Below are 111,621 nucleotides of genomic sequence, written 5' to 3' on the forward strand. Positions count from 1 at the left end.
CCCGTCTGCATGGCGATGGCCGGGGCCGAAGCCTATTACGAAAGCCTCGGGCGCACCTGGGAGCGCGCGGCCTATATCAAGGCGCGGCCCTGTGCCGGCGATATCGCCGCCGGAGAGCGCTTTCTGAAAGGGCTGACGCCCTTTGTCTGGCGCAAGCATCTGGATTTTGCCGCGATCGAGGATGCCCATAACATGCGCCTGCGTATCCGCGAGCATAAGGGGCTGGGCGGGGCGCTCAACCTGTCGGGCCACAATATGAAGCTGGGCCGGGGCGGTATCCGCGAGATCGAGTTTTTCACCCAGACACGGCAGATCATCGCCGGGGGGCGCGACCCGTCGCTCAGGGTGCGCGGCACGCTGAAGGGGCTGGTGCGCCTAACCGAGACAGGATGGGTGCCCAAGGACGCTGCCGAGGCGCTGGCCGCGCATTACCGCTTTCACCGCGAGGTCGAGCACCGCTTGCAGATGCTGCGCGACGCGCAGACCCATGTCCTGCCCAATTCGAACGAGGAGTGGGACCGGCTGGCCGCCTTCATGGGCCGTGAGCGAAGCGACCTGGAGGCGGAGCTCAAGGACCGCCTGAACGCGGTGCATGAGATCATTGAACGCTTCTTTGTCCACGAAGAAGGCGAGAAGAGCGACATGCCCGAGCAGGAGGCCGATACAACCGCGCTGGATCGTGACGTGATCGCCCGCTGGCCCAGCTATCCGGCGCTGCGCTCGGCCCGGGCGGTGGAAATCTTCCGCCGGTTGCGGCCTGATATCCTGGCCAGGCTGGCGCACACGGCGCACCCGAACGAGGCGTTGCTGGCCTTTGATGGCTTCCTTGCGGGTCTGCCCGCCGGGGTGCAGGTCTTTTCCATGTTCGAGGCCAATCCGCAGTTGATTGACCTTCTGGTGGATATCGCCGGCACCGCGCCGGAACTGGCCAGCTATCTGTCGCGCCATGCCAATGTGTTTGACGGGGTGATCGCGGGGGCGTTCTTTGCCGATTGGCCGGGGGTGGAGGTGCTTGAAGAGGAACTGCGCGCCAAGCTGGCGGCCGAGGCGGATTACGAAGCCAAGCTGGTCGCCGCCCGGCGCTGGCGCAAGGAATGGCATTTCCGTATCGGGGTGCATCACCTGCGCGGCCTGATAGGGGCCGAGGAAGCAGGCGTGCAATATGCCGATCTGGCGGGGGCGGTGCTGGGCGCGCTCTGGCCCGAGGTGGTGGCGGAGTTCGCGGTCAAGCATGGGCCGCCGCCGGGGCGCGGCGCGGTGGTGCTCGGGATGGGCTCGCTCGGGGCGCGGCGGCTCAATGCGCGCTCCGATCTGGACCTGATCGTGATCTATGACGCCGAAGGCGTCGATGGCTCCGAGGGCCGCCGCCCTCTGGCGACGCGGCCCTATTATGCCCGGCTGACCCAGGCCATGATCACCGCGCTCACCGCTCCGATGGCCGATGGGCGGCTCTATGAGGTCGATATGCGGCTGCGCCCCTCGGGCAATCAGGGGCCGGTGGCGACAAGCTGGCAGTCCTTTCAGGAGTACCAGAACAATGAGGCGTGGGTCTGGGAGCATCTTGCCCTGACCCGTGCCCGTGCGATCGCCGGTCAGGCTGACCTGGCGCGCGATATCGAAGACTTCCGTTGTGCGCTGTTGGCGCGTCCGCGCGATGCCGCTGACACGCTGAAGGATGTCGAGGAGATGCGCGCACGGCTGGAGGCGGCCAAGCCGATGCAGGGCCCTCTCGATGCGCGGCGCGGACCGGGGCGCATGCAGGAGATCGAACTTGTGGCCCAGGCGGGCTGTCTGCTGGCGGGCGAGGCGCGGCGCGACGTGGTGGAAGCACTGGCGGCGGCGGCCGGGGTCGGTTGGCTCACCGCGGCAGAGCGTGACGCCCTGACCCGTGCCTATCACCTGTGCTGGCAGGTGGTGCAGGCCTCGCGGCTTCTGGGGGAGGCACCGCTGGAGGTGTCGCAATTGGGCGCGGGCGCGGCCGCTTTTGTCTTGCGCGAAACCGGATTTGACAGCATCACCGCCTTGGAAGAGGGGCTTAGCCGCGCCTGCGCTGAAGCCGCTGAGGTGGTTCGGACGGTGCTGCTACGCCCACCCGAGGGAGACATGTGATGAAACGCGACCCGTTTGATCCCAAGGATCTGATCCTGGAAAGCTACCGGATCGAGGGCATCACCGAAGGCGAATGCCGGTCGATCTTTCTCGACTGGGCGCTGAGCCTGCCCGACAGCGAGGATACGCAAGGCGCAGTGGCCAAGCTTCTGGGGCTTTATGCGGCGGAGAACCCTGACCATCCTATGACCAAGGTTTTGTCGGAGGCACAGCAGGCCGCGGCCCGGCCAAAGCGGCGCGGCGGCTGGCGTTCGCGCCCGAGGGATCTGCAATAGTCTTGTAAACAAAGAAAAAACTCCATTTCTGTTGCTGTTTCCAAACCGGAAACGCCTTTTTCTGAACCTGAAACAATCACGGTATTGATCTGAATTTGCCTAAATAGCGCCTAAATTCAGGATCAATTTGTCTTCAAACCAGCTGGGCATAAGCCCAAGGAGGAAGACATGAAATATGTACGTCTCATTGCCGCCGTCGCCGCCGCCGCATCCTTGTCGGCCTGTGCCACGGTCGAAACCGCAACGCGGAACGCGCCGCTTGTTCCCGAGGCGGTGCAGCCGGTGAGTGCCGCGCTGAGCATCGCCGCCGTCAACGTGACGGTGCCTTACAGCCTGCGCGCATCCGAGGCGAACTCCTATTACCCGATGGGCGATATCGTCTGGCGCGGAGAGCCGCTGGCCGATCGTCATCAGCAGGTCAAAGCCATCTTCGAGGACGGGCTGAGCAAGGCCGCTGCCAAAACCCAGGGCTCGGTCCCGGTGCAGGTGAATATCGAAGTCTCGCGCTTCCATGCGCTGACCGAAAAGGCCCGCTACACCGTGGGTGGCCGTCATGAGCTGCAGTTCACGATGTTCCTGAGCAACCCCGAGACCGGTCAGGCTTATACCAAGCCGCGCCAGATCGTGACCAACATCAAAGCCTTTGGCGGGGCACGCGCCATTGCCGCAGAGCGTAACGGGATCACCCAGCGCCTGCGCATCACCGACCATATCGGTGAGGTCGTGGCCACCGAACTGGCCGAGGCCGGTGCCGAGATCGCCGCCAACAGCTATGTGTTCGCATCTGTCGAATAACTCTGATCTTTCCTGAGATCGCAAATCGCTTTAAGGGGGCAGCATGACGCTGCCCCCTTTGCCTGTGATCCGCCTGAAACCAAAGGCCAATGCCCGTGCCATCCGGCATGGTGCGCCCTGGGTTTATGACAACGAGATTGTCACCGACCGTCGTACCAAGGCATTGGAGCCGGGGACGATTGCGCTGCTCGAAGACGCGGACCGCAATACTTTGGCAAAGGTGGCCGTCAATCCCAACTCGCGGATCTTCGCCAGGGTGCTGGAGCGCGATCTGAACCTGCCGGTGGATCAGTCCTGGCTTGTCTCCAAGCTGTCTTACGCGCTGGCCATGCGCGAAACCCTCTATGACGCGCCCTATTATCGGCTTGTTCATGCCGAGGCAGACGGCCTGCCGGGGGTGATCATCGACCGGTTCGGCGATGTGGCGGTGATTCAGCCCAACGCGGCCTGGGCGGAACGGTTAGTGTCGGAGCTCTGCGTAGCCCTTCAGCAGGTCACGGGCGTGGCGCATGTGCTCAAGAATGCATCGGGCCGCGCCCGGGGTCTTGAAGGGCTCGATGATGCGAGCGCTGTTCTGGCCGGTACCGCGCCGGACGGTCCCGTGCCCGTGCCGATGAACGGGGCCATTTACATGGCCGATCTGACAGGCGGTCAGAAGACCGGCCTCTTTTTTGACCAGCGCCCCAACCATGCCTTCGCCGCCCGCTTGGCGCGCGGGGGCCGGATGCTTGACGTTTTCTCGCATGTGGGCGGGTTCTCTCTTGCCGCGCTGGCGGGCGGAGCGTCCCGGGCCCTGGCAGTGGACGGCTCCGGCCCGGCGTTGACCCTCGCGCGGGAAGGGGCAGCACAGATGGGACAAACAGATGCGTTCGAGACGCGTCAGGGCGACGCGTTCGAGGTGATGACGGCCTTGCTGGAGGAAGCAGAGCAGTTTGACCTCGTCGTCTGTGATCCGCCGGCCTTTGCGCCCTCGAAAAAGGCTTTGGATGCAGGGCTCAGAGCCTATGAACGGGTGGCGCGGCTGGCAGCTCCACTGGTGAAGCCCGGCGGGTATCTGGGCTTGTGTTCGTGTTCTCACGCCGCCGATCTGGCGAAGTTCCGCACGGCATCGGTGCGCGGCATCGGCCGGGCCGGACGGGCCGCACAGCTTATCCATACGGGCTTTGCCGGGCCGGACCATCCCTTGCATCCGAACCTTGCGGAATCGGGGTATCTCAAATCCCTGTTCTTCCGCCTATGAAGGTGCTGCTGGACACCTGCGTGATCTATCCCACGGTAATGCGCCAGGTGCTGCTCAAAGTGGCCGCACAGGGCCTGTTCACGCCGCTCTGGTCGGCGCGCATCATTGACGAATGGCTTCATGCGGCCCGGAAACTGGGCCCGGAGGGGATCGTGCAGGCCGAAGCGGAGGCCGCGCTTCTGTCGGTGCAGTGGCCCGAGGCCGAGGTGAGCTGGCCTGCCTCGCTGGAGGCGCGGCTCTGGTTGCCGGATCCGGCGGATGTTCACGTGCTTGCTGCGGCGGTTGCGGGCTCTGCTGATGTGATCCTGACGCTGAACGTCAAGGATTTTCCGCGCCACATTCTGGCCGAGGAAGGGCTGAGCCGGGCGGACCCGGACGCGTTTCTGCATGGTATCTGGGACGCACAGCCCGAGCTCGTGGCCGCCGCGGCGGCGGAGGTTCTGGCCGAGGCCAACCGGCTTTCGGGGGCAAGCTGGGACATGCGCGGCCTCATGAAAAAGGCGCGGCTGCCCCGGCTCGGCAAGGCGCTGGCACAGCGGGGATGACATCCCGCCTAAGCCTGTTTCCAGCGGGTCTCCAGCTTTTCGATGGCGGCGATACGCTCGGTCGTTTTGGGGTGGCTCATCAGCCAGGCGGGCATGGCGCCTGCGCGCGACCGCGTCAGCGCTTCGAGCTTTTCAAACAGTGATTTCTGCGGCCCGGTGCCGATGCCCGCGCGGGTGAGCAGGGCGGCGGCATAGGCGTCGGCCTCATATTCGTCGCTGCGCGACAGGCGCGCGGCCAGAAGCGTGGTCAGGGCGTTGGCGATCCAGACGCCGACGCCGGGGATGAAGCGGCTGAGTACCATGGCCAGTGCCGTGCGCAGGGCGTTCTGCCCGGAAAAGTCGATCATGCGCCGCCGGGTATGTCCGAGCGCGACATGACCAAGCTCATGGGCGATGACCGAGGCCATTTCATCTGCGCTGACCTCACCGTTCTGGAATTTGCGGTAAAACCCGCGGGTGATGAAGATACGCCCATCCGGCGCGGCCAGACCGTTGACCGGATCAATCTCGTAGATATGCACGCGGATGCGCGGCAGATCGAGCGCGCGGGCGAGCTTGTCGGTCATCACCTTGAGCATCGGGTCGGCAAGCTCGGTCGATTGCGCATCCAGCTCGCGCCGGGTGCGCCAGGCGGAGAAGTGATACATGGCCAACGCGTAGAGGATGGCCAGCAGGATGGGCATAACCTTGAGCATACCCGGTATATGGGGCCGATCGGGGCAGGGGGCAAGCTCATCGGACCTTCGGCCCGCCTCGCGAAGCCACCCATCAGGGTGGATGAGCGGCTCAGCGCACCAGCAGATCCAGCGGCTGTCGTGACAGCCGTTCCACGCCCGTGTCGGTCACCAGCACCGAATGACCGTAACACATGGCCAGCCCCGCCTCGCTGTCCATCAGGATCATGTGCAGGAAGAAGACCTGCCCCGCCTGCATCAGCAGCGGATTGCCATGATAGAACATCGGGAAATCAACCCAGATCGGGTTGTAAATAGCGCCCATCGCGTAGCCGCACGCCTGGGAACGCGCGTGTTTCAGACCGCCTGCGTCCATCACCCGTGCGTGGGCATCGAACACCTGGCCCATAGGCTCGCCCGGGCGGATCGCCTCTTCGCAGGCGTCCAGCGCGGCGATGGCGGTGGCGTGCATATGGCGTTGGTGATCGTTGGGCTCTCCTATCACCACGGTGCGCATCATCGCGGCGTGATAGCGGGCATAGGCCCCCGACCATTCCCAGGTGATCTGGTCTTGGCGGTCCAGGTGGCGGCGGCCCGAATAGTAGCGGCAGAGAAGCGCGCCCGGGCCTGAGCCGAGGATAAACTCATTGCCCGCATAATCCCCGCCGCCGCGAAACACGGCCCCTTGCATTTCGGCCAGGATATCGCCCTCGAATGCCCCCGGCCCGGTGACCGCGAGCCCGGCATCCATGGCATCGTCGGACAGGGCCGCGGCGCGCCGGTGCATCTCGATCTCGGCCGGGGATTTGATCCGGCGCAGGCTGCGGATCACCTCGGATGCCTCGATCAGGTCGGGCAGGGCCGCGCGCAGCATCTGCCCGTTGAAATCGGTGAGGCCCTGGGTTTTCGATTCAAACCCGATCCGCCCCCCGGCGACGCCCAGCCTGGCGAGAAGCGCCTTGAGGTCATCTGTCGGGTTCGCGCCTTCGACTTCGGTCCAGATATGAATCTCGTCATCTTTCAGCGTGGAGGTCAGCTGTGCCTGGCGCCAGTCGGGCAGGCGGGTCAGCAGATGCAGATCACCCGAGGCGGTAAGCACCAGCGCCTGAAACATGGCAAAGCCGAACGTGTCATAGCCGCAAATCCAGAAATGGCTTTCGGGGGCGAACATGATCAGCGCGTCAAGCTCGGCGTCGATCACCGCTTGGGTGGCGCGGGCCTTGCGGGCGGCATATTCGGCATCGTCAAAGTGAAGCGGCATGCGGGAGCTCCTGAAGAGTGATGGGCCTCCGGCGGGAGTATTTCGGGAACAATGAAAGCCGGAGGCGTTTTCAGGAGAATGGCAGCTGGGGCGGGGCGGAACCGTCTGTTTGCGACACGCCTAGGCGGAACAGGACGCCCCGCCCAGCACACAGAATTTGGCGCAATGGGGGTGGTTGAGGGCCACGTCGCGCTCGGCCTCGGCGAGGGTGGTGCCCAGCTCGAATTGCGGATCGTAGGGCAGCAGGGTGCAGGCCAGCACGGTGGGCGAAGCCGCGCCCTTGCGCTTGACCACCATCCGCGAGGATGAACACATCACCGCATCGGGGGATTTGCCCAGAATGTCCCAGCAGGCGGTGGTGATTTCTGGCACCTCGACCTCTTCGTCCATCTCCGGGAAAAGCACAGTCATTCCAGGGTTTTGCGAATCGATCTTGAAGTTGTGGAGATCATAAAGCGCCTGATAACCCACGCGCGCGTCGCTCTCGCTCTCGCCCCAGACGGTGCGGCCCGCCACGGCCATGCGGATGCCGACGTCACGCAACCATTCCATCCCTTCGAGCGTGCGGGCAAAAGCCCCTTTGCCGCGCTCGGCGTCATGCAGCGCTTCGGACCAGTGATCGACCGAGATGCGCAGGGTCAGCTTGCCCGGATAGGCGGCGTTCAACTCGATCAGCCCGGCCTGCACGCGTTTGCGCATCATCGGGCGCATGGCGTTGGTAAGGATGAGCACGTCATACCCCCGCTCAAGGGCGGCGCCCGCAAGGCCGATCATCTCGGGGTTCATGAAAGGCTCGCCCCCGGTAAAGCCGATCTCGCGAATGGGCCAGCCGCGCGTCTCGATCTGATCGAGGTAGTCGCGCAGCTCGGGCTCCGAAATATAGACCAGCCGGTCATTTTCGGGAGAGCTTTCGATATAGCAATTGGCGCAGGTGATATTGCACAGCGTGCCGGTGTTGAACCACAGCGTCTCGGGGTGGCTGAGCGCCACGGTGGCGCGCGGCTCGCCCTTGGCGGTCACGGCGGGGTCTTTGAATTTGCCCAGATTGGCCTGGCCCGGCAGGGTGTCTTTCATTGCGTCTTCCTTCGCCTCACAGGACCGGCGTAACGACTTGTTGATCATAAGAAAACCCAAGGTTAGCCCGCTGACACCATTGTGAACGCAACTCAGCGTGGTAGAGTCCGCGCAAAGGCAGCCTTTTCAGTGGAGTTAACCATGGTCTCGCGCGTCATCCCGGTGGAGCCGTTTGACCTTGTCATCATCGGTGGCACGGGTGATCTGGCGCGTCGCAAGATCCTGCCTGCGCTGTTCCGGCGGTATCTGGCCGGGCAGATGGGCAAGGGCAGTCAGGTGATCGGCGCGGCCCGCACCGAGATGGATACGGAGGCCTATCGCCAGATGGTCAGCGAGGCGATTGCCGAATTTGGCGGGGCCGAGGCAAAGAACAAGACCGGTCTGAAGAAATTTCTGGCGCTGATCAGCTACATCACCCTTGATGCCAAGGGCGACACGGGCTGGGAGGCGCTGCACGATGCGGTGCAGACTGACCACGTTCGGGCGTTCTATTTCTCGGTCGGGCCGAGCCTGTTCGGTGATCTTGCCAAGCGGCTGCAAAAGCATGGCATGGCCGATGATCAGTGCCGCATCGTGGTGGAAAAGCCCTTTGGCCGGGACCTGGCCAGTGCGCGCGAGCTGAACAAGGTGCTGGCGCGCTATTTCGATGAAAGCCAGATCTACCGGATCGACCATTACCTGGGCAAGGAAACGGTGCAGAACCTGATGGCGGTGCGCTTTGGCAATATGCTGTTCGAGCCTCTGTGGAACAGCCAGTACGTGGACCATATCCAGATCACGGTGGCCGAATCCGTCGGCGTCGGCGGGCGTGGCGAATACTATGACCGCTCGGGCGCCATGCGCGACATGATGCAGAATCACCTGATGCAGCTCTTTTGCCTGATCGCGATGGAGCCGCCCGCCAAGTTCGACCCCGACTCGGTGCGCGACGAGAAGCTCAAGGTCATTCGCGCGCTCGACCCGCTCAGGCCCGAGAATATCGTGCGTGGACAATACGAGGCGACGGAGACGCGCCCGAGTTACCGCAAGCAGGTGGAGAACCGCGACAGCACGACCGAAAGTTTCGTGGCGCTCAAGGCCAATATCTCCAACTGGCGGTGGGCCGGCACGCCATTCTATCTGCGCACGGGCAAACGGCTGAGAGAGCGGGCGAGCGAGATCGCCGTGGTGTTCAAGGACGCGCCGCATTCGATCTTTGGCGAAGACGCCGGGCGGCACCGCAATATCCTGACGATCAAGCTGCAACCCAATGAGGGGATCGAGCTGGGCGTGACCATCAAGGAACCGGGGCCGGGGGGCATGCGGCTGATCGATGTGCCGCTGGATATGACCTTCGCCGAGGCGCTGGGGCCGGATCAGGCGGATTTTCCGGATGCCTATGAACGGCTGATCATGGATGTGATCCGGGGCAATCAGACGCTGTTCATGCGCGGGGACGAGGTGGAGGCCGCCTGGGCCTGGACCGATCCGATCATCGCGGAATTCAAGGAGGGCGAGCCGCCCTTGCCCTATGCCACGGGCAGTTCCGGCCCGGATGAGGCGCTGGCACTTATTCACCGCGACGGGCGCGCCTGGAGGGAGATCAAGGCATGACGATATTCCGAGAATACCCTGATGCCGAAATGATGGCGATCGACGTGGCCAACCAGTTGGCGGGAGAGCTGACCTCGGCGCTGGATCATGAGGAGCGGGTGCTCTTCGTGGTGCCGGGGGGCAGCACGCCGGGGCCGATCTTTGACGATCTGTGCGACGCCGATCTCGACTGGTCCCGTGTCGATGTCCTGTTGAGTGACGAGCGCTGGTTGCCGCAGGTGCATGTGCGCTCCAACACACGGCTGATCACCGAACGGCTGCTGACGGGCCGGGCGGCGGCCGCGCGCCATCTGCCGCTCTATGCCCCTGCGCACCAGCCCGAGGAGGTGCTGGCAGACCTTGAGGCCAATATCGTACCCAACCTTCCGATTGGTGTCTGCCTTTTGGGCATGGGCGCGGATATGCACACGGCATCCCTGTTTCCCGGCGGGGATAACCTGGCCGCCGCTCTTGACCGGCATGCGCCGGTCCTGATGCCGATCCGGGCCAAGGACGCGCCCGAGCCGCGTCTGACGCTGACGGCGCGGGTGCTGAACGAAGCGTTGGCCAAACATGTGGTGATCACGGGACAGGCCAAGCGCGCGGCGTTCGATCGCGCCAGAGGGCTCTCGCCCGAAAAGGCCCCCATTCGTGCGGTTCTTGACGGGGCCACGGTGCATTGGGCTCCGGAATGAAGGAGTGAGTGAGGCTTGGCGGATGTTTGACAGGCTGAAAGCGCAGGCCGGGGAGCTGACGGATACGGATATCCTCAGCCTGTTCGAGGACGAAAGCCGCGCCGAGACCTTCTCGGTGCGCTTTGACGGGATGCTGTTCGACTATTCCAAAACCCGGATGACGGGCGCGGTGCGGGACAGCCTTTTGGCCTTGGCCGTATCGCGGGGCGTGGCCGCCCGGCGTGATGCGATGTTCGCAGGTGCACCGATCAATGAAACCGAAGGCCGCGCGGTGCTGCATACGGCGCTGCGCAACCTGAACGGTGGGCCGGTCGAGGTTGACGGGCAGGACGTGATGCCGGAGGTGCGCAACACGCTGTCCCGTATGGAGCGGTTTTCGGAGCAGATCCGCTCCGGCGGGTACAGAGGGCAGGGCGGCGCGATCACCGACGTGGTCAATATCGGCATCGGCGGGTCGCATCTTGGCCCCGAGATGGCGACGCTGGCGCTGTCGCCTTACCATGACGGGCCGCGCTGTCATTTCGTTGCGAATGTGGACGGCGCGGATATCACCGACACGCTGAAGGGGCTCGACCCAGCAACGACCCTGGTCATTGTCGCCTCGAAAAGCTTCACCACCATCGAGACGATGACCAATGCCGAAACCGCGCGCGCCTGGATGGCGCAGGCGGTTGATGATCCGGCCGCTCAATTCGTGGCGCTCTCTACGGCCGAAGAGAAAACCGCGCAGTTCGGCATTCCGCCGGAGCGGGTTTTTGGCTTTGAGGACTGGGTTGGCGGGCGCTACTCGATTTGGGGGCCTATTGGCCTGAGCCTGATGATCGCCATCGGGCCGACGCGCTTCCGCGAGATGCTTGCGGGCGGCGAGGCGATGGACCGGCATTTCCGCGATGCCCCGGCGGTTGAGAATATGCCGATGATGCTGGCCCTGACCGGGCTCTGGCATTCCCATGCCTGCGGCTATGCCACCCGCGCGGTGCTGCCTTATGATCAGCGCCTTGCACGGCTGCCGGCCTATTTCCAGCAGTTGGAAATGGAATCGAACGGCAAGGGCGTGACCATGGCGGGCGCGGCGGCCCCGCGCACCGGGCCGGTGGTCTGGGGCGAGCCGGGCACCAACGGGCAACACGCCTTCTATCAGCTCATCCACCAGGGCACGCAGGTCATCCCGTGCGAATTCATAGTGGCGGCACAAGGCCACGAGCCGGCGCTTGCGCATCATCACCGGCTGCTTGTGGCCAACTGTCTTGCGCAATCCGAGGCGCTGATGCGGGGGCGGTCGCTTGACGTGGCGCGGGCGCTCATGACGGAGAAGGGATTTCAGGGCGAAGAACTGGAGCGTCAGGCGGCGCATCGCGTGTTCCCGGGCAACCGGCCTTCGACGACGCTGCTCTATGACCGGCTGACGCCCTACCGGCTGGGTCAGATCATCGCGCTTTATGAACACCGCGTGTTCGTCGAAGGGGTGATCTTGGGGATCAACTCTTTCGATCAATGGGGCGTGGAACTGGGCAAGGTGTTGGCGGTAGAGCTCGAGCCGGTGTTGCGCGGAGACGCCCCGGCGGACGGCAAGGACGGCTCGACCCGCGCGCTCGTGAATTTTGTCCGTGGGTCAGAAGACTGAACCTGGCGGTTATGCCTTCTGTGGGATGTCAAACCCCGGCGGGGCGAGCGTGAACCCGTCAAACTCGAACCCCGGCGAGACGGTGCAGCTGACCAGCGTCCAGTCCCCCGTTGTGCGCGCCTTTTGCCAGTGGCCGGGCGGGACGATGACTTGAGGACGTTCCCCTGCGGGCAGGTCCTGGCCAAGCCGCTCATTCCATGCAGGCCCGGTATCGGACGCAGATAGCGACAGGACCAGCGGCGCCCCGGCATGAAAATGCCAGATCTCGGTCGCGTCGACCTTATGCCAGTGGTTGTTTTCATGGCCCTGAAGCAAGAAATAAATCGCCGTGCCGCTGGGGCGGCTGTCGCCTTCGGCCCGCCAGGTTTCCACGAAATGCCCGCCCTCGGGATGCGGCTCAAGGCCAAGTGTTTCGATGATGTCTTGCGCGCTCATGGTCATGGCGCGGTCATGCCACGGTTCGGCGCATGAGGCAATCGCCCGCACTCCGAAACGCCTTGCCCATCGCATTTGATCAGAGCGAATTCCTGCTGTGGTCTGGCGGCGGAATGTCGCTTATCCTGGTCGTGCCCCGTGCAAAGACGCAGTCAGCGCGCGGATTGGGCGATATGGTTCCCATAGGCACAACACCACTCGAAAAGGAGAGGCAAATGAGCAAGTTGAACGTGATGGTAGCAGGGGTTTGCCTGATGGCGCTGACCGCCTGTGGCGGCGGCCCGGCAGCGCGGACCGCGGTCGGTGCGGCTGGCGGGGCGGCGGCAGGCTATGCCGCGGCGGACCTGTTGGGCGCCGATAGCGACTGGAAGATCATCGGTGCCCTGAGCGGGGCTGCCGCCGGCACCCTGATCGCCCGGAATTCCCGTAACGGGCGCTGCGCGTATTCCGACGGCAAAGGCGGGTATTACAAGCGCCGCTGCTGAAGCTAATACAGCCCGGACATTGAAAAAGGGCGCGGGGGTCTTTCCCGCGCCCTTCGTGTTGGCCTCTTTCCGATCAGCGCAGGATCGAGCGCCCGGCATAGAGGGCGGTTTCGCCCAGGGCTTCCTCGATGCGGATAAGCTGGTTGTACTTCGCCAGCCGGTCCGAGCGCGCAAGCGAGCCGGTCTTGATCTGTCCGCAATTCGTGGCCACGGCCAGATCGGCGATGGTGCTGTCCTCGGTCTCGCCCGAACGGTGTGACATGACGTTGGTCATGCGTGCCCGATGGGCCATGTCCACCGCCTTCAGCGTTTCCGTCAGGCTGCCGATCTGGTTGACCTTGACCAGCATGGAGTTGGCCGCCTTGCGCTCGATCCCCTGAGCCAGACGCTCCGGGTTGGTGACAAACAAATCATCCCCGACAAGCTGCACCTTGCCGCCCAGGGCCTCGGTCAGCGCGATCCAGCCGTCCCAGTCATCCTCGGACATGCCGTCTTCGATCGAGATGATCGGATAGTCCTTCACTAGTGCTTCGAGATAGGCGACGTTCTCGTCCGAACTCAGTGTTTTTCCTTCGCCAGCAAGGACATATTTGCCGTCCTTGAAGTATTCCGTGGCGGCGCAATCGAGGGCCAGATAGATGTCCTCGCCCGGCTTGTAGCCTGCCTTCTCGATGGATTTGAGGATGAAATCGAGCGCTTCGCGGGTTGAGGCGATATTGGGGGCAAAGCCGCCCTCGTCACCGATCCCGGTGCTCAGCCCGGCGGCGCTGAGCTCTTTCTTGAGCGTATGAAACACCTCTGCGCCCATGCGCACCGCGTCGCGGATGCTGTCGGCCGCCACGGGCATGATCATGAATTCCTGAATGTCGATCGGGTTGTCGGCATGCTCGCCGCCATTGATGATGTTCATCATCGGCACGGGCAGTACGCGGGCCTGCGTGCCGCCGACATAGCGAAACAGGGGCTGCGTGGTGAAATCCGCTGCCGCCTTGGCATTGGCAAGGCTCACACCCAGAATGGCATTGGCCCCAAGACGGCCCTTGTTGGCGGTGCCGTCCAGTTCGATCATCGCCTCGTCGATGGCCACCTGCTCGGTCGCGTCGAACCCGACCAGCGCATCGGCGATCTCGCCATTCACCGCCGCCACGGCCTCCAGCACGCCCTTGCCCATATAGCGGCTCTTGTCGCCATCCCGGCGCTCGACCGCCTCATAGGCCCCGGTCGAGGCCCCCGAGGGGACGGCGGCGCGGCCCATCGTGCCGTCTTCGAGGATCACATCCACCTCCACCGTCGGGTTGCCCCGGCTATCGAGGATTTCGCGGGCGTGAATGTCGATGATGGTGCTCATGGGGGGCATCCTTGGCTGGTGAAAATCGGTCTGGCTGTCCCATATCAAGCCCAGCGGAAGATGCAACTGCGGCAGATGGCGCGGCTCAGGCCTGCAAGGCGGCCCGCCGGGCCAGGCGACGCTCGCGCAGAACCGTGTAAAGCCCGGTGGCAATGATCAGGACCGCCCCCGTCAGGGTCAGCGTATCGGGGCGCTCGCTGAACACCAGAATGCCCGCGATGATCGAAAACAAAAGGCGCGTGTAGCGGAACGGGGTGACCACTGACGCCTCGCCGATCCGCATACCCGACACGATCCCGTAATAGCCGATGGCACTGAAGATCAGCGCACCGAGGATCATCAACTGCTCATGGCCGGTCATGGGGCGATACTCACCGCCGGTGGCCATCAGAAGCAGGGGCCCCGCCACGATCAGCGCCGAGAAGGCCTGAAAAGAGACAACGGTGCTGTCTACGGCCACATCCATGCGCCGCGTGATCAGGTCGCGCGTGGCCACGCAGAGCACGGCGATGACCACCAGAAGCGCCTCGGGCTGAAACCCGTCCAGACCGGGCCGGATGATCAGCAGGACGCCGCAGAAGCCCACGAGGATAGCGCTCCACCGCCGCCAGCCCACATCTTCGCCCAGAAACAGCGCGGCCCCCAGGGTGATGACAAGCGGGGTCGCCTGAAAGACGGCGGCAACAACCGACAGATCAACCAGCGACAGCGAGGTGGAAAAGGCCATGGCGGCACAGGCCTCTGCCAGCATCCGCCACAAAAACGGCCCGCGCCAGGCCGCACGCGCAAAAAGCCGCTTGCGGCGCAGCAGGGCTGCCACCGCAAAGATCGCGCCACTTCCAACCCCGATCAGCAGCAGGATCTGACCCACCGCGATGGTGCTGGAAAGCTGCTTGATGAACACATCCTCGATCGTGAAGGCGAGCATCGCCAGGAGGATGAAAAGGATCCCGCGCAGATTGTCCAATCAGTCGCCCTTCTTGGGCACGCCGTAAAGCTCCAGCCGATGCCCGATCAGCCGGTAGCCCAGCTTCTCGGCGATCTTTTCCTGCAGGGCTTCGATCTCGGGGTCGACAAACTCGATCACATCGCCGGAATTCATGTCGATCAGGTGGTCATGGTGATCGCGCTCGGCATCTTCATAACGCGCGCGCCCGTCTCCGAATTCCAGCTTGTCGAGAATGCCCGCCTCTTCAAAGAGCTTGACGGTGCGATAGACCGTTGCAATGGAAATGCCCGCATCGCGCGCCACGGCCCTTGTATAGAGCTCTTCCACATCGGGGTGATCGTCTGAATCCTCCAGGACGCTCGCGATGGTGCGGCGCTGGTCGGTCATGCGCAGGCCCTTGGCCTCGCAGCGGTCGATGATCGTGTCTGGCATGCTCTGCCCCCGGGAACTGTCGCCGTTAGGGGATAAACATCTCTGCCACGGGTTTCCACCCATTTTGACCTAAACGGTTGACTTATGCGCGCCGGGGGGCCATGTGACGCGCAACCGACGCTTCCTGCCGCGTGAGCAGATCAGCCCCATGGATAGGGGCCAATGAGAAAAACGAAGCGTTGCGGATATGTTCCCAAAATCACGCGTGGGGCCAGACGCCGGATCAGCCGGGTGCAGGATGCGCCGGGTCAGGATGCGCGCGAAACCACGACTAGGCGGGCCGGAACGGTATCGCCACATAACCGGCTTGGGGCAGGGGCCTCGGGCCGGAGTAAGGATATGAAATTGACTTTGTTCGACAAAATGGGCCTGCCCGGCCCGCTGGTAAAGAAACTGACCGCCCAGGGCATTAGCGAGCCGACCCCGATCCAGAGCCATGCCATCCCGCATGCGCTGGACGGGCATGACATCATGGGTCTCGCACAGACCGGCACCGGCAAGACCTTGGCCTTTGGCCTGCCGCTTGTCGCCGGGCTGATGGAGCAGCGCGGCAAACCCGCGCCCAAAACCGTGCGCAGCCTGATCCTTGCCCCCACGCGCGAGCTGGTGGGGCAGATCAAGGACGCGTTGATCCCGCTCGTGGCGGGCACACCGATCAAGGTCGGCATGGTGGTCGGCGGTGTGGGCATCAACCCGCAGATCAACCGTCTGGCCCGGGGGCTCGATGTGCTCGTGGCCACGCCGGGCCGGTTGCTCGATCTGCTGGACCGGGGCGCGCTGACGCTGGATCAGACGCGTTTTCTGGTGCTGGACGAGGCCGACCAGATGCTCGACCTCGGGTTCATCCATGCGCTGCGCAAGATCGCGGGCCTGCTGCCCGCCGAACGCCAGACGATGCTGTTTTCGGCCACCATGCCCAAACAGATGGAAGAGATCGCGGCAAGCTATCTGACCCATCCCAAGCGCGTGCAGGTGTCGCCGCCGGGCAAGGCTGCGGACAAGATCACTCAATGCGTCCACTTTATCGCCAAGGCTGAAAAGCCGAATTTGCTGATCGAGCTTCTGGACGCGCATCGCGACGAGCTGGCGCTGGTTTTCGGCCGCACGAAACACGGTTCGGACAAACTGGCGCGCAGGCTGGAGCAGGCGGGCTATGCGGTCGCCGCGATCCATGGCAACAAGAGCCAGGGTCAGAGGGAGCGCGCGCTGAAGGCATTCCGCGACGGCGAGGTGACAGTGCTGGTGGCCACGGATGTGGCCGCGCGGGGGCTGGATATCCCGGATGTGAAGCATGTCTACAATTACGAGCTGCCGAATGTGCCTGAAAACTATGTGCACCGGATCGGCCGCACGGCGCGGGCCGGCCGCGACGGTATGGCGGTGGCTTTCTGCGCGCCCGACGAAATGGGTGAACTGAAAGACATTCAGAAAGTGATGAAACTCACGATCCCTGTGGCCTCCGGCCGTGCCTGGGAAGAGTTGCCTGACCCCACGGCCAAACCGCAGGGCCGCAAAGGGCCCGCACGCGGCGCCAAGCCGGGTGGGGGGCCGCGCAGGCGGCGGCGTCGCGGCGGTGGCGGCGGCGGTTCCCGCGCCAAGGCAGCCTAGAGACCGTGCAGGACACGCCGCGCCGGGGGCACCCCCGGCAGGCGTGCCACAATCGCACCATTACTCGTGACAGGTGGCAATGCGTCTGCATCTGCCGCCTGTTGTGCTGCGGTCGTCGGCGGACGTGCTAGCGTCGCGCCAGATCGGCCCAGACGGGCAGGTGATCGGAGGCCACGCGCGCGGGCCGGTCATCATAAGCCTCCAGGCGCAACAGCCGCAATTCCGGACCAAGCGCAAAACGGTCAAGGCGCGCCACGGGCCGGGCTGCCGGAAAACTTGGCGCGCCGGGCAGCAGATCGACCCCCTTGAGCTGTGCATCCATCGCATGACCCTTGCCCCAATCGTTGAAATCCCCCGCGAGCACGGTCGGAAGCGGCGCCAGCCGGCCCAGCATCCGCGAAATCGCCGCAAGCTGTAGCAACCGGTAACGCCGGACCAGCCCCAGATGAAGCCCGATCACCCGCAGCGGGCCGATGGGCGTGTCCAGATCGGCGCGGATGGCCCCGCGCGGCTCCAGCCCGGGCAGGTCGATATGCGAGGTTTCGATCACGCGCAGACCGGGCCGCGCCAGCATCGCATTGCCATGCCACCCAAGCGAGCCGCCAGGCGCGCCGAAAGGCAACACCTGCCAGCCATCGGCCTCGGCCATTTCATGCGGCAATGCTGCGGGGCGCGGCGGCAGACGCTTGTCCGCCTCCTGCAAAACCACCAACTCGGCCCCGAGCGCATTGATCACATTCAGCGAGCGATCCGGCCTGCGCCGCAGGTCCAGCCCGACGCATTTTTGCAGGTTGTAACTTGCAATTCTGAAGTGAGAAGACGACATATCATACAGATTTCACCACGTTACCAAAGGGATGTCACGCGCATGTTCGCAGATCAGACATGGCTGGCCCGCCTTATCTGGCTGGCGCTCGTGCTGGTCACGCTGGAGGCGCTGATCTTTGGGCCGTGGTCGCTGGCTTTCGTCTCCACGGCGACGCTTCTTTTGTCTCTTGCGCCAGTCTTTGTCGCCCGCTGGGCCGAGATCGTGGTCCCTCCGAGTTTCATCGCCGCGATTGTCCTCTTTGTCGGGGGCACGGTCTTTCTTGGTGAAGTCTATGATTTCTATGAGCGTTTCTGGTGGTGGGATATCATGATGCATGGCGGCTCGGCGGTGGGCTTCGGTCTGATCGGGTTCATCCTTGTCTTCATGATGTTCCAGGGCGACCGCTTTGCCGCGCCGCCCTTCGCCGTGGCCTTTTTCGCCTTCTGTTTCGCGCTCAGCATCGGCGCGCTGTGGGAAGTGTTCGAGTTCGGCATGGATCAGCTCTTTGGCCTCAACATGCAGAAATCGGGCCTCGTGGACACGATGGGGGACCTTATCGTCGATACTCTGGGCGCATTGATCGGGGCGGGCTCGGGGTATTTCTATCTCAAGGGCCGCGCGAAAGGGGGGCTAGGCGCGATCCTCGATGAGTTCGTTCAGAAGAACCCGAGGTTTTTCAGCCGGTTGCGCAAGTAACAGACTGGCGACCCCTCTGGTTCAGGTGCCACAGAAGGTGGCACGTACCACTTCCGACGGCTCGGGCGGGCGTGCGAGGTCGGCGGCCTCGTCGCGTGCCTCGAAGGGGCGGGACAGCACGTCGAGCAGCCGCTCCATCGGTGCATAATCCCCGGCCACCGCAGCTTGGATCATCTGTTCGATGCGGTGATTGCGCGCAATAAAGGCCGGATTGGCCGCCTGCATCCGGGCCTCCGGGGTGTCCTCCCCGGCGATCCGCGCCTGCCAGTCGGCTTCCCACGCGTCATAGGCCTTGGGATCGAGAAACTGATCGCGCGCCTTATCCGTGCCCAAGGCCCGGAAGGTATTGGTGAAATCCGCCCGGTTTTCAGCCATTGCACGCAGCAACCCTTCGATCAGCGCGTCATCCTCCGCCGTGGCTTCGGCTATCCCGATCTTGCGGCCAAAGACAGCGCGCCATTCGGCCTGAATCAGGTCCGGCATGGCATGGACGATCCGGGTGAACTCCTCAACGGCCTTGTCCGCATCCGGCATCAGCAGCACCAGGCAGGTGGCCAATTGCGCCATGTTCCACACAATCACATGCGGCTGGTTGGAATAGGCATAGCGGCCATGGGCGTCGATTGACGAAAACACCTGATCCGGATGAAACACATCCATGAAGGCACAGGGGCCATAGTCGATCGTCTCGCCCGAAATCGTGGTGTTATCGGTGTTCATCACCCCGTGAATGAAGCCGACCCCCATCCATTGCGCCACCAGTCGGGCCTGCCTTGCAATCACAGCCTCAAGAAAGGCCGTGGGCCCGTCGGCCTGAGGGTAATGGCGCGCCACGGCATAGTCGAAAAGCGCCTGCAGGCTTGTCACATCGCGGCGCGCGGCAAAGAACTGAAACGTGCCCACGCGGATATGACTTGACGCGACACGGGTCAGCACCGCGCCTGGCAGCGCGCCGTTCTCGCGATAGACGCTTTCGCCCGTGGCTACGGCGGCCAGCGCGCGTGAGGTGGGTATGCCAAGCGCATGCATCGCTTCGCTGACCACGTATTCGCGCAGCACCGGGCCAAGCCAGGCGCGCCCGTCGCCCATGCGGCTATAGGGCGTGGGGCCGGAGCCCTTGAGCTGAATGTCAAAACGCTGGCCCGCGCTGTTCAGCACCTCGCCCAGCAGGTTCGCCCGGCCATCGCCCAGCTGTGGGGAAAAGCCGCCAAACTGATGCCCCGCATAGGCTTGTGCCAGCGGGTCGGCCCCGTCCGGAATGGCATTGCCGGAAAAGGCCAGCGCCATATCCTCGTCCTCGCCGAGTATGATACCAAGATCCGCGGCCAGCGCGTCATTGAAGCGCAAGAGCACAGGTGCCTTGACCGGCATCGGCTTGAGCCGTGTGTAGGCGTTGCTCGGCAGGCGGGCATAGGTGTTGTCGAAGGGGATATGCAGGGTCATGATGCTGAGATAAGCCGTGTTTGAGAAATCGCCAGAGGCTACATTTTGCGGCTCATCAGCATATAGCGCTCGCGCGGCTCGAAATGCAGCTTTTCATAGAGCTTACGGGCCTTTTCATTCTCCCTGTCCACCTCCAGATGCAGCGCCCGCAGGCCCGCACCCGAGAGCGCCTTGGGCAGGCTGATCAACACCTCCGAGCCAATCCCGCGCCCGCGCACGGCGGGGCGGATATAGATCTCGTCAAGAAACCCGTCGAGCCCGCCAAATTCCACCGACCAGCCAAAGCTGACGATCGCATAGCCAATGGGCGCGCGTGCGGGCCCGATCAGATAAACCGCGCCGTGGGGTGAACCTTCGAGCAGGGGCAGGATCGCCGCCTCGCGGACAGCCTCGTCCTGGCTGATGCCTTCCTCGGCGTGAAAATCCGCGACGAGCTTTGTCACACGCGGCAAATCGTCGGGTTTGGCAAGGGTAAGCGCGGTCATAGGCGGGCCAGCCTTTCTGTCAGCAAATCAAAAAAACCATCGGCGTGAAGATCACCCATGAAAAGCGCGTTGGGCGCGCGGTCGCTCACACCCCACCAGTCGGCGACACTCATGCCCAGGGTCAGCGGGGAGGCGGTCTCGATCTCGACATTCACATGGCGCCCGCTGAACAATTCGGGCCGGATCAGATAGGCGGTCACACATGGGTCATGCAGCGGTGCGCCGGGCGAGCCGTATTTGTCCTTGTCGTAGCGTTCGAAGAACTCGGTCATCTGCGCCACGGCGATGCCGACCGGCGTGCCGAGCGCGCGAAAGGCATCGTTGCGCTCTTGGGTGACCAGCGCCTTATGGGTGACATCGAGCGGCATGACGGTGAGTTTCACGCCTGAGCGAAAGACGGCATCGGCGGCCTGCGGGTCGACATAGATGTTGAACTCCGCCGCCGGAGTGACATTGCCAACCTCGAAATAGGCGCCGCCCATAAGGATGATTTCATCAACCTTTTCAATAATATCCGGTGCGGTCTTGAACGCGGTCGCAATATTGGTGAGCGGGCCGAGGGGGCAGAGGCTCACCGCGCCTTGCTGCGCGTTTCGCAGCGTCTCGATGATGAAATCAACCGCGTGTTGCTGCTGTAGCGGCATGGTCGGCTCGGGCAAGTCAGGGCCATCCAGCCCGGTCTTGCCATGGACATATTCCGCCGTGACCAGGTCGCGCGCCAAGGGCCTGTCGCAGCCGGCAAACACCTTCATATCGGGCCGACCCGCCAGTTCGCACACGATTCGGGCGTTTCGCGCCGTCAGCGCCAGCGGCACGTTCCCGGCCACGCAGGTGATGCCCAGAAGCTCGATCTCCTCGGGGCTGGCCAGAGCCAGAAGGATCGCCACGGCGTCGTCCTGGCCCGGATCGGTGTCGATGATGATCTTGCGGGGGCTCATCGCCGCTCCTCCATCTTGGCCTGGTCCCAGAGCGCGTCCATCTCTTCGAGGTCCGAATCCTCCGGGCGTTTGCCGCGCTCGGCCAGCAGGGCCTCGATCCGCTCGAATCTGCGGGTGAATTTCCCGTTTGCCCGGCGCAGGGCGGCCTCTGGTTCTACCCCCATATGCCGTGCGAGGTTGGCCATCACAAAGAGCAGATCGCCGAACTCTTCCTCTACCTTGTCATGGGGCAGCGTTTCGGCGGCTTCGCGCAGCTCAGCTGCCTCCTCGGTGATCTTGTCGAGCACATGGCTCGCGTCAGGCCAGTCGAACCCGACACGCGCCGCGCGTTTTTGCAGCTTCACGGCCCGCAGAAGCGCGGGCAACCCCACCGCGACACCGTCCAGTACGCCGGTTTGCGCCTTTGCCGCGCGCTCGGCGGCCTTGACGGTTTCCCAGTCGCGGGTCTGCTGTTCGGCGGATTTGTCCCGGCTTTCATCGCCAAAGACATGCGGATGGCGCGCCACCATTTTGTCACTGATTCCATCGGCTACCGCGTTGAAATCAAAAAGACCTTTCTCATCCGCCATCTGCGCGTGAAACACGGTCTGCAACAGCAGATCACCCAACTCGTCCTTGAGCTCGCCCCAGGCTTCGCGCTCGATTGCGTCGGCCACCTCATAGGCTTCCTCGATCGTGTAGGGTGCGATCGTGCCAAAATCCTGTTCGATATCCCAGGGGCAGCCGCTTTCGGGGTCACGCAGGCGGCGCATGATGGTCAGCAGCCGGGGCAGCCCGCCCTTGGGGTCGTGAATCAGGGTGTCGTCAGCCATTGCGCCTGTCATCCGATTGGGGTTGAGTGGACCCTGACGGGCAATCAGCCGGGAGTCCAGACCATGACCGTGATCAACAGCATTGCCGGCTTTGCCGAGCAGATGACCGCCTGGCGTCAGCATCTTCATGCCCATCCCGAACTGGGGTTCGACTGTCATGAAACGGCGGGTTTCGTGGTCGAGCAGCTGCGGAGTTTCGGTATCACCGAGATCGAGACCGGGATTGCCACGAGCGGCGTCGTCGCGATCCTCCACGGCAAGGGCGAGGGGCCGACGATTGGCCTGCGCGCCGATATGGATGCGCTGCCCATCGATGAGGCGACAGGGTTGAGCTATGCCTCTGAGAATGCAGGGAAAATGCACGCATGCGGCCATGACGGACACACCACGATGTTGCTCGGAGCCGCGCGCTATCTGGCCGAGACGCGGAACTTCGCGGGCCGGGTGGCGCTGATCTTTCAGCCTGCCGAGGAAGGGCCGGGCGGGGCGCAGGTGATGGTCGAAGAGGGTATTCTTGAGCGCCATGACATCGCGCAGGTCTATGCGCTGCACACCTTGCCCGGGGTGCCGGAGGGGCATTTCCTGACCACAGCGGGGCCGATCATGGCGGCTGCGGATACGTTCCATATCGACATCACCGGGCGCGGGGGGCATGGCGCGTTTCCGCAGGAATGCCTTGATCCGGTTGTGGCGGCGTGTGGGATTGTGCAGGCAATTCAGACAATTATAAGTCGAAATTCAAGTGTAAGGGACGATGTGGTGATCTCGGTCACGCAGATCCATACCGGCACGATCGACAATGTGATCCCAGAAACCGCCTATCTCAACGGCACGATCCGGACGTTTGAAAAATCCACTCAGGAGATGGTGTTTCGCCGCCTGCGGGAGATTGTCGAGGGACAGGCCGCTGCCTATGGCGTGCGCGCGGAGCTGCGGATCGAACTGGGCTACCCGCCCACGAAGAACGACGCGCAAAGCACCGAATTTGCAGGGAAAGTAGCCTCTGGAATTGTCGGTGAGGGCGCTGTATCGCTGAGCTATCCACCTGAAATGGGCGCTGAGGATTTCGCCTATATGCTGGAGAAACGGCCCGGCGCGTATCTCTTTCTCGGGCAGGGCGAGGGGCCGGGCTTGCACCACCCGGAGTTCAATTTCAATGACGCGGTGGCCCCCATCGGAGCGTCATTCTTTGCGCGGCTTGTGGAACAGGCGCTGCCGCTCGGGGCGCATGAATAAGGGAGAGGGATATGTCACTGGAAGAGGCAAAAGAGACGGTAGATCATGCATTTATGCGGGAAAGTTTAACCGGCCCGAGCTACGAGAATGCCTTTGGCGGCGCCACCTCCTTTCTGCGGCGTCGCTATACCAAGGACCTGACCGGCGTCGATATCGCCATCACCGGCGTGCCGTTCGATCAGGCGGTAACACACCGGCCAGGAACGCGGTTTGGGCCCCGCGCGATCCGCGAGGCGAGTGCCTTGCAACCCTTTGATGCCCCTTACGGGTGGGACGGGTATGACCCGATGCAGGCGCTGAATATCGTCGATTATGGCGATCTTGCCTTTGACTATGCCAATATCCCGGCCTTTCCCAAGGCTTTGCAGGATCATATCGCAGGTATCCTCAAGCAGGATGTGGCGACCATCACGCTGGGGGGGGATCACTATATTTCTTTCCCGATTCTAAGAGCTTACGCCGAGAAGTTCGGGCCGTTGTCGCTGTTGCAGTTCGACGCCCATTCCGACACCTGGCCGGATGACAACATGGACCGGGTGGATCACGGCACGATGTTCTACAAGGCCGTCAAGGAAGGGCTGATCGACGTGACACGTTCGGTGCAGGTGGGAATACGGACGACGAACGAGGATACGCTGGGCGTGCACACCATTGACGCGCGCGAGGTGCATCTGCGCGGGCCGGTTGAAACTGCAAAGAAAATCAAAGAGATACTGGGCGACCATCAGACCTATTTGACCTTCGATATCGATGGGCTGGACCCGGCTTTTGCCCCCGGTACGGGCACGCCGGTCTGGGGCGGGCTGACCAGCGGGCAGGCGTCGGTCATCCTGCGCGATCTGGCGGGGATCAACCTGGTGGGGGGCGATGTGGTCGAGGTTTCACCGCAATATGATACCACGGGGGCCACAGCGGTGGCAGGCGCGCATATCGCAATGGAGCTTTTGTGCCTTTGGGGCTGGACCCGTCGGGGATAGAATTTTGTACGTTTTGTACAAAATCACCCTAGATTTTGTACAAAGTTAACCATCCGTTAGGACATGCAATGAAATGGCTCATCCCGATGCTTGCCGCGGCTGCCCTGCTGCTTGCTGGGCTTGCCATATGGGTGCGGATCGCGCCGACCGATCCGGCGGCCTGGCATGGGATCCCCGAGGAGGTGCCGCGGCGGCATTCGGCCAATTCCGACCTGCGCGAGATTGACGGCTCGCTTGCCGCGCTCGATGCGATCATCCGCGCGACCCCGCGCACCGAGCGGCTGGCCGGGTCGGTCGAGGACGGCATGGTGACTTATGTCACGCGCACCGCGCTTTTCGGTTTTCCCGACTACACCACGGTGCGCCAGGACGGCGCGCGGCTGACGATTTTCGCCCGGTCGCGTTTCGGCAAGTCGGATCTAGGAGTCAACGCTGCCCGCGTCGAGGGCTGGCTGGCTCTGCTGGGGCAGGGATGACGACAGGCAGCCATCCTGCGTCTTGCGCCACATCGGCACGTTGAGCGACATCTGACACTGCGCGGTGAACATCTGTCCGTCCACCTGCAGACAGATATATTCGCCCAGCTCCACGCGCGAGCCGGTCTTGTCGGTGCAATAGCAGTCGATCACCTTGCCGCCGGGGCCCTTCACATCCGCGAAGGCCGGGGCCGCAAGCCCTGCAAGGGCCAGACAGGTCAGAAGCTGTTTCATGGGGCGATCATAGCACGTTCTGACCCCTTGACCAATCCTCGACGATGCGGGACATGAAGCCGCATGATACCGCAAGACCGCCTTTATCAGATCACCCAACGCTTCGAGTATATCGAGGCGCAAATGGCCGAGGGCCAGGGCGATATAGCCCAGCTGGGCCGCGAGTATGCCGAGCTGCGCCCGGTGGTGGAGGAAATCCGCGCCTATGAGGAGGTCAAGGACGGGATCGAGGCGGCGCGCGTCCTGCTGGACGATGCGGAAATGCGAGAGCTGGCGCAGGAGGAGCTGACCGAGCTGGAGGCGCGTCTGCCGGAGATGGAAGCCAAGCTGCAACTGGCGCTGTTGCCCAAGGACAAGGCTGATGCACGGCCTGCGATCCTTGAGATCCGGCCCGGAACCGGGGGCGAGGAGGCAGCACTGTTCGCGGGTGATCTGCTGCGCATGTATCAGCGCTATGCCGAAGCGCATGGCTGGAGTTTCGAGATCATCGAGGAAAGCCAGACCGAGCTGGGCGGCATCAAGGAGGTGATTGCCCATGTGAAGGGGCAGAACGTCTTTGCGCGGCTCAAGTTCGAAAGCGGGGTCCATCGGGTGCAACGCGTGCCCGAGACCGAGAGCGGCGGGCGTATTCACACCTCGGCGGCGACCGTGGCCGTTCTGCCCGAGGCGGAAGATGTGGATGTGGTCATCGACCCGAACGATATCCGGATCGACACCATGCGTGCCAGCGGTGCGGGCGGGCAGCATGTGAACACGACCGATTCAGCGGTGCGGATCACCCATTTGCCCAGCGGGATCGTCGTCACCTCCTCGGAGAAGTCGCAGCACCGCAACCGCGAAATCGCGATGCAGGTTCTGAAAACGCGGCTTTTTGATCTGGAGCGGCAGAAGGCGCATGACGCACGTTCGGCCGACCGCGCCGCACAGGTGGGCTCGGGCGACCGCTCCGAACGCATCCGGACCTATAATTTCCCGCAAGGGCGGATGACAGACCACCGGATCAACCTCACGCTCTACAAGCTGGATCAGGTGATGCAGGGTGATCTGGATGAGGTGATCGACGCGCTGACGGCGGATGCGCAGGCGGCGCTGCTGGCGGAGATGGACGGGTGAGAGTTCAGGAGGCGCTGGCCACCGGTACGCGACTTCTGACAGAGGCCGGAATCGAAGGGGCGGCACGGGATGCGCGGCGCCTGATGGCCGCCTTTCTGGAGGTCGAACCGGGCCGCGTGACCCTGCATTTGCAGGACGAGTTCGACCCGCTCAGAGAAGAGAATTTCATCGCGGCGATCCTTGAACGCAAGGCGCGGCGGCCGATGTCGCATCTGCTGGGCTACCGCGATTTCTATGGGCGGCGGTTCGAGGTGAGCTCGGATGTGCTGGACCCGCGCGGTGACACCGAAACGCTGATCGAAGCGGCGCTGGCCGCACCGTTCTGCCGGGTTCTGGACCTTGGGACCGGCTCGGGCTGTATCCTGCTGACGCTGCTGGCGGAACGGGCCGGGGCCACGGGGCTGGGCACGGATATCGCGCCCGCCGCGCTGCGCGTGGCCGAGCGCAATGCCGAGGCGCTGATGCTGCGCGACCGGGCGCGGCTGATCGAGGCCAACTGGTTTGACGGGGTCACCGGGGATTTCGACCTGATCGTGTCCAACCCGCCCTATATTGCCGCCGGGGAGATGGCCGGCCTCGCACCCGAGCTGAGCTATGAGCCGCGCGGGGCGCTGACCGATGAGGGCGACGGGCTGAGCGCCTACCGGGCGATCACGGCTGAGGCCCGCGATTATCTCAGGCCGGGCGGGCGGCTGATCCTTGAGATCGGGGCCAGCCAGGGGGAGGTGGTGCGTGCGATGGTCCGCGCGGCGGGGTTCGCAGAGGTGGCGATACGGCAAGATATTGACGGCCATGACCGGGTCGTTGAAGGCCGCAACCCGGGCTGAATGGGCAAAAAACACACTGTTTTGCGCCAAAACGCGCGGAAAAGTCGCAAAATATAAGCTTTGCCCTTGTGCCGAAGGCGACTGCGTGTTTATTGAATATCAGTCATGTTCACGGATGCTCCGCTTCGGCGCTCCGACTTGACCTAGCCAAGACATGTCGGGATCCGAATTCACAGCGGCGCAAGGGGTGCCAATCGGATCAGCCACACGACGCTTTGAGCATAAGGCAGTTCAGCAAAGCCCATGAGATCACAGAAGTCACGTTCGCGTAACAAGAACCGGAATAACAGCCGGCCCTCCGGTAACATCATCAACCGGGTGTTTGACAGCTCGGGCCCCGAGGGCAAGGTGCGCGGCACGCCGAGCCAGATCATCGAGAAATACAACCAGCTGGCGCGCGATGCGCAGCTGGCGGGCGACCGGGTGGCGACGGAGAACTTCCAGCAGCATGCGGAGCATTACCTGCGCTTGCTGGGCGAGGCGCAGCGCGAACAGGAGGCCAAGCGCGAGGAGCAGGAACGCCAGAACCGCGAGCGCCAGGCCGAGCGTGACCGCGAGCGCGCGCAGCGTCAGGAACGCGAGTCGAATGGCGGGGGCGATCTGGCCGATGCGCCGCAGCCCGATGTCGTGGGCGGAGATGACGACGATAGCGGGCTGGTGGAAACCCCCGAAAGCCAGCAACCGCCCAAGCCGAAGCGCCCGCGCAAGCCGCGCAAACCCAAGGGCGAGGCTGAGGGCGAAGGCCCTGAGACCGGGGGCGACGATCAGGGACCGGCCGCCGCCGCCGAATAACCGGGTTTTACCGTAGAAATCAAAGGCCGAAGCCCCGTGTCACACGCGGGGCGCGTTTGACCCCGTGGCGTCTCCTGCGCCGTCTAGGTCATCAGCCGCGCCAGGGCGCAGAATTGTTCGAGCGTCACTGTTTCCGCCCGCTGGGTGGGTTTGATCCCTGCGGCGATCAGCCGGTCCTCGATATCCGGGGCCAGCCCCTTGAGGGCGGCGCGCAGCATCTTCCGACGCTGGTTGAAGGCCTTGGCCACCACCGCTTCCAGCGTCTTGGCATCGGCCTCGAACCGCGGCTGCGCCAGCGCGGTCAGATGCACCACCGCCGATGAGACCTTGGGCGGCGGGGTGAAGGCCTCGGGCGGCAGGGACATGACGATGCGGGCCTCTGTGCGCCATTGCGCGAGAAGGGCCAGCCGGCCATAGGCCTTGGTGCCGGGCTGAGCTACGATCCGGTCGGCCACTTCGCGCTGAAACATCAGCGTGAGACTGTCCCAGACCGGAGGCCATTGCGGCGGGGTGAGCCAGCGGATCAGCAATTCGGTGCCGACATTGTAGGGCAGGTTTGCGGCGATGCGGATCGGCGGCGTGAGATGCCGAAGCGGGTCGACGTCAAGCGCATCGGCGTTGAGGATGGTCAGGCGCCCCGGATAAGCGGCGGCAATCTCTTCAAGGGCGGGCAGGCAGCGGGTGTCTTTCTCGATGGCCAGCACATGCCGCGCCCCTTCGGCCAGAAGCCCGCGCGTCAGGCCGCCGGGGCCGGGGCCGATCTCGAGTATGTCATGCGTGTCGAGCGTACCCGCCTGTCGGGCGATCTTGGCGGTCAGGTTCAGGTCAAGAAGGAAATTCTGCCCCAGTGATTTGCGCGCGGTCAGGCCGTGATCGGCGATCACCTGGCGCAGCGGGGGAAGGGGGTCGATCTGGCTCATGCTCCGGGTTGTCGGCAAAAGCCGCCCGTTTGAAAAGGGATTTTTGCCGCCGGGGGGCGTGTTTCGGCCAAGAAGACGCAGGCGAGTGGGCGCCGACCGTGCAAGGAGCCGCGATCTCTCACGCGCGGGCCCGGGCCATGCGGGCGGCCAGTTTCAGCGCCTCGATCAGCGAGGACGGGTTGGCGCGCCCCTGACCCGCGATGTCGAGCGCCGTGCCATGATCGGGCGAGGTGCGGAGGAAGGGCAGGCCGAGCGTGACATTCACGCCCCGGTCGAAATCGAGCGTCTTGATCGGGATCAGCGCCTGATCGTGATACATGGCGATGGCCACGTCATAGCGCGCACGGGCGGCAGCGTGGAACATCGTATCGGCCGAAAGCGGCCCGGCGATGGTGAAGCCTTCGGCGCGCAGCCGGTCGAGCACCGGGGCGATCAGGGTGATCTCCTCATGGCCCATCTTGCCGCCTTCGCCCGCATGGGGGTTGAGCCCGGCCACGGCAAGGCGTGGTGCGGGCAGGTCGAAATCGCGGATCAGTGCCGCATGGGTGATACGGATCGTCTCTTCGAGCAGCTCTGGTGTGAGGGCGGCGGGCACCTCTGCCAGGGGCAGGTGGATGGTGGTGGGAACGACGCGGAGCTGGTCGGAGGCCAGCATCATCACCACGCGGTCCACGCCTGCCAGGGCGGCAAGATATTCGGTATGGCCGGGATAGGCGAAGCCCGCGCCGTCCTGCAGCGCCTGTTTGTGGATCGGCGCGGTGCACAGGGCAGAGGCCGCGCCCGATTGCACCAGATCCACGCCGCGCGCGATCACGTCGATCACGCCTTGCGCATGGGCCGGGTTAGGCTGGCCCGGGATGCGCGGGCCGGGAAAATCATGGCGCAGAACGGGCAGGGCGGAGGCGCTCACCGTTATGGCCTCGGCGGGGGTCGCGATTTCGGCGATGGGGGTCACCTGCGGCAAGTGCGCCGGGTCCCCGATATAGAAAAACGGCAGATCGGCGCGCAGGGCGTCCCAGGCGGCGGCGGCAATGTCAGGGCCGATGCCGGCAGGCTCGCCGCAGCTGAGCGCGATGGGAAGGGTCATTCGAGGATGACGATCCGGGCCTCGGCCTTGAGCTCTTCGAGATAGCCGTTGGCGAAGCTGTCGAGACGGCGGTTGGTGATGAAGAGCGTCAGATCCTGATCGGTGGGGCCTTCGCCTTCGAGCAGGGGCGAGCGGCCGCAGAGCATGAGCAGCATCAGGGTCTGGCCGTTATTTCGGGTGAGCGTGGCCGACACTTCGCCCGGATCGAGCTTGGCCAGCTCGATGGCGATATCCTGCGGGATCTCGGCGGGGGCGAGGCTGGTGCGTTCCAGCACCTCTTCGGGCTGTCCGAGGGCGGTGCCGTAGAGGTCATCGCAGGTGTCGGTGTTGTCTTCGATCTGGCGGGCGGTGGCGAGTGCGGCGTCCGAACGGCCGCCGGGGATGTAATAGGCGGCGTATTCGATGGCGGCATATTCGGGCTCGGGCGCGTCCACCTCTTCGATGTCGCGCAGCTGGAACAGGGCGACGGCCCCTTCAAGCGGCAGCGGGTCGGTCACTTCGCCCGGGGCCAGGCCAAGGATGATGGGCCGCAGGGCGGGGGGCAGCTGAGTAAGCGGCACCCAGTCCATCCGGCCGCCACGGGCGCGGGTGCGCGAGGCCGAGTAGCGCCGCGCCTGGGCGGAAAACTCTGCTTCGGTCGTGACCTGAGAGATGCGCGAGGCGCGTTCCTGCACCGCCATGGCCTGGCTGGGCGGGGCGGGCATGATGATCTCGCTCAGGAGCACACGCACGCTGGAGCTGCTCCCGGAAATGGCTGCTTTGGCGCGATCAAGGTCATCCTCGGTGACCGACACGCGGGAGGAAAAGCGGGCGCGGTTGAGTTCGCGCCAGGTGATGCCCACACGCACGAAATCACGCAGGGTGCTGGCCCCGACACCGGCGCCTTCGAGCGCGCGGATCAGCTGTTCGCCGGTCATGTTGGCGCGTCCGGCAAATTCCTCGACCCCGGCCTCGACGTCTTCCTCGGAGAGCACGACACCGCTGGCGCGGGCGGCGCTGAGCTTGAGCCGGTCCTCGATCAGTTGTTCGCGGGCGAGTTCAGGCAGGTTGCCGGGGGAGCGGAAGAGCTGCAGCATGCGGGCGCGTTGCTCGATCTCGTAGCGGGTGATCGCCTGATCGTTGACCTTGATCACCGCCTCGAACGCGTTTTGAGCGGAGAGGGGCAGGGGCGCGAGGGCCGCCAGCATCAGAGCCGCCAGAAGGGCCATCAGGGATTTGCAAGGGCGCATGGTCATTCGTCTTAGTTCCTGCATGTGCGGATATAGCTCTTATCCGTCGTTTTGGCCGAGAAGCCGCGCAAGGCCACAGTCAGCGAAAGGTCTGTCGATGGCTCAAGGATAGTGGAAGAGGTGAAGCGGCGCGAGGCCGAAAGTTTCGCCTCGACGCATTCATTTGTGTAGGTCAGCCCGATCCCCGCTGTCACATTTCGGTCACTGGCCACGTCATAGCGCCAATTGGCACTGCCCGTCCAGTGGCGCGACAGCCGGTAACTGCCATCGACCGACCATTCCGAGATGGTGCCGGGGCGATTTTCGGCCAGATCGCGGCGCAGCCAGACATAGGTGGCACCGATATCGGCAAGCTCGTTCTGCCAGGAGGCCCGGGCCGAGGCCTTGGTGGTCTGATACCCGGCATCAAACAGCCCGCGCGCGGTGAGCGCGAGGCCGTTGGGCGCCTTGAGCTGACCTGCAAGCAGGAAATCGGAGCTGCGGCCCTGCAGGCCGGAGACGTTGGAAAAGCTGGACAGCCCGCTCAGTTCAAGCTGGCGTTCGTCGCGGATCACCTGGCCGGTGACGAGGGAGGTTTCCCAGCCGCGGGGATCAAGCCGGGTCCAGTTCAGCCCGTAGGCGGCCGAAAACCCGTATTCACGCCGGTCGGGTTCAGGAAAGCGCGACAGCGAGAGCAGATTGCCTTCGTCGAATTCCACCAGCGTGCTTTCGTCATTGGGGATGTTCAGCGCGTCGCCGCCCACCCAGGCCAGTTGCACCATCGGTTCGATCACATGTGTGGCATTGGTGGCCGTGCGTTTCAGCAAAGGCCAGCGCAGTTGCAGCGAGGCGGAGGGCGTCAGGTTGGTGTCGCGCGAGTCAGAGGTAAGCCCGGCCTGATCCACAAAGAAGCTGTCCACGGCCACGCCTGTCTGCAGCCGCGTATGCACACCGCCCGGCAGGATCCAGCTGCGGAACCAGTTGGCCTCGGTGGTGAAGCGGGTGAGGTCGAGCCCGTCGGAGTAAGGGTCGAAATCCGCACCATCCAGAAGCGTGTCGGAGCTTCGGAAATGGGTGTGGGTTTCGGCCGAGAGGCGCAGCTCGCCGCCAAGGCGGGCGGGAAAAATACGCCGCTCATACTCGGCATCCGCCGAGAGTGTGGGCACAAAACTGTCCTGCTCATTCGTGCGCAGGGTGCGGAAATGGGTGATCGCCGCGCGGATATATTCATCGCGCCGGGCGCGTTCGACCGCAAGCTGGCTGTCGAGCCTGTCCTTGCCGGAATAGCTGTAATCCAGCAGGTAGGTGTCGTCATTCACCGCTTCGATATCAAAGGTCAGGATGAAATCGCGCTTCAGCTCGAACCGGCCTTCGCCGAAGATGTAGGATCGGGTGGAGCGCACCCCCTGGTCATCGTCGGAAAAGGCGCCGTTAAACTCGATCTCGCCATTCCGGAAGGCCTGCCGATAGCGGTATTCCAGCGTTGTCGTCTTGGTGGCGATGAAGGGCGTCAGCGTCAGATCCGCATGATCCCCGAGCTTGATGAAATAGGGCACCTTCACCCCGGTGCCGAGCGTCGAGCTGTTATAGACCGACGGGATCAGAAAACCGCTGGCGCGCTCCAGCGTGGGGTCGGGCAGGCGCAGGCGCGGCAGGTAGAGGATGGGCGTGTCGAGCACCCGGAACTGGGCGTTGTCGAAATAGAGCTGCTGTTCCTGCTGGTCGTGGATCACCCGTTCGGCGCGGATCTGCCAGAGCGGCGGGCGGCCGTTCTCGCACACCCGGCAGGAGGTGACGGCGGCCTTATAGAGCTGCGAGTAGCGCCCGTTGACGCGGCTCATCTCATGCGCGGCAAGCTGGAGCTGGTCGTCCATCACCACCCGCGCGCCGCTGAGCAGGCCGTTCTCCATGGCGCGGTCAAGCTCGGCCGCGTCGGCCAGCACCAGCAGGTCGCCTTCTGCGTCCACCAGGGTGATCGGGCCGTCGATGCGCAGGGTTTCTGTGCTGCGGTCATAGGTGACACGCGTGGCCTTGAGGCGGCGGCCTTCATAGAAGGCTTCGACATTGCCCTCGGCCACCAGCGTGTTGTCGCCTTCAAGGAACACATCATCGGCAATCAGCATGGCCGGGCCGGGCGGTGTGGACTGGGCCAGGGCGGGGCTGCTCAGGCAGACAAGGAGCATCAGAAGGGCAGAAAGATACCTCATCCGTCCTCCATGATCAGCAATATGCCGATGCCCAAAAGGACCGAGGCCACAGGGGGGGCCCATCCGGCCAAGAGGATCGGGATTTGCCCATTCTCGCCCAGGATCTGCGCGAAGTTACGGATGTAATAGAGGCCAAAGCCCAGCATCACAGCGATCAGCACCGATATGCCGGTATTGCTGAGCCGGGTGTGGCGCATGGTGAAGGCCGCCGAGATCAGCACCAAGGCCACCAGAAAGAGCGGGCGTGACAGCTCCATCTGGTACCAGACCGCATAGCGCCGCGCGGAAAAGCCCGCCTCTTCGAGCTGGCCGATAAAGGCGGGCAGATCCCAGAGCGAAATGAACTCGGGCTTGCCGAAACTGTCGATGATCTGATCCTGGGTCAGGGCGGAGGGCACGGTCAGCTCTGCCAGCTCCTGCGCGGCGGCCTCGGGGTTGTCGGTGGCCGACAGCTCCCAGAGCTTGACCTTCTTGAGCATCCATTGTCCTTGGGTCAGTTCGGCGGTTTCGGCGATGATGCGTTGCAGGGGCATGCCGTTGCGGTCGAAGGACAGGAAGGTCGTGTTGAACAGGATGCTCACATCCGAGCTGGCGCGGATCGCGTGGATCACCGTCTGGCCGGTTTCATTGCCCTGGCGCAGCCAAAGCCCCTCGGAGGCGATGGCCAGCACGTTCGAGCCGCCGCCGCGATAGCCCGCCACAAGATCGGCATACCGCTTGGAGGTGGCCGCGACGATCGGGTTGAACACGGTGATGGTGATCACCCCGATCAGGGCGGCGACGGTCACCGGCGCCACCAGCGCGCGCAGCGCAGAGCGGCCCGTGGCGCGCACCACCACCAGCTCGGACGAGCGCGCGAGCCGCAGGAAAAGCGCCACGGTGGCGAGGATCATCACCAGCGGCAGGATCTCGTAATTGGCCGACGGGATCTTGAGCGCCACGATGCCCAGGATCGAAGAAAACGGCAGTTCGGGCCAGTCCTGCACCTCGTCAGCGACATCGACAAAGGCCAGGATCACCACAAAGACAAAGGCTATGAGAGCGAAGGTCCAGAAGAATTTGCGCGCGAAGTAGAGATGCAGGATCATGCCGCCCCTCCCGCGTCGGTCTGCGGCCTGCGGCGGCGGAAAAGGCCCGGATTAACGGCGATATGCAGCAGCGCCACAGTGAGCAGCGCCCCGGCAACGGGCGGTATGTAGAGAAGCGGCCACAGGGCGGCATTGGCCAGCACCGGCGCGGCCACGAAGCCTTCGATCAGCTTGATCCCGACCAGCAGCACGAAGGCCGTCACGATCTGCCACCAGACGCCAAAGCGGCTATGGGTCCCAAGGAGCAGGGTGGCGAACCCCACCAGGGCCGCGACGATACACAAAAGCGCCTGGGTGAAGCGGTTATGCCCTTCAAAGGCGACCTGGCCCAGGGTGGTCCCGGTGCGTTCGGCGGTGGCCTCGGGCCGCAGGAGCAGTTCGGGCGTGGGGGTGAAGGCGATATGGTTCAGCTGCACCTCGTCGCGCGAGATCAGGCTGGAGATGTCATAGGAAAAATCGTCGAAATGCGTGGTGAAAAGCCGGTTGCCGTCGCGGCGCAGGATCTGGCTGAGCCCGTCGAGCATGACCAGCTTGGTGCCGTCCCCTTCGCGCACGAGGAACGCCTTGGAGGAGGTATAGGTGACCGTGGTCGAGGGATCACGCCGGTCCGAGAGGAACACGTCGCGCAGCTCGCCCTCGGGCGTGATGTCCCGGATATAGAAGGTGATGCCCTGGGCCGGGTGCAGAAACTCGCCCTCGGTCAGCAGCTTCGCGGTGATATTCTGCGTGACCTCGGCCTGGCGCAGTCGGAGCTGGCTCAGGCTGACCGGGATCAGCAGATGCGTCAGCACCGACATCATCACCGCGATGATCACCCCATAGACAAACACCGGCCGAATGAGCCGCCAGGGCGAATAGCCGGTGGCCTGCATCACGGTCAGTTCGCTCTCGGTGGTCAGCCGGTTGGTGACATAGACCGCCCCCGCAAAGGCCGCGATGGGCAGAACGACACCGATCACGCCGGGCAGTGTCAGGGCGGTGAATTCGAGGAACACCCAGGCCGGTTGCCCGTCGCCGATGAGCCGGTCGAACATGCGCACGGCCTTGTTGAGCCAGAAGATGGACACCAGCACCAGCGCGAAAAAGCCGAAGAGCACCATGAATTGCGACAGCATATATCTGTCGAATCTGGTCACCTGTTTCCCCCCGAACACCTCAATCTCAGCGTCAGACTATCGGAGAACGACCCCGGATAAAACGGCTAAAGCGCCGCAAATCACGGATCGGCGGGATGTTGTCCGTGCAGGGCTGGCCAAGCCCGCGCGGGCGCGCTACCGTTCCGGCAAATCCTTGCAAGCGGAGCGCAAATATGACCTCGCCAGTAGCCGTGAATTTCGTTGAAATCGACCTTGAAGAGATCGCCAGTACCCCGGGCCGCGTGGCGGTGTTCGTCACGCCGGACGGCAAGCTGAACATCGGCGCGCGGCGGGTGAACAAGCTGACCAAGGGGGCGATTGCGCGCATGGTCGAGAGCGGCGCCCTTGAGAAGATGAAATCGGGGGAGCTGATCACGCTCAACTGGCCCGCCGGCATGGCCGCCAAGGCGGTGGATGTGGTCTGTCTGGACCGCAATGCCGGTCCGGCAGAAACACGCAAGGCCGGCGTGTCGCTTGGCAAGGCCAAGGGGGCGGACGCGCTTCTGGTGCTTGGGGCGCAGGTCCGGCGTGTGGCCGATCTGGCCCAGGGGATTGCGCTGCGCGCCTATGAGTTCTCGGCCCGCAAGTCGAAAGAGCCCGATCCCGTGGAGCCGGTGACGATCATGGCACTGCGCCCCGAGGATGCCGAGGCCGAGGCCGCAGCCAAGCTCGCCGTGGTCGAGGGTGTGTTTTTCACCCGCGATCTGGTCAGCGAGCCTGCCAACCACCTGACCACGACCGAATTTGCCAAACGGATCGAGGCGATGAAAGCGCTCGGGCTGAAGGTGACGGTGCTCGAAGAGCCTGAGCTGGAAAAACTCGGTATGGGGTGCCTTCTGTCGGTCGGGCATGGTTCGGCCAGCCCGTCGAAAGTGGCGATCATGGAGTGGAATGGCGGCAAGAAAGGCGAGGCGCCGCTGGCGCTCATCGGCAAGGGCGTGGTGTTCGATACCGGCGGGATCAGCCTCAAGCCCGCGGCGGGCATGGAAGAGATGACGATGGATATGGGCGGCGCGGGCGTTGTGGCCGGTGTCATGCGCGCGCTGGCCCTGCGCAAGGCCAAGGCCAATGTGGTGGGGCTTGTCGGGCTGGTCGAAAACATGCCGTCGGACCGCGCCACACGCCCCGGCGACGTGGTGACCTCGATGAAGGGCGACACGGTGGAGGTGATCAATACCGATGCCGAGGGTCGCCTCGTGCTGTGCGACGTGCTGTGGTACGCGCAGGAAACCTACAAACCCGCGGCGATGGTCAACCTGGCCACGCTGACCGGGGCCATCATCATCGCACTTGGCCACGAAAAGGCGGGTGTTTTCGCCAATGACGATACCTTCTGCAAAAGCTTTCTCAAGGCGGCGGAGGCCGAGGGGGAAGGTGCCTGGCACATGCCGCTCGATCCGGCCTATGACGAGCAGCTCAAAAGCGCGATTGCCGATATGAAGAATGTGGGCGGCCGGCCCGCAGGCGCGATCACCGCCGCGCAATTCCTCAAACGCTTCGTCAAGGACGAAGTGCCGTGGATCCATCTCGACATCGCCGGGGTGGCCTCGGTCAAGGCCGATACCAGCCACGGGCCCAAGGGGGCGACAGGCTGGGGCGTGATGGCTCTCGACCGGCTGGTGCGGGACGGCTACGAGCAGGGCTGATGGGCGCGGCCTATTTCTATCACCTGACCAGGGCGCCGGTGGAACGGACGCTGCCGTTGCTTCTGGGCAAGGCGCTCGGTGCGGGCTGGCGCGTGGCGGTGCGCGGCACCTCGGAGGAGCGGCTCGACTGGCTGGACGACAAGCTCTGGCTCGGGCCGGACGAGGCGTTTTTGCCCCATGGCCGCGCGGGCGGGCCGCATGATGCGGATCAGCCGGTGCTGTTGACCGCCGCGCCGGAGCTGCCCAACGGTGCGCGCTGTGTCATGTGCGTCGATGGCGCCGAGATACGCGCCGAGGAGGTGACCGCGCTGGAGCGGGTCTGCATCCTCTTTGACGGCCATGATCCTGCGGCGGTGCAACAGGCGCGCGGGCAGTGGAAGACCCTGACCGATGCCGGATGTTCGGCGCAATACTGGTCCGAAGACAGCGGCCGATGGGAGAAAAAGGCCGAGAGCTGAGCCAACACCAGCCAAGGACACCGCGCATCGCTGCGTGGCGTCGCGGTTCCCTCCCGCTCCGAGGAGGACGCAAGGACGACGAGATACTCAGGCAAGTGCGACAGCACTTTCCTCTGGATCAATCAGCGCGACAGGATCAGGGTGCCGCCGGATATCTCGACGCTGGAGAAGCGTTGCAGGTAATCCATGCCGAGCAGCGAGCGGTCGAGCGCCCCCTCGTTGACAAAGGCGCGCAGGCCGCGGTCAGAGATCGGGCCCACGGCCACCTCGTCAAGCCGAACGGGGGCCGTGCGCACCTCGCCATTGGCGGTGGTGGCGCGGCCGATGAACTGGAGCGCGCCGGGGTCGAACCCGATGGCCGCCGCGTCGTCCCGGCTGAGCACGATATTGGTGGCGCCGGTGTCGATCACGAAGGTGACGGGCGTGCCGTTTACCTGCGCGGTCAGGTAGTAATGCCCGTCCGGCGCGCGCGGCAGTTCGATCCGCCCGGCTTCGGCAAAGACGGCCTGGCCGGGGGTGACGGTGTTGCGGATGTCCTCCCACAGCCCCACAGCGGCAATGGCGCCGATAAAGATGAACACCCAGATCAGGGCCTGCTGGGTCAGCTTGCCCAGGGACTGCCGGTTCTGCACGAAGAACCAGAAGGCGATCACCCCGCCAAGAATACCGAGGTAGAGAAGCTGCGCGGTGTCAGATGTGCTCATGGCAAAGATATAGGAGGAGGCGAGCCCGAGCGCCAGATCACCCGGCCAGACCAAATCCGCGCAGCCCGTCCAGCACGAACTGCACCGCGAGCGCGGCCAGCAGCATGCCAAGGAGGCGGGTGATCACATTGATGCCGGTCTTGCCCAGGGCGCGTTCCAGCAGCCCGGAGGACAAGAACAGCACGAGCACGATCAAAAGCACGGCGAGCATCACCCCGATCACCCAGAGCAGCCCCTCCATACCGGGCTGTTGCCCGGCCAGCAGGATCACCGACGCGATGGAGCCCGGTCCGGCGATCAGCGGGATGGCGAGCGGAAAGATCGACGGATCTTCGCCCTCGTCCTCGTCTTCGGCCTCGTCCGCCTGGGATTTGCGGCGCTTGGAGCGACGCTCGAACAGCATGTCGAGCGCGGTGAGGAAAAGCAGAATGCCCCCCGCAATCCGGAATGCGGGCATGGAGATGCCCACGAAGCCAAGCACGGCCTCGCCCAGGGCGGCAAAGAGGATCAGGATGAGCGCGGCCGTGATGCAGGCGCGCAGGGCGATGATCCGGCGCCGGGGCGCGTCGATGCCCTGGGTCAGCGCCACGAACAGCGGCGTCAGCCCGATCGGGTCGATGATCACGAAGAGCGTGACAAAGGCGGTGATGAGAAAAGCGGTGTCCATTTCAGGTCAAGGGCGTAGGATGGGACGCAGGCAAGCGCAACAGGGAAACGTGTCGGGATGGCTGAATACAGGGATTTTGCGGCCCTTGAACTGGCGCAATGGTCGGATGCCGAGATCGCCGGGGCCTATGCGCGCGACTTTGCCCGCGCCGCGGAGCAGTGCGTGCCGCATTTCGTCAGGGCGGTGGCGGCCGGGCCGGGCAAGGCCGTGCTTGACTGCTGTTGCGGCCACGGGATCGTGGCGCGCGGTCTGGCGGATGCGGGGGCCGAGGTGACCGCGCTCGATTTCTCGCCTGCCATGCTCGAGATGGCGCGGGCGCGGGTGCCCGAGGCGCGGTTTGTCGAAGGCGACGCGATGGCGCTGCCTTTCGAGGATGCCCGGTTCGACGCGGTGACCATCGGGTTTGGCATCCCGCATGTGCCCGATCCCGCAGCGGCCCTGGCCGAGGCGCGCCGGGTGCTGAAACCGGGCGGGCGGCTGGCCTATACGGTCTGGCATGCGGACCCGGAGATGTCGTCGGTGGGGATCGTGTTCCAGGCGATTGCGGCGCATGGCGACAAGAGCATCACCCTGCCGCCGGGCCCCGATGCCTTCGAACGCTCCGCCCCCGAGATCGCGCTGCCGGAAATGGCCGAGGTCGGGTTTCGCGAGGCACGGCTGGAGACGATCCCGTCGCATTGGGTGGCTGACGATCCCGGCGCGCCGTTCGATTTTTTCCTCGAAGGCACGGCCCGGGGCGGCGCGCTGCTCAGGCCACAACCCGAGGCGCATAAGGCCGCGATCCGCGCCGCCGTCGTCGAGGGTGTGAAGGCCCGTTGGGGCGATACCGCCCCCTGGACGATCCCGGCGCCTGCGGCAATGGTGATCGGGCGGGTTTGAGGATAGTGCTTGTGGGTGATCTGCCTGCGAAGGCGACTATTGGCCTGGTACCTCCATTCACTTGCCGCGAATTGTCAATGGCGGCAGTATCCGATGTGCGATGAGATGATGGGCTGAGCTATGGCAGGCAAGAAACCGAAAGTCTGGGTGACCCGCGGGTTTCATTCGACCGAGACCAGGGGTTGGTGGCTGGATCTGGAAACCTGGGCCGAGGAGCCGCGGGAATATGTCGAGATTCAGAACCATTACAACCAAAAAGAACTCATGCCAGACAAGTATTGGCCGACCGGCTTGTTCGTTAAATACAAGAAGGGTCAGGGCACTGTCATCAAGGCCATCAAGGATGTTTGCGTCACCCGACTTGGCATCATCGTGATATCAAAACGTTTCTACGACCTCCTGCAGCAGTTCAATCTTGGTCAGACAGCCTTCCGGGCGATGCCGGTCTATGGCTACGACCGGACCACCAGGTTTCCGGAAGACTATTACATGATGCAGATGCTGGAATTCCGTTCCTTCGCGCAGCCCGAGGAGATGGAGAATGTGAGGCCGTCAGGCGGGGAATACTATTATTGGTTGCCAGATAAACCCGCGCATAAGCCGGTTTTACACATTCCGGGTGATCACGATCTGGACCTTTGGATGGATACAGAAATCTGGAATTGGGTCTTTGTCTCCGACCGCCTGAAAGAAGCGATCAAATCAGAGGGCATTAAGGGTGGCGGATTGGGTTTCCGTCCGTGCAAACTGGTTGATCGCTGAAGGTTGACGCGGTGCCCTGTGATTGTCCGGGCGTTCGCCCCGGGATATTAGCCGCCGGTTCGCCTGCCGGGGTTTTTGGCAGCCCGGTTGGTCATTGAACTTATCCCTCTGCCTCGGCCAGTCGCTCCTCGGCGGCGAGCCAGAGGGTTTCAGCGCGGTCGAGCCCGTCCATCACTTCGGCATATTTCTTTTGCCATTCAGTGGCTTTCGCGACGTTCTTGTCATCATACATGGCCGGATCGGCCAGTTTCGCGGCGATCTTGTCGCGCATGTCGTTCAGCTTTTCGATGCGCGCCTCGCAGGTTCGGACCTCCTGGCGCAGCGCCAGGATCTGATCGCGGGTGGCGCGTTTCTTCGCAGGTTTCGCCTTGGGCTCCTTGGCGGGTTTGTCGCCGGAGAGCAGCTCGGCACGGTAGCTGTCGAGATCGCCCTCATAGGGGGCCACGCGCCCGTCCTTGACCAGCCAGAGCCGGTCAGCGACGAGGCTCAGCAGGTGCATGTCGTGGCTGACCAGGATCACGGCACCCGAATAGGCGGTCAGCGCCTCCACCAGCGCCTCGCGGCTTTCGATATCGAGGTGGTTCGTGGGCTCGTCGAGGATCAGCATATGCGGCGCGTCGATGGTGGCCAGCAGAAGTGAGAGCCGCGCCTTCTGCCCGCCCGAGAGCTTGCCCACAAGCGTGTCGGCCTGTTCGGCCCCGACGCCGAACCCGCCAAGCCGCGCGCGCAGGCGCGAGGGGGTCTCGGTCGGGCGCAGGCGGCGGATATGGTCGAGCGGGGTTTCATCCAGATGCAACTCGTCCACCTGATGCTGCGCGAAATAGCCGACGCGCAGCTTGGAGGTGGCGTGCATCCGCCCCGACATTGGATCAAGTTTGCCTGCCAAGAGTTTGGAAAGGGTCGATTTTCCCTCACCGTTGCGGCCCAGAAGGGCAATGCGGTCATCCTGGTCGATGCGCAGGTCCAGCTTGCTTAGCACAGCGGTGCCGTCATAGCCCACCGACGTGTCTTCGAGGCGCAGGATGGGCGGAGAAAGCTCTTCGGGTTCGGGAAAGGAGAAGGCGCGCAGGGCGGCCTCTTGCGGGCGCATGATGGGGGTCATTTTCGACAGCATCTTGAGCCGCGATTGCGCCTGTTTGGCCTTGGTGGCCTTGGCGCGGAACCGGTCCACGAAAGATTGCAGATGGGCGCGGCGGGCCTCTTGCTTTTTCGCCTCGGATTCGGCGGCGGCCAGGCGCGAGGCACGGGTTGTGGCGAAGGTGTCATAGCCGCCCTGATAGAGGGTCAGCTTGCGGTCTTCGAGATGCAGGATATGGCCCACGGCGCGGTTGAGCAGCCCGCGGTCATGGGAGATGATCAGCACCGTATGCGGGTAGCGCGCCAGATAGGTCTCCAGCCAGAGCGCGCCTTCCAGATCGAGATAGTTGGTGGGCTCGTCAAGCAGCAGCAGGTCGGGCTGGGCAAAGAGCACGGCGGCCAGCGCCACGCGCATCCGCCAGCCACCCGAGAAATCCGAGCAGGGCTGGCGCTGCTCGGCATCGGTGAAGCCAAGGCCCTTGAGGATGGTGGCCGCGCGCGCTTCGGCCGACCAGGCGTCGATATCCGCGAGCCGCATCTGGATTTCCGCGATACGGTCGCCGTCAGTGGCGGTATCGGCCTCGGCCAGAAGGGCGCTGCGTTCGGTATCGGCGGCCAGCACCGTGTCGATCAGTGAGACATCGTTGGAGGGCACTTCCTGCGCCACGCCGCCAATGCGGGCGCGGGCGGGCAGGGTGATGGCGCCGCTCTCCAGCGCCAGCTCGCCCCGGATCAGGCGAAAGAGCGTGGTCTTGCCGGTGCCGTTGCGCCCCACGATGCCCACCTTGTGGCCTTCCGGAATGGTGGCCGAGGCGTTCTCGAGCAGCGGGCGGCCCGCCACGGAATAGCTGATATCGTCGATGCGCAACATGGGGGCGAGCCATGCCGCAGTTGGCCGGTGGCGTCAATCGCCCGTTGCAATGAAAGGTGCGGGGAAGGAGAGAGCGAAAGCAAGGGCGCGGGGCGGTGGGGCTGATCGGGTGTGTGACCTTCGAACAGCGGCCTGCCTGCCTGTGCCAGAAGAGCCGGTTACTTCAGCAGGGTGCCGAGCGTGTCAGCCGAGTAGGAGGCAAAGCCGGTCATCGGGCTTTCGCCGTCTTCGGAAAAGGCAAAGACGTGGATTTCATCGTGATTGAGCGTGGCGCGGCAGAAGGTGGCGGGGTGGGCCAGCTCGGACGGGCAGCTTTCCAGATCGACATGCGGCACGGCAGCTTCGAACTGGTCATAGGTCAGCAGCACGGCCTCGGGGCCGGCAATGGCCGCGGCAGGCAGTGCCAGAGCGAGGGGCAGAAAATGTGTCAGTTTCATCGGATCATGTCCTTTACTAGAGATTATGAAGGGTAGTCATTTATTTCTGACAAAATTAGTAAGGAAATAAAAGAGCTGATTTCGGGCCGCACAGGGATCGGCGCAATCAAGCCTTTATCCCCTGGCGGGCGCGTGTTAAGGGCTGCGCCAGATTCAACCCAATTGGAAAGAGGCTGACATGGCTGTGGAACGCACCCTGAGCATCATCAAACCCGATGCCACCAAACGCAACCTGACCGGCAAGATCAACGCCAAGTTCGAAGAGGCGGGTCTGCGGATCGTCGCGCAAAAGCGCATTCACCTGACCAAGGCGCAAGCGGGCGTGTTCTATGCCGTGCATGCAGAGCGCCCGTTCTATGACGAACTGTGCGAGTTCATGGCGTCCGAGCCGGTGGTCGTGCAGGTGCTGGAAGGCGAAGGCGCCATTGCCAAGAACCGCGAAGTGATGGGGGCCACGAACCCCGCCGAGGCCGCGCCCGGCACGATCCGTGCGGAATTTGCCGAAAGCGTCGGCGAAAACTCGGTGCATGGCTCGGACGCGCCGGAGACGGCGGCGGTGGAGATCGCCTATTTCTTCTCGGGTCTGGAGCTGGTGGGCTAAGCCTGACCCGATCTGGAACAGTTCAGGAGCGGCGCGCCGACGGGCGGGCCGCTTTTTCTTTGGGGGCGATCACGCCGATCTGATCGAGTATGGTCTCGAGCTCGGATCTGGGGTTTGGGCTGCTGGCGGCTTTGATGGCATCGAACCGTTTGCGCAGGGCGGTTTTCTCCTCCCCGCGGCAATCGTTCCAGGGACGGCCCTGAAGCCCCATGACGAGGGCGTAATATCCGATGAAATGCGGGGCGGTTCCGGAGGCGATCAGGCGGGCATAGGCCGCATCGGGGCCAAGGGCGCGGAGGTCTTCGGCGGACTGGATCCCGGCACGGGCACAGGCGGCATCCATGGCGGGGCCGAGATTGCGGATACTGGAAACAGGTGAGCGGGACATGCCCGCAGGCTAAACCGGTTAGCGGTTTGGACCAATGCCTAAATCGAGGCGAAGTCGCTGAAAACCTGTTTGGAAATGATCCGCGCCTCATTGGGTTTGGAGGCCGGGGCGGGCTTCGGTTTGCCGGTCTGATTGGCCGGGTTCTGCGGCGGTTTGATCGTCATGGCTCTGCTCCTTTCGGGATCAGGCCAGACGGCGCGCGCCGCCTGACGCTGGGAGATCGTGTCGGGGCTGTGTCCGGCGACCTCCTCAGGCTTGGCGCGAATTGTGACCGAAATAAGGCAGGAATTTACCGTTTGTAAACAACGGCGTTTTGCGTGACTCATTGGCCACGATTTCAGCAACAATCGGCCCGGCGCGGTCAGGCGGAAGCGGTGTTCTCGGCGATCATCGAGATCATCTCGAACATCACCGCAGCGGCGGTCAGGGCGGTGATATTGTTGGGGCTGTCCTTGGTGGGCATCATACAGACCACATCGCCGCCGATGATGTTGAGCCCGCGCGCGGCACGCAGGATGCCCACGGCCTCGTCGATGTCGAAGCCTTTTTCGCCCGGCTCCAGGTTGGAGACGGCGGGGGCAACGCTGGGATCGAGGCAGTCGAGATCGAAGGTGATATAGACAGGGCGATCCCCCAGAACCTCACGGCTTTGCGCCACCACATCGGCCAGCCCGCGCTGGCGGAACTCCTTCATGGTCACGACTTTATAGCCGTAGTCATAGGAGGGCTGCAGCCAGTCGAGCGAGCGGGGATGGCCGCGCAGGCCGATCTGCATGGAGCGGGTCGGGTCCACTTGACCTTGGTCGGCGAGATAGGCCCCCCAATGGGCGGCGGATTTTTTCGCACCCAGAAAGTGATCAACCTTGGTGAAGACATCCGTATGGGCGTCGAGATGCAGGAAACTGACCGGCTCGCCCCCCGCAAGCGCACCACAGCCCAGGGCCTGCACGATGCCGCCGGTGATCGAGTGGTCGCCGCCGATGGAGACGGGGCGGGCGCCTGCGGCGTCGATGTCCTTGTAGAAATCGGTGATGCGCTGAATGCAGGCTTCGTTGTCATTGGCCTCGGGGAAGGGCACGTCGCCCACATCCGCGATCCTGGCCGAATTCCACGGATCAAGCTGGAAATCCATATGCACCCGGCGCTGCACGGCAGAGACATGGCGCAGGGCGCGCGGGCCGAGGTGCTGATCGCGCTCGGTCGTGCCGTTGCCGGTGGAATGGGGCACACCGACCAGGGCAATGTCCTGACCCTCAGGGCTGGCATGGGGCGCGCGGAACATGGTCGGAATGCCCCACCAGTAGAGGTTGTCCATCATGGATTTCTGATAGGGATCGGTCATGGGCGGGCCTGTGTGATGCGGGATGATGGTCACATAATGAGTATTTTTGGAACAATGAAAAGGAGGGGCGCGCCCGGAATGAGCCCGGGCGCGCCGATGGTCAGTCTTCCTGATCCTTGCGGCGGAAGGCGCCCTGCACGATGCGGTCCATCACCATCGCGAGGAAGAGGATGGCAAACCCGCCCAGAAGGCCCGGACCCTTGGCGGCGTATTGCAGCGCTTCGAGGATTTCCTTGCCCAGGCCGCCGCCGCCGATGAGCGAGATGATCACCACCATGCTGAGGCACATCAGGATGGTCTGGTTCACGCCGGTCATGATCGAGGGCAGGGCGAGCGGCACCTCGACATCCTTCAGGAGCTGCCATTTTGAGGCCCCGAAGGCCACGGCGGCCTCCTTGATGCTGTCGGGCACTCCGCGCATGCCAAGCGCGGTCAGGCGGATCACCGGCGGCATGCCGAAGATGATCGTGGCCAGGATACCGGGCGTGTTGCCGGTGCCGAAAAAGGCGATGATCGGGATGAGATAGACGAAGGCCGGGAGCGTCTGCATCAGGTCGAGCACAGGCTCGGCCATGCGGTAGGCGCGTTTGGATTTGCCGAACCAGATGCCAAGCGGAATACCGATAACCACGCAGAGCAGCACGGCGGCCCCCACAAGCGCCACGGTTTCCATCGCCAGGGACCAGTAGCCCAAGAGAGCCGTGTAAGCCATGGCGGCGACGGTGAAGATGGCCACCCGCGGGCCCGCGGCGCGCCAGGCGGTGACGGCGATGACCAGCATGACGACAGGCCAGGGCGAGCCGTTGAGCGCGAGGGTCAGCGCATCGAGCACGGTACGCACGCCCGAGACGATTCCGTCAAACACATCGCCGCCCGCTAGCGCCGCGGCGTCGATCCGTGCCTCCAGCCAGGAGGCCACGACCGAGAACAGCGTCGAGCCGCCTTCGCCGGTGAATATCTCGGACACCGGGCGTTCGGGGAATTCGTCCAGCACCGGCATGGAGTTCGCCACGGTGAACTTGTAGACGATCAGCGGGCCGATGGCGGCGGTCAGGATCGCGCCCAGCACCGCGTTGGGCGTCTTGCGGCCGCTTTCGGTGCTGTCCGGGTCGATCCGCCAGCGCGAATACTGCTTTTCATAGGCGATATCGGCATAGACGCCCTGAATGAGCTTGAGCGCCACCAGCAGGATCACGCCCCCCACGAGGATCCCGAACCCTTCGGCCTGCGCGGCTTCGGCGCGGCCCAGATTGAGGTCGATCGACTTTTGCAGGTTTTCGGCGAGCTTGGTGAAGCGGTCGATATCGGCCTGTTCGGTGGCGGCCGCCGCCTGATCGAGCCGTTCCTGCATCTTTGCGGTCTGCTGGGCGACGCGGTCCATGAATTCCGCACCCAGATTGCCCCACCAGCCGCGCCCGATCTGCACCCAGGCGATGATTTCGAGAATGAGAAAGATCCAGAACATGCCCCAGACCGCGCGCGAGGCGGCCCATAAAGGGCCGAAGAGCGCCGCCGCCCAGTTGAACGTCTTGGGAATGAGGCCGGTATTGTCGTGGATCTTGTGGAACGTGCCCACGTAGTAATCGCCATTCGGGCCGGCGAAATTCTTGATCGAGGCGTCCAGCGCCTCGCGGTCCACCTCGATATCCGAGGCGGCGGTGACTTTCAGTTCGGTCGGATCACTCATTTTTGCCCCCCTGGATGCCGCGCAGCAGGCGCGGTTTGGTCACGATGCCCACGTCTGCGCCGTGATCGGTGATGACGACGGGCTGTTCGGTGTTCACGGCGAGATCGATCAGCTGGTCCAGATCGGCCCCTTCGTCGGCACGCGGGGCGCCGTCCAGGCTGCCCTTGTAGCTGTCCAGGGGCTCCATGATGGAATGGGCCTTCACGAGCTTCAGCTTGGAAATGCCCTGCACGAACTCGCGCACATAGTCGTCGGCGGGCTGCATCACGATTTCCTCGGGCGTGCCGATCTGCACGATCACACCGTCCTTCATGATGGCAATGCGGTGGCCGATGCGGATCGCCTCGTCGAGGTCATGGGTGATGAAAAGCGTGGTTTTCTGAAGCTGCGCCACCAGCGCCTTGAACTGATCCTGGAGTTGCAGGCGAATGAGCGGGTCGAGCGCCGAGAACGGCTCGTCCATGAGCAGAATTTCAGGGTCGGAGGCCAGGGCGCGGGCGATGCCGACACGTTGCTGCATCCCGCCCGACAGCTCCTTGGGCAGGCGGTCTTCGTACCCTGTGAGATCCACGAGGCTGAGCGCGTGGTCGGAAATGGCCCAGCGTTTCGACTTCGACACCTTCCGGATTTCCAGCGGGTAGGCCACGTTATCGCGCACCGAGCGGTGCGGCAGCAGCGCCATATGCTGGAACACCATGCCGATCTGTTGCGCGCGGATGCGGCGCAGCTCGTTTTCGGAGATGGCCGAGACATCGTGACCGAGGATTTCGATCTTGCCTGCCGTGGGCTCGATCAGGCGGTTCACATGGCGCACCAGCGTGGATTTGCCCGAGCCCGAGAGGCCCATGATGCAGAAGATTTCCCCGCGTGGCACTTCGAAGCTGGCGCCTTGTACCCCCACCACGCAGCCGAAGCGTTCGAGCACTTCGGGCTTGCCGATGCCTTCGGATTTGACGGCGGCCATGGCCTCTTCGGCGCGCGCGCCGAAGATTTTCCACACATCCGTCAGCCGGACGACTGTTTCGCTCATGATGTTCCCTTTTGCCGGGCACGCATGGCCCGTCTCCACCCCGTTCAATAAACAGGCCGCCGAGAGGTCCCGGCGGCCTGAACGCTTGTCAATTTACGTCAAGACAGCCGCTTAGTTGCTCAGCCAGCCCAGCACGGTGTCTTCGTTTTCGGCAACCCACTGCTTGGCGAAGTCAGCGGCTTCCATGTTGTCCACAGCCAGCGCTTTGCCCATGGCCGAGAGCGAGGCGCCATCCATCTGGTAGTTCTGGAAGAGGGCGGCCACTTCGGGGTGCGTTTCTTCCAGCTCTTTGGCGTAGTGCAGGTGCAGGGTAGCCCCGTTCCACGCGGTCGAGGCTTCGGATTTCTCCAGCCAGTCCGGATCGTCCGTGGGCTGCACGATGGTCCAGGTTGCCGGATCATGCGGCGGCTCTTCCAGCACGGTCAGCTCTTGCGTCACGAAGATGTAGTGGGGGCTGTAGCAGAAGCCGATCCACGGATCGCCCGCCTTGGTGGCGTTGGCGAGGTTGGCATAGGCGATGGTCTCTTCGTATTCGGTCAGCTCGAACACCTGATCATAGCCATAGGATTTGGCGCGGATCTTCTCGACCACGGTCGAGGCCCAGCCGGGGGCGCCGATCCAGACCTCGGGGGTGCCGTTGCCGTCGGTGTCGAAGATGGCCATTTTCTCGGGGTCGCTCAGATCGTCGATCGACTTGATGCCATGCTCTTCGGCGATGTAGGTCGGCACGCACATGCCTTGCTCGGCCTGCACGGGGTTCTGGTTCATCACCACGGTGCCGTTTTCCTTGACATAGGTGTCATGCAGGTTCTGCTGGTTGGGCATCCACACTTCGGGGTGGGCATGCATCGAGCCTTTGTCCATCGCCTCGAAAACGATCGGGTTGGTGCCGTTCTGCAGTTCGACTTCAAGGCCGAGGTTCTCTTCGATCACCACTTCCAGAACATGGGCGGTGGCGTTCACCGAAGCCCAGTTCGGCACGCCGATCACGATGTCGGCCGCCAAAGCGGGGCTCGCGATGATCATGGTGGTGCCCATAAGGGCGGTCAGTTTTTTCATGTTGTCTCTCCTTGTTGGTCCGCCTCCTTGATCGGGGCGGCATTTGTGGTCTGCAGGTGCAGACAGACAGGCGGTGTGCCGTGTCATTCGTTTGAGTGATTCATCTCTCCCTGGCCGCGACGGCTTGGTTTCCGTTCTTCAGCTTTTTGGTCGGCGGGTTCGCCCGCTCGGAGAGGAGTGGATCATAGTGAGCGGCGTTCTGGCAAGGGCTTTGACGGGAATGAGGAGCAAAAACCGAATTTTTCCGATTGTTTACGGCGCTCTTTTCAGGAGATCGGAAACCCCTTTCAGGAAAGCCGAAACTCAGCCCTGCAATTCGGCCACCAGAGGGGCGAACCACTGCCAGTTGCGCGCGGCAGAATCATTTACGACGAGGTTGCGCTTGCGTTGGAAGCGGGGGGCCTGGGTCAGAATGTGCAGTTCTCCGGCGGCCAGATGCGGCTCGGCCAGGGCTGAGGGCAGGTAGGCCGAGCCGCCCTGTTCGAGCAGAAATTCCAGCCCCCAGCGGGCGCTGTCGAAATTGACGCGCGCGATGCCCGCATCATGATAGGCCTCGTCATGCTGGCGGCGATAATCCGGCCCGTAGTCGATGAAGATGTAGCTGCGGCTGTTGCGAATGGGCGTGTCGGGCCGGTCGGAATAGAGCACCAGCTCTTCCGCAGGCAGGGAATGGGCCGTTTGCTGACCACGCAGGGCCGTATCATAGGTGAGGATCACATCCACCAGCCCCTGATCGAGCCAGTCTTCCAGGTCGCGGATATGGCCGCGATGCACCGAGACAGCCATTTCGGGGCTGCCTGAGATCACCCGGTCAAAGAAGGCCTTGCCTGGGCCTGCCCAAAGCTCGGCATGGCAACCGAAGGTACAGACCGAACTGAGACCGGCGGGCAGGCCGGTCTCGAACCGGGCCTGTTGCCAAAGGCCGGTCATGGTGCGGGCATAGCGCAGAAGTTTGGTGCCGGCGGGTGTCAGCGAGGTGCCGGATTTCGACCGGTTGAGCAGCGGCTGACCCAGCTCCTCCTCCAGTGTCTTGAGCCGGGCGGTCACGGTCGATTGCGTCACGTTCATCTTGTGCGAGGCCCGCACCAGACTGCCGGTTTCGACGATGGCGAGGAAGGTCTCAAGCGAGGTGATGTTCATGTGGGCGTCTTCAATTCGGAATTTCCGCATTAAAAGAGCAAAATAATTCGATTTCAAGAAGTGAGATTCTGTGCAAGCTATGCACGGTCACGGGTAGGGACGCCTGAGACCAAGGGAGATGCGCGATGATCCAGGACTACAGCATGTTGATTGATGGCGCGTGGGTGGCGGCCTCGGACGGGGGCGTGTTTGATACGTTCAACCCCGCGACCGGCACCGTCTGGGCACGCGCGCCGGAGGCCACGGCAGAGGATATCGACCGGGCGGTGAAGGCCGCGTACCGCGCTTGCTATGACGGCCCCTGGGCCAGCTTCACCCCGACCGAGCGGGGGGCCTGCCTGCGGCGGCTGGCCGATCTGATGGCGGAAAAGTCCGAAGAGCTGGGCGCGATCGAGACGCGCGATAGCGGCAAGATGTTTGCCGAAACGCGCTGGCAGGCCAAGTATATCAGCCAGTTCCTGATGTTCTATGCCGGGGCGGCAGACAAGATTAACGGTGACACGTTACCCATTGATAAACCAGACATGTTTGTCTTTACGGATCGCGAGCCTCTGGGCGTGATCGCCGCCGTGGTGCCGTGGAACAGCCAGCTTTTTCTGACGGCGGTCAAAATCGGCCCGGCACTGGCGGCGGGCAACACGGTGGTGCTGAAGACCTCCGAGCATGCGCCGGCGGTGATTCTTGAATTCGGGCGCTTGATCGCCGAGGCGGGCATACCCGATGGCGTGGTGAACATCGTGACCGGTCATGGCGACCCCTGCGGCAAGGTGCTGACCTCGCACCCGCTGGTGGCGCGGATCAGTTTCACCGGCGGGCCGATGGCGGCAAAGCATGTGCTGATGAACTCCACTAACAATTTTGCCGAGGTGAGCCTGGAACTGGGCGGCAAATCCCCGTTTATCGTGTTTGACGACGCCGATATCGACAGCGCCGTGAATGGCTCGGTCGCCGGGATATTCGCCGCCTCGGGGCAGTCCTGTGTCGCGGGCAGCCGCCTGATTGTGCATGAGGATATTGCCGACGCCTTCCTCGCCCGCATGGTCGAGATCGCAAAGGGCATCCGCATCGGTGACCCGATGGCGGAGGACACGCAGATGGGACCGCTCTGCACGCGCGGGCAGATCGAGAATATCGAGGCCAAGGTCGCGCGCGCGGTGGAGCAGGGTGGCAAGCTGCTGACCGGTGGCAAACGGGCGTCGGCCGGAGAGATGTTTTTTGAGCCGACGATCATCGATTGCCCGGGGCCTGAGTTGGACATCGTCGACACAGAACTGTTTGGCCCGGTGCTGAGCGTGCTGCGCTTTCGCACCGAGGATGAGGCGCTGGCGCTGGCCAATGACACCGAACATGGCCTTGCGGCGGGCATTTTCACCCGCAACGCCGCGCGCGCGATGCGTATGTCAAAGCGCGTGCGCGCTGGTATCGTATGGATCAACACCTATCGGGTGATCAGCCCGGTGGCGGAATTCGGCGGCATGAAAAACTCGGGCTACGGCCGCGAGAGCGGATTTCAGGCCGTCTATGACTACACCAGACCCAAGACCGTCTGGATGAACATATCGGAAGACCCGGTGGGCAACCCTTTCGGTCCCCGCTGATCAAGGAGAAAAGACATGAAGTTTCATCTGGCAATCAACCTGGAGCGCATGACCCCCGATGTGGATATGCATGAGGTGCGCGACCACACGCTGGAAATGGTTAAAATGGCCGATGCGGCGGGGTTCGAGATCGCCTGGGCGGCCGAACACCACGCGATGGAGATGACCATCGCGCCCAACCCGTTCCAGATCCTGACCTGGTGGGGGGAGCACGCGAAAAACATCCGGCTGGGCGTGGGCGTGGTGAACGCGGCCTACTGGCACCCGATCAACCTGGCGGGCGAGGCCGCGTTTCTGGACCTGATCAGCGACGGGCGGCTGGAGTTCGGCATCGGTTCGGGCGCTTATCAGCGCGAGTTCGACCGCATGAAGCCCGGCCTCGATCAGCGCGATTCGTGGCGCTACATGCAGGAAATGCTGCCCGTGGTGCAGAAACTCTGGGAAGGCGATTACGAGCATAATGGCGAGTTCTGGCAGTTTCCGACGGCCACCTCCTGTCCCAAGCCGGTGCAGAAGGACGTGCCGGTCTGGGTGGCCGCGCGTGCGCCCATTACCTTTGACTATGCCGTTGAAAACAATTGCAATATCATGAGCTGGCCCCTGACCATGCCGATGAGCGAGGCCGAGACCTATCGCGAGCGGCTCGATGCCTCCATCGCCAAGAATGGCGGCAAATACGATGGCCGCTGGGCGATGATGCGCCATGCCTGCGTGTACGAGACCGAAGCGGACCGGCAGAACGCAATCGATTCGATCCGCGTGCAGCTCAGCCAGTTCGGCAACCTGCTGATGAAATCGGGCGAGGTGGTCAACGGCTTCCCCGAGCAGGTGCCCCTGGACAGTCTGGAAGGCAATGCACGGGTCGACCCGGAAATGCTGGAGCAGAACCTGATGTTCGGCTCGCCCGAGCAGGTGGTGGAAAAGCTGAAGCCCTATGAGGCGCTTGGTGTGGATGCGTTCATTTACTATGCCTCGATGGGGCTCGACATGGCGCAGCAGAAGCGGTCGTTGCAGCTTTTCATCGACAAGGTGCTGCCGGCGTTTGAACAGAAGGATGCCGCCTGATGGGAGTTGAGATCAGACGCACATTGATGCAGGTGCAGACCACCTATCGCGAAGGGTGGAAGGATGTGGCCGAGCCGACAAAACTTTTCGCCGCGATGGCAATCATCCGCAACCCGTGGTTCGGCCGCGGGCATGTGGAGGATCTTGGCCCGGAAATCCGCGAGCAAGGCCCGGTGATCGGCAAATTGCTGACCGGGATGATCCTGGAGGCCACAGGTGGCACGGTGGAGGGGTATGGTAAAGCCTCGGTCGTGGGGATGGGGGGCGAGCTGGAGCATGCCCAGGCGCTGACCCATACGCTGTGGTTCGGCAACCAGTATCGCGAGGCGGTGGATGCCAAGAGCTATCTGGTGTTCTCCAACACGCGCGGGGCGGCGGGGACGTCGCTGATGATCCCGTTGATGGACAAGGATGATGGCGGGCGGCGGTCGCATTATCAGACGATCCATGTGCAGATCCCCGATGCCCCGGCGGAGGACGAGATCATCATGGCGCTGGGGGCCTCGCTGGGCGGACATCCGAACCACCGGATTGGCGACCGCTACAAGGATCTCGAAGAGATGGGCCGCGACGTCGACAACCCGGCGGGGGTGTGATGCCGGTTGCAAAGGATGGAACCGCCTATGCGCTGAGCGGGCCGGAGGATGCGCCGGTTGCGGTGTTGATCCACGGGATCGGCCTGAACCGTGCAGCGGTCTGGGCCCCGGTGGAGCGGTGGCTGGCCGGGCGGTTCCGGGTGCTGAGCTATGACCTGCCGGGGCATGGCGACAGCGCGGTGCCGGAGGGAGAGGTTACATTAACAACGCTCTCCAGGCAGTTGATATCACTTCTGGATGAGCTTGGAATTGCCAAGGCGGCCCTGGTGGGGTTTTCCATCGGGGGCATGATCAACCGGCGGGTCGCGATGGACGCGCCCGACCGGGTCTCGGCGCTGGTGATCCTCAACTCACCGCATGAGCGCGGCGATGAGATGCAGTCGGCGGTCGAGGCCCAGGCGCGGGCCAGCGCGGACGGGGCCGCCGCCACAATGCAAACCACGTTAGAGCGATGGTTCACACCGGAATACAGGCGCGATAACAGGGCGTTGGTAGGTGAAGTTGAAGCGGTCGTGCGCTCGGCTCATGCCGAAAGTTTCGCCGCGCATCGGATCGTTCTGGCCGATGGTGTCAAAGAGCTGATCCGGCCCGAGCCACCAATTGCCATGCCGACGCTGGTGATGACCTGCGAAAACGACGAGCGCAGCACGCCAGAGATGAGTGCCGCGATTGCGAGCGAGATTGAAGGCGCGGAGCTGGAGATCGTGCCGGGGCTGAAACATCTGGGGCTGGTCGAGCGGCCCATGCTGTTTGGTCAAAAGATAGAGAGATTTCTGGAGAAGGTGCTGGCATGAGCAAACTCACGGGCGGACAGGCGGCGGTCGAGGCGCTGAAGGCGGAAGGGACGTCCCATGTGTTCGGCCTTATAGGCTCGGCCACGATGGAGATGTTCGATGCGCTCTATGATGCTGATACCATTCGGTTTATTGGCGTCCACGACGAGCGCACCGGCACCCATATGGCCGATGGGTTCGCCCGGATGAGCGGGCAGGCAGGCGTGATCCTGGCCGGGCAGAACGGACCGGGGGTGACCAATCTTGTCACTGGGCTGGCGCAGGCCAAGGCGGCCTATTCTCCTGTAGTCAGCATCGGCGGCGCGCTGGCCAGCGGGCATCGCTATCGCGATGCGTTTCAGGAGGTCGATCAGGATGCGCTGTTCAAACCGGTGACCAAGAAGACATGGACCGCCACGGGCACCGACCGTGTGCCGGAAATGCTGCGCGAGGCGTTCCGCGAGGCGATGGCGCCGCGCCGGGGGCCGGTGCAGCTGAACCTGCCGCGCGATGTGCTGGCCGGGCAGGCGGAGTTCGATGCGTTCCAGACCCCGGAGCAGTACCGGCCCTTCGTCGCCCCGGCCGGGGCGCCTCAGGCGATTGCGGATGCGGCGGCGCTGCTGACAGGGGCGGAGCGGCTGGTGATCATTGCCGGCGGCGGGATCAAGAACACGGGCGGGGCGGATCAGTGCATGGCCCTGGCCGAGGCGCTGAATTGCCCGGTCGTGTCCTCGCCCGGCCACGGCGATGCGGTGCCGTTCGGGCATCCGCTGAACGCGGGCCAGATGGGGCCGAGGGGCAATATCGTGGCCTCAAGGCTGGTGAAAGAGGCTGATGTGATCCTCGCGCTTGGCACGCGGGTTGGGTTTAATGCCACCTTCTATAGCTATGATAACATTAACAAAGACGCCAAGATCATTCATGTGGAAATGGAGCCCACGGCGATCGGTCGCTACTTTCCCGCCGAGATCGGGATCATGGGCGATGCGCCCACGGTGGCCGGGCAGCTACAGGCGGTGATCGCGGCGGGTCAGGATCGCGCCAAGGCCGAGGCCTGGACTGCCACCTTCAAGGCCGAGCGCGCGGCCTATCTGGCCAAGCGCGATGCCGAGGCCAGGGTTGACGCCCTGCCGATCCACCCGTCGGGCCTGTTCAAGACGCTGCGCGATGTGATGCCGCGCGACGCGGCGGTGACGATGGATGCGGGCACGCTTTGTTTGCAGGCCACGGATGCTCTGAATTACTGGCATCCGAAAAGCCTGTTCACGCCGCTGGATTTCGGGCTGGTGGGGTTCAGCTTTGCCGCGGGGCTTGGGATCAAGCTGGCCGCGCCGGAACGCCCTGTGATCAGCCTGATGGGCGATGGCGGGTTCGGCATGACCGTGTCGGAGCTGAGCACAGCGGTGGATTACGGGATCAACACGGTCACCCTGGTGATGAACAACCGCTGCTGGGGCGCCGAGAAGGCCTATCAGCGTGATTTCTTCGGCGAGCGCTACATTGGTGCCGATATTTCCAGCCCGCCCTTTGACAAGCTGGCCGAGCTTTACGGCGCGAAGGGGTACAAGGCCGAGACGCTGAGCGAGGTGGCCGGGGCGCTGGAGGCCGCGCTTACCTGCGGCAAGCCTGCGGTGATTGATGTATCCATGGACCCCGATGCGCTTTATTCTTTCCGGAGGGACAGCTTCAAGCACCGGGGAGGATAGAAACATGAAAGCGCAGAGGATCACACCGGCGATTGGCGCGGTGATCGAGGGGATTGATCTGAGCCAGCCGGTTACCGGGGCCGTGACAGACGCGCTTTATGCGGCGCTGCTGGAGCATCAGGTGATTTTTCTGCGCGATACCGGGATCAGCCCCGAGGCGCATCTGGCGCTGGCAGAGAGCTTTGGCGAGCTTGACGCGCCGCATCCGCATTATCCGCATGTGGAGGGGTTCGACCGGATCGTGAAGCTGGAGAATGACAGCAGCGCGCCACCGGACACGAATTGCTGGCACACGGATCTGACTTTCAGGCAGGTGCAGCCCTTTGCCTCGCTCCTCGTGGCGCGGGTGGTGCCGAAGGTGGGCGGCGATACGATGTGGTCGAGCTGTTATGCCGCCTATGACCGGTTGCCCGACGGCATGAAGGCCGATCTGGAGGGGCTGGAGGCGGTGCATGATCTGGGCGATTTCCGCAACTCGTTTCCGACCAAGGAACAGCTGGACGAGGCGGTGGGGCGGTTCGGGCACATGGTGCGCCCGCTGATCGGCACGCATGAGGTGACGGGTGCGAAGTTCCTGAATTTCAACGAGGCGTTCGTGACCCATATCCTTGGGCTGACCGCGAAGGACAGCCATGCGCTGATGACGTGGCTGGCGGGCCACATGAACACGCCCGAAGACCAGATGCGCTGGCGATGGGCGGCGGGCGATTTGGCGATCTGGGACAATCGCTGCACCATGCATTACGCGGTGGCGGATTATCTGCCCGCCTATCGCTGCATGAACCGGATCACGGTGGTCAAGGACCGCCGCGCCGCCGACAGACTGAAAGAGGCATCATGACCGAGAAACGCTATCCCGCCACCGAGGCGCAGCGACAGACCGAAGACTGGAACCCGATCTGGGACCAGATGGCCGAAATGGATCCGGACTATCTGGAGGCGTTTCTGGCCTTCCGGGCGGTGCCCCAGAAGAACGGCCCGCTGCCGCAGAAGACAAAAGAGCTGATCATGATCGCGATCAACGCGGCCACGACGCATCTGTGGGCGCCCGGCGTGCGGCGGCATATGCAGAACGCGCTGCGCGAGGGGGCGACCAGCGCAGAGATCCTCGAAGTGCTGCAACTGACCTCGATCATGGGGGTGCATTCGATGACGCTGGGCGTGCCGATCCTGGCGGAGGAGCTGGAAAGAGCCGGAGAGGCCTGAAGAGTTTTGGGCCTCCGGCGGGAGTATTTGAGGAACAATGAAAGGCGGGTGCTTGTCAATTGGTGGCAGGTATGGCCATCTTGGAGTGCTCAGCAGGAAAGACGCGTATCACATGCCGCCACCGAAACTCAGTCAGGATCCGCACAGGCTGCGCGAGGCGCGCGAGAAGAATCTGGAAAGCGCGATCGGGCGGGAGCTGCGCGAGATCCGCTATAAGCGCGATATGACGGTGGCCGATCTGGCGCAGGCGACGGGGCTGTCGGTTGGGATGCTGTCGAAGATCGAGAACGGCGTCACCTCGCCCAGCCTGACCACGTTGCAGACCCTTGCCGAGGCGCTGAGCATTCCGCTCACTTCATTCTTTCGCCGTTTCGAGGAACGGCGCGAGGCGGTGCATGTGAAGGCCGGCGAAGGGGTGGAGACCGAGCGCGCGGGCACGCGCGCGGGCCATCAGTACCGGTTGCTGGGGCATCTGGGGGCGAATTCCAGCGGGGTGATGATGGAGCCTTACCTGATTTCCCTGACGACCGAATCGGATGTCTTTCCGACCTTTCAGCATGAAGGGGTCGAGATACTTTACATGCTCGAAGGCGAGGTGGGGTATCGTCATGGCGAAAAAAGTTTTCACCTGCGTCCCGGCGACAGCCTGTTTTTCGACGCAGACGCACCGCATGGGCCTGATGAGCTGATCAGCCTGCCGGCGCGTTATATCTCGATCATTGCCTACCCGCAGGGGGGGCAGGGGTAATTTACCCACAGGAATATTTAATTCTTCTGTTGAAATTCTCGCGATACCGCGTTAGCGTTGCCTTCAATCTGAACAATCAGTCCTGAGGGAGGTGCCGATGTGTGGAATCGTCGGGTTGTTTTTGAAGGATAAGTCGCTGGAGCCGAAGCTTGGCGAGATGCTGACCGAGATGCTGATCACCATGACGGATCGCGGTCCCGACAGCGCGGGTATCGCGGTTTATGGGCAAGAGGCGGATGGGCAGGCCAAGCTGACCATTCAGGCGGCGCATCCCGAGGCGAGCTTTGCCGGTCTGGAGGATGAGCTGTGCGAAAAGCTGGGCACCGATGTGACCGTGCGGGTGATCGACACCCATGCGGTGATCGACCTGCCCGAGGACAAGATGGCCGACGCGCGCGCCGCCCTCAAGGAGCTGCGCCCCGAAACCCGGGTAATGAGCGCGGGCGAGACCATTGAAATCTATAAGGAAGTGGGTCTTCCGGGGGATGTGGCCAAGCGGTTCGACATTCCCAAGCTCACCGGTACGCACGGGATTGGCCACACGCGCATGGCCACGGAAAGCGCTGTGACAACGCTGGGCGCGCACCCGTTCTCGACCGGCGCGGATCAATGCCTTGTGCATAACGGGTCGCTCAGCAATCACAACTCGCTGCGCCGGGCGCTGGCGCGCGAAGGGGTCTATACCGAGACCGAGAACGACACCGAAGTGGCCGCGGCCTACCTGACCTGGAAAATGCAGAATGGCAGCACCCTGGGTGAGGCGCTGGAAGCGGGCATCGACGATCTGGACGGGTTCTATACCTTTGTTGTCGGCACCAAGGACGGGTTTGGCGTGGTGCGCGACCCGATTGCCTGCAAGCCGGCGGTGATGGCTGAAACCGATCAATATGTGGCCTTTGGCAGCGAATACCGCGCGCTGGTCAGCCTGCCGGGGATCGAGGACGCGCGCGTCTGGGAGCCCGAGCCTGCAACCGTTTACTTCTGGAGCCACTGAGATGCAGACATTCGATTTGGGAGAAAAGGGGCTGCGCGCCTTGCACGAGACGCTGCACGCGCAAGGCCAGGACACAAACGAGACCGCCTGGGAGATCATCAACCCCAAGGGCAGTCATGCGCTGGCCGTGGGGCTGGACGCGCCGATCGAAGTGACGGTGCGCGGCTCCACCGGCTATTATTGCGGCGGCATGAACAAGCAGGCGACCATCCATGTGGATGGCAGCGCCGGGCCGGGCACGGGTGAAAACATCATGTCGGGCAAGATCATCATCGAGGGCGATGCCAGCCAGTATCTGGGCGCTACGGGCCACGGCGGGATGATCGTGGTCAAGGGCAATGCGGCCTCGCGTTGCGGAATTTCCATGAAGGGCGTCGATATCGTCGTGCATGGCAATATCGGGCATATGTCGGGCTTCATGGCGCAGTCGGGCAATCTGGTGGTCTGTGGCGACGCGGGCGACGCGCTTGGCGACAGCTGCTATGAGACGCGGTTCTTCGTGCGCGGCAAGGTGGCGAGCCTTGGCGCGGATTGCATCGAAAAGGAGATGCGGCCCGAGCATATTGAGCTTCTGACGCGGCTTCTGGCAGAGGCGGAATGCGACGCCAAGCCGGAGGAGTTCACGCGCTATGGCTCGGCCCGTAAGCTTTATAATTTCAACATCGACAACGCGTATTGAGGAGGCAGGACATGGCGAAAGATGACAAGCACATTCCGCAAACCTTGCCGATCATGTCGGCCACCTTCACACCGGAGGTGAATGCCGAGATCCGCCGCGCGGCAGCGACGGGGATCTATGACATTCGCGGCGGCGGTGCGAAACGGCGGGTGCCGAATTTCGACGATCTGGTGTTTCTGGGCGCGTCGGTGTCCCGTTACCCGCTGGAAGGCTATCGCGAACGGTGTGACACCAACGTGGTGCTGGGCACGCGCTATGCCAAGAACCCGATCGAGATCGACATCCCGATCACCATCGCGGGGATGAGCTTTGGCGCGCTGAGTGGCCCGGCCAAGGAGGCGCTGGGGCGCGGGGCGTCGGCGGCAGGCACGTCGACCACCACGGGCGATGGCGGGATGACCCCGGAGGAGCGCGGGCAAAGCTCGAAACTGGTCTATCAGTACCTGCCAAGCCGCTACGGGATGAACCCAGATGACCTGCGCAAGGCGGATGCCATTGAGGTGGTCGTGGGGCAGGGCGCGAAGCCCGGCGGCGGCGGTATGCTGCTGGGTCAGAAGATCAGTGACCGCGTGGCGGAGATGCGCAACCTGCCCAAGGGGATCGACCAGCGGTCGGCCTGTCGGCACCCGGACTGGACCGGCCCGGATGACCTTGAGATCAAGATCCTGGAGCTGCGCGAGATCACCAATTGGGAAAAGCCGATTTATGTGAAGGTTGGCGCGACCCGGCCTTACTATGACGTGACGCTGGCGGTGAAAGCCGGGGCCGATGTGGTGGTGATCGACGGCATGCAGGGCGGCACGGCGGCCACGCAGGATGTGTTTATCGAGCATGTGGGCATCCCGACGCTGGCTTGCGTCCGCGAGGCGGTTCGTGCCCTGCAGGATCAGGGCATGCATCGCAAGGTGCAGCTGATTGTCTCGGGCGGGATCCGCTCGGGTGCGGATGTGGCCAAGGTGCTGGCGCTTGGTGCGGATGCGGCCAGCATCGGCACTGCGGCTATGATCGCCATGGGCGACAATGACCCGAAATGGGAGGCCGAGTACAACAAGCTGGGCACCACGGCGGGGGCCTATGACGACTGGCACGAGGGCCGCGACCCGACGGGGATCAGCACCCAGGACCCGGAACTGGCCGCGCGGCTTGACCCGGTGGAAGCGGGTCGGCGGCTGCGCAATTACCTCAAGGTGATGACGCTGGAGGCACAGACGCTGGCGCGTGCCTGCGGCAAGAACCACGTGCACAACCTGGAGCCCGAGGACCTTGTCGCGCTGACGCTGGAGGCCGCTGCCATGGCGCAGGTGCCTTTGGCGGGAACCAACTGGTATCCGGGCATGCCTAACGCTACATTCTGACATCAAAGACGACAGGAAAGGCGGGTCAACCGCCTTCCTAATTTTGCGATCAACAGGGAAAGGACGACACCAAGATGAGCATCGATCTGGCCGCCTACGCCGCGGAGAACGGCGTCAAGTATTTCATGATTTCCTTCACCGACCTTTTCGGCGGGCAGCGCGCCAAGCTGGTCCCCGCGCAGGCGATTGCCGACATGCAGGAAGACGGCGCGGGTTTTGCGGGCTTCGCCACCTGGCTCGACATGACGCCGGCGCATCCTGATATGCTGGCCGTGCCGGACCCGAGCTCGGTCATTCAGCTGCCGTGGAAGCCCGAAGTGGCCTGGGTTGCCTCCAACCCGGTGATGGAGGGCGCGGATGTGGCCCAGGCCCCGCGTAACGTGCTGCGGCGGCTGATCGACGAGGCGGCAAGCGAAGGCATGCATGTGAAAACCGGCATCGAGGCGGAGTATTTCCTTCTGACCCCCGATGGCTCGGCCCTGTCGGACGAATTCGATACCGCCGAGAAGCCCTGCTATGACCAGCAGGCGGTGATGCGGCGCTATGACGTGGTGCGCGAGATCTGCGATTACATGCTCGATCTGGGCTGGGGGCCGTATCAGAACGACCACGAGGACGCCAATGGCCAGTTCGAGATGAACTGGGAATTTGACGACGCTCTCAAGACCGCCGACAAGCACAGCTTCTTCAAGTTCATGACCAAATCCGTCGCTGAAAAGCACGGCTTCCGCGCGACCTTCATGCCGAAACCCGTCGAGGGGCTGACCGGCAACGGATGTCATGCGCATATCTCGGTCTGGGACGCGCCGGGGGATAAGGCCAAGACCAATATCTTTGCGACCGAAGCCACCGGCGGCAGCCAGACGGCAGAGCTCGGCCTTTCCGAGCAGGGCGCGCATTTCCTGGGCGGGATCATGAAACACGCCAGCGCCCTGGCGGCGATCACAAACCCGACGGTCAACAGCTACAAACGGATCAACGCGCCGCGCACCACGTCGGGGGCCACCTGGGCACCCAACACGGTGACATGGACCGGCAACAACCGCACGCATATGGTGCGCGTGCCGGGGCCGGGGCGGTTCGAGCTGCGCCTGCCGGACGGCGCGGTGAACCCGTACCTGCTGCAGGCGGTGATCATCGCGGCGGGCCTGTCTGGCATCCGCTCAAAGGCCGATCCGGGCAAGCGGTATGACATCGACATGTATGCCGAAGGTCACAAGGTGCGCGGCGCGCCCAAGCTGCCGCTGAACATGCTGGATGCGCTGCGTCTCTTTGACAGGGACAAGGAGCTGAAGGCGTCGCTGGGCGAAGAGTTTTCAGCCGCCTACCTGAAGATGAAGCATCAGGAATGGACCAGCTTCGTGACGCATTTCAGCCAGTGGGAGAAGGACCACACGCTGGATATCTGAGGCGGAGATCAAGAGATGTAGGGCGCGGTCGGGATGCCGCGCCCTTTTTGATGTCGGCTCTTTTGGGCCTGCTGCCATTCGGTTTTCCGGGCACTGAGCCGCGTATTGCCGACGCGCGCGGGGGCGATCCAACCGATATTCAGGGCACTTTATCCCTGCCACATCCGACCGAATTGCGAGTGATGCGCCAAGCTGAACCCAATCGCCGCCGCGTGGGGGCGCGTCGGCGATGCGCGGCGGGCTTCGCCCTTGAGCCCGCGCAATGCACACAGATCACATGTCCGCCAAGGGCCCGAAGCCGACAGTCACGATTTACGGATGTCGCCCGCGCTTCACCGGCAGTGTTTGGCGGTTTCCCGGGTGTTCAGCCCGGTTTCCACCAGCAGACATCTGTCCTTGGCCTGGTAGTAATATCCACGCGCGTACCACATGACGGCGGCGTCCATGTCGCCGTCTGACACCATCCACGCGCCCTTGAGGTATTTCACCGCCCATTTCAGGTTTGTCTCGGCATCCAGAAGGTCATCGGGCGCGCCGGAAAAGCCCATGCCGCGCGCGGTGGCGGGCAGGATCTGCATCATCCCGTAATAGGGGCCGTTGCGCGCCTCGGGGCGATAGTCGCTTTCGCGCAGGATGACCTTGTGCACCAGCGGACGGGGCACCTCGTAGTGATCGGCGTATTGATTGACGAGCGCGCGGATTTGCGGCGTCTCGTTGGGATAGAGCGGCACATCAAGGGCCGTCGCGCGGGGCGGAGGGGCGGAGACGGAACAGGCGGCAAGAAGAGCAAGGCAGGCGAGAAGGCAAAGGCGTTGCATCGTGGCGCACCGGTAAGACTGAACTGACGACACAAGGCTTGGAAAAGGTGCCGCTTGCAAGAGCCTTGTGCGCGGATGCGCAGGTTTCCGCGTGTCTGCGGGCGTGGGATATCGAATACTCATGCCAAGAAGAAGACCCGGCAGGAGGGAGAGCCTGCCGGGTCCAGGGGATGCGATGGCTCAGGCGGCCAGCATCTTTTGCACCACCGGTCCGAAAGAGGAGGGGGTGGGTACGATCGTCACGCCCGCTTCGGAGAGGATCTCGACCTTTTCCTGCGCGCTTTCGCCAAAGGCCGACACGATGGCCCCGGCATGGCCCATGCGGCGGCCCTTGGGCGCCGACAGGCCCGCGATATAGGCCGCGACCGGCTTTTTCATGTGATCGCGTATATAGGCGGCGGCTTCGGCCTCTTGCGGGCCGCCGATCTCGCCCACCATCACGACGGCGTCGGTGTCGGGGTCGTTTTCAAAGAGCTCTAGGATATCGCGGAAGGAGGAGCCGTTGATCGGATCCCCGCCGATGCCGATGGAGGAGGAGACACCGATGCCCACCTCTTTCATCTGGGAGGCGGCCTCGTAGCCCAGCGTGCCCGAGCGGCCGATGATGCCGACACGGCCCGGCAGATAGATATGCGGCGGCATGAGGCCCGCAAAGGCCTGTCCGGGGGTGATGATACCGGCGCAGTTCGGGCCGATCAGGCGCATCCGCTTTTCTTCCTTGTAGCGGCGCATGTAGCGTTTGACCTTGATCATGTCCTGCGCCGGAATGCCGTCAGCGATACAGACACAGGTCTTGATGCCCGCATCCGCCGCTTCCATGATGCTGTCGGCGGCAAAGGGGGGCGGCACGAAGGCGATGACCATATCGGCCCCGGTTTCGGCCACGGCCCCTTTGACGGTGTTGAATACCGGCAGGCCGTTATGGGTGGTGCCGCCCTTGCCGGGGGTCACGCCGCCCACGACATTGGTGCCGTATTCGCGCATTTCCTCGGCGTGAAAGCTGCCGATCCGTCCGGTGAGGCCGGTGACCAGAACCTTGCTGTCTTTGTCGATCAGAATAGCCATGGGTCTCTCCTCAGTTGGCCTTGGCGGCTTTCCACGCGCCCACCACCAGTTCGGCGGCTTCGGCAAGCGTGTCGGCGGTTGCGATGTTGAGCCCGCTTTCCGAAAGCAGTTTGCGGCCTTCCTCGACATTGGTGCCCGACAGGCGCACCACGAGAGGCAGGGTAAGCTCAAGCTCCTTGACGGCGCGGATGACGCCTTCGGCGATCCAGTCGCAGCGGTTGATGCCCGCAAAGATGTTGACCAGCACGGCCTCGACGTTTTTGTCGTTGAGCACCGCCTTGAAGGACATCAGCACGCGTTCCGGCGAAGCGCCGCCGCCCACATCGAGGAAGTTCGCAGGCTCTCCTCCGGATTGCTTGATCATGTCGAGCGTGGCCATGGCGAGGCCGGCGCCGTTGACGATACAGCCGATTTCACCTTCGAGGCCGATATAGTTCAGACCGCGATCCTCGGCATAGGTCTCGCGCGGGTCCTCCTGGGATTTGTCGCGCAGTTCCGAGATTTTCGGGTGACGGAACAGGGCGTTATCGTCAAAACTTAATTTACCGTCCAGCGCCACGATCTCGCCCGATCCGGTGACGACCAGCGGGTTGATCTCGACCATGTTGGCGTCTTTTTCCTCCATCAGCCGATAACAGCCGGTGATCGTCTTGACCGCCTGCGGGATCAGGGCAGCGTCGAGCCCGAGGGAGAAAGCGATCTCGCGCGCCTGGAAGGCCTGCATACCGACCGCCGGATCAACGACCGAGCGCACGATGCTTTCGGGCTCTTTTTCCGAGATTTCCTCGATCTCCATGCCGCCCTGGGCGGAGGCGACAACCACCACGCGCTCCAGTTTGCGGTCCATCACGAAGGCCAGGTACAGCTCTTGCGCGATATTGGTGGCCTCTTCGATATAGAGGCGGCTCACCAGCTTGCCCTGCGGGCCGGTCTGGTGCGTGATGAGCTTGCGGCCCAGCATCCATGAGGCGGCGTCGGACACCTCTTCCTCGGTGGAGCAGATCCGCACGCCGCCCGCCTTGCCGCGCGCGCCGGAATGGATCTGGGCCTTGACGACCCAACGCTCGCCCGAAAGTTCCGAGCAGCGATAGACGGCCTGTTCGGGGCTATAGGCGATGCCGCCGCGCGGCACGTTGACGCCAAAGCTGCTGAGCAGTTCCTTGGCCTGATATTCGTGGATATCCATGGGATACGCTCCTTACCCTTTGGCGGCGATGGCGTCGGCCACCTGGATGACGTTGTTGGCCATACGCTCGGACGCGGCGTCGATCATCTTGCCGTCAAGGCTTGCGGCGCCTTTGCCTTCGGCCTCGGCCTTGCGCAGTTCTTCGATGATGCGGCGGGCGCGGGTCACCTCGGCCTCGGGCGGCGAGAAGACGTCGTTGGCCATGGCAATCTGCGACGGGTGGATGGCCCATTTGCCTTCGATGCCCAGAGCAGCCCCCCGTTTTGCGGCGAGGATATAGCTGTCGGGGTCCGAGAAATCGCCGAAGGGGCCGTCGATGGCGCGCAGGCCATAGGCACGGCAGGCCACGGTCATGCGCGACAGGGCGAAATGCCACTGGTCGCCGGGATAGTCGGGGTTGAGCCCGCCGATCACCACGGTGCGGGCGCGGTTCGAGGCGGCGTAGTCAGCCACGCCGAAATGCAGTGCCTCAAGGCGACCCGGGGTGGCGGCGATTGCCTCCACATTGGCCATGCCGAGGGCGGTTTCGATCAATGCCTCAAGGCCGATCTGGTGGGTGAAGCCCATGGCCTCTTCGATCTGGCTGACCATCGTCTCGACGGTGTAAAGATCCGCAGGCACGCCCACTTTCGGCACCAGGATCGTGTCGAGATGCTGACCGGCCTGTTCGACGATCTCCACCACGTCGCGATACATGTAATGGGTATCCAGCCCGTTGATGCGGATCGACATGGTCTTGCCCTTGGCTTTCCAGTCGATGTCGTTCAGCGCCTGGATGATGTTGGAGCGCGCCTGCACCTTTTCCGGCGGGGCGACGGCATCTTCGAGGTCGAGGAAGATGTAATCGACATCCGAGTCGGCAGCCTTGTCGATCATCGACGGGTTGGAGCCGGGCACTGCAAGCTCGGAGCGTTGCAGGCGTTGTTTCTTGAGGGGGTGAAGCGTGTAGCTCATGAGGTGTCCTTACCCTTGGAATCTGCGTTGTCTCCAGCATCGCGCGACGCGTGCGCCTGCGCTACTTTCCCACGGGTAAGGAAGCGGGCCTTGGGATGGGCAATGGGCCTGAACGGGTAGGGGGCGACTACCCGAAATGCGGTGTTCGAGTGCCGAGGCATACTTTCTGCGCTGCGGCAATAGCGCAAGAAAAACAAATGTTTATGATCGGAAACTTATGTGGGAAAATCGAAAATGCGCGCATTTTCGAGCCTGTTTTCTGCGCGCAGAAAACACCTGCTCAGAGGGTGATTCGGATCGGTTCCTGATTGCAGAAAATGACCACCTGGCCCGCGTTCTCTACCGCATGAAATCCGCGCCGTTCCAGTTCGGCATAGTACCGCTCGCGGCCCACGTAACGGTCCACATGATCCAGATCGCGGCGCAGCACTTTGCCGTCGCGGGCAGCACGAGAAGAGAACAGATTGGCAAACCAACCTTCGGCAGAAAGGGGCATGATTTGTGTCATGCCCCCAGTCAATCCAATCAAGGTTAATGTGCGGTTAAACCACGTCGTCAGGTCACCAAGTCCTGCGGCGCATCCCCGGCGAGAAACGCCTTGAGATTGTCGATCGCGCGGTGGCCCATCGCGGCGCGGGTACCGTCGGTCGCGCTGCCCAGATGCGGGGCGAGCACGAGGTTTTCATACTGCAGAAACCGCGGGTCGAGCGCCGGTTCGTTGTGATAGACATCAAGTCCGGCAGCGGCGAGATGGCCGCTGTCGAGCGCGGCGAAAAGCGCGTCTTCGTCCACCACATCGCCGCGCGCGGAATTGACCAGAATGGCGCCCGGGCGCATCGCGTCAAACACCGAGGCGTTGATCATCTTGTAGGTGTCTGCCCCGCCGGGGCAGTGCAGCGACAGGAAATCGCAATTGGCCGCGACCTCCTGCATGGAACCCAACTGCGTGGCATTGCCATTGGCCGCCTTGATATCGTCGGGCACAGCCCAGGCGTCCTGAAACACCACCTTCATGCCAAAGCCGTAATGCGCGCGGCGCGCCATGGCCTGACCGATGCGGCCAAAGCCGATGATGCCAAGCGTGGCGCCCGACACCTTCTTGCCGATCATATGGGTCGGCCGCCAGCCGATCCATTTGCCCGCACGGGTTTCACGCTCGCCCTCGCCGATGCGGCGCGCGGCGGCGAGCATCAGGCCCATGGCAAGGTCTGCCGTGCAATCGGTCAGCACTTCGGGCGTGTTGGTGACCGCAATACCATTGTCGCGGGCCGCATCGATATCGATATGGTTGAAGCCCACCCCGTAATTGGCCATCACGCGCACCTTGCCCTTGGCTGCCGGATAGAAACCGGCCGGGATCTTGTCGGAGACGGTGGGCATGATCACGTCATAGGTTTGCGCCGCCGCCATCCATTCGTCATGGGACATCGGTGTATCGGGGTCGCGCAGAGTGACATCGCCGAGCCCTTCGGCCTGAAGGCGGTCTTCGGCCTCTTTCGGCCAGGCGCGGGTGACGAGGATACTGGTCATCTTTGCCTCCCTTACGCGCCGGACGGGGTGGTAGCGCGGTAGTGCTCCTGCGCCGCCGCAACACCCGAGCCCGGCGTGATTTTTGCCCCTGCATCGATCAGGGCCATTTCAGCGGCCGAGATCGCGCCGCAAAGCATCACCGGGTTGAGCGAGCCAAGATGGCCGATCCGGAATGCCTTGCCCATCAGCTTGTTTAGGCCGGTGCCAAGCGAGGTCTGGTATTTGTAGTAAGCGCCCGAAATCACGTCACGGGCATCGACGCCTTCGGGGGCGTAGATGGCCGAGACCGTGTCGGAATGCCATTCCGGCCCACGCGCAACCAGTTCGCAGCCGTCCCATGCGTCCACGGCGGCACGGACGCCCTCGGCCAGGCGCTTGTGGCGTGCCCAGATGCTTTCCATACCCGCCTCCAGCATCAGATCAAGCGAGCAGCGCAGACCGCGCAAAAGCTGGGTGGCGGGGGTGTAAGGAAAATAGCCTGTATCATTGAGCTTGATCATGTCCTCAAAGCTGAAATAGCAGCGCGACATGCCGGCATTGCTGACCGCCTTGTTGGCCTCCAGCGCCTTCTCGGACACGCCCAGCAGGCCAAGCCCCGCCGGGAGCATGAAGCCCTTTTGCGAGCCAGAGACTGCAAGGTCCACGCCCCATTTATCCATCTCGAATTCGATCGAGGCGATCGAGCTGACCCCATCGACAAAGAGCATCGCCGGGTGACCGACCTCGTCCATGGCCGCGCGCACGGCGGCGATGTCGGAGGTCACACCGGTGGCGGTTTCGTTCTGGGTGCAGAACACCGCCTTGATTTCATGCTTGTCGTCTGCGGCGAGCTTGGCCTTGTAGTCCTCGACCGGAACGCCCTTGCCCCATTCAACCTCGCACAGCTCCACGTCGAGCCCAAGCCGCTCGGCCATGTCGACCCAGAGCAGGGAAAACTGCCCGAAGCGGCTCATCAGCACCTTGTCGCCCGCATTCAGCGTGTTCTGAATGGCCGATTCCCAGGCTCCCGTGCCCGAGGACGGGAAAACAAAGACCCGGCCGCTTTCCATGCGATAGGCCTTTTTCAGATCGGTCAGGATGCCGGTGACAAAATCGCCAAAGTCCGGCGCGCGCATGTCCTCCATGGGGATGTTCATTGCCTGACGAACAGGCTCCGGCACATTGGTGGGACCGGGGATGTAAAGATGCTGATAGCCGTTCATGAGGCGTCTCCATAAGAATTTGAACGACCATATGACCGCAAGCCCGGCCTGCGACACGCCCGAGTGAATGGCGCTGAACCCCTGCTCACGGATGTTGTCAACGAACGGGTAGGGCGCACCCACCCTTTCGGGACGCAAGCCTGCCCAAATGTCTCGGCATGCGGATGCATACTGAAAAATCTTGCAATATCATCGGTTTCCGTGCCGCAAATGTCGCAATACGAGGGATAGCGGGCGGCGTATTCTGGTGTAAGATGGCGGGACGCTCTTTGAGGAATGACCCACGTAAATGGACAAGACAGCCGCCTCCGACCTTCCCCAGGTCTTTGTTGCCGACCGGCAGTTGATCGTCTGTCAGGGCATCGGCTCGCTGGTGGGGCAGATCGATGAGGTGAGGCTCGCGGAGTTTGCCACGGACACCAAGAGCCTCGACAAGATGCTGCGCCAGGCCACGGGCAGGGCGATCCTGATCTTGGGTGTGCGGTTAAGCGACGGAGACCTGACCGTGGTGCTGGAGCAGCTGCGCAAGGCGCATCCTGAGGTGATGGTGGTGGTCGTGGCCGACGAGACCGAGTTTGCCTTCATCCGCACGGCGATCAAGGCAGGGGCCAATTCGGTCTGCCTGATGAGCCAGATCCTGACCAGCCTGCCCAAGATCCTCGGCAAGCTGGTCGAAGGCCATTCCATCGTGCCCACGGATATCCTGCGCAAGCTGACCTCGGAAAACGCCGATGTGCTGACCCGGCGCGAGCATGAGATTCTGGCGCTGCTGGTGGATGGGCTGACCAATTTCCAGATCAGCGCCCGGCTGGGGCTGAGCGAGAATACCGTGAAATATTACCTCAAGGCGATCTATCAGAAGCTCGACGTGAATTCGCGCGGCGGGGCGATCGCGAAATACGTGGCCGGGAATTACTGAACCGGCGTGAGCGCGCAGGTGCCGCGCACCTTGCGCCCCTCGCGGAAGTAATCCTTCATCCCCTTGCGGTCTTCGTCATCCAGGATCAGCGCCTGATCGATCCAGGTCGTCTCATATCCCAGCGCTTCGGCCATGAACTCCGTCGCCTTGCGGCTCGGCACACCCACGACCGTGTGGGCAATCCCGTCCGTGTCGCTGGTGGCGTTCAGCGGGTTTGACGTCTCTTCCTTCAGGATCTGGATCATAGCGTTGTCATTCATGATGAATTCGCTGTCGACGATGATGATCCTAGGGCCGAGCGCACGGATCAGTTTGAGCAGGCGGAAATGATCCATCACATGATAGAAAATGCCATAGAGCGCCACCACGTCGAAATTTTCGCCGTGGGCGGTCAGTGTCTCAAGCGCCTCAAACAAATCGCCCTGGCGCAAGGATATATTGCGTTTGAAGGGTGTGTCAGGGAAAGACGCGAACCGGTCGAGCAGGTCCTGACGTGCCTCAATCCCGATCACCTCACGCGCACCGGCGGCGGCCAAGGCATAGGACCAGCGGCCATCGTGACAGGCAATGTCGAGCACGCGTGCGCCCTCGATCTGAGGCCGAAACGGAGCGATGATCAGCTTGTGCCGCGCATTGAGCCGCCGGATGGTGAAGTCATTTTCGGAATAGGGCGGCAGATTGGTGAGAAAATCAAACAGGCCGGACATCGGGCAGCACCTCTGCTTGGAGCTTTGATCCCTTGTGGTGCAACTTGGAGGGGAGGACAAGACGGTGCACAGCCTTTTGTGGCAGCACAATCCGCTTGCGCGTCACACGTCGGAGGAGAGACGCTTCATCCAGATAACATCGGGTGATCGGACGCCGCGCGATGACGCCCTCGCCACAGTCATGCCGCGGTGCAACCGGGCTCCTGTTTTTTTCCATGCAGCCTTGCGGGGTCAGAGCGCGTCACGCGGCGTTTTTCCAGCAAAGAACGCATCCAGGTTATCCAGCGCACGAAACCCCATCGCATCGCGCGTCTTGGTCGTGGCGCTGCCGATATGAGGCAGCATGAATATGTTTTCATGGGGCGCAAAGGCAGGGTTGCCACCGGGTTCGTTCTTGAAACAGTCCAGTCCCGCCGCGGCAAGCTTGCCCGTTTCAATCGCCTCCAGAAGCGCGGCCTCATCGACCAACGCACCGCGGGCGGAGTTCACAAGAACCGCCCCATCGGGCAAGCAGGCGAAACGCTCGGCATTCATGAGATCCAGCGTCTCAGGCGTGGCCGGGCAATGCAGCGACAGGAAGTCCGATACCGGCAGCAGGCTTTCGATCGTCTCGTGGTATATGGCGCCCTGTTCGAGCTCCGGCGACAGCGGTGTGCGGTTGAAATAATGGATCTCCATATCGAAGCCGCGCGCTTTTTCGGCGAAGGCGCGTCCGACACGTCCCATGCCCACAATGCCCAGCCGCGCGCCTGTCACCTGCTTGCCGACCATGAAGGCCGGGCTCCAGCTGTCCCAGGCGCCGGTACGCACCAGACGGTCGCCCGTGACGGCGTGACGCGCGGCGCCCAGCATCAGAAGCATCGCCAGTTCAGCGGTGGCATCAGACAGAACATCCGGGGTGTTAGTCACCACGATGCCGCGCGCCCGCAACGCATCGAGGTCGCAATGATCAACCCCGACCGAGTGATTGGCGATGATCTTCAGACGCGGATCGAGCCGGGCGACAACCTCGGCCGAGAAATGCTCGGAATGGCAGGGCATCATGGCATCGACGCGCGCGGACATGGCGATGATCTCGTCGCGGGTGCCTGGGGTGTCGGCCTCGTTCAGGATCACGTCATAGGATGCGCTGGCGCGCTTGATTGTGGCGTCGGATACCTTGCGCGGCAGCCAGAGAACGGGTTTCGACGTCATCAATCGTCTTTCCGGACTGCGTCTTCCCAGAAATTGTAAATGGCTAGCCCGATAACGAAGAAGGCTATGCACATGAACGGAAACCCGCCCCAGAACCCGGCGAACCCGGTCGAAATGCTGTGGGACAGGCCCAGCACGAATATCGCCATCAGTCCAAGGCCAAACAGGCCGGTGAGTATATTGGTCAATCGTGACATCAGATCACGCTCCTTCCTCGTTTCCGCTTGCCAGAAATCTCTGCATCCAGGCTGCGGTCCGCATAAGCCGGTCGTCCAGTTCCACGGCCCCTATCAGTTGTACGCCGATCGGCAGCCCCTCCGCGCCAACCAGAAGAGGCAGGGACAGACAGGGCAGACCGGCAAGCGTCCAGATCTTGCAATAGACTGCATCACCGGTTTGGCCCGCAGAAAGCGGCAGTGCCTGCCCCGAAGCCGAGGGGGCCATGATGGCATCGAAATCGTTGAAATGTGAGGCAAAGAATGCGTCAGCCGAGGCCTTTACGGCGAGCGCATCCTCATACTGGTCGGCGCTGATCGCCCGGCCCCGGGCAATGGCCTGCCTCATTTCCGGGCTCACCCTGTCGCCATGCGTGTCGGCCAGCGGGCCGATATTCTGTGCGATTTCGACGTCGTAGATGATCGTGTGAACATCGGCGAGCCCCGCCAGCTGCGGAGCCGTCGGAAAGCGTTCGACCCTGTCACCAAGCGCGGCGATCACCTGTTCGAGGCCCTCGGCGGCATCCGGGTCCAAACGGTCGTGAAACGGCATGTCGAACCATGCGATTTCCGGTTCCACCGGAACCTCGGCCTGCGCGCCCGCCAGCATCGATGGCCGCGGGCGGGCAAAGCTTGCCGGGTCCGTCTGATCATAACAGCCGATCACCTCGGTCAGAAGTGCCGCGTCCTCCAGAGAGTTGGCGAATACGCCGACCTGATCCAGCGCGCCGGAGGTCTGGTAAACGCCGCTGCGAGAGATCACACCGCGCGTCGGCTTGAACCCGTATGTGCCGCAGAAGGACGCCGGACGAATGACCGAGCCACCGGTCTGCGTTCCAACTGCCAGCGGGACATGCCGCGCTGCAACGGCTGCCGCCGACCCGCTTGAGGAACCGCCCGGTGTTCTGTCGGGGGCGTGCGGGTTGGTGGTATCCGTCGGGTGCAGATAGGCCAGTTCGGTGGTCTTTGTCTTGCCCATGATCACCGCGCCGGCGTCGCGCAGCCTCTCGATCAGACGGGCGGCGCTGTCCGGTTGACGGTTCTGGAAAATCGCAGAGCCAAGCTGGGTCGGCATATCAGCCGTGTCGACGATATCCTTGATCCCGACCGGAACGCCGTGCAGAGCCCCTGTGGCGTAGCCCGCGCGACGAATGCGGTCCGCCTCGCGCGCCTGCTCCAGCGCGTGCTCCTTGTCCAGCCATGCCCATGCGCGCACAGTGTCTTCGCTGGCATCGATCCGCTCGAGGCATGCCTTGACATATGCCTCTGACGTCAATTGCCCGGTGCGGATCGCTTCGGCCGCCTGCACCGCAGGGATCAGGGTCAGGTCGCCTTTCATCAGGGCACCCAAACTCCGAACAGGTAATCAGGCAGCCACAAAGCGATGCCCGGGAACTGGTACATCAACACCATGCAGGTGACCACGATCGCCAGGTAAGGCATCAGGCCGCGGAAGATCTCCATCAGCTCGATCTGGTTCTTCAAAACCCCCTTGAGGTAATAGGCCGACATCGCCATGGGCGGGGTCAGGAACGAGGTTTGCAGGTTCAGCGCAACCAGCATCGCGAAGAAATACGGATTCACGCCGAATGTTTCGAGCATCGGAAGGAAGATCGGCACGAAAATGATCAGGATTTCGGACCATTCCAGCGGCCAGCCCAGCAGGAAGATGATCAGCTGTGCAAGCACCAGGAACTGCCAGGGCTCCAGGTTCATGGCGATGAACCAGTTTTCGATCACGTCATGTCCGCCGAGATAGGAGAAAACCGAGGCGAAGGTCCACGATCCGACAAAAAGCCAGCAGACCATCGCCGTGGCCTTTGCGGTCAGGAACACGCTCTCCTTGACCTTGGTCCAGCTCAGCGAGCGGTAGAGCACAGCCAGCACCAGCCCTCCGAGGGCCCCCATCGCGGCGGCTTCTGCCGGTGTGGCGAGCCCGCCAAGGATCGAGCCCAGCACAAGCATGATCAAAACCGTCAGAGGCACGAACGACACCAGCAGGTCGAGATAGATCTGCCGTTTGGGGGGCACGTCCTCCAAATTCGGTTTGGGCGCCAGCGACGGGTTCAGACTGACCCGGACAATCACATAGACGATGTATAGCCCGGCCAGAAGCAGGCCCGGAAAGACCGCCGCCGCATAAAGCCTCAGCGGCGACAATTCGGCAATCGCGGCATAAACAATCAGCATGATCGACGGCGGAATCAGGATGCCCAGCGTCCCGCCCGCACAGATCACACCCGAGGCAAAGCTGCGCTGATACCCGGCATTTGCCATCGCCGGATAGGCCAGCAAGCCCATCAGCGTGACCACCGCTCCGACGATACCCGACGCGGTGGAAAAGACCGCGCAGGTCATCAGCGCCGCAATGGCCAGCGATCCCGGCAGATTGCGTGCCGCCATGTAGAGCGAAAAGAACAGCCGGTCGATGATATTGGCGCGCTCGACCACATAGCCCATGAACAGAAACAGCGGGATCGCGACGAGCGTGTCGTTCTCCATCACGGAATAGGTGTTCTGGTTCAGCAGGTAGAAGATGTTGTTATTGAAGATGTCGGCGATGCTTTCAGGCGCACCCTGATAATAGGCGTAATAGCCAAAGGCGACGCCCATCGCGAGCAGCGTGAAGGCGATCGGAAAGCCGAGCAGCACCAGAACGATGAACAGGCACAGCATCATAATTGCAACTTGAGGATCGGTCATCTTGTTGTGCCTTTTACTTGCTGCCGTTGCTGAACAGTTCAGGATGGTCTTCCTGAACGTGCATCAGCATGTCTTCGGTTTCTTTCACGTCGTCGATACGCGGAAGCCATTGGCCGGTCCGCATGGCCAGCCAGCAGCGCATCATCTCGGCCACCCCCTGGATCATGAGCAGCATCCCCGCCACAGGTATCAGCGTCTTGAAGAAGTAGATCTGAATCCGCGCCGGGCTGTTCCAGCTGACTTCCTTGTAGCGCCAGCTGTCCGAAGCGATCTCCCAGCCGTACCAGAACAGAGCGAACATGCCGGGAAAGAAGAAGAGTATGTAGAGAACAAAATCGACCCGTGCCTGCCAGCGCACGGAGAACAGCCGGTAAAGCACATCGCCGCGCACATGCGCATCCTGCGCCAGCGCATAGGCCCCGGCCATCAGAAACAGCGCCCCGTACATCTGCACCATCATGTCGAATGCCCAGACAGTCGGATGGTTCAGCACGTAGCGCACGAACACTTCATAGGACACCGACAAAGTCAGGATTAGAATGCACCAACCGAAAGCCTTGCCGACCCATTGGCTCAGGCCCTCAATGGCATGAATTGCCTTGATCACAGTTTTGTCCCCCGCATGCCTTCACTGGCTGCACGGGGGCCGCATTGGCGGCCCCCGAAATGTCTTGTGTCGGCCGTGATCAGCCGAAGTAGTGCTTATAGGCCAGACGGTAATCAGGCTGGTTGAGACCGAGGTAGTACATGACCTCTTTTGCGTAGGCTTTCTGCGAGTCGATCACCTTGGCAAAGAACGGATCTTCCGCCGACAAACGTTCGATGACGACATCCCACGCTTTGAGCTGCTCCGCCAGAACGCTGTCCGGAGTGCGGTAGACATTCACACCCTGCTCGTTCTGGAGCGTTTGCAGGTCCTTTGCGTACTGGGTTGTGTTGTTCCAGTAGAAGTTCGAGTTTTCGGCCATCGACGCGTTTTCGATGATCGCCTGATGCTCGGGCGAAAGGCTTTCAAACTTTTGCTTGTTGAACGTGATCTCAAAGAACTCCTGGCTCTGGTGATACGAGGCCAGATGATAGTGCTTCGAGACGTCTTGCATGCCGAACTCGCGGTCCGAGGTCGGGTTGTTGAACTCGGCCGCGTCGATCAGGCCCGATTTCATTGCCGGCTGGATTTCACCGCCCGGCAGCTGGACCACCGACATGCCCATTTCCAGCAGCACGTCAGCGGCAAGGCCGACGGTGCGGTACTTGAGGCCGTTCATCTGCGACGCATCGGTGATTTCTTCGTTGAACCATCCGAGTGGCTGCGCAGGCATCGGTGAGTTGAAGAAGGACACGACGTTCAGGCCCAACGAGGCCATCAGCTCGTCAAACAGTTCCTTGCCGCCGCCGTGATAGACCCAACCGAGCACTTCCTGGCTCGACCAGCCGAAACACGGACCGGTGCCGAACAGCGATGCGGTCTTGGATTTACTGTACCAGTACGCACACACATAATGCGCCGCATCCAGCACGCCGCGGTGAACAGCATCCTGCATCTGGCTGGTTTTCACGACCGAGTTCACCGGAAGGACTTCGATCTTGAGCGAGCCGCCGCTCATCTTTTCAACGCGCTCGGAGAACGTATTCGCGTTTTCAAGCCAGATACCACCGCCCCAGGCGGCCTGCATCTTCAGCGTAACAGTGTGGTTATCCGCGATTGCAGGGGTGGCAAGCGCGCCCGCACCGGCAAGCGCGGAACCACGCAGAAAGTTTCTGCGATTGAGTGATTTCGACATTATATCCTCCCAGATTCAGTCGGATCTTCACGATGGAAAATCTGTTTTTTTGATTGCCGAGCCATCTTTATGCAGCCTTCAGCTATCTGGCACGACGATAGAGCGCTGCCAAACAAATACAAATTGTTTTTTTTGAATTCGTAACTCTCGTCGGCCGCGGAGCCGTGATGACGGTCATCCATTTCATCCATTCCCGGGAGACACAGGTCGCCTCTGCGGGCAAAGCCTGCTATTCGTTCCCGAACTCCGCCAATCTATGCTGGCCATAAACGACACCGAGGAGCTGGACACATGGACAACAGCGACGACCTGCGGAAAATCCAAACCCAAGGTGTTCACCATATCACCCTGATAGGAGCAGACCGGCAAACCTCGATTGACTTCTGGGAGGGCGTGTTGGGAATGCCATTCGTTTTCGACCAACCGAACCTGGATAACCCGAACGAAGGACACCTATACTTTGATCCCGGTGATGGCCGCCTGATCACTATCTTTACAAAAGAGGACCGCAAGCCCGACCCGAGCGCCGTACCCGAGGACACCGGATCGCTGCACCACCTTGCGCTGAACGTCAGCCAGGCGACATTCTGGCAGGTTCCGGCGCGGCTCGACGCTCGTGGCGTCGCCCATTCCGGGCCTGTCGATCGTGGGTTCATGGACTCGATTTACTTCCGCGACCCCCTCGGGCTTCGGATTGAATTGGCATCTTATAGATTCGAGCCACCCGAAGGGTGCCGCCACGCTGACGTGATGATCGAAGCGCATCGCATCCGGGTGGCCCGCGGCGACCGCCATATCGCCAGGGAACATCTTGCTGACGCCATTGAACTGCTGGTCAGAAGGGACCAGCAATCCTTGTCGACGGACCGCTCGGCCAGGAACCCGTACAGATGACCTTCTTGAGGCGCCGGTTTGGAGGCGCCCCGTCGGTGATGTGATCCCCGGGAATACCCCCGACAACCGGTCGGTGGACGAATTGCATCTGTTCATCAGGCGTATGCTGGACAAGTCGGGCTTCTCCGGCGGGCGGGCTGGGTTGGCAATTGTCTTTGCTGTCACCAAGCGCAAGCCGCCGGTTCCACAGACCGCCTGAGCCCACCTGCCGAGCCTTGCATGCGCCTTGTTTTTCAGTCTTACGTGAGAGATTCCGGGAAAAGAAAAACCCTCTAAGTCATTGACCTAGAGGGCTTATCTTGGCTCCGGCGGTAGGGATCGAACCTACGACCAATTGATTAACAGTTATAGAAACCCGGTTTCACAGACTTTCAAACGGTTTCACGTAGTTTCAATAACCTACTGTTTTAATTTTCATATTTGCATATTGGATCGGATTGCTTATCTATCTCTTTCAAGTCGTGGTGGCGACTCGGTGGCGATTCCGCTGTCAGATCACTACCGATGGGATGGAGGGCGCAATGCCTGTTATCAAGATCGCACGTCGCACGGTTGCGGCAATTGACACTCCTGGGAAGCCGGTCGTCTACTACGACGACACCGTGAAAGGCTTCGGGCTACTTGTGCGCCCCTCTGGTTCGCGGTCGTGGATTTTAGAGTATCGGCCCGGTGCCGGTGGACGAGGAATAGCCAAGAAGCGGGTTGTCATTGGGAATCCTGAGACGGTGACACCTGAGCAAGCCCGGGCGATGGCCAAAGACATGCTGGCGAAGGTTCGCCTCGGAGCGGACCCGGCAGCTGAGAGAGCCGACGCGAGAGCCGCCGATACCGTCGCCGAGATCGCCGACGCATGGCTTTCGCGTCATGTAGAACCTAAACGCAAAGTAACGACCGCCAAGCTATATAGGGCGGTATTGGACACACACATTCTGCCCGCTATCGGCTCCCGCAAGGCGGCAACGCTTACCCGCAGCGATGTTGCGAAGCTGCACAGTGCAATCGCCATAAAAACCACATCAGCGAAGAAGCCGAGCGCGAAGCGAACCGCTTCCACTAAGACAAGAGGCGGCCCGATCATCGCCAATCGGGCGTTGGCAGTTCTCAAGGCAATGTTCTCTTGGGCGATTGATCTGGCGTTGTTGCCAGAAGGCACCTCGAACCCCGCCATTGGTGTTGAAGCCTTCAAGGAGAAGGGCCGGGAACGGTTCTTATCCACGGAAGAAATGCAGAGACTAGGTGATGCTCTCAGTCGTGCGGAGACGGAGGGCTTGCCGTGGCAGATCAAGACAAATGGTCCAGCTTCAAAGCATCTACCTGCACCTGATAAGCGCGTCGCACAGTTTGATACCCACACAGTTGCGGCAATTAGACTGCTCCTGCTGACTGGTGCCCGCGTGCGTGAAATTCTTGATCTGGAATGGCGGCACGTTGATTTTGGTCGCGGAATGTTGCGCCTGCCAGACTCCAAAACTGGCGCGAAAGTCATCGTCCTAGGTTCTGCGGCATTGTCAGTTCTGGATGCGATACCACGCATCGGTCGCTACGTTATCGCATCGACTTCGGCAGGAACGAAACATGAAAAACCTAGAGCAGATGTGAATCGTCTGTGGCGTGCAGTATGTCGTGAAGCCTGTATTGAAGGCACTCGCTTGCACGATCTACGCCATTCCAATGCCGCTGTCGGTGCAAGTGCCGGATTGTCTCTACATCAAATCGGTGGACTACTTGGCCATTCGCAGACCAGCACGACCAAGCGTTATGCTCATCTGGCTGCCGATCCGCAACGGCGTGCGGCGGACATGATTGGCGCTGAGATTGGTGCGGCTCTAGGCCTTGGCGGAAACGTAGTTCCGCTTGATGTAACTCGAAAGGCAGATCAGGCATGAATGAACAAGATGAGAAACTGTGGGGGCCGAAACCGGAGCCTGATCCAGAACTTCTGGCGCGGCAACTCAATGCACTACTTGATTGGCTAAGACTATCATCGTGGAAGCCGCATGAAGCTGCGTGCCTCATAGCTGGCGTTTTACCCCCGGAGCACGCTAGCAGTGGTATCGGCCCTTGGCTTCCGGGCAGAGAAGTTTGGCCAAACCGTCGCGATAGTTGGCGCAAGGCTGTAAAATCAGACATTGCTCAGATCAAGTGGTTCATGAAAGAGGCACAAATCGAGCACGATGAAGTCCCCCAAGCCTGGCTTGAATTTGCAGCTCGGCAGGAACGTGAGCCGCCTTGGCTTCCGTTTGCGAAGGCCCATCAGAAGTGTCGCAAATACTTGCCATCCAGCTTGCGGGAGGAAGAAACCATCGTCGCGAATGAGCCGATGAAGCAAAGCGATGTCGCTTCTTTGGGCGGTAAAGCCGCCCGAGACCGTCATCCGACGCGCATTAAATTCTATCCGATAGTAAAGCGCATGTTAGAAGTTGGAACCAAAAGGTCAAAGATTGTCGCGATCCTCGAAGAAGAACACGGTGACGACGCTCCGTCTCCGGGCACAATCTATAACTGGGCAAGGGAAATAAATGGCCAGTGAAACGATATTCATAGGATTCTAAGTGCAGGCGTTTGAATTTCAAGCGCCTGTGTTTATTATGAAAATTTGAAAGTGTGTGTTTGTGTTTCCGGGAGAATCAAAGTCTGGAGACTGACATGCAAACTGAAACCCTTCCTCTTTATGTAGACACGCCTACGGCGGCGGCCTTGCTGGGCCTCTCGCGCTCGACGCTGGAGAAATACCGCTTCTACCGTGACCCGAGCGGCCCGCCTTACGCTATCTTCGGTCGCGCTTCTATCCGCTATCATACGCCCAGCCTGCTCGAATGGGCCGCTGACCGGATGGTAAATTGTGAAAAGGGCAGCTGAACTGCCACTTCGCGGAAACCCATCTCCAAATTGAAATGCCCGACGCCACGGTCACTGGCATCCGTCATATGGTTCTAAATCCATGGATTTTCTGCAATAGGAGCAGCAAATGGACAGGTATAATAATACCTCAGGTAAAAAATCGAAGCAAGGCTTCACCATGGCCGATCTCGCCCCGCTTCCCGTGTGGGCCGTGTGGCGTGACGCGGGGCGCGGGAAGGCCCCAATCAACGCCAAGACAGGTCGCGCAGCGTCCAGCACCAAGTCAGCAACTTGGGCCACCAGAGATGAAGCCACGCGCCGTGCAAATCGCTACGGCGACCAGCATCCAAAAGGTGTCGGCGTGATGCTCACGAACTTAGAGCATAGCCCCGGTCTGCGGCTTTGCGGTATCGACATAGATGGCTGCCGGGAAGCCGAGACCGGTTATATCACCGGGTGGGTACAGCCGGTGCTGCATCGCTTCGACAGCTACGCTGAAGCCTCGCCAAGTGGGACAGGCTTGCGTGTTTTGTTCCTTTGTCATGACGCAGATGTAGATTCGCTGCGAGCAGCCGGTCTGATCCGCCCGCAGTCGGACGGTAGCCCCGGTGCGGGCCGCAGCTTCGATCTGCCCGGCGACCATACAGAGATTGCGGTATTCTTCGAACGAAAGTTCCTGTCAGTTACCGGTTACCTGTTGAGTGATCATGAGCAGATCAAAACAGTAGACTTGGAATCTCTGGAATGGCTGCTGGGCGAACATGGGCCATCCGTTCAAGCGGATGGAGTGAAGCCCGGCAAAGATACGTCCGGCTCCGGCGAGGCGTGGCGCTTCTTGCAAGGACTCGCCCGGCTAGGTCACACCGAAGAGGAAGCCCGCGAGGCTATCGCAGCCGATGATGGTCCTGCGGGTGAGTGGTGGGGCCGCGTAGACGAACGCCAGCAGGACCGTGCCATTGAACGCGGTTTCGGTGTGGTGTCGTCGAAACTGGCGGCCTCGGACGCACTGCTTACCGAAGACGATGTGACCCCGCGCAAGACAACACTGACTGCCTTCCGCGGTATGCTTACTGAAGAGCAGCTTGTAAAACGCATGGAAGAGTATCGAACATCCTTGGACGCTGAGGCTTTTGCGTTGATGTGGGGCGATGGGGAGGAGGACAAGCCCGTAACCCCGAAGGAATGGGGCGAACCGATGAACCGGGAAAACGGGCAGCCCATCATCAATCTGCACAACACGGTGATCTATCTGGGTCGCAACCTGGACACGGTGCTGCCGGGGCTGGCCCACAACCTGATGACCCACCGGGACGAATGGAAAGGGGGCGAGATCGACGATGAGGCCATTTCGCTCGCCCGCATTGCGCTTGAAGCGCGTGGTTTGAAAACCGTGGGCAAAGAGTTGGTTGCGGACGCAATAAGAGCCGTGGCCAAGAAGCTGTCCTATCACCCCATCCGGGACCACCTCAACGCGCTACGCTGGGATGGCGAGCCACGTTTGGATACTTGGCTGATCCGGCTATCCGGGGCAGAAGATACGCCCTACACGCGCGCCGTGTCTCGCAAGTTTCCGATCCAGATGGTTGCGCGCGTTATGAAGCCGGGGTGCAAGGCGGATTATACTATGGTGTGGTCAGGCGAGCAGGGGCAGGACAAGAGCAAGGCGTGCCGTATCCTCGCAGGCGCGGAGTATTTCAGCGACACGCTGCCTTCTATTCGGGGCAGTAAGGAAGAGGCGCTGCGGCACTTGCAGGGGCTGTGGCTGGTAGAACTGGCTGAACTGGCACCGTCATTCAAGGCCGATCAGGAAGATCAAAAAGCGTTTCTTTCAGGGTCTGTTGACCGGGTGCGTTTGCCATATGCCCGGTTTCCGCAATCGTTCAGACGCCAGTGTGTCTTCATCGGCACCACGAACGAAGATCAGTTCCTCAAAGACCCAACCGGAGGTCGTCGCTACTGGCCCGTGGCAATCCGACAAGTCTTCGACACTGAGGGGCTGGAAAAAGAGCGCGACCAACTTTTTGCCGAAGCGACGCACGCTTTCAATGAGGGGGAAGAGTGGTGGCTAGATCGCGAGTTTGAGGCGGAGCACGTCAAACCGGTGCAGGCGGCGGCATACGAGGAAGATAGCTGGGCAATGAAAATTGGCCCGTGGCTCGACAAACCGGCTTTTGACGAAGATGACGACACACCTTCGCCCAAGAAGGATGAGACTACCGTGGCGGAAGTTCTTTCGGATGCTCTGGGGATACCCGCAGGGCAACAGACCAGAGCCAATCAAAATCGTGCTGCGGCAAATCTCAGAACGTTGGGATGGACCAAACACCACACCAGAGAGGGTAAGGTCTGGCGGAGAGCGCAGCCGTGACCCATGTGACCCATCCCGTGACCTAGACGGGTCACATTCAACTCACGGAATCCAAACCACAAATTGCCTCTGTGATCCATGTGACCCATAATCTGGGTAAAAGAGTCTCTGAGATGCTCAAGGCACAGCGCGGCAGCATGAACTGTGTTCTGGGGGTATATAGACGGGCGTGGGTCACATCGGTCACATGGGTCACACTCCTTTAGGTCGCTGGCAGTCTGCTGGGCATATTCGTCCTGACGGTAAAACCGCTGACCCGTAGGGCATGGGAGGTGGGTGGTCCACACGGTAGACCACTTGTCACCTGATCACTGCCACGGGGTGTCGCTTGGGTCCTTCCCGGTAAGAGTTAAATTACGAGGGGTGCGCTGAGCCTCGGGCGCGAAGAGTTTTTCGGACGATACGATCCCACCCACATCTTTCAGGAAAACCTTGGCGACGGACAGCTGTACTTAAGAAATCGATGAATGATAGCAGCCATGAGCGTGCGGCGGGCGGGCTGAGAGGTCTTCTTGTGGCTTTAGAATGGCGATTAGCGGCTGTGGTGCGCGAATGTCGCATCTGGCGACGGGTCGCCGGGAAGAACGCAACAATTAATTGCATTCTGTTCCTCGACTGTGTTGTCATAAGCGGAGGCAAACCCGTGAAACACTATCGAAAAAACCACTGCAAGACGAGATTCGTGGAAAACATTCAAAACTCCGGGGTTCATGACCTCAAGTCAAACCAGCGGTTTCCCAAACAAAAATTTCAGATAAAGGCCAGCCCCGCTATTAGCAATGTGGCCTTTTTGACCGTCTGTTTTTTGTTTCTGTGGCTTTTCATGAACCGATTACTTTCGACAAATCTATCATTTATGAAATGGGATGTCGGAGACTGGCTAATTAGTTTTGAAGCTGGATTGGTCCGCAGGGGGCTATTCGGCGAATTTTTGAGCTTTCTAGGGGATCTCGGCGTAAGTCCCGAACCTGTGCTTATAACATTTGTGATGAGCCTTTACGCAATATTGTTTTTGACTTGTTTCATTTTGTTTGTTTGCCAAAGTCGAACATGGCCTTGGTTCATGATCTTGGGAAGTCCCGCCTTTCTCGCCTTCCCGGTATGGCTTAGCGTTTCGCCTTTCACTGGCGCATACAAGAAGGAGCTTATCGTCTTTGCTATATGCTCTTTGATAAGCTTGAGGGCTGTTTTCAAAACTTCCCCAATATTCATATATATTCCAATAGCTTTTCTTTTTGTCGTGGGATGCTTTTCACATGAGATTGTGCCGTTAAGCTTGCCGCTACTTACGATCATGCTTTTTCTCTATAATCGCTGGAATCTGATCGATCGAAGGGAGGCAATGGCGCTTTTTGGGTTTTTGTCAATTGGATCCTTGTTGGGAATTGTGTTCGCTTTGAGTTTTCCTGGCACCTCCACTATGGCATTTCAAATTTGCCGACGTGCAATGGAGCTTGGCTATTCAAGTGATGTCTGCGGAGGTGCAATTCGTGCCCTGTGGATTGGTGTAGAGTCCTTTACAAGGATCTTCGAGACCTTTCTTCGAGAGTACATCATAGTTTATGGAGCATGTGCGGCATTGGTCTTGCTGCCAGCTTTCCTGATACGTGGGAACAATGATCTTATTATTATTGGCTTGGCTTATATTGTCTGCCTCTTACCACTCTACCCAATAGGAATAGATTGGGGTCGATGGCTCTCTAGTTCGACAACATTTTTCTATCTTACTATTCTGGTACGTTCATATACCCAACCTGTTGAGTTCATGGCTGTTCCGAGCTGGATCACCTTTCTGATGATTTTCTTCTGGAATCCACCCCTTATTTGCGTTCACAATTGTCACCTACAGATGCAGACTTTCACACATTTTTCGGTGCCTGATCCCTACACGATGGATGATTATGATGAATGGCTCAAACATCGTTTTCTAGCCCCTTAGATCGACATTTTCTTGAAGATGAATTCGGGAATGCTGCGGATTATGAACATGATCACGCGCCAAATTGGTCTTATGTAAACCACGTTTCTCTTCTTTTCGACAGCCCGCGCGATGCCTGAAGCGACTTCGCTGGGTTGTGCAGTCAACCGTGCAGGTAGGTCCATGCCTTCGGTCATTCGTGTCTCCACGAAACCTGGAAGTACCGTCACCACATGCACACCGCGTTTCGCCATCCGGTTGCGCAATCCCGATAAGAAGGCGGTGAAGCCGGCCTTGGCGCTGCCGTAACTGTAATTGCTGGCCCGACCGCGCTCTCCAGCGACAGAACTGATACCCACCAATGTGCCGCTGCCACGGGTTTCGAACCGGTTTGCAAGTTCGGCCATGATATTCGCGGGCCCTTCAAAATTGCTTCGCATGACCCGCGTAAAGGCGCCTATGTCCTCTTGAGTTCTGTCCTGCGGCTCCATAAGCCCAACGGCGCAAATCGCGATTTCGGGCAATTCCGGTAGCGCGTCGACAAAAGATGCGTGGGTTTCCGTCTCTAGGGCGTCGAATTCGTGAAGCGTGACAGGAACACTGTAACGTAGTGAAATATCGCTCATATCCACTTCGAGAGTTTCGATATTACGTGCCGCCAATTGCACTGGATGTCCGAGAGAGGCAAATTCATGGGCGACGGCCTTGCCAATATCCGATCGTGCCGCGAGTATGAGAACAGATTCTTTGATCACAATTCCAACCTTTCTGACTGTGCCGAGCGGAAATGAGCGGTAAACTCGCGGCTTTCCCGCATGGTTTGAAAATCGCCGATCCGTTCATCGGATGCATGCAGCGTTTCAGACCGCATACGGCTGTCCTTTGCCAGATAAAACCGCCCGCCATGCTCAATTGTTATCCGGTCTAGCCGGTCCAGAAGTGCAAACACTTTGGCGTTGACTGGAAAATCCAAGGCAAGTGTATAGCCTTCCATCGGGAAGGAAAACGCACCGCTTTGTTTGCCAAAACGCTTCAGAACGGAGAGAAAGGAGCCGGTACCGGCACTGGCGATTTCCGCGAGCAGAGCTGTGAGACCGGATTCCGAACTCTCAAGCGGCAAGACACATTGAAACTGAACAAATCCTTTGCGGCCATAGATCTTGTTCCATCCGGCAATCGAGTCAAGCGGGTAAAAATAGCTTTTCCAATCAACTATTCGATCGCCACGCTTTCGGGAGCCGATCCAGTAATAAAGTGAGTTGAATGCACTCAAACTGTAGCGGTTCAATGTTAAGGCCGGGAGGTATACTGGAACTGAACGCATTTTTTTTGGTTTGATTTGCAATGGTGCTGCCTTCATATCGAGCGGTAGATCACTCACTTCGGCATGTTCACCCAGCATCACGAGCGCGCGCCCTAAGTTTGCTGCTTGCCCCAGGCAATCGATCCAAGCGACTGAATAGGTCGCGTTCTGGGCACCTTCAATGACTTGCATACAGTTCGCCAGATTGTCTGTTGAGATTGTCGTTTGGCGGATCCACGCCGTTTCCACAGGACGCAGCCTGATCGCCGCCCGGACTATGACACCTGTCAGCCCCATACCGCCAAGAGTATAATCGAAAAGCTCTGCATCCTCATCCAAAGAACACCGTTTGATAGTCCCGTCCTGTCGCATCAGGTCGATCCAATCGACGCAATTTCTGAAACTTCCGTCGTTGTGATGGTTTTTTCCGTGCACATCCGCAGCGATCGCCCCCCCCAAAGAGACAAACCTCGTTCCGGGTGTGACAAGTGGAAACCAACCGTGTGGCAGGAACGCCGAGATGATGTCACCAAGTTGCACACCCGCCTCGGCGACAAGCTGACCCGAAGACGGATCGAAGCGGATCATTCGATTGAGGTGGCGTGTTTCGACAGTCGCTGACGGATTGATGGCGCTGTCGCCATACGCCCGACCACTGCCCCGCGCAATTAGGTTCGGCTCTGATCTTACAATGGTCGACAAGGCGTCAGGGCTCCGGGGTGAAAGTGCTCGAGCAACCATTGACGGATATCCGCCCCAACCGGAAATGGTCACGTTGCGGCCTCTACGGGACGAGGCGTGAACACGAAACGGCTGTCTAGACGATACTTTACGAAATACCCGATGCCGAGACCAATCACCGCGCCCAGTTCACGCATGAAATCCGTTTCCCAGATCAGCCAAAACGCCGTCTCTATGCCCCAAAAGATTGCCGTGGTGACAACACCCATAGCTACGTAAAGCGTGAACTTCTTACTGCTTTTTCTGATGCCCGATTCGGCATCGTAGAAGATCCAACGTTTGTCCAAATAATACTTAACGAAAAGCCCAACAAACGTGCCTGCTACAATAGCGGCGCCAAAGTTGGCTCCGGATGATCCATATTGCAGCATGAAGCGCTGGCTGGCTAGATTTGCAACGGTGGCAATGACCGCGAATAGGGCATAGCGAGACACAAGTGCGCGAACATTCATGACAGCCCGCCCCAGAAAAGGAACACAACGATAGCAAGCAGGCACATTAGGCTGGTACGGTCTGTCGCGGCGTAGACAACAGGATCGTCATGCATTTCACCGCGATGCGCCAACATTACGGTTTGCGTGATCCAAAATAGTAGAACAGCGGAAACCCCCCAGAGTGCCTCAGGTAGCCCATAGAGATTCATGACTTGTGGGGAGTTGACGTATAGCATCATTACCAATACGGACACGTATCCGGCGGCGATTGCGATCATAGACACTATGGGAAGGTCATTGACATGATAGCCGCGACCATTCACCTCAAGCTCGCCGCGCATGGCAATGTCCGCCAATTCAGCCTGACGTTTTACTGCCGCCAATGCTAAGAAAAAGAATGCGGAAAACGCTAGAAGCCACACCGAAAGTGTTATTCCTGCGGCAAGACTACCCGCGACAATCCGCATGGAATAGAGAGCTGTAAGCGCGAAGATATCTAGGATTATTCGGCGCTTGAGGATCAGAGAGTAGGCTGTTGTTAGTAGGCAATATCCTAGAATCGCAAGAACGAATGCTGCGTTGACACTGATCGCAAGTACTACTCCAATCAAGAATAGGCCTGCGGCCATCCACATACCCTGGTAAATCGGAATATCTCCAGAGGCAAAAGGTCTATTCTGTTTTCGAGGATGCGAGCGATCAGCGGTGAGATCAATTAGGTCATTTACCACATAAATGCCCGACGCCATCAGACTAAAACTTAAAAATGCGATAAGTGACAAGAAAAAGGTGGGGCCGTCAAACTGGTGCGCCGCCAACATTGGAAGAAGAACTAAAACATTCTTCAGCCACTGATGCATTCTGAGTGCCTTAATGTAGGTTTTGGTCGAACTGCGCTCGGAAACGATATGCTCGATAGAATCGCAAGCGCGTTCTGCCTCACATCGTAAACTGTGGGAGGCTCCGACAGTTATCGCCTTCGCTGCGCGTCTCCATATCGGTATATCCGCCGCATGGTCGCCCATATAATGGAATCCTTTCCGACCAAATCGCTCTTCAAGGAATTGAGCCTTACATTCTCCCTTTAGATTGAGTGTACCATCCGAACCGTAGACCTCGTCAAATAGTCCAATCTCACGTGCAATTTTTTCTGCCAGAATTTGATCGCTGGCGGTAACCAATGCGGTTCGCCCACCGGAGCGTCTCCACTCCTCGATGTAGTTTATCACCTTCGAGTTGTAAGGAAGGGTCTTTACATCGACCGAAGATGCCAAAGCGAGGTGGCGCTTGAGGAATGCACGGCCCCGAGACATGTTGAAAAACGATAGAAACGGAGCACGCCAATCCTGACCGAACGACGACCAGAAGCTTTCAAACAACATGTCGCTCCGCAGGAGTGTTCCGTCAAGATCGACGACGAGGACTTCACAAGTTTCTGTCGACAATTTGCTCAAACCAATAGTTACAAGGATTATCATTTTCTATTAATGGACAAACGCTCACCGGGCCAGTCGAAAATTCGGCAAACGCCGAGGCCCTGTTGTATCTTTTCGGTCCAAATAGATCTTTTCGCATCGCCATCAGGGTGAAACACCGGCAACATCGTTCCCGTTGTAGCGTACTGGGCCTCCCCCTTTGAAGTGGTCCGCGCCTAAGTTTAGGAAAGCGGAGGACCAAGAATGGCGATTAAGATACCCAAGCCCGAAGAGATTGTCGTTAATTTACGGCAGGTTGAAGTTCTGATGGGTCAAGTAACCGTGCCAACCGTTTCGCGAGAGTGTTATGGACGGGGCTTCGCGCAACAAATCACAACCAGAGCAGGCTATGGATTTCCCTACACCGTGGCGACTCCGTGGCGATTCAAGCCCTAGTCGCTCTGCTCGTCAAAAATAAGAAACCCTCTAAGGCATTGGCCTTAACGGGCTTATTTTGGCTCCGGCGGTAGGGATCGAACCTACGACCAATTGATTAACAGTCAACTGCTCTACCGCTGAGCTACGCCGGAACACGTGGGCGGATATAGCAACACCGGTGGAACGCGTCCAGAGGAAAGATGACAATTTTTTTGCCCCATTTCCGCCCTGTCAAATCAGCTGGAAGCGGCTGGATTCTGACAATTGCCCCTGGGGGGCCACCCGCGCGCGCTGGTGCAGGTCGACCAGATGCGCAAGCACGTTGCGCTCTGCCGCGGGCAAGAGCGCGCGCGGCGTATCGGTGTAGACGGCTCGCGTAACCTCGGCCGCTGTCCGGGCTGTGTCCCGCAGCGCGGCGAGGATGGCCTCTTCGCGGGTCTGGCGGTGCGCCAGCAACCAGGCGATGCGCGCATCCGGATCGGCGACCGGCGCACCGTGCCCTGTGTGCAGCACTGCCGGTTTCAATGCGGCGAGCCGCTGGCAGGAGGCGCGGAAATCGGTCAGATCACCATCGGGCGGCGAAACCAGGGAGCTTGCCCATCCCATCACAAGATCGCCGCAGAACGCCATGTTATTCCACGTAAAACTCATATGGTTTCCGAAATGTCCGGGGGTCCAGTGGGCCGTGATCGACCAGCCATCGCCCGGTGTGACTTCGCCATCTTTCAGGCAGTGATCGGGTGAAAACCCCGCGTCGACACCCTCGCCGCCCCCGACGAGACCCGTTGCCGCCAGCCCCTGCATCACCTCGCTGCGACCGGCATGCGCCGCGCCATAGGCCAACACCGGCGCGCCGGTGACCCGGGAGAGGCTGACGGCGAGGGGCGAGTGATCCAGATGGGCATGCGTGACGAAGATATGGCTGATCCTCTGGCCAGGGGTGAGCGCGGCAAGGATCGCCTCAAGATGCGCCGGGTTGTCCGGGCCGGGGTCGATCACGGCAAGCGCGCGGCGCCCCACAAGATAAGTGTTGGTGCCGCGGTAGGTCATCGGCGAGGGGTTGGGCGCGAGCACCCGGCGCAGGTCCGGGGCCAGCTCTTCGGCCTCGCCCACGGGCGGGTCAAACTCGTCAGGGGGCGTCATGGGCCTTCCTCTTCGCCGGTTGCGCGGCTACATCTAGCGCATGTCCTTTCGATGGCTCAAACCCTATTTGCCGCGCAGCCTTTACGGGCGGGCGATGCTGATCCTGCTTCTGCCGGTGATCACGCTTTTGCTGGTTGTTTCCGTGGTGTTCATCCAGCGGCATTTCGATGGGGTGTCTGAGCAAATGACCACCTCGGTCAGCCGCGAGGTACGCCTGCTTCTGAGCGAGCATCCGGGCGGGGCGGCCGAGATCGCAGGCTCCACGACAGCGCGGATACTGCAGATCAGCGCCGAAACGGTCGCGCCAGGCGATGTACCGGGCGAAGACATCCGGCAATGGTATGACCTTACGGGTGGCGTGGTCACGCGGCATCTGCATGCGTTCCTGCCGGGGCTTCTGGCGGTGGAATTGCCCGATACGCAGGTGGTGCGGCTGTATTTTGATCATGGTGGCGAAACCATCGCCTTGTCCTTTGACCGGCGTCGGGCCTCGGCGGCCAACCCGCATCAGCTTTTGGTCAATATGCTGGTCTTTGGCGTGTTGATGACGATTGTCTCTTTTCTCTACCTGCGCAATCAACTGCGCCCGATCACCCGTCTGGCCCGCGCGGCCGAGGCATTCGGGCGGGGCCGGCACGAGCCGTACCGGCCGTCGGGCGCAACCGAGGTGCGCGCGGCCGGCAATGCCTTTGTGAACATGCGCGCGCGCATCGAAAGGCAGATCGAACAGCGGACGCTGATGCTCTCGGGGGTGAGCCACGATCTGCGCACACCGCTGACGCGCCTCAAGCTGGGCCTCAGCATGCTGGAGGATGAAGAGGCTGCGCCAATGCGCCAGGATGTGGCGGATATGGAGCGGCTTCTGAACGAGTTTCTGGATTTTGCCCGGGGGGCACAGGAGGGCGAGCCCGAGCCGGTGGATCCCATGGCCCTTGTGCGCCAGATCGTCGAGGATGCGCGCCGTGCTGAATTGCCGGTGACGCTGGTCGAGGCGGAGGGCGCAGGGCAGATGCGGCTGCGCGAAGGGGGCATTCGCCGGGCGGTGGAGAACCTGATCGGCAACGCTGTGCGCTATGGCGCGCGGGCGGAGGTTTCGGTGGTCCTGTCAGACAAATCGTTGCGCATCCGGGTCGAGGATGATGGCCCCGGCATTCCGGTGGAGCGGCGCGAAGAGGCGATGAAGCCCTTCACCCGGCTCGAGCCCGCGCGCAACCAGAACCGTGGCACGGGCGTCGGCCTTGGCCTGTCGATCGCGCTAGATATCGCGCGAGCCCATGGCGGCACCCTGCGCCTGGCCGAAAGCGCAAAGCTGGGAGGCTTGCGCGCTGATATCGTGATCGGGCGATAAGGGCTGAGAGGTGGTAGGCCCGGCAGGACTTGAACCCGCAACCAAAGCGTTATGAGCGCTCTGCTCTAACCAATTGAGCTACAGGCCCCTCAAAGGAGCAGATAGGCGAGGGCGAGGGCCGCCGTCAAGGCTTTGGGCGTTGCGAAAACGCGGGCGATGGTTTACCGCAGGCGCCAGATGCGATGACGGAGAGCGGCCCCCCTTATGACGAACGCGAGTGACGGAAAAAACGGCATCACCTATGCCGATGCAGGCGTGGATATCGACGCGGGCAACGCCCTGGTCGAGCGGATCAAACCGGCGGCGAAGCGGACAACGCGGCCCGGTGTGATGTCGGGGTTGGGTGGCTTTGGCGCGCTGTTCGACCTCAAGGCGGCGGGATATTCCGATCCGGTGCTGGTGGCGGCCACCGACGGGGTGGGGACCAAGCTGCGGATTGCCATCGACACCGGCAATGTGGACGGCGTGGGCATCGACCTTGTTGCAATGTGCGTCAACGACCTTGTTTGCCAGGGGGCCGAGCCGCTTTTCTTCCTGGATTATTTCGCCACCGGACGTCTGGAGACCGACACCGCGGCCCGGATCATCGAAGGGATCGCCGAAGGCTGTGTGCGTTCCGGCTGTGCGCTCATCGGCGGCGAAACTGCCGAAATGCCGGGGATGTACCCGGACGGGGATTTTGACCTTGCTGGCTTTGCCGTCGGCGCGATGGAGCGCGGCACGGAACTGCCCTCGGGCGTCGAGGAGGGCGATGTGCTACTGGGGCTGGCCAGCGATGGCGTGCATTCCAACGGCTACAGCCTGGTGCGCAAACTGGTCGAGATATCGGGACTGGGCTGGGATGCCGACTGCCCCTGGAGTGACGGCACGCTGGGGGCGGCACTGCTGACCCCGACGCGGCTTTATGTACGTCAGGCCCTGGCGGCGGTGCGCGCAGGGGGCGTGCATGCGCTGGCGCATATCACCGGTGGCGGTCTGACCGAGAATTTGCCGCGCGTCTTGCCCAAGGGCATGGGCGCTGCCATCGACCTTGACGCCTGGACGCTGCCGGGCACGTTCCGCTGGCTGGCGGAGCAGGGTGGCATTGCCCCGTCGGAGATGCTCAAGACCTTCAATTGCGGGATCGGCATGATCCTGAGCGTGGATGCGGCGCGCGCCGATGCGCTGACCGCTCTGCTTGAGGGGGAAGGCGAGACGGTGGTGCGCCTTGGCCATGTGACGGACAGCGGCAAGATGGTCTATTCCGGACAGCTGATGTGAGCCTGCGCGTTGCCATCCTGATTTCGGGGTCCGGGTCCAACATGGTCTCGCTGGTGGAGAGCATGACCGGCGATCACCCGGCGCGTCCCGTGCTGGTGCTGTCGAATGTGCCGGGGGCAGGCGGGCTGGACAAGGCCCGTGCGCGCGGCGTGCAGACGGCGGTGGTGGATCACCGGCCCCACAAGGGCGACCGCGAAGCCTTTGAGACCGAGCTGAACACGGTACTGGAAGAGGCGCGCCCCGACATTATCTGTCACGCCGGGTTCATGCGTATCCTGACACCGCATTACGTGGATCGCTGGGCGGGCCGGATGCTGAACATCCACCCCTCTCTTCTGCCGAAATACCCCGGGCTCAACACCCATGCCCGCGCCCTGGAGGCGGGCGACTCAGAGGCGGGCTGTACCGTGCATGAGGTGACCGCCGAGCTTGATGCCGGCCCGCTTCTGGGGCAGGCGCGGGTGCCGGTTTTGCCGGGCGATACGCCCGCGCAGCTGGCCGCGCGGGTGCTGAAAATGGAGCACAAGCTTTATCCGGCGGTGCTGCGCCGCTTTGCACAAGGTGAACGCGCGCCGATTTACATGAGCCAGGAGACCGCCGAAGATTGACGCCCCTTCAAGCGGCTGTGGCATTTCCTTTCCCCCGGGCCGGTCCTATAAGACGGACAACCGAGGGCCGATCAAGAAGCAGAATTTCCCAGATGAACATCATCACCAGCACCGACGATCTCGCGGCCTTTTGCAAGGCGGCGGCGGCGCATCCCTATGTGACCGTCGATACCGAGTTCCTGCGAGAGCGGACCTATTATTCCAAGCTCTGCCTCGTGCAGCTCGCCATGCCGGGCAAGGGCGATGATACGGCCGTGCTGGTGGACCCGCTGGCCGATGGCCTGTCTCTGGAGCCGCTTTATGAGCTTTTCCGGGACACCAATGTGGTCAAGGTCTTTCACGCGGCGCGGCAGGATCTTGAGATTTTCTATGTCGATGCGGGCCTGATCCCGGTGCCGCTCTTTGACACGCAGGTGGCGGCGATGGTCTGTGGCTTTGGTGAACAGGCGGGCTATGAGACGCTGGTGCGCAAGATCGCGAAGCAGCCGCTCGACAAATCCTCGCGCTTTACCGACTGGTCGCGCCGCCCGCTGAGCGAGGCACAGATGAGCTATGCTCTGGCGGATGTCACGCATCTGCGCCAGATCTACGAGTTTCTCGCCCGAAAGCTCGAAGAGACCGGCCGCGCCAAATGGGTGGCCGAGGAGGTGCAGATCCTCAACGATCCGGCCACCTATGTCGTGGACCCCGATGAGGCCTGGCGCCGCGTCAAGACGCGCAACCCCTCGCCGAAATTCCTGGCCATCGTGCGCGAACTGGCGCGGTTTCGCGAATCCTATGCGCAATCGCGCAATATCCCGCGCTCTCGGGTGTTCAAGGATGATGCGCTGACCGAGCTGGCCTCGACCAAGCCGATGACGCCGCAGGATCTCGGGCGGTCGCGGCTTTTGCTGCGCGAGGCCCGCAAGGGCGACATCGCCGAGGGCATCCTTGCGGCGGTGAAGGACGGGGTAAATTGCCCGCCGGACAAGCTGCCGAAAACCGGACAGGGGCGCGACAAGTTGCAGGTCAACCCGGCGCTGGCCGACTTGCTGCGGGTCCTTCTGAAGGCCAAGACGGAAGAATATGGCGTGGCCTCCAAGCTGATCGCCTCGGCGGCCGATCTTGATGCCATCGCCGCGGGCAAGCGCGATGCCGTGGCCCTCAAGGGCTGGCGCGCGGATGTGTTTGGCCAGGATGCCATGCGTCTGTGCAATGGCGAGATCGGGCTGGCCACCAGGGGGCAGAATATTCGCATCATCGAACTGGACGACTAGGGCAGGGCGAGACGAGCGGCGCCACCGGATCAGTTCCAATGCGCTAAGGTTGGCTTGGCAAATCCTGGGGTCAGCGCCGACGCGTGGTGCGCACGTTGCGCTCGGCCACGATGCGAATCGTGCTGGTCTCTTCCAGCACCTGGCGCGAGATATAGCGCCCGACCCGAACGGTGCGGCCTTCTCGCGTGCCGACGCCCTGGTTCTGAGGCTGAATCGCCTTGAGCGAGAAGCTCAGCACCCCATCGACCGGCTTGCCATCGGTCTCCGAGGTCAGGCGCACGTCATGCGCTCCCTGCAGTCGCGACTGCCCTGTCACCCGCACGATAGCGCCGGTAGAGGTGCGTTCGACCACCACATCGGTGACCTCATCCAGCAGGGTGCCCTCGTAAACGGCGCGCTTGTCGCGGCGGAAAATGCCGACCTGTTCAGGGATAAGCGGGTTGGGATTTGCGGCGGTGGCCTGCGGCGCTGGGGCCGAGCGGCTCTTGCCGAACCAGTTCGAGGGGTTTACGCGGCTGTCGCGCCAGCCGCTGCAGGCGCTGAGCACCAGCGTGGAAATGACCAGAAGGGTGGTAAGTCTGCGCATCTGCCCCGGACCTCGTTGCTTTTCCCATCGCTACCCTATCCGGGCCGCGAAGAAAAGATGTAAGCGGGGCTGGACCTCGGTGCGGGCTGGGCTTACCTCATGAGGCGCAGGATACAAGGACAGGACCATGGCCACCGACGCCTTTGAAGAGATTGTTGCCGATTTCGAGTTTCTGGACGAATGGGAAGACCGCTATCGCTATGTGATTGATCGCGGCAAGGCGATGGAGCCGCTGGAGGACGCCCTGAAAGTTCCCTCAACCAAGGTGGATGGCTGCGCAAGCCAGGTCTGGCTGCACCCCAGAATCGAGAGTGGCGTGTTTTCCTTTGACGGTGACAGCGATGCGATGATCGTGCGCGGGCTGATCGCGGTGCTGCGCGCGCTTTACAACGGGCTGCCCGTGACAGAGGTGCCCGGCGTGGATGCAGGTGGGGAACTGGCGCGGCTCGGGCTCAACGATCACTTGTCTTCGCAACGCTCGAACGGGCTTAGGGCCATGATCGAGCGGATTCGGAGCGTGGCGGCCGAGGCGGCGTGAAACCGTCATTCCGGGGCCAAGAAAATTCGTACGAATTTTCTTATGCGCGGGAGGTGAAGATTCGGTTCAGGTTTTCAGCGCGGAGAGTGACGTGGCCAGATCGCCATAGCCGGTGAAGCGATATTCATACTCGAGCCCGAGCCGTTCCGCGCAGGTGCGGGCCTTGGCTTCGAGAGCGGCATCCTCGGTCTGAGCCTGATAGACCAGTTTGGTGTAATTGCCGAAGATCATGTCGCGCAGCTCCGGATGCTTGTCGAGCCCCATCGGTTTCCAAACAAACGCGTCGAACTGCTTGACCAGAAAATCCGTGAGATAAAAGGCGGTTATCTCGTCGCCGTGGGCGGCAAAAGCGTCATTTCCTTCAAAGAAGGAATAGCAATGCGGCCCCGCGATCATCTCGACCCCGAGCCGGTCGCATTCGGCCTGAAGCAGCCCGCCGGTGCCACAATCGGCATAGACGACAAAGATCCGGTCATAGGATTTGCGGTGCTTGTCCACCGCCTCGCGTACCGCGTCCACGATCTTTTCGGGGGTCAGGTGGTACTTGGCGGGCAGACAGGTCAATGTCATGTGCTGCCAACCGTTCAGCCGGATCAGCGCCAGGATTTCGCGCGCCAGCGCGCCGCAGGCAATCAGCAGAATCCGGCCTTGCCCGGTTGTGGCTAGGCCATGTTCGGTCAGGGTCCGGTCATCGGGCAGGGCGGTCATTGTCGCACTCCTGAAAGGAAAACGGCCCGCGCGATGTGCCGGGCCGTCTCAAGCTTGCATGGCGTGCCCGGATCAGCCGGTGGCGCCCTGGTTGTGCTTGCGGCCGACGAGGTCTTTCGCCGTTTCCACAGCCACGGCCGCATCGCGGCAATACGCATCTGCGCCAATCGCCTTGCCGAATTCCTCGTTCAGCGGCGCGCCGCCGACCAGAACGATGTAATCGTCACGAATGCCCTGTTCGACCATCGTGTCGATCACGACCTTCATATAAGGCATCGTGGTGGTCAGAAGGGCCGACATACCCAGAATATCCGGACCTTCGGCTTCGAGCGCTTCGAGGTAGTTCTCGACCGGGTTGTTGATGCCCAGATCGACCACTTCGAAGCCGGCACCTTCCATCATCATCGACACAAGGTTCTTGCCGATGTCGTGAATGTCGCCCTTCACCGTACCGATCACCATCTTGCCCACGCGCGGTGCGCCGGTTTCGGCCAGCAGCGGCTTGAGGATCGACATGCCGCCCTTCATCGCGTTGGCGGCCAGCAGCACTTCGGGCACGAACAGGATGCCGTCGCGGAAGTCCTTGCCGACGATGGTCATGCCACCCACAAGCGCCTCGGTCAGGATGTTATAGGGTTCCCATCCGCGCTCCAGCAGGATATTCACACCTTCCTCGATCTCTTCCTTGAGACCGTCGTAAAGGTCGTCGAACATCTGTTGGACAAGCTCTTCGTCGTCCAGTTCCGACAGGATGATATCGTCTTCTTCGTCAGACATGTGCATTCCTTAAGCGTGTCGCGCCCGCGCGCGGTTTCCATGAGGAGCATATGGTCAAAAGGCCGCATTTGGGCTGGTTGAAATACGACATTGCCAGAGCTTGCACCGACTTATACCTGAATTTTGAACGGCATTGGGGTGAAAACTATTCAATACCCTTATGAGCTTATTGCAAATGTTCATCAAATGTTCCACTTTTGGGCTATGTCGCAGGACACATTTGACCCCGATATCAGGCGCGCCGGGCGCGCTGCGTGCAGCAATGCCGAGAGTCGTTTCGAGCGGCTTGCCATGCGCTATGAGGATGACGGATGGGCGCGCGATGAGGCCCCTGTGACGTTGAGGACGGAACTGCGACAGGAGCGGGCACGGCGGATCATCACCTATAACAGCTCGCCGGATCTGCCCTTTGACCGATCGATCAACCCCTATCGCGGATGTGAGCATGGCTGCATCTACTGCTTTGCCCGTCCGACCCACGCCTATCTGGGCCTTTCGCCGGGGCTGGATTTCGAGACGCGTCTGATTGCCCGGCCCAACGCACCCGAGCTTCTGGCGAGAGAGCTGCATGCGCCTGCGTATCGTGTGGCGCCGATCGCCATCGGCACCAATACGGACCCGTATCAGCCCATAGAATCCACGCAAAGAGTAATGCGTAACTGTTTGAAGGTGCTGCGTGATTTCAACCATCCGGTGGCGATTGTCACGAAAGGTACTCTGATCGAGCGCGACCTCGATATCCTTGCACCCATGGCGGACAGGGGGCTGGTGCGTGTCGGTGTGTCAGTGACCAGTCTCGATCCGGCGGTTTCGCGCCGGATGGAGCCGCGCGTGCCCAGCCCGGCGCGACGGCTCGAAACGATCCGGCGGCTCAGCGACGCAGGCGTGCCGGTCCGGATCATGACCTCACCGCTGATCCCGGGGCTGACCGATCACGAGCTCGAATCCCTCCTCGCCGCCGGGGCCGGGGCCGGAGCGCAGGCGGCAAGCTGGATCATGCTGCGCCTGCCGCGGGACGTGTCGCCGCTGTTTCAGGAGTGGCTGCAGGCGCATTTTCCGGACCGTGCGGCGCGTGTGATGGGCCATGTGCGCGCCATGCATGGGGGCCGGGACTATGATGCGCAGTGGGGCCGCCGGATGCGTGGCAGCGGACCCTATGCTGAGATGATCGCGGCTCGGTTCAAGGTTGCGGCGCGGCGGCACGGGCTGGATCGCAGGCAACCCGCGCTGCGGTGTGACCTGTTCACGCCGCCTGCGCGGGCAGGAGATCAGCTTGCTCTTTTCTGAGCGGGCAGGGCGGCTCAGGCAGGCGCAGTGGAAAGACATCGGGAAAGGCCCGGCATGCCCTCGATAGAGCCCGGAGAGAATGCCCGGAACCAGTCCGCCGATGTCAGCGCCGACGGCGGGAGCGGCGCTTGGGCGCCTCGCTGCCTTCCTCAGTGCCATCCACGGCAGAGGAGAACGCGCCAAGCTTCTCGGTAATCTCATCCAGACTGGGGGAGGTGCCGCGCGGGCGCTCTTCCAGGGCGGCGCGCATCTTGCTGAGATGCTCGGGCATGGTGCCGCAACAACCGCCGATGATCTTGGCCCCGGCGTCGCGCGCCAGACAAGCATAATCGGCCATCAGGTCCGGCGTGCCGTCATAGTGGATATGCCCGTCGACATATTTGGGAATACCGGCATTGCCCTTGGCGATGATGGGCCGTGCATGCCCATGTGCGACAAAGCCAAGCACGGTGCGCATCAGATCCGAGGCGCCGACGCCGCAATTTGCCCCGTAGGCCAGCGGTTTGTAGGGCAGTTTTTCGACCATGTCGGCCATATCGGCTGATGTGAGGCCCATCATCGTGCGCCCGGCGGTGTCAAAGCTCATCGTGCCGCACCAGGGCATGTCGGCCAGCCTGAACGCTTCGGCCGCCGCTTTGTACTCTTCCGGAGCCGAGATCGTTTCGAGCCAGAGCACATCGGCGCCGCCTTCCTTCAGACCTTCGGCCTGTTCATGGAAAATCTCGACCGCCAGCTCATGGGTCAGCGAGCCCATGGGCGCCATGATCTCGCCGGTGGGGCCGACCGAGCCCGCGACGACAACAGGACGATCCCGCGCATCGGCCACATCGCGGCCGATCTCAGCGGAAATACGGCTCAGTTCATGTGCCCGCTTTTGCGCGCCATGCAGCTTCAGCCGGGCGGCATTGCCGCCGAAAGAGTTGGTCAGAAACAGGTCGCTCCCGGCATCCACCGCCATCGAGTAGAGCGTCTTGATCCGGTCAGGGTGCTCATCATTCCACATTTCGGGCGCGTCGCCCGAGCTGAGCCCCATGTTGAAGAGATTGGTGCCCGTGGCACCGTCTGCCAGGATCCACTCGCGGGAACTCAGCATATCGGTAAATGCGTTGGTCATTGGCCAGCCTTTGATGACGTTGACCCGATTTTTCACGTTTGAGCCGCCGGCGCAAATGCATTTTCTTCATGATCATCATGAACCCGGTCTGAACCGTCGCGCCTGATGGCGAGGGCAAGATCGGCGAGACCCAGCGCAAGGGCCGGGCCATGCGGGGCCATGGCGTAAAGCGGTTGCAGGCGCGGGGCGAAGCAGCTTTTGAAGCGCGCAAGCCCTTCGGCATTGCCGGGCCGCGTAAGCCGCAGCGCGAGGCGGCGCAGGGGGCTGTCATCCGGGCCCGCGCGACAGGGCAGCGCCGCAAGAGAGAAGCGCCGATACCCCGCCGCGGCCGCCTGGGAAATCGCGGTCTGTATCATCAGGTGCACCGTGCCATTCGGTGCTGACGCTCTTGTGCGCATCAGATCGAGACAGACCTCCTGGGCATTGGCGTGAAGGCTGATAAATCCAACAATTTCATCCCCATGCCGGGCGATATAAATGTGGTGATCGCGCAGATACCCCGGGCAGAACCGGCCCATGGACAGCCCGCGAGCCGCACCATTTTCTGCCTGCCATTCGGCGTCGATCCGGCGCAATTCCGGGCGCTGCGGTTCGGTACATCGGGCCACGCAGATCCCGGCTTTTTCGGCCTGCCGCAGTTTGCGGCGCAACTGCCGAAAGGCAGGTCCGGAGGGGTCGAACCGCAGCGGGTCTATCACCGCCTCATCGGCGATGTGCAAAACGGACCAGCCGAGTTTCCGCCCGTGCAGCGCCATCCCGGCGCTACATTTGTAGACCAGGGGCCAGCGGTTTTCGCGTTGGGCCTGAGCGGCAAGGGCGGGCAGCATGGCGCGGCTTTTCCCGCGCAGGGGATCAAACAGCGCCGTGACGGTTTGCGGCAGCGTAAGTACGGCAAGTTCAGCCCCGCCGAAGCTCAGCGAGCGGGCCCCGTTCTGACGGCAAACCCCCAGCTCGGCGCGCGGGGCTTCATGCAAGGCCGCGTCGCTCAGCGGGCGCAAACCATCCTGCGCGCGGGGCGGGTGCCTTAGCGGCACCGCAAGAAAGCGAATGGCCAGAAGTGCCGGGAGCGCATAATAGATCAGCCGGAACGCCACGATCCCGGCCAGCAGCTCTGCCTCGGGCACTGCAGGCAGGCAGGTCAGCAGCACCAGTTCAAATGGCCCGACCCCGCCCGGCGTCCCGGTGAAGAGCGCCGCGCATAGCGACAGCAGATAGGCCATATACACCACCGGCCAGGCCAGGGCACTGCCCGTGGGCAACAGCAGATAGAGCGCCGTCGCGGCCGCCGCTGTATCCAGTGCCGAGAACAGCATCATCCACAGAGCGGCACGCAGCGGCGGGGCCGCTATCCGATGCTTCAGGAGTGTTGTTTCAGGATAAAGAATGCCCAGTATAATACAGATAAATATGATAAAAATAACAACGGCTGCAAGTGGCGTCGGCGCCAAAGGCGACGGCGCGACAAAGGCCATGATCGCCACCAGCGCCAGCAGGCAAATCAGGAAGCTGACCGCGACGCCAAACGCGATCTTGGTGGCCTGTGCGGGGCTCAGCCCGGGCAGGATACGCCAGCGCACCAACGCCCCGGTCAGCACCCCCATGCCCAGAACCTGAGCGATGGCAATGGAAGAGGCCCCGCTGAGCACAGCGTCACCATCGCGCGTGCCGGTGCCGATCATGCGATGAAAGATCACGTCGTAGCGTCCCAGCGCCCAAAAGCTGAGCGCGGTCGCCGCAAGCGCTCCAATCCACTGCGGCAGGGGCAGGGTGGCCTGTGCCGGACCGATGCCTGCCAGGCTGCTCCGCTCCATCTGCCGGGACAGGAGCCAGAGACAGCCCGCGCCGATCAGCAGCGGCACCAACAGACGGGCAAGCGGCCTGGCCCGCGCCAGACCAATCACAACCAGATTGCGCAAGTGAATCCCCTTCGCCTGACCCCGTGGGCAAGCCTATGGGGAATGGATTAGCGAAGGCTTAAGAGGCACCGGTTCCAAAAGAAAAACGCGGCATATCGTGCCGCGTTTTCCCAAGATCCTGCCAGTCAGGGTGTGCGGTCAGTCCGCCTCGTTCATCACCTGTTCCTTGGCGATGGCGCTCAACTCGGTCATTTTGTTGCGGACCGTATCGGCATCGGCCAGATCGCCCAGATCGCCCGCCACCTTGCGCACGACATCCTCGTGGCCGGCTTCCTCGAAATCGGCAATGATGACTTCCTTGGCATAGGCGTTTGCGGCCTCGCCGGTCTTGCCCATCAGCTCAGCGGCCCAGAGACCCAGGAGCTTGTTGGTGCGCGCAGCCGCTTTGAACTGCATTTCCTCGTCATGGGCGTATTTGTTTTCAAAGGCGCTTTCGCGATCGTCAAAGGTGCTCATCGGCGTATCCCCTGGGCCTGCGTTTCGGTTCCAGTCAGATATGCAATCCCGCGCGCGGCTGCGCAAGGGGCTTCGCGCCATCTTGCGGCAATCGGCCCCTTGCACTATGAGGGCGGCAACGGCGCGCGGGATGGCCCCGGCGCTTTGACCGGAGTGCACCCGTGACACGACGCAAGAAGATTTACGAAGGCAAGGCCAAGACCCTCTATGAAGGCCCCGAGCCGGGCACGATCATCCAGTATTTCAAGGATGACGCCACCGCCTTCAACGCCGAAAAAAAGGCGGTGATCGAAGGCAAAGGCGTGCTGAACAACATGCTCAGCGAATATTTCATGACCGGGCTGAACAATATCGGGGTGCCGACGCATTTCCTGAAACGGCTGAATATGCGCGAGCAACTGGTTCGCTCGGTCGAGATCGTGCCGCTGGAAGTGATCGTGCGCAACTTTGCCGCAGGCACGATGGCCAAGCGTCTCGGGCTGGAAGAGGGCACGCAACTGCCACGTCCGATCGTTGAATATTGCCTCAAAGATGACAAGCTGGGCGATCCGCTGGTCACCGAAGAGCATATCGCCGCCTTCGGCTGGGCCAGCCAGCAGGACATGGACGATATCCTGAGCCTGGCACTCCGGGTCAATGATTTCCTGTCGGGGATCATGTTCGGCGTGGGCATCCGCCTCATCGACTTCAAGATCGAGATCGGCCGCATCTATGAGGGCGATTTCATGCGCCTGATCGTGGCGGACGAAATCAGCCCCGACAGCTGCCGGCTGTGGGATATCGAGACCGGTCAGAAGCTTGACAAGGATGTGTTCCGCCGCGATCTGGGCAGCCTGACGGATGCCTACACCGAAGTTGCCAAGCGCCTTGGCGTGCTGCCCAAGGGGGCAACGCCCATGACCCGCCCGACACTGATCAACTAAGCCCGGAGAGAGCCCTATGAAAGCCCGCGTTCATGTCATGCTGAAAAACGGAGTGCTCGACCCGCAGGGCGAGGCGGTGCGCCATGCGTTGGGCCAGCTTGGCTTTGACGGGGTCGAGAGCGTGCGCCAGGGCAAGGTGATCGAGCTGGATCTGGCCGATGGCACCTCTGAGGACACCGTGCGCGAGATGTGCGAGAAGCTGCTGGCGAATACGGTGATCGAAAGCTACTCGGTGGAGATGGGCTAAGCCATGCGCGCGGCACAGCTCACCGGCTGGCGCGCGCCCCTGAACATCACAACCTTGCCTGACCCAAGCCCGCCCGAAGGTGGGGTTGTCTTGCGCGTGCTGGCCTGTGGCATCTGCCGGTCCGACTGGCATGCCTGGACAGGCGCGGACCCGGATGTGCAACTGCCGATGATCCCGGGTCATGAATATTGCGGCGAGGTGGTGGCCGTGGGCCAGGGCGTGACCCGCTGGCAGGTCGGCGATCGGGTGATTGCCCCCTTTATCCTTGCCTGCGGCGGCTGTCCGGATTGCGCCGCAGGGCATCAGACGATTTGCACCGACCAGGTTGTGCCGGGCTTCACCTGTGACGGTGCCTTTGCCGAACTGATCGCCGTGGCGCATGCGGATGCGAATTTAACACGCCTTCCCAATGGTTTGCTGCCCGAAGTTGCAGCAGCGCTTGGCTGTCGCGTGACAACCGCCTGGCAGGCGCTGGTGGGTCGTGCGCAGGTGCAGCCGGGCGAGTGGCTGGCCGTGTTTGGCGGGGGTGGGGTTGGGATATCGACGCTGCTTCTGGGCCGGGCGCTTGGTGCGCGGGTCGTGGTGGTCGACGTGGTGCAGGACAAGCTTGACTATGCCACCTCTCTTGGGGCCGATGCCGTGGTGAATGCCGCCCGGACCGGGGCCACGGACGCCGTGCGCGAGATCACCCAAGGCGGCGCGCATGTCGCCATCGAGGCGCTGGGGATCGAGACCACCACCGTGGCGGCCATGCGCAGCCTGCGCAAACTGGGCCGGATGGTGCAGATCGGCATGCCCGCGGGCGAGCATGTGACGATGAACCTGCCTATGGATGCGCTCTATTCCGGGCAGCTCAGTATTCACGGAACGCGCGGCATGCCAAGCTGGCGCTACCCCGATCTGCTCAATCTTATCGCCGGGGGCCATGTGGACCTTGCGCCGCTGGTGACCCGCAGGGTATCTCTCACCCAGGCCAGTGACGAGCTGGCCGCGTTCGATCATCCCGCGCCGCCGGGCGTGGCCGTTATCACCGATTTTGCAACCTAAGGATCTGATCCCATGCATGCTGCCGTCATCACCTTTCCCGGATCGAATTGTGACCGTGATCTCGCCGTCGCGCTGGAGCGTGCAGGGGCGAAGGTATCGATGGTCTGGCACAAGGATCAGGACCTGCCGCAGGGGGTGGACCTGATCGGCATTCCAGGCGGCTTCTCCTTTGGCGATTACCTGCGCTGCGGGGCGATTGCGGCCAACTCGCCGATCTGCCGCTCGGTCAAGGCACATGCAGAGAAGGGTGGTTATGTGTTCGGCGTCTGCAACGGGTTTCAGGTGCTCACCGAAACGGGGCTTCTGCCCGGGGTGCTTCTGCGCAATGCGGGTCTGAAATATATCTGCAAGAACATTGGCTTGCGGGTTGAAACCACCGACAGCATCTTTACCTCCGGCTACAAGAAAGGCCAGGAGATCACCGTGCCGATCGCCCATCATGACGGCAATTACCATGTCGATGCCGAAACGCTGGCGCGGCTTCAGGGCGACGACCGGATCGCCTTTACCTATACGGACAACCCGAACGGCTCGATGCAAGACATCGCAGGGGTTCTGTCGTCCAACCGGCGGGTGTTGGGGATGATGCCGCACCCCGAGCGTCGCGCCGAAGCCGCCCATGGCGGCACCGACGGTGCGGCGATGTTCGCCAGCATGGTGGGGGCTCTGGTGCAGGCCTGACTTGAGCCGCACGCCCCTTAGGCGTAGCTTGTTGCCATGAGCGACGCGCCGATCTCTCAACCGGTCAAACGGATGCGCACGACGGGCTGGCGATCCCGCGCGGCGCTGCTTTTGCTGGTTGTGCTGGCGATTGCGGTCGTGTCGGTGACCAACCGCCTGCTGACCGACCGTTTCACCGAGAACACCCGCAACCGGGCCGAGCTTCGGCTGGCGCTCTATAGCGGGAACCTGCTGTCGGAATTGCGCCAGAACGCGATTGTGCCGCAGCTTCTGGCGCGTGACCCGGCGCTGATCTCGGCGCTGAACTCCGGCGATTATGCGCAATCCACGGCGCGGCTCATCTCTTTTCTGGACGAGATCGGGGCAAAGGCGCTGACGCTTCTGGACAATGACGGGCGTGCCGTGGCGTCGACCGAGCGCAATCTGCTGGGCCTGAATCACCGGCAATCTCCCTATTATGTCGATGCAACCCGTTCGGTTGACACGATTTTCAGCGTCCTGCCCGATGAGACAACCAATTACCGGTTCTTCTACTCACGGCGAATCGAAAGTCAGAACCAGCTTGTCGGCGTGATCGTCGTCGAGATCGATCTGAAGAAATATGAACGCGCCTGGGCCGGCATTTCCGACGCCGTGCTGGTGACCGACAGCGAAGGCACGATCATTCTGGCCACCGAGCCGCGGTGGCGCGGCCTGAAGGAAGCCGAGGCGCTGGCGCGTGAACCCGTGACCTCGGCCATTCGCCGCGCGATCCAGGCCACCGCCGACTGGACGATGGTGCCAGCAGATGCCTATCTCGAAGGCGAGGCGGTGATGCGGGTGGAGGGGCGCGTGGCCTTCCGGGGCTGGCGGATCGCGTCCTTCACCACCTATGCCAGCGTGCGCGAGAAAGTGAACGGTGTCCTGGCGCTCGAAATCATGGTCTTCGCGATTCTGCTGGCACTGGCATTCTATTTTCTGAGTCGCAAAACGGCGTTTCGCATGGCCGTCTTTCAGCGGGAATCGGCAGAGCTTCGCGCATTGAACGCGCGCCTCCAGCGGGAAATCGCCGAGCGCCGCCGCGTGCAGGAAAACCTCGCCGTGGCCGAACAGACGCTGGCGCAAAGCTCCAAACTGGCCGCTCTGGGCGAGATGTCGGCGGCGGTCAGTCATGAACTGAACCAGCCGCTTGCCGCGATGAAAACCTACCTCGCGGGCGCCCGGCTTCTGCTGCAGCGCAACCGCCCCGAAGAGGCGGTGGGATCGTTCCAGCGGATCGACGATCTGATCGAGCGGATGGGGGCGATCACCAAGCAGCTCAAATCTTACGCGCGCCAGAGCGGACAGACGCTTACGCCTGTAAATATGGGCGATGCGCTGTCTTCGGCGCTTGCGATGATGGAGCCGCAGCTGCGCCAGCGGAAGGTTCAGATCAGCCGGGCGATCCCCAATCATCCGGTGTTGGTGATGGGGGACCGGGTGCGGATCGAACAGGTGATGATCAACCTGCTGCGCAATGCGCTCGACGCGACCCGGACAGTGCCCGATGCCAGGATCGAGATCCTGCTCGCAGCGGGCGAGACGGCGGTGCTGACCGTGCGCGACAATGGTCATGGGATCGAGGATCTGGAGAACCTCTTTGAGCCCTTCTACACCACCAAACAGCCCGGCGACGGGGTTGGGCTGGGTCTTGCGATCTCCTCGGGGATCGTCAACGACTTGGGCGGACGCCTGACGGCACGAAATGCCACGGGCGGGGGGGCTGTATTTGAAATGCAGCTTCCTATCTTACCGGAAGAAACCAGAGCTGCGGAGTGAACGAGCCATGCCAGCCGCCATGAAGATTGCCATCGTCGACGATGAAAAGGATATGCGCCAGTCGATCAGCCAGTGGCTGGCGCTGTCGGGCTATGACACCGAGGCGTTTCCAAGCGCCGAGGAGGCGCTGAAGGGGATCGGTCCGGATTATCCCGGCATTGTGGTGACCGACATCAAGATGCCCGGCATGGACGGAATGCAGTTCCTGAAAAAGCTGATGGGCAATGACAGTTCTCTGCCCGTGATCATGATCACCGGCCACGGCGATGTGCCCATGGCGGTCGAAGCGATGCGGATCGGGGCCTATGATTTCCTCGAAAAGCCGTTCAACCCGGACCGGATGAACGAATTGGCCAAGAAGGCCACGACGGCGCGCCGGATGACCCTCGACAGCCGGGCGCTGCGCCGCGAGCTCTCCGAAGGCGGGCAGCTGATGAAAAAGCTCATCGGCTCCAGCCCGGTGATGGAGCGGCTCAAGGAGGATATCCTCGATCTGGGTCAGGCCGACGGGCATGTGCTGATCGAAGGCGAGACCGGCACCGGCAAGACGTTGGTGGCTCATGCACTGCACGCGGTCGGCGCGCGCGCGGGCAAGAAATTCGTACTGGTAAGCTGCTCCGGCTTTGAAGAGGACGCGCTGATCAAGCGGCTCTTTGGCCCGATGCAGGTCGATGACAGCCAGCTTCCCGCGGTCGAAGAGGCCCGCGGCGGCACGCTGGTGCTGGAGGATATCGAGGCGCTGAGCGATGCGGCCCAGGCAAAGCTCTTGAAATTCATCAACGAAGAGGGCACGCCGCCCGAGACCCGCATCGTGGCGATCTGCAATATGCAGGAACAGGACCGGACCTGTGAGGACGCCCTGCGCGCCGATCTCTTCTATCGGCTGGCAAGCCTGCGCATCACCGTGCCACCGCTGCGCCAGCGCGGCGAGGATATCCTGACGCTGTTCACCCGTTTTGGCGAGGAATTTGCCGATGATTATGGCTGTGAGCCGCCCCAGGTGACGGCACAGGAAGCCGCCCAGCTTCTCCAGGCCCCGTGGCCCGGCAATGTGCGCCAGCTCTACAATGTGGCCGAACGCGCCGTGCTGCAGGAGCGCCGGGGCAGTGGCACCATCGCCTCGCTGCTGATGTCGGATCATCAGGACATGCAGCCGGTAATGACCACCGAAGGCAAGCCGCTGAAGGAATATGTCGAAGCCTTCGAGCGCATGCTGATCGACAACACCATGCGCCGCCACAAGGGCTCTATCGCTGCCGTGATGGAAGAGCTGTGCCTGCCGCGCCGGACGCTGAACGAGAAAATGGCGAAATACGGGCTTCAGCGCTCGGACTATCTTGGTTGACGCGCGGGACTGGCAAGCGCGTGTCGCTTGTCACAGTAATTGTCCCTCTCGGTCGTCGCTTGTCTGGTGCTGGCCAACAACGTTCCTGTGTTTGCCCTTCGGCCGCCGCGGATGGCTGGGATTTGCTGCGCGCGACAGGTCAGCATGATCCCAAAGCCCGCCGCCATACGCTTTGGCTTTCAGGGGCTCGGATGATCTTTGGACATCTGACATGAACGGATCAGGTTACGCCATTGCCTATCTGATCCTGTACGGAGGCTTTGCGCTTTTCGTTTTGGCGATGTTGCTGCTCGCCTGGGTGTTGATCCGAAAGGGCTACAAGATTTTGGGCTGTTTGGTGCTGGTCGGCCTGGTGGCCGCGGGCGTCATACCGGCGGCAAAAAGTCAGTGGCACGCCGCGCGGATCGGTGCGGCGGTACAGGCGGCTTCCTTTGTGCCGGAAACGCTCGATTTCGCGGGAAAACGGGTGATCTTTGTGGAGACCGAATCGACAATCTGCGGCAGGGATATTTGCGATTACGCGTTGCGCCACGGCGGTCTGGCCGAGGTGTATTGGGCGGCGGCCGATAATCTCAGAGCAGGGCATCCCGAGCTGTCCTGGCCGTTTCAGGCCATTGCAGCCGGAAGAGAGGTGCATCGCGTGGCGCTGACAGATCCCGAGATCAGCGATAGCGGGTTGGCCCTGCCTGATCCGGTCTCGCAGAGCACCGAGATCCCACAAGTCGATTACACGGTGCTGACCGATGACAGTTTTTTAACCCTCGACTATGCCGAGGCCTTTGGCCTGCCCGAAGATCTGGCCCGCCACATCCGGTTTTCCTACATGGTTTTCGAGGGCTGGCCCGAGCCGGGTCAGACACCCATCCTGCGCTTGCTGACCGCGCAGTATTCGGTGGAGCCCTATTTTATTTGGCCGGTCTCAAGCCGTCACACCTATGATCCGCCCTTGTTCGTCCATCGCGACCGGCTGCGCAGCTGGTTCTGCGCGGCACCGATGAAAAGCGCATACTTCCCTGCCGAACAGTGCCAGGATAACTGACAGGACGAGGCAGGATGTCGGGCCGCCCGCGCATCGGATGCGCCACGTCTGGACGGAAAAAATTCAGCGCCGGTCGCTGCCCTCCTGCACTTTCGGATTGTAAAACCGGCCCATCCCATCTTATGTAGGGGTACGGGCGGTTGCCATGACGCTATGCGCAAAATCCCGGTGAGTTTTTCTGTTTATGGTGATCGGTGGCCTGGTGTCACTTTGACCACCCCACGAACAGACCGAAAAATGTGATCCTAGATAACAGGGTCAGATGAACAGCCCACGGGCGTGAACGGATATCGCGAGCGCTTGGGGCCTAGAACGGGCTGCACATAACGATGTGCCGTCGGAGACCAACGCGATGCAAGGCGCGACATTGACAAAGGTGAGAGCAGGGGGCCAGCCGGTCGCCCGCACCGCCGTCGCTCCCCTCGCCACTATTGGACATGATGATCTGACAGCCGCGCCCCCGGGGGCGATGGGTCTGTTGGCATCGTGCAACAGGAAACAATGGCTAAGAAAATGCTTATCGATGCCACCCACGCGGAGGAAACCCGCGTCGTGGTGGTTGACGGAAACAAGGTTGAGGAATTTGACTTTGAATCCGAAAACAAACGGCAACTCGCCGGAAATATCTACCTCGCCAAGGTAACGCGGGTCGAGCCGTCGCTTCAGGCGGCCTTTGTCGATTACGGCGGGAACCGGCACGGTTTCCTCGCCTTTTCAGAGATCCACCCCGATTACTACCAGATCCCGCTCGCCGACCGCGAAGCGCTCATGGAAGAAGAGCGCGCATATGCCGAGGCCATGAAGCGCCGCGACGAGGAAGAAGAGGAAAAACCCAAGCGCACGCGCCGGTCGCGCTCTCGCTCCAAGTCGAAGGCCGAAAAGACCCAGGCCGAGGATGCGGTTGTCTCGACCGAAGTGTCCGACGATCAGATTTCCGGGATGGAGACGATCGATCTGGGTGACGAGGCCGATACCGACACCGCTGAGACCGCGCAGAGCGACGAGGGCCTGTCGCCGATGGAGACCGTGGCCGAAACCCCGGTTGAGGAGCCTTCGGACGACACAGAGGACACCGCCGAGGCGGACACGCAAGAGGCCGACGAGGTCGACGCGGACGTGACCCCTGATGCGGACGTGGTCGATGTGGCCGACGCCGAAGATGCGGAAGCTGCGGATGAAGACGATGACAAACCGCGTCGCGCCGATGCCACGGCCAAGGATGAGAATATCGAATCCGTGGCCGATGACGACGACCACGAGGACATCCGCCCGCCGCGCAAACCACGCCCGCGCCGCTACAAGATCCAGGAAGTCATCAAGGTTCGCCAGATCCTGCTGATTCAGGTCGTCAAGGAAGAGCGCGGCAATAAGGGCGCGGCGCTGACCACCTATCTCAGCCTTGCGGGCCGTTATTGCGTGCTCATGCCCAACACCGCGCGTGGTGGCGGCATCAGCCGCAAGATCACCAACGCGCCGGACCGCAAGAAGCTCAAGGAAATCGCGAACGAGATCGACGTGCCGAAGGGCGCGGGCCTGATCATCCGCACCGCGGGGGCCAAGCGCACCAAATCCGAGATCAAGCGCGACTACGAATATCTTCAGCGCCTGTGGGAGCAGATCCGCGAGCTGACGCTGAAATCCATCGCACCCGCGAAGATCTATGAGGAAGGCGACCTGATCAAACGCTCGATCCGCGACCTTTACAATCGCGAGATTGACGAGGTTCTGGTGGAAGGCGAGCGCGGCTATCGCATCGCCAAGGACTTCATGAAAATGATCATGCCGTCCCACGCCAAGAACGTGAAACACTATGCCGAGGCCATGCCGCTTTTCGCGCGCTATCAGGTCGAATCGTACCTGTCGGCCATGTTCAACCCCACGGTGCAGCTCAAATCGGGCGGCTATATCGTCATCGGTGTGACCGAGGCGCTGGTGGCGATCGACGTGAACTCTGGCCGGGCCACCAAGGAAGGCTCGATCGAGGAGACCGCGCTCAAGACCAACCTGGAAGCCGCCGACGAGGTGGCGCGTCAGCTGCGCCTGCGCGACCTTGCCGGCCTGATCGTGATCGACTTCATCGACATGGACGAGCGCAAGAACAACGCCGCCGTCGAAAAGCGCATGAAGGACCGGCTCAAAACCGACCGCGCCCGCATCCAGGTGGGCCGCATCTCGGGCTTCGGCCTGATGGAGATGTCCCGTCAGCGTCTGCGTCCGGGCATGATCGAGGCCACGACACAGCCGTGCCCGGCCTGCCACGGCACCGGCCTGATCCGTTCGGATGACAACCTGGCGCTCTCCATCCTGCGCCAGATCGAGGAAGAGGGCGTGCGCCGCCGGTCCCGCGAGGTGCTGGTGAAATGCCCTGTGGGTATCGCCAATTACCTGATGAACCAGAAGCGCGAACATGTGGCGCAGATTGAGGCGCGCTATGGTCT

At 62.0% G+C, this 111,621-nt stretch carries 110 protein-coding genes and 2 tRNA genes (2 of these 112 cut by a window edge); 55 read left to right on the forward strand and 57 right to left on the reverse strand.

What is annotated here, in order from left to right:
- The 5 genes from EI983_RS07980 to EI983_RS08000 all read left to right on the forward strand — a co-directional run.
- A protein-coding gene (locus tag EI983_RS07980; protein ID WP_157706847.1) for a bifunctional [glutamine synthetase] adenylyltransferase/[glutamine synthetase]-adenylyl-L-tyrosine phosphorylase crosses the window boundary here: on the forward strand, positions 1–2,109 show its 3' portion. It extends 696 nt beyond the left edge of the window; the window shows 2,109 of its 2,805 coding nt (coding positions 697–2,805); its start codon lies off the left edge, out of view; its stop codon occupies positions 2,107–2,109.
- Positions 2,109–2,384: a hypothetical protein gene (locus tag EI983_RS07985; RefSeq protein ID WP_198389398.1), complete on the forward strand. Its 276-nt coding sequence runs from the start codon at positions 2,109–2,111 to the stop codon at positions 2,382–2,384. The genes EI983_RS07980 and EI983_RS07985 overlap by 1 nt, the downstream gene beginning before the upstream one ends.
- A gap of 168 nt (positions 2,385–2,552) precedes the next feature.
- On the forward strand, positions 2,553–3,179 hold the full coding sequence (locus tag EI983_RS07990) for a DUF6778 family protein (protein WP_157706849.1): 627 nt from the start codon (positions 2,553–2,555) through the stop codon (positions 3,177–3,179).
- Positions 3,180–3,222: 43 nt separating this feature from the next.
- A complete protein-coding gene (locus EI983_RS07995) occupies positions 3,223–4,419 on the forward strand; it encodes an RSP_2647 family RNA methyltransferase (RefSeq protein WP_157706850.1) in 1,197 nt (398 codons plus the stop codon).
- Positions 4,416–4,964, forward strand: a complete 549-nt coding sequence (locus EI983_RS08000) for an RSP_2648 family PIN domain-containing protein (RefSeq protein ID WP_157706851.1) — start codon at positions 4,416–4,418, stop codon at positions 4,962–4,964. Before EI983_RS07995 ends, EI983_RS08000 begins: the two co-directional genes overlap by 4 nt.
- 8 nt (positions 4,965–4,972) lie before the next feature.
- Here EI983_RS08000 and EI983_RS08005 read toward each other — a convergent pair whose 3' ends face one another.
- From EI983_RS08005 to EI983_RS08015, 3 genes are all read right to left on the reverse strand, one after another.
- Positions 4,973–5,659 carry a M48 family metalloprotease gene (locus tag EI983_RS08005; protein WP_157706852.1) on the reverse strand — a complete coding sequence of 229 codons (687 nt, stop codon included), beginning with the start codon at positions 5,657–5,659 and terminating at the stop codon, positions 4,973–4,975.
- Positions 5,660–5,750: 91 nt separating this feature from the next.
- Positions 5,751–6,899 (reverse strand): M24 family metallopeptidase, encoded by a 1,149-nt coding sequence (locus tag EI983_RS08010; RefSeq protein WP_157706853.1) that lies wholly within the window; start codon positions 6,897–6,899, stop codon positions 5,751–5,753.
- 120 nt (positions 6,900–7,019) lie between these two features.
- Positions 7,020–7,973, reverse strand: coding sequence for a radical SAM protein (locus tag EI983_RS08015; protein WP_157706854.1), 954 nt, complete (start codon positions 7,971–7,973; stop codon positions 7,020–7,022).
- 141 nt (positions 7,974–8,114) lie between these two features.
- Between EI983_RS08015 and zwf the strand changes: the two genes are divergently transcribed.
- Genes zwf through pgi form a run of 3 tightly spaced genes read left to right on the forward strand, consistent with a single transcriptional unit; the run spans position 8,115 to position 11,864 of the window.
- Complete coding sequence (gene zwf, locus EI983_RS08020; protein ID WP_157706855.1) at positions 8,115–9,566, forward strand: glucose-6-phosphate dehydrogenase; 1,452 nt, start codon at positions 8,115–8,117, stop codon at positions 9,564–9,566.
- Complete coding sequence (pgl, locus tag EI983_RS08025; protein ID WP_157706856.1) at positions 9,563–10,240, forward strand: 6-phosphogluconolactonase; 678 nt, start codon at positions 9,563–9,565, stop codon at positions 10,238–10,240. Before zwf ends, pgl begins: the two co-directional genes overlap by 4 nt.
- A 22-nt stretch (positions 10,241–10,262) precedes the next feature.
- Positions 10,263–11,864 (forward strand): glucose-6-phosphate isomerase, encoded by a 1,602-nt coding sequence (gene pgi / locus EI983_RS08030; RefSeq protein ID WP_157706857.1) that lies wholly within the window; start codon positions 10,263–10,265, stop codon positions 11,862–11,864.
- Between the two features lie 9 nt (positions 11,865–11,873).
- Here pgi and EI983_RS08035 read toward each other — a convergent pair whose 3' ends face one another.
- Positions 11,874–12,299: a cupin domain-containing protein gene (locus tag EI983_RS08035; RefSeq protein WP_157706858.1), complete on the reverse strand. Its 426-nt coding sequence runs from the start codon at positions 12,297–12,299 to the stop codon at positions 11,874–11,876.
- A 215-nt stretch (positions 12,300–12,514) separates the two neighbouring features.
- Here EI983_RS08035 and EI983_RS08040 point away from each other — a divergent pair, with 215 nt between their 5' ends.
- Positions 12,515–12,784, forward strand: coding sequence for a glycine zipper 2TM domain-containing protein (locus EI983_RS08040; RefSeq protein ID WP_157706859.1), 270 nt, complete (start codon positions 12,515–12,517; stop codon positions 12,782–12,784).
- 73 nt (positions 12,785–12,857) lie between these two features.
- On the opposite strand, the gene eno is transcribed toward EI983_RS08040, so the two are convergent.
- The 3 genes from eno to EI983_RS08055 all read right to left on the reverse strand — a co-directional run bounded on the left by eno (position 12,858) and on the right by EI983_RS08055 (position 15,513).
- The gene (gene eno / locus EI983_RS08045; RefSeq protein ID WP_157706860.1) at positions 12,858–14,132 is read right to left on the reverse strand and encodes a phosphopyruvate hydratase; all 1,275 of its coding nucleotides are present in this window, start codon (positions 14,130–14,132) and stop codon (positions 12,858–12,860) included.
- 85 nt (positions 14,133–14,217) lie between these two features.
- The gene (locus EI983_RS08050) at positions 14,218–15,099 is read right to left on the reverse strand and encodes a DMT family transporter (RefSeq protein ID WP_157706861.1); all 882 of its coding nucleotides are present in this window, start codon (positions 15,097–15,099) and stop codon (positions 14,218–14,220) included.
- Complete coding sequence (locus tag EI983_RS08055) at positions 15,100–15,513, reverse strand: Fur family transcriptional regulator (protein WP_157706862.1); 414 nt, start codon at positions 15,511–15,513, stop codon at positions 15,100–15,102.
- A gap of 345 nt (positions 15,514–15,858) precedes the next feature.
- Between EI983_RS08055 and EI983_RS08060 the strand changes: the two genes are divergently transcribed.
- On the forward strand, positions 15,859–17,121 hold the full coding sequence (locus EI983_RS08060; RefSeq protein ID WP_484592896.1) for a DEAD/DEAH box helicase: 1,263 nt from the start codon (positions 15,859–15,861) through the stop codon (positions 17,119–17,121).
- Positions 17,122–17,248: 127 nt separating this feature from the next.
- Here EI983_RS08060 and EI983_RS08065 read toward each other — a convergent pair whose 3' ends face one another.
- Positions 17,249–17,947, reverse strand: coding sequence for an endonuclease/exonuclease/phosphatase family protein (locus EI983_RS08065; RefSeq protein ID WP_157706863.1), 699 nt, complete (start codon positions 17,945–17,947; stop codon positions 17,249–17,251).
- Positions 17,948–17,989: 42 nt separating this feature from the next.
- On the opposite strand from EI983_RS08065, the gene EI983_RS08070 reads away from it, so the two are divergent.
- Positions 17,990–18,625: a DUF2238 domain-containing protein gene (locus EI983_RS08070; protein WP_157706864.1), complete on the forward strand. Its 636-nt coding sequence runs from the start codon at positions 17,990–17,992 to the stop codon at positions 18,623–18,625.
- A gap of 21 nt (positions 18,626–18,646) precedes the next feature.
- Here EI983_RS08070 and EI983_RS08075 read toward each other — a convergent pair whose 3' ends face one another.
- From EI983_RS08075 to mazG, 4 genes are read right to left on the reverse strand one after another with little or no spacing between them, the layout of a single operon-like run.
- Positions 18,647–20,068 carry a protein adenylyltransferase SelO gene (locus EI983_RS08075; protein ID WP_157706865.1) on the reverse strand — a complete coding sequence of 474 codons (1,422 nt, stop codon included), beginning with the start codon at positions 20,066–20,068 and terminating at the stop codon, positions 18,647–18,649.
- A gap of 38 nt (positions 20,069–20,106) precedes the next feature.
- The gene (locus EI983_RS08080) at positions 20,107–20,553 is read right to left on the reverse strand and encodes a GNAT family N-acetyltransferase (protein WP_157706866.1); all 447 of its coding nucleotides are present in this window, start codon (positions 20,551–20,553) and stop codon (positions 20,107–20,109) included.
- A complete protein-coding gene (locus tag EI983_RS08085) occupies positions 20,550–21,491 on the reverse strand; it encodes a nucleoside hydrolase (protein ID WP_157706867.1) in 942 nt (313 codons plus the stop codon). The genes EI983_RS08080 and EI983_RS08085 overlap by 4 nt, the downstream gene beginning before the upstream one ends.
- Positions 21,488–22,303 (reverse strand): nucleoside triphosphate pyrophosphohydrolase, encoded by an 816-nt coding sequence (mazG, locus tag EI983_RS08090; protein WP_157706868.1) that lies wholly within the window; start codon positions 22,301–22,303, stop codon positions 21,488–21,490. The genes EI983_RS08085 and mazG overlap by 4 nt, the downstream gene beginning before the upstream one ends.
- A gap of 63 nt (positions 22,304–22,366) precedes the next feature.
- Between mazG and EI983_RS08095 the strand changes: the two genes are divergently transcribed.
- The 3 genes from EI983_RS08095 to EI983_RS08105 all read left to right on the forward strand — a co-directional run bounded on the left by EI983_RS08095 (position 22,367) and on the right by EI983_RS08105 (position 24,992).
- Positions 22,367–23,539: a M20 aminoacylase family protein gene (locus EI983_RS08095; RefSeq protein WP_157706869.1), complete on the forward strand. Its 1,173-nt coding sequence runs from the start codon at positions 22,367–22,369 to the stop codon at positions 23,537–23,539.
- Between the two features lie 11 nt (positions 23,540–23,550).
- Entirely contained in the window at positions 23,551–24,516 is a 966-nt protein-coding gene (gene speB / locus EI983_RS08100) for an agmatinase (RefSeq protein ID WP_157706870.1), read from the forward strand.
- A 68-nt stretch (positions 24,517–24,584) separates the two neighbouring features.
- The gene (locus EI983_RS08105; protein ID WP_157706871.1) at positions 24,585–24,992 is read left to right on the forward strand and encodes a DUF1499 domain-containing protein; all 408 of its coding nucleotides are present in this window, start codon (positions 24,585–24,587) and stop codon (positions 24,990–24,992) included.
- Here EI983_RS08105 and EI983_RS08110 read toward each other — a convergent pair.
- Complete coding sequence (locus EI983_RS08110) at positions 24,936–25,226, reverse strand: hypothetical protein (protein ID WP_157706872.1); 291 nt, start codon at positions 25,224–25,226, stop codon at positions 24,936–24,938. The genes EI983_RS08105 and EI983_RS08110 overlap by 57 nt on opposite strands.
- 63 nt (positions 25,227–25,289) lie before the next feature.
- Here EI983_RS08110 and prfA point away from each other — a divergent pair, with 63 nt between their 5' ends.
- From prfA to EI983_RS08125, 3 genes are all read left to right on the forward strand, one after another.
- Complete coding sequence (gene prfA, locus EI983_RS08115) at positions 25,290–26,339, forward strand: peptide chain release factor 1 (RefSeq protein ID WP_157706873.1); 1,050 nt, start codon at positions 25,290–25,292, stop codon at positions 26,337–26,339.
- Entirely contained in the window at positions 26,336–27,166 is an 831-nt protein-coding gene (gene prmC / locus EI983_RS08120; RefSeq protein WP_157706874.1) for a peptide chain release factor N(5)-glutamine methyltransferase, read from the forward strand. Before prfA ends, prmC begins: the two co-directional genes overlap by 4 nt.
- A gap of 243 nt (positions 27,167–27,409) precedes the next feature.
- Complete coding sequence (locus EI983_RS08125) at positions 27,410–27,958, forward strand: DUF4167 domain-containing protein (protein WP_157706875.1); 549 nt, start codon at positions 27,410–27,412, stop codon at positions 27,956–27,958.
- An 83-nt stretch (positions 27,959–28,041) separates the two neighbouring features.
- Here the strand turns inward: EI983_RS08125 and rsmA are convergent, their stop codons facing one another.
- The 6 genes from rsmA to lptF all read right to left on the reverse strand — a co-directional run bounded on the left by rsmA (position 28,042) and on the right by lptF (position 35,583).
- Positions 28,042–28,878 carry a 16S rRNA (adenine(1518)-N(6)/adenine(1519)-N(6))-dimethyltransferase RsmA gene (gene rsmA / locus EI983_RS08130; RefSeq protein WP_157706876.1) on the reverse strand — a complete coding sequence of 279 codons (837 nt, stop codon included), beginning with the start codon at positions 28,876–28,878 and terminating at the stop codon, positions 28,042–28,044.
- A gap of 118 nt (positions 28,879–28,996) precedes the next feature.
- Positions 28,997–29,965 (reverse strand): 4-hydroxythreonine-4-phosphate dehydrogenase PdxA, encoded by a 969-nt coding sequence (gene pdxA, locus EI983_RS08135; RefSeq protein ID WP_157706877.1) that lies wholly within the window; start codon positions 29,963–29,965, stop codon positions 28,997–28,999.
- Positions 29,962–31,200: a peptidylprolyl isomerase gene (locus EI983_RS08140; protein WP_198389399.1), complete on the reverse strand. Its 1,239-nt coding sequence runs from the start codon at positions 31,198–31,200 to the stop codon at positions 29,962–29,964. The genes pdxA and EI983_RS08140 overlap by 4 nt, the downstream gene beginning before the upstream one ends.
- A 5-nt stretch (positions 31,201–31,205) precedes the next feature.
- A complete protein-coding gene (locus EI983_RS08145) occupies positions 31,206–33,380 on the reverse strand; it encodes an LPS-assembly protein LptD (RefSeq protein ID WP_157706879.1) in 2,175 nt (724 codons plus the stop codon).
- Positions 33,377–34,468 carry an LPS export ABC transporter permease LptG gene (lptG, locus tag EI983_RS08150; protein ID WP_157706880.1) on the reverse strand — a complete coding sequence of 364 codons (1,092 nt, stop codon included), beginning with the start codon at positions 34,466–34,468 and terminating at the stop codon, positions 33,377–33,379. Before lptG ends, EI983_RS08145 begins: the two co-directional genes overlap by 4 nt.
- Positions 34,465–35,583, reverse strand: coding sequence for an LPS export ABC transporter permease LptF (gene lptF / locus EI983_RS08155; protein ID WP_157709025.1), 1,119 nt, complete (start codon positions 35,581–35,583; stop codon positions 34,465–34,467). Before lptF ends, lptG begins: the two co-directional genes overlap by 4 nt.
- Positions 35,584–35,777: 194 nt before the next feature.
- Between lptF and EI983_RS08160 the strand changes: the two genes are divergently transcribed.
- Both EI983_RS08160 and EI983_RS08165 read left to right on the forward strand, forming a co-directional pair.
- Entirely contained in the window at positions 35,778–37,250 is a 1,473-nt protein-coding gene (locus EI983_RS08160) for a leucyl aminopeptidase (protein ID WP_157706881.1), read from the forward strand.
- The gene (locus EI983_RS08165) at positions 37,250–37,708 is read left to right on the forward strand and encodes a DNA polymerase III subunit chi (RefSeq protein ID WP_157706882.1); all 459 of its coding nucleotides are present in this window, start codon (positions 37,250–37,252) and stop codon (positions 37,706–37,708) included. The genes EI983_RS08160 and EI983_RS08165 overlap by 1 nt, the downstream gene beginning before the upstream one ends.
- Before the next feature lie 122 nt (positions 37,709–37,830).
- On the opposite strand, the gene EI983_RS08170 is transcribed toward EI983_RS08165, so the two are convergent.
- Together EI983_RS08170 and EI983_RS08175 are read right to left on the reverse strand one after the other, a co-directional pair.
- The gene (locus EI983_RS08170) at positions 37,831–38,412 is read right to left on the reverse strand and encodes a retropepsin-like aspartic protease family protein (RefSeq protein ID WP_157706883.1); all 582 of its coding nucleotides are present in this window, start codon (positions 38,410–38,412) and stop codon (positions 37,831–37,833) included.
- A gap of 37 nt (positions 38,413–38,449) precedes the next feature.
- The gene (locus EI983_RS08175; RefSeq protein WP_157706884.1) at positions 38,450–39,079 is read right to left on the reverse strand and encodes a MarC family protein; all 630 of its coding nucleotides are present in this window, start codon (positions 39,077–39,079) and stop codon (positions 38,450–38,452) included.
- A gap of 57 nt (positions 39,080–39,136) precedes the next feature.
- Here EI983_RS08175 and EI983_RS08180 point away from each other — a divergent pair, with 57 nt between their 5' ends.
- Together EI983_RS08180 and EI983_RS08185 are read left to right on the forward strand one after the other, a co-directional pair.
- Positions 39,137–39,958, forward strand: a complete 822-nt coding sequence (locus tag EI983_RS08180) for a methyltransferase domain-containing protein (protein WP_157706885.1) — start codon at positions 39,137–39,139, stop codon at positions 39,956–39,958.
- 120 nt (positions 39,959–40,078) lie between these two features.
- Positions 40,079–40,720, forward strand: coding sequence for an imm11 family protein (locus EI983_RS08185; protein ID WP_157706886.1), 642 nt, complete (start codon positions 40,079–40,081; stop codon positions 40,718–40,720).
- A gap of 100 nt (positions 40,721–40,820) precedes the next feature.
- Here the strand turns inward: EI983_RS08185 and EI983_RS08190 are convergent, their stop codons facing one another.
- On the reverse strand, positions 40,821–42,668 hold the full coding sequence (locus EI983_RS08190; protein ID WP_157706887.1) for an ABC-F family ATP-binding cassette domain-containing protein: 1,848 nt from the start codon (positions 42,666–42,668) through the stop codon (positions 40,821–40,823).
- Positions 42,669–42,826: 158 nt separating this feature from the next.
- On the reverse strand, positions 42,827–43,105 hold the full coding sequence (locus EI983_RS08195; protein WP_157706888.1) for a hypothetical protein: 279 nt from the start codon (positions 43,103–43,105) through the stop codon (positions 42,827–42,829).
- A 178-nt stretch (positions 43,106–43,283) separates the two neighbouring features.
- On the opposite strand from EI983_RS08195, the gene ndk reads away from it, so the two are divergent.
- The gene (gene ndk / locus EI983_RS08200; RefSeq protein WP_157706889.1) at positions 43,284–43,706 is read left to right on the forward strand and encodes a nucleoside-diphosphate kinase; all 423 of its coding nucleotides are present in this window, start codon (positions 43,284–43,286) and stop codon (positions 43,704–43,706) included.
- Between the two features lie 22 nt (positions 43,707–43,728).
- Here the strand turns inward: ndk and EI983_RS08205 are convergent, their stop codons facing one another.
- From EI983_RS08205 to EI983_RS08230, 7 genes are all read right to left on the reverse strand, one after another.
- A complete protein-coding gene (locus EI983_RS08205) occupies positions 43,729–44,094 on the reverse strand; it encodes a TfoX/Sxy family DNA transformation protein (protein WP_157706890.1) in 366 nt (121 codons plus the stop codon).
- A 38-nt stretch (positions 44,095–44,132) separates the two neighbouring features.
- Entirely contained in the window at positions 44,133–44,258 is a 126-nt protein-coding gene (locus tag EI983_RS19435; RefSeq protein WP_281356459.1) for a hypothetical protein, read from the reverse strand.
- A 197-nt stretch (positions 44,259–44,455) separates the two neighbouring features.
- Positions 44,456–45,436 carry an arginase family protein gene (locus tag EI983_RS08210; protein ID WP_157706891.1) on the reverse strand — a complete coding sequence of 327 codons (981 nt, stop codon included), beginning with the start codon at positions 45,434–45,436 and terminating at the stop codon, positions 44,456–44,458.
- A 100-nt stretch (positions 45,437–45,536) separates the two neighbouring features.
- Positions 45,537–47,123, reverse strand: coding sequence for an ABC transporter permease (locus EI983_RS08215; protein WP_157706892.1), 1,587 nt, complete (start codon positions 47,121–47,123; stop codon positions 45,537–45,539).
- Positions 47,116–48,153 (reverse strand): quaternary amine ABC transporter ATP-binding protein, encoded by a 1,038-nt coding sequence (locus tag EI983_RS08220; RefSeq protein ID WP_157706893.1) that lies wholly within the window; start codon positions 48,151–48,153, stop codon positions 47,116–47,118. The genes EI983_RS08215 and EI983_RS08220 overlap by 8 nt, the downstream gene beginning before the upstream one ends.
- A gap of 111 nt (positions 48,154–48,264) precedes the next feature.
- Positions 48,265–49,212: an ABC transporter substrate-binding protein gene (locus EI983_RS08225; protein ID WP_157706894.1), complete on the reverse strand. Its 948-nt coding sequence runs from the start codon at positions 49,210–49,212 to the stop codon at positions 48,265–48,267.
- Between the two features lie 303 nt (positions 49,213–49,515).
- On the reverse strand, positions 49,516–50,352 hold the full coding sequence (locus tag EI983_RS08230) for a LysR family transcriptional regulator (protein ID WP_157706895.1): 837 nt from the start codon (positions 50,350–50,352) through the stop codon (positions 49,516–49,518).
- A gap of 125 nt (positions 50,353–50,477) precedes the next feature.
- On the opposite strand from EI983_RS08230, the gene EI983_RS08235 reads away from it, so the two are divergent.
- The 12 genes from EI983_RS08235 (at position 50,478) to glnT (ending at position 62,481) form a co-directional block, all read left to right on the forward strand.
- Complete coding sequence (locus tag EI983_RS08235) at positions 50,478–51,950, forward strand: aldehyde dehydrogenase (RefSeq protein WP_157706896.1); 1,473 nt, start codon at positions 50,478–50,480, stop codon at positions 51,948–51,950.
- 15 nt (positions 51,951–51,965) lie between these two features.
- Positions 51,966–53,015 carry an LLM class flavin-dependent oxidoreductase gene (locus EI983_RS08240; RefSeq protein ID WP_157706897.1) on the forward strand — a complete coding sequence of 350 codons (1,050 nt, stop codon included), beginning with the start codon at positions 51,966–51,968 and terminating at the stop codon, positions 53,013–53,015.
- Complete coding sequence (locus tag EI983_RS08245) at positions 53,015–53,611, forward strand: amino acid synthesis family protein (protein WP_157706898.1); 597 nt, start codon at positions 53,015–53,017, stop codon at positions 53,609–53,611. Before EI983_RS08240 ends, EI983_RS08245 begins: the two co-directional genes overlap by 1 nt.
- On the forward strand, positions 53,611–54,405 hold the full coding sequence (locus EI983_RS08250; protein WP_157706899.1) for an alpha/beta fold hydrolase: 795 nt from the start codon (positions 53,611–53,613) through the stop codon (positions 54,403–54,405). The genes EI983_RS08245 and EI983_RS08250 overlap by 1 nt, the downstream gene beginning before the upstream one ends.
- Positions 54,402–56,090: a thiamine pyrophosphate-binding protein gene (locus EI983_RS08255; RefSeq protein ID WP_157706900.1), complete on the forward strand. Its 1,689-nt coding sequence runs from the start codon at positions 54,402–54,404 to the stop codon at positions 56,088–56,090. Before EI983_RS08250 ends, EI983_RS08255 begins: the two co-directional genes overlap by 4 nt.
- Positions 56,091–56,094: 4 nt before the next feature.
- Positions 56,095–56,931 (forward strand): TauD/TfdA family dioxygenase, encoded by an 837-nt coding sequence (locus EI983_RS08260; protein ID WP_157706901.1) that lies wholly within the window; start codon positions 56,095–56,097, stop codon positions 56,929–56,931.
- The gene (locus tag EI983_RS08265) at positions 56,928–57,296 is read left to right on the forward strand and encodes a carboxymuconolactone decarboxylase family protein (RefSeq protein ID WP_157706902.1); all 369 of its coding nucleotides are present in this window, start codon (positions 56,928–56,930) and stop codon (positions 57,294–57,296) included. The genes EI983_RS08260 and EI983_RS08265 overlap by 4 nt, the downstream gene beginning before the upstream one ends.
- 112 nt (positions 57,297–57,408) lie before the next feature.
- The gene (locus EI983_RS08270) at positions 57,409–58,044 is read left to right on the forward strand and encodes a helix-turn-helix domain-containing protein (RefSeq protein ID WP_157706903.1); all 636 of its coding nucleotides are present in this window, start codon (positions 57,409–57,411) and stop codon (positions 58,042–58,044) included.
- A 97-nt stretch (positions 58,045–58,141) separates the two neighbouring features.
- Positions 58,142–59,038, forward strand: coding sequence for a class II glutamine amidotransferase (locus tag EI983_RS08275; protein WP_157706904.1), 897 nt, complete (start codon positions 58,142–58,144; stop codon positions 59,036–59,038).
- Between the two features lies 1 nt (position 59,039).
- On the forward strand, positions 59,040–59,717 hold the full coding sequence (locus EI983_RS08280) for a GltB/FmdC/FwdC-like GXGXG domain-containing protein (protein WP_157706905.1): 678 nt from the start codon (positions 59,040–59,042) through the stop codon (positions 59,715–59,717).
- An 11-nt stretch (positions 59,718–59,728) separates the two neighbouring features.
- Positions 59,729–61,072, forward strand: coding sequence for an FMN-binding glutamate synthase family protein (locus tag EI983_RS08285; RefSeq protein ID WP_157706906.1), 1,344 nt, complete (start codon positions 59,729–59,731; stop codon positions 61,070–61,072).
- A gap of 74 nt (positions 61,073–61,146) precedes the next feature.
- Positions 61,147–62,481: a type III glutamate--ammonia ligase gene (glnT, locus tag EI983_RS08290; protein WP_157706907.1), complete on the forward strand. Its 1,335-nt coding sequence runs from the start codon at positions 61,147–61,149 to the stop codon at positions 62,479–62,481.
- Positions 62,482–62,813: 332 nt separating this feature from the next.
- Here the strand turns inward: glnT and EI983_RS08295 are convergent, their stop codons facing one another.
- The 7 genes from EI983_RS08295 to EI983_RS08325 form a co-directional block, all read right to left on the reverse strand.
- On the reverse strand, positions 62,814–63,299 hold the full coding sequence (locus tag EI983_RS08295) for a lytic transglycosylase domain-containing protein (protein ID WP_157706908.1): 486 nt from the start codon (positions 63,297–63,299) through the stop codon (positions 62,814–62,816).
- A 180-nt stretch (positions 63,300–63,479) separates the two neighbouring features.
- A complete protein-coding gene (sucD, locus tag EI983_RS08300; RefSeq protein ID WP_157706909.1) occupies positions 63,480–64,364 on the reverse strand; it encodes a succinate--CoA ligase subunit alpha in 885 nt (294 codons plus the stop codon).
- 10 nt (positions 64,365–64,374) lie between these two features.
- On the reverse strand, positions 64,375–65,550 hold the full coding sequence (locus EI983_RS08305; RefSeq protein WP_157706910.1) for a malate--CoA ligase subunit beta: 1,176 nt from the start codon (positions 65,548–65,550) through the stop codon (positions 64,375–64,377).
- Positions 65,551–65,562: 12 nt separating this feature from the next.
- Positions 65,563–66,504 (reverse strand): HpcH/HpaI aldolase/citrate lyase family protein, encoded by a 942-nt coding sequence (locus EI983_RS08310; RefSeq protein WP_157706911.1) that lies wholly within the window; start codon positions 66,502–66,504, stop codon positions 65,563–65,565.
- A 280-nt stretch (positions 66,505–66,784) separates the two neighbouring features.
- A complete protein-coding gene (locus EI983_RS08315) occupies positions 66,785–67,000 on the reverse strand; it encodes an N-(5'-phosphoribosyl)anthranilate isomerase (RefSeq protein ID WP_246162346.1) in 216 nt (71 codons plus the stop codon).
- A 59-nt stretch (positions 67,001–67,059) separates the two neighbouring features.
- Positions 67,060–68,034, reverse strand: a complete 975-nt coding sequence (locus tag EI983_RS08320; RefSeq protein ID WP_157706913.1) for a 2-hydroxyacid dehydrogenase — start codon at positions 68,032–68,034, stop codon at positions 67,060–67,062.
- A gap of 11 nt (positions 68,035–68,045) precedes the next feature.
- Entirely contained in the window at positions 68,046–69,236 is a 1,191-nt protein-coding gene (locus EI983_RS08325) for an aminotransferase class V-fold PLP-dependent enzyme (protein ID WP_157706914.1), read from the reverse strand.
- Positions 69,237–69,525: 289 nt separating this feature from the next.
- Between EI983_RS08325 and EI983_RS08330 the strand changes: the two genes are divergently transcribed.
- Positions 69,526–70,155, forward strand: a complete 630-nt coding sequence (locus EI983_RS08330) for a LuxR family transcriptional regulator (RefSeq protein ID WP_157706915.1) — start codon at positions 69,526–69,528, stop codon at positions 70,153–70,155.
- Here the strand turns inward: EI983_RS08330 and EI983_RS08335 are convergent.
- The 7 genes from EI983_RS08335 to EI983_RS08365 all read right to left on the reverse strand — a co-directional run bounded on the left by EI983_RS08335 (position 70,149) and on the right by EI983_RS08365 (position 76,755).
- Positions 70,149–70,862, reverse strand: coding sequence for a class I SAM-dependent methyltransferase (locus EI983_RS08335; protein ID WP_157706916.1), 714 nt, complete (start codon positions 70,860–70,862; stop codon positions 70,149–70,151). The genes EI983_RS08330 and EI983_RS08335 overlap by 7 nt on opposite strands.
- A gap of 231 nt (positions 70,863–71,093) precedes the next feature.
- On the reverse strand, positions 71,094–72,056 hold the full coding sequence (locus EI983_RS08340) for a 2-hydroxyacid dehydrogenase (RefSeq protein WP_157706917.1): 963 nt from the start codon (positions 72,054–72,056) through the stop codon (positions 71,094–71,096).
- On the reverse strand, positions 72,056–72,253 hold the full coding sequence (locus EI983_RS08345) for a hypothetical protein (RefSeq protein WP_157706918.1): 198 nt from the start codon (positions 72,251–72,253) through the stop codon (positions 72,056–72,058). The genes EI983_RS08340 and EI983_RS08345 overlap by 1 nt, the downstream gene beginning before the upstream one ends.
- Positions 72,254–72,257: 4 nt before the next feature.
- The gene (locus tag EI983_RS08350) at positions 72,258–73,610 is read right to left on the reverse strand and encodes an amidase (RefSeq protein ID WP_157706919.1); all 1,353 of its coding nucleotides are present in this window, start codon (positions 73,608–73,610) and stop codon (positions 72,258–72,260) included.
- Positions 73,610–74,974: a TRAP transporter large permease gene (locus EI983_RS08355; RefSeq protein WP_157706920.1), complete on the reverse strand. Its 1,365-nt coding sequence runs from the start codon at positions 74,972–74,974 to the stop codon at positions 73,610–73,612. Before EI983_RS08355 ends, EI983_RS08350 begins: the two co-directional genes overlap by 1 nt.
- Positions 74,975–74,987: 13 nt before the next feature.
- Positions 74,988–75,581 carry a TRAP transporter small permease subunit gene (locus EI983_RS08360; protein WP_157706921.1) on the reverse strand — a complete coding sequence of 198 codons (594 nt, stop codon included), beginning with the start codon at positions 75,579–75,581 and terminating at the stop codon, positions 74,988–74,990.
- A gap of 79 nt (positions 75,582–75,660) precedes the next feature.
- Positions 75,661–76,755 (reverse strand): TRAP transporter substrate-binding protein, encoded by a 1,095-nt coding sequence (locus EI983_RS08365; protein ID WP_157706922.1) that lies wholly within the window; start codon positions 76,753–76,755, stop codon positions 75,661–75,663.
- 309 nt (positions 76,756–77,064) lie between these two features.
- Between EI983_RS08365 and EI983_RS08370 the strand changes: the two genes are divergently transcribed.
- From EI983_RS08370 to EI983_RS08400, 6 genes are all read left to right on the forward strand, one after another.
- The gene (locus tag EI983_RS08370) at positions 77,065–77,649 is read left to right on the forward strand and encodes a VOC family protein (RefSeq protein ID WP_157709026.1); all 585 of its coding nucleotides are present in this window, start codon (positions 77,065–77,067) and stop codon (positions 77,647–77,649) included.
- Positions 77,650–78,086: 437 nt separating this feature from the next.
- Complete coding sequence (locus EI983_RS08380; RefSeq protein ID WP_198389400.1) at positions 78,087–79,535, forward strand: site-specific integrase; 1,449 nt, start codon at positions 78,087–78,089, stop codon at positions 79,533–79,535.
- Positions 79,532–80,179, forward strand: a complete 648-nt coding sequence (locus tag EI983_RS08385; RefSeq protein ID WP_157706924.1) for a hypothetical protein — start codon at positions 79,532–79,534, stop codon at positions 80,177–80,179. Before EI983_RS08380 ends, EI983_RS08385 begins: the two co-directional genes overlap by 4 nt.
- 116 nt (positions 80,180–80,295) lie before the next feature.
- Positions 80,296–80,508 carry a helix-turn-helix transcriptional regulator gene (locus EI983_RS08390; protein WP_157706925.1) on the forward strand — a complete coding sequence of 71 codons (213 nt, stop codon included), beginning with the start codon at positions 80,296–80,298 and terminating at the stop codon, positions 80,506–80,508.
- Positions 80,509–80,617: 109 nt separating this feature from the next.
- On the forward strand, positions 80,618–82,858 hold the full coding sequence (locus EI983_RS08395; RefSeq protein ID WP_157706926.1) for a virulence-associated E family protein: 2,241 nt from the start codon (positions 80,618–80,620) through the stop codon (positions 82,856–82,858).
- Between the two features lie 463 nt (positions 82,859–83,321).
- Positions 83,322–84,797, forward strand: a complete 1,476-nt coding sequence (locus EI983_RS08400; RefSeq protein WP_157706927.1) for a hypothetical protein — start codon at positions 83,322–83,324, stop codon at positions 84,795–84,797.
- Here the strand turns inward: EI983_RS08400 and EI983_RS08405 are convergent.
- The 6 genes from EI983_RS08405 to EI983_RS08430 form a co-directional block, all read right to left on the reverse strand.
- Positions 84,794–85,531, reverse strand: a complete 738-nt coding sequence (locus EI983_RS08405) for an SDR family oxidoreductase (RefSeq protein ID WP_157706928.1) — start codon at positions 85,529–85,531, stop codon at positions 84,794–84,796. The genes EI983_RS08400 and EI983_RS08405 overlap by 4 nt on opposite strands.
- A complete protein-coding gene (locus EI983_RS08410; RefSeq protein ID WP_246162347.1) occupies positions 85,528–86,781 on the reverse strand; it encodes an FAD-binding oxidoreductase in 1,254 nt (417 codons plus the stop codon). Before EI983_RS08410 ends, EI983_RS08405 begins: the two co-directional genes overlap by 4 nt.
- A gap of 68 nt (positions 86,782–86,849) precedes the next feature.
- Positions 86,850–87,272: a GtrA family protein gene (locus tag EI983_RS08415; protein WP_157706929.1), complete on the reverse strand. Its 423-nt coding sequence runs from the start codon at positions 87,270–87,272 to the stop codon at positions 86,850–86,852.
- Positions 87,269–88,636 carry a UbiA family prenyltransferase gene (locus tag EI983_RS08420; protein WP_246162350.1) on the reverse strand — a complete coding sequence of 456 codons (1,368 nt, stop codon included), beginning with the start codon at positions 88,634–88,636 and terminating at the stop codon, positions 87,269–87,271. Before EI983_RS08420 ends, EI983_RS08415 begins: the two co-directional genes overlap by 4 nt.
- Positions 88,637–89,184: 548 nt before the next feature.
- Positions 89,185–89,259, reverse strand: a tRNA-Asn gene (locus EI983_RS08425).
- 79 nt (positions 89,260–89,338) lie between these two features.
- A complete protein-coding gene (locus tag EI983_RS08430) occupies positions 89,339–90,250 on the reverse strand; it encodes an MBL fold metallo-hydrolase (protein WP_157706931.1) in 912 nt (303 codons plus the stop codon).
- 40 nt (positions 90,251–90,290) lie between these two features.
- Here EI983_RS08430 and EI983_RS08435 point away from each other — a divergent pair, with 40 nt between their 5' ends.
- Positions 90,291–91,598, forward strand: a complete 1,308-nt coding sequence (locus EI983_RS08435; RefSeq protein ID WP_157706932.1) for an ATP-binding protein — start codon at positions 90,291–90,293, stop codon at positions 91,596–91,598.
- 11 nt (positions 91,599–91,609) lie between these two features.
- On the opposite strand, the gene EI983_RS08440 is transcribed toward EI983_RS08435, so the two are convergent.
- A tRNA-Ile gene (locus tag EI983_RS08440) sits at positions 91,610–91,686 on the reverse strand.
- Positions 91,687–91,802: 116 nt separating this feature from the next.
- On the opposite strand from EI983_RS08440, the gene purM reads away from it, so the two are divergent.
- The 3 genes from purM to rnd all read left to right on the forward strand — a co-directional run bounded on the left by purM (position 91,803) and on the right by rnd (position 94,722).
- Positions 91,803–92,858: a phosphoribosylformylglycinamidine cyclo-ligase gene (gene purM / locus EI983_RS08445; protein ID WP_157706933.1), complete on the forward strand. Its 1,056-nt coding sequence runs from the start codon at positions 91,803–91,805 to the stop codon at positions 92,856–92,858.
- Positions 92,855–93,466 carry a phosphoribosylglycinamide formyltransferase gene (gene purN / locus EI983_RS08450; protein ID WP_157706934.1) on the forward strand — a complete coding sequence of 204 codons (612 nt, stop codon included), beginning with the start codon at positions 92,855–92,857 and terminating at the stop codon, positions 93,464–93,466. The genes purM and purN overlap by 4 nt, the downstream gene beginning before the upstream one ends.
- Before the next feature lie 92 nt (positions 93,467–93,558).
- Entirely contained in the window at positions 93,559–94,722 is a 1,164-nt protein-coding gene (gene rnd / locus EI983_RS08455) for a ribonuclease D (protein WP_157706935.1), read from the forward strand.
- 70 nt (positions 94,723–94,792) lie between these two features.
- Here rnd and EI983_RS08460 read toward each other — a convergent pair whose 3' ends face one another.
- On the reverse strand, positions 94,793–95,308 hold the full coding sequence (locus tag EI983_RS08460; protein ID WP_157706936.1) for a hypothetical protein: 516 nt from the start codon (positions 95,306–95,308) through the stop codon (positions 94,793–94,795).
- Between the two features lie 127 nt (positions 95,309–95,435).
- Between EI983_RS08460 and EI983_RS08465 the strand changes: the two genes are divergently transcribed.
- Positions 95,436–95,846, forward strand: coding sequence for a SufE family protein (locus tag EI983_RS08465; protein WP_157706937.1), 411 nt, complete (start codon positions 95,436–95,438; stop codon positions 95,844–95,846).
- A gap of 66 nt (positions 95,847–95,912) precedes the next feature.
- On the opposite strand, the gene EI983_RS08470 is transcribed toward EI983_RS08465, so the two are convergent.
- Both EI983_RS08470 and EI983_RS08475 read right to left on the reverse strand, forming a co-directional pair.
- Positions 95,913–96,554, reverse strand: a complete 642-nt coding sequence (locus EI983_RS08470; RefSeq protein WP_157706938.1) for a DUF1638 domain-containing protein — start codon at positions 96,552–96,554, stop codon at positions 95,913–95,915.
- 72 nt (positions 96,555–96,626) lie between these two features.
- Positions 96,627–97,331, reverse strand: a complete 705-nt coding sequence (locus EI983_RS08475; protein ID WP_157706939.1) for a corrinoid protein — start codon at positions 97,329–97,331, stop codon at positions 96,627–96,629.
- Between the two features lie 186 nt (positions 97,332–97,517).
- On the opposite strand from EI983_RS08475, the gene EI983_RS08480 reads away from it, so the two are divergent.
- Positions 97,518–98,618: a PA0069 family radical SAM protein gene (locus EI983_RS08480; protein ID WP_157706940.1), complete on the forward strand. Its 1,101-nt coding sequence runs from the start codon at positions 97,518–97,520 to the stop codon at positions 98,616–98,618.
- 103 nt (positions 98,619–98,721) lie between these two features.
- Here the strand turns inward: EI983_RS08480 and bmt are convergent, their stop codons facing one another.
- The 3 genes from bmt to EI983_RS08495 form a co-directional block, all read right to left on the reverse strand.
- Positions 98,722–99,732 (reverse strand): betaine--homocysteine S-methyltransferase, encoded by a 1,011-nt coding sequence (gene bmt / locus EI983_RS08485; protein WP_157706941.1) that lies wholly within the window; start codon positions 99,730–99,732, stop codon positions 98,722–98,724.
- A gap of 32 nt (positions 99,733–99,764) precedes the next feature.
- Positions 99,765–101,648: a phosphatidylglycerol lysyltransferase domain-containing protein gene (locus EI983_RS08490; RefSeq protein ID WP_157706942.1), complete on the reverse strand. Its 1,884-nt coding sequence runs from the start codon at positions 101,646–101,648 to the stop codon at positions 99,765–99,767.
- Between the two features lie 138 nt (positions 101,649–101,786).
- Positions 101,787–102,104 (reverse strand): DUF1476 domain-containing protein, encoded by a 318-nt coding sequence (locus tag EI983_RS08495; RefSeq protein WP_157706943.1) that lies wholly within the window; start codon positions 102,102–102,104, stop codon positions 101,787–101,789.
- A gap of 161 nt (positions 102,105–102,265) precedes the next feature.
- Between EI983_RS08495 and purC the strand changes: the two genes are divergently transcribed.
- The 8 genes from purC to EI983_RS08535 form a co-directional block, all read left to right on the forward strand.
- Positions 102,266–103,027: a phosphoribosylaminoimidazolesuccinocarboxamide synthase gene (gene purC / locus EI983_RS08500; protein WP_157706944.1), complete on the forward strand. Its 762-nt coding sequence runs from the start codon at positions 102,266–102,268 to the stop codon at positions 103,025–103,027.
- Between the two features lie 16 nt (positions 103,028–103,043).
- Entirely contained in the window at positions 103,044–103,274 is a 231-nt protein-coding gene (gene purS / locus EI983_RS08505) for a phosphoribosylformylglycinamidine synthase subunit PurS (protein WP_157706945.1), read from the forward strand.
- Positions 103,275–103,277: 3 nt separating this feature from the next.
- Positions 103,278–104,321 carry a zinc-dependent alcohol dehydrogenase family protein gene (locus EI983_RS08510; RefSeq protein WP_157706946.1) on the forward strand — a complete coding sequence of 348 codons (1,044 nt, stop codon included), beginning with the start codon at positions 103,278–103,280 and terminating at the stop codon, positions 104,319–104,321.
- Positions 104,322–104,333: 12 nt separating this feature from the next.
- Positions 104,334–105,002, forward strand: coding sequence for a phosphoribosylformylglycinamidine synthase subunit PurQ (purQ, locus tag EI983_RS08515; RefSeq protein ID WP_157706947.1), 669 nt, complete (start codon positions 104,334–104,336; stop codon positions 105,000–105,002).
- A 36-nt stretch (positions 105,003–105,038) separates the two neighbouring features.
- Complete coding sequence (locus tag EI983_RS08520; protein WP_157706948.1) at positions 105,039–106,799, forward strand: sensor histidine kinase; 1,761 nt, start codon at positions 105,039–105,041, stop codon at positions 106,797–106,799.
- 7 nt (positions 106,800–106,806) lie between these two features.
- Positions 106,807–108,144, forward strand: a complete 1,338-nt coding sequence (locus tag EI983_RS08525; protein WP_157706949.1) for a sigma-54-dependent transcriptional regulator — start codon at positions 106,807–106,809, stop codon at positions 108,142–108,144.
- A 211-nt stretch (positions 108,145–108,355) separates the two neighbouring features.
- Positions 108,356–109,183, forward strand: coding sequence for a hypothetical protein (locus EI983_RS08530; RefSeq protein ID WP_157706950.1), 828 nt, complete (start codon positions 108,356–108,358; stop codon positions 109,181–109,183).
- A 501-nt stretch (positions 109,184–109,684) separates the two neighbouring features.
- Positions 109,685–111,621 carry the 5' portion of a ribonuclease E/G gene (locus EI983_RS08535; protein ID WP_157706951.1) on the forward strand. Its footprint extends 820 nt past the window's final position, so only the first 1,937 of its 2,757 coding nucleotides appear in the window; its start codon is at positions 109,685–109,687; its stop codon lies off the right edge, out of view.

The organism is Roseovarius faecimaris (assembly GCF_009762325.1).
Taxonomy (GTDB): Bacteria; Pseudomonadota; Alphaproteobacteria; order Rhodobacterales; family Rhodobacteraceae; genus Roseovarius; species Roseovarius faecimaris.

What these genes read in the sequence shown, in the direction of transcription:
- EI983_RS08415 (WP_157706929.1), bottom strand. Translation starts at nt 87,272, where the DNA reads ATGAATGTTCGCGCACTTGTGTCTCGCTATGCCCTATTCGCGGTCATT.
- EI983_RS08320 (WP_157706913.1), bottom strand. Translation starts at nt 68,034, where the DNA reads ATGACCAGTATCCTCGTCACCCGCGCCTGGCCGAAAGAGGCCGAAGAC.
- EI983_RS08220 (WP_157706893.1), bottom strand. Translation starts at nt 48,153, where the DNA reads ATGAGCGAAACAGTCGTCCGGCTGACGGATGTGTGGAAAATCTTCGGC.
- EI983_RS08530 (WP_157706950.1), top strand. Translation starts at nt 108,356, where the DNA reads ATGAACGGATCAGGTTACGCCATTGCCTATCTGATCCTGTACGGAGGC.
- EI983_RS08205 (WP_157706890.1), bottom strand. Translation starts at nt 44,094, where the DNA reads ATGTCCCGCTCACCTGTTTCCAGTATCCGCAATCTCGGCCCCGCCATG.
- EI983_RS07990 (WP_157706849.1), top strand. Translation starts at nt 2,553, where the DNA reads ATGAAATATGTACGTCTCATTGCCGCCGTCGCCGCCGCCGCATCCTTG.
- EI983_RS08400 (WP_157706927.1), top strand. Translation starts at nt 83,322, where the DNA reads ATGAATGATAGCAGCCATGAGCGTGCGGCGGGCGGGCTGAGAGGTCTT.
- EI983_RS08460 (WP_157706936.1), bottom strand. Translation starts at nt 95,308, where the DNA reads ATGCGCAGACTTACCACCCTTCTGGTCATTTCCACGCTGGTGCTCAGC.
- EI983_RS08430 (WP_157706931.1), bottom strand. Translation starts at nt 90,250, where the DNA reads ATGACGCCCCCTGACGAGTTTGACCCGCCCGTGGGCGAGGCCGAAGAG.
- EI983_RS08160 (WP_157706881.1), top strand. Translation starts at nt 35,778, where the DNA reads ATGACCTCGCCAGTAGCCGTGAATTTCGTTGAAATCGACCTTGAAGAG.
- EI983_RS19435 (WP_281356459.1), bottom strand. Translation starts at nt 44,258, where the DNA reads ATGACGATCAAACCGCCGCAGAACCCGGCCAATCAGACCGGCAAACCG.
- bmt (WP_157706941.1), bottom strand. Translation starts at nt 99,732, where the DNA reads ATGACCAACGCATTTACCGATATGCTGAGTTCCCGCGAGTGGATCCTG.
- EI983_RS08245 (WP_157706898.1), top strand. Translation starts at nt 53,015, where the DNA reads ATGGGAGTTGAGATCAGACGCACATTGATGCAGGTGCAGACCACCTAT.
- sucD (WP_157706909.1), bottom strand. Translation starts at nt 64,364, where the DNA reads ATGGCTATTCTGATCGACAAAGACAGCAAGGTTCTGGTCACCGGCCTC.
- mazG (WP_157706868.1), bottom strand. Translation starts at nt 22,303, where the DNA reads ATGGCTGACGACACCCTGATTCACGACCCCAAGGGCGGGCTGCCCCGG.
- EI983_RS08330 (WP_157706915.1), top strand. Translation starts at nt 69,526, where the DNA reads ATGGACAAGACAGCCGCCTCCGACCTTCCCCAGGTCTTTGTTGCCGAC.
- EI983_RS08235 (WP_157706896.1), top strand. Translation starts at nt 50,478, where the DNA reads ATGATCCAGGACTACAGCATGTTGATTGATGGCGCGTGGGTGGCGGCC.
- EI983_RS08055 (WP_157706862.1), bottom strand. Translation starts at nt 15,513, where the DNA reads ATGCCAGACACGATCATCGACCGCTGCGAGGCCAAGGGCCTGCGCATG.
- EI983_RS08355 (WP_157706920.1), bottom strand. Translation starts at nt 74,974, where the DNA reads ATGACCGATCCTCAAGTTGCAATTATGATGCTGTGCCTGTTCATCGTT.
- EI983_RS08395 (WP_157706926.1), top strand. Translation starts at nt 80,618, where the DNA reads ATGGACAGGTATAATAATACCTCAGGTAAAAAATCGAAGCAAGGCTTC.
- EI983_RS07995 (WP_157706850.1), top strand. Translation starts at nt 3,223, where the DNA reads ATGACGCTGCCCCCTTTGCCTGTGATCCGCCTGAAACCAAAGGCCAAT.
- rsmA (WP_157706876.1), bottom strand. Translation starts at nt 28,878, where the DNA reads ATGAGCCAGATCGACCCCCTTCCCCCGCTGCGCCAGGTGATCGCCGAT.
- EI983_RS08465 (WP_157706937.1), top strand. Translation starts at nt 95,436, where the DNA reads ATGGCCACCGACGCCTTTGAAGAGATTGTTGCCGATTTCGAGTTTCTG.
- EI983_RS08185 (WP_157706886.1), top strand. Translation starts at nt 40,079, where the DNA reads ATGGCAGGCAAGAAACCGAAAGTCTGGGTGACCCGCGGGTTTCATTCG.
- eno (WP_157706860.1), bottom strand. Translation starts at nt 14,132, where the DNA reads ATGAGCACCATCATCGACATTCACGCCCGCGAAATCCTCGATAGCCGG.
- EI983_RS08335 (WP_157706916.1), bottom strand. Translation starts at nt 70,862, where the DNA reads ATGTCCGGCCTGTTTGATTTTCTCACCAATCTGCCGCCCTATTCCGAA.
- EI983_RS08390 (WP_157706925.1), top strand. Translation starts at nt 80,296, where the DNA reads ATGCAAACTGAAACCCTTCCTCTTTATGTAGACACGCCTACGGCGGCG.
- EI983_RS08140 (WP_198389399.1), bottom strand. Translation starts at nt 31,200, where the DNA reads ATGACCATGCGCCCTTGCAAATCCCTGATGGCCCTTCTGGCGGCTCTG.
- EI983_RS08475 (WP_157706939.1), bottom strand. Translation starts at nt 97,331, where the DNA reads ATGTCTGACGAAGAAGACGATATCATCCTGTCGGAACTGGACGACGAA.
- pdxA (WP_157706877.1), bottom strand. Translation starts at nt 29,965, where the DNA reads ATGACCCTTCCCATCGCGCTCAGCTGCGGCGAGCCTGCCGGCATCGGC.
- EI983_RS08480 (WP_157706940.1), top strand. Translation starts at nt 97,518, where the DNA reads ATGTTCCACTTTTGGGCTATGTCGCAGGACACATTTGACCCCGATATC.
- EI983_RS07985 (WP_198389398.1), top strand. Translation starts at nt 2,109, where the DNA reads ATGAAACGCGACCCGTTTGATCCCAAGGATCTGATCCTGGAAAGCTAC.
- EI983_RS08210 (WP_157706891.1), bottom strand. Translation starts at nt 45,436, where the DNA reads ATGACCGATCCCTATCAGAAATCCATGATGGACAACCTCTACTGGTGG.
- lptG (WP_157706880.1), bottom strand. Translation starts at nt 34,468, where the DNA reads ATGATCCTGCATCTCTACTTCGCGCGCAAATTCTTCTGGACCTTCGCT.
- EI983_RS08420 (WP_246162350.1), bottom strand. Translation starts at nt 88,636, where the DNA reads ATGTTGTTTGAAAGCTTCTGGTCGTCGTTCGGTCAGGATTGGCGTGCT.
- EI983_RS08285 (WP_157706906.1), top strand. Translation starts at nt 59,729, where the DNA reads ATGGCGAAAGATGACAAGCACATTCCGCAAACCTTGCCGATCATGTCG.
- EI983_RS08230 (WP_157706895.1), bottom strand. Translation starts at nt 50,352, where the DNA reads ATGAACATCACCTCGCTTGAGACCTTCCTCGCCATCGTCGAAACCGGC.
- EI983_RS08265 (WP_157706902.1), top strand. Translation starts at nt 56,928, where the DNA reads ATGACCGAGAAACGCTATCCCGCCACCGAGGCGCAGCGACAGACCGAA.
- EI983_RS08315 (WP_246162346.1), bottom strand. Translation starts at nt 67,000, where the DNA reads ATGCCCCTTTCTGCCGAAGGTTGGTTTGCCAATCTGTTCTCTTCTCGT.
- EI983_RS08035 (WP_157706858.1), bottom strand. Translation starts at nt 12,299, where the DNA reads ATGAGCGCGCAAGACATCATCGAAACACTTGGCCTTGAGCCGCATCCC.
- EI983_RS08145 (WP_157706879.1), bottom strand. Translation starts at nt 33,380, where the DNA reads ATGAGGTATCTTTCTGCCCTTCTGATGCTCCTTGTCTGCCTGAGCAGC.
- EI983_RS08305 (WP_157706910.1), bottom strand. Translation starts at nt 65,550, where the DNA reads ATGGATATCCACGAATATCAGGCCAAGGAACTGCTCAGCAGCTTTGGC.
- glnT (WP_157706907.1), top strand. Translation starts at nt 61,147, where the DNA reads ATGAGCATCGATCTGGCCGCCTACGCCGCGGAGAACGGCGTCAAGTAT.
- EI983_RS08435 (WP_157706932.1), top strand. Translation starts at nt 90,291, where the DNA reads ATGTCCTTTCGATGGCTCAAACCCTATTTGCCGCGCAGCCTTTACGGG.
- EI983_RS08195 (WP_157706888.1), bottom strand. Translation starts at nt 43,105, where the DNA reads ATGAAACTGACACATTTTCTGCCCCTCGCTCTGGCACTGCCTGCCGCG.
- EI983_RS08125 (WP_157706875.1), top strand. Translation starts at nt 27,410, where the DNA reads ATGAGATCACAGAAGTCACGTTCGCGTAACAAGAACCGGAATAACAGC.
- EI983_RS08000 (WP_157706851.1), top strand. Translation starts at nt 4,416, where the DNA reads ATGAAGGTGCTGCTGGACACCTGCGTGATCTATCCCACGGTAATGCGC.
- EI983_RS08260 (WP_157706901.1), top strand. Translation starts at nt 56,095, where the DNA reads ATGAAAGCGCAGAGGATCACACCGGCGATTGGCGCGGTGATCGAGGGG.
- EI983_RS08275 (WP_157706904.1), top strand. Translation starts at nt 58,142, where the DNA reads ATGTGTGGAATCGTCGGGTTGTTTTTGAAGGATAAGTCGCTGGAGCCG.
- pgl (WP_157706856.1), top strand. Translation starts at nt 9,563, where the DNA reads ATGACGATATTCCGAGAATACCCTGATGCCGAAATGATGGCGATCGAC.
- EI983_RS08075 (WP_157706865.1), bottom strand. Translation starts at nt 20,068, where the DNA reads ATGACCCTGCATATCCCCTTCGACAACACCTATGCCCGCCTGCCGAGC.
- ndk (WP_157706889.1), top strand. Translation starts at nt 43,284, where the DNA reads ATGGCTGTGGAACGCACCCTGAGCATCATCAAACCCGATGCCACCAAA.
- EI983_RS08280 (WP_157706905.1), top strand. Translation starts at nt 59,040, where the DNA reads ATGCAGACATTCGATTTGGGAGAAAAGGGGCTGCGCGCCTTGCACGAG.
- EI983_RS08110 (WP_157706872.1), bottom strand. Translation starts at nt 25,226, where the DNA reads ATGAAACAGCTTCTGACCTGTCTGGCCCTTGCAGGGCTTGCGGCCCCG.
- EI983_RS08250 (WP_157706899.1), top strand. Translation starts at nt 53,611, where the DNA reads ATGCCGGTTGCAAAGGATGGAACCGCCTATGCGCTGAGCGGGCCGGAG.
- EI983_RS08520 (WP_157706948.1), top strand. Translation starts at nt 105,039, where the DNA reads ATGAGCGACGCGCCGATCTCTCAACCGGTCAAACGGATGCGCACGACG.
- EI983_RS08040 (WP_157706859.1), top strand. Translation starts at nt 12,515, where the DNA reads ATGAGCAAGTTGAACGTGATGGTAGCAGGGGTTTGCCTGATGGCGCTG.
- EI983_RS08310 (WP_157706911.1), bottom strand. Translation starts at nt 66,504, where the DNA reads ATGAGCTACACGCTTCACCCCCTCAAGAAACAACGCCTGCAACGCTCC.
- EI983_RS08365 (WP_157706922.1), bottom strand. Translation starts at nt 76,755, where the DNA reads ATGTCGAAATCACTCAATCGCAGAAACTTTCTGCGTGGTTCCGCGCTT.
- EI983_RS08225 (WP_157706894.1), bottom strand. Translation starts at nt 49,212, where the DNA reads ATGAAAAAACTGACCGCCCTTATGGGCACCACCATGATCATCGCGAGC.
- EI983_RS08065 (WP_157706863.1), bottom strand. Translation starts at nt 17,947, where the DNA reads ATGTCGTCTTCTCACTTCAGAATTGCAAGTTACAACCTGCAAAAATGC.
- EI983_RS08105 (WP_157706871.1), top strand. Translation starts at nt 24,585, where the DNA reads ATGAAATGGCTCATCCCGATGCTTGCCGCGGCTGCCCTGCTGCTTGCT.
- EI983_RS08180 (WP_157706885.1), top strand. Translation starts at nt 39,137, where the DNA reads ATGGCTGAATACAGGGATTTTGCGGCCCTTGAACTGGCGCAATGGTCG.
- EI983_RS08350 (WP_157706919.1), bottom strand. Translation starts at nt 73,610, where the DNA reads ATGAAAGGCGACCTGACCCTGATCCCTGCGGTGCAGGCGGCCGAAGCG.
- EI983_RS08340 (WP_157706917.1), bottom strand. Translation starts at nt 72,056, where the DNA reads ATGACGTCGAAACCCGTTCTCTGGCTGCCGCGCAAGGTATCCGACGCC.
- EI983_RS08005 (WP_157706852.1), bottom strand. Translation starts at nt 5,659, where the DNA reads ATGCTCAAGGTTATGCCCATCCTGCTGGCCATCCTCTACGCGTTGGCC.
- pgi (WP_157706857.1), top strand. Translation starts at nt 10,263, where the DNA reads ATGTTTGACAGGCTGAAAGCGCAGGCCGGGGAGCTGACGGATACGGAT.
- EI983_RS08270 (WP_157706903.1), top strand. Translation starts at nt 57,409, where the DNA reads ATGCCGCCACCGAAACTCAGTCAGGATCCGCACAGGCTGCGCGAGGCG.
- EI983_RS08010 (WP_157706853.1), bottom strand. Translation starts at nt 6,899, where the DNA reads ATGCCGCTTCACTTTGACGATGCCGAATATGCCGCCCGCAAGGCCCGC.
- EI983_RS08015 (WP_157706854.1), bottom strand. Translation starts at nt 7,973, where the DNA reads ATGAAAGACACCCTGCCGGGCCAGGCCAATCTGGGCAAATTCAAAGAC.
- EI983_RS08165 (WP_157706882.1), top strand. Translation starts at nt 37,250, where the DNA reads ATGGGCGCGGCCTATTTCTATCACCTGACCAGGGCGCCGGTGGAACGG.
- EI983_RS08095 (WP_157706869.1), top strand. Translation starts at nt 22,367, where the DNA reads ATGACCGTGATCAACAGCATTGCCGGCTTTGCCGAGCAGATGACCGCC.
- EI983_RS08495 (WP_157706943.1), bottom strand. Translation starts at nt 102,104, where the DNA reads ATGAGCACCTTTGACGATCGCGAAAGCGCCTTTGAAAACAAATACGCC.
- speB (WP_157706870.1), top strand. Translation starts at nt 23,551, where the DNA reads ATGTCACTGGAAGAGGCAAAAGAGACGGTAGATCATGCATTTATGCGG.
- purS (WP_157706945.1), top strand. Translation starts at nt 103,044, where the DNA reads ATGAAAGCCCGCGTTCATGTCATGCTGAAAAACGGAGTGCTCGACCCG.
- EI983_RS08070 (WP_157706864.1), top strand. Translation starts at nt 17,990, where the DNA reads ATGTTCGCAGATCAGACATGGCTGGCCCGCCTTATCTGGCTGGCGCTC.
- EI983_RS08175 (WP_157706884.1), bottom strand. Translation starts at nt 39,079, where the DNA reads ATGGACACCGCTTTTCTCATCACCGCCTTTGTCACGCTCTTCGTGATC.
- rnd (WP_157706935.1), top strand. Translation starts at nt 93,559, where the DNA reads ATGAACATCATCACCAGCACCGACGATCTCGCGGCCTTTTGCAAGGCG.
- EI983_RS08325 (WP_157706914.1), bottom strand. Translation starts at nt 69,236, where the DNA reads ATGAACGGCTATCAGCATCTTTACATCCCCGGTCCCACCAATGTGCCG.
- EI983_RS08190 (WP_157706887.1), bottom strand. Translation starts at nt 42,668, where the DNA reads ATGTTGCGCATCGACGATATCAGCTATTCCGTGGCGGGCCGCCCGCTG.
- EI983_RS08525 (WP_157706949.1), top strand. Translation starts at nt 106,807, where the DNA reads ATGCCAGCCGCCATGAAGATTGCCATCGTCGACGATGAAAAGGATATG.
- EI983_RS08240 (WP_157706897.1), top strand. Translation starts at nt 51,966, where the DNA reads ATGAAGTTTCATCTGGCAATCAACCTGGAGCGCATGACCCCCGATGTG.
- EI983_RS08080 (WP_157706866.1), bottom strand. Translation starts at nt 20,553, where the DNA reads ATGACCGCGCTTACCCTTGCCAAACCCGACGATTTGCCGCGTGTGACA.
- EI983_RS08215 (WP_157706892.1), bottom strand. Translation starts at nt 47,123, where the DNA reads ATGAGTGATCCGACCGAACTGAAAGTCACCGCCGCCTCGGATATCGAG.
- zwf (WP_157706855.1), top strand. Translation starts at nt 8,115, where the DNA reads ATGGTCTCGCGCGTCATCCCGGTGGAGCCGTTTGACCTTGTCATCATC.
- EI983_RS08085 (WP_157706867.1), bottom strand. Translation starts at nt 21,491, where the DNA reads ATGAGCCCCCGCAAGATCATCATCGACACCGATCCGGGCCAGGACGAC.
- prfA (WP_157706873.1), top strand. Translation starts at nt 25,290, where the DNA reads ATGATACCGCAAGACCGCCTTTATCAGATCACCCAACGCTTCGAGTAT.
- lptF (WP_157709025.1), bottom strand. Translation starts at nt 35,583, where the DNA reads ATGCTGTCGCAATTCATGGTGCTCTTCGGCTTTTTCGCGCTGGTGCTG.
- EI983_RS08255 (WP_157706900.1), top strand. Translation starts at nt 54,402, where the DNA reads ATGAGCAAACTCACGGGCGGACAGGCGGCGGTCGAGGCGCTGAAGGCG.
- EI983_RS08345 (WP_157706918.1), bottom strand. Translation starts at nt 72,253, where the DNA reads ATGTCACGATTGACCAATATACTCACCGGCCTGTTTGGCCTTGGACTG.
- EI983_RS08510 (WP_157706946.1), top strand. Translation starts at nt 103,278, where the DNA reads ATGCGCGCGGCACAGCTCACCGGCTGGCGCGCGCCCCTGAACATCACA.
- purM (WP_157706933.1), top strand. Translation starts at nt 91,803, where the DNA reads ATGACGAACGCGAGTGACGGAAAAAACGGCATCACCTATGCCGATGCA.
- EI983_RS08385 (WP_157706924.1), top strand. Translation starts at nt 79,532, where the DNA reads ATGAATGAACAAGATGAGAAACTGTGGGGGCCGAAACCGGAGCCTGAT.
- EI983_RS08170 (WP_157706883.1), bottom strand. Translation starts at nt 38,412, where the DNA reads ATGAGCACATCTGACACCGCGCAGCTTCTCTACCTCGGTATTCTTGGC.
- purQ (WP_157706947.1), top strand. Translation starts at nt 104,334, where the DNA reads ATGCATGCTGCCGTCATCACCTTTCCCGGATCGAATTGTGACCGTGAT.
- EI983_RS08470 (WP_157706938.1), bottom strand. Translation starts at nt 96,554, where the DNA reads ATGACCGCCCTGCCCGATGACCGGACCCTGACCGAACATGGCCTAGCC.
- EI983_RS08295 (WP_157706908.1), bottom strand. Translation starts at nt 63,299, where the DNA reads ATGCAACGCCTTTGCCTTCTCGCCTGCCTTGCTCTTCTTGCCGCCTGT.